The sequence below is a fragment of the Nostoc paludosum FACHB-159 genome (assembly GCF_014698835.1).
Taxonomy (GTDB): domain Bacteria; phylum Cyanobacteriota; class Cyanobacteriia; order Cyanobacteriales; family Nostocaceae; genus Nostoc; species Nostoc paludosum.
On the sequence record NZ_JACJTU010000007.1, the window covers coordinates 115,343 to 230,685 of the forward strand.

General features: G+C 41.1%; 93 protein-coding genes and 5 pseudogenes (2 of these 98 running past the window's edge). 44 read left to right on the forward strand and 54 right to left on the reverse strand.

Annotated elements, in window-relative coordinates:
* On the reverse strand, positions 1–1,590 hold the beginning of the coding sequence (locus tag H6H03_RS09335) for a non-ribosomal peptide synthetase (protein ID WP_190954860.1). 3,729 nt of this gene lie to the left of the window's left edge; the window shows 1,590 of its 5,319 coding nt (coding positions 1–1,590); the start codon lies at positions 1,588–1,590; its stop codon lies beyond the left edge, outside the window.
* 809 nt (positions 1,591–2,399) lie between these two features.
* Here H6H03_RS09335 and H6H03_RS09340 point away from each other — a divergent pair.
* From H6H03_RS09340 to H6H03_RS09350, 3 genes are all read left to right on the forward strand, one after another.
* Positions 2,400–5,045 carry a TonB-dependent siderophore receptor gene (locus H6H03_RS09340; RefSeq protein WP_190954861.1) on the forward strand — a complete coding sequence of 882 codons (2,646 nt, stop codon included), beginning with the start codon at positions 2,400–2,402 and terminating at the stop codon, positions 5,043–5,045.
* A gap of 147 nt (positions 5,046–5,192) precedes the next feature.
* Positions 5,193–6,176, forward strand: coding sequence for an ABC transporter substrate-binding protein (locus tag H6H03_RS09345; RefSeq protein ID WP_190954862.1), 984 nt, complete (start codon positions 5,193–5,195; stop codon positions 6,174–6,176).
* A 115-nt stretch (positions 6,177–6,291) separates the two neighbouring features.
* Positions 6,292–6,666 (forward strand): DUF1636 family protein, encoded by a 375-nt coding sequence (locus H6H03_RS09350; RefSeq protein WP_190954863.1) that lies wholly within the window; start codon positions 6,292–6,294, stop codon positions 6,664–6,666.
* Between the two features lie 104 nt (positions 6,667–6,770).
* On the opposite strand, the gene H6H03_RS09355 is transcribed toward H6H03_RS09350, so the two are convergent.
* The 5 genes from H6H03_RS09355 to H6H03_RS09375 all read right to left on the reverse strand — a co-directional run bounded on the left by H6H03_RS09355 (position 6,771) and on the right by H6H03_RS09375 (position 12,580).
* On the reverse strand, positions 6,771–7,643 hold the full coding sequence (locus H6H03_RS09355; protein ID WP_190954864.1) for an Rpn family recombination-promoting nuclease/putative transposase: 873 nt from the start codon (positions 7,641–7,643) through the stop codon (positions 6,771–6,773).
* Between the two features lie 97 nt (positions 7,644–7,740).
* On the reverse strand, positions 7,741–9,534 hold the full coding sequence (locus H6H03_RS09360; RefSeq protein ID WP_313931818.1) for an ABC transporter ATP-binding protein: 1,794 nt from the start codon (positions 9,532–9,534) through the stop codon (positions 7,741–7,743).
* A gap of 53 nt (positions 9,535–9,587) precedes the next feature.
* Entirely contained in the window at positions 9,588–10,397 is an 810-nt protein-coding gene (locus tag H6H03_RS09365) for an ABC transporter ATP-binding protein (RefSeq protein WP_190954865.1), read from the reverse strand.
* Between the two features lie 114 nt (positions 10,398–10,511).
* A complete protein-coding gene (locus H6H03_RS09370; RefSeq protein ID WP_190954866.1) occupies positions 10,512–11,552 on the reverse strand; it encodes a FecCD family ABC transporter permease in 1,041 nt (346 codons plus the stop codon).
* The gene (locus H6H03_RS09375; protein WP_190954867.1) at positions 11,549–12,580 is read right to left on the reverse strand and encodes a FecCD family ABC transporter permease; all 1,032 of its coding nucleotides are present in this window, start codon (positions 12,578–12,580) and stop codon (positions 11,549–11,551) included. Before H6H03_RS09375 ends, H6H03_RS09370 begins: the two co-directional genes overlap by 4 nt.
* A 489-nt stretch (positions 12,581–13,069) precedes the next feature.
* Here H6H03_RS09375 and H6H03_RS09380 point away from each other — a divergent pair, with 489 nt between their 5' ends.
* The 5 genes from H6H03_RS09380 (at position 13,070) to H6H03_RS09400 (ending at position 18,027) form a co-directional block, all read left to right on the forward strand.
* On the forward strand, positions 13,070–15,088 hold the full coding sequence (locus H6H03_RS09380) for an acylase (protein WP_390842043.1): 2,019 nt from the start codon (positions 13,070–13,072) through the stop codon (positions 15,086–15,088).
* Complete coding sequence (locus H6H03_RS41735; RefSeq protein WP_190954989.1) at positions 15,034–15,291, forward strand: hypothetical protein; 258 nt, start codon at positions 15,034–15,036, stop codon at positions 15,289–15,291. Before H6H03_RS09380 ends, H6H03_RS41735 begins: the two co-directional genes overlap by 55 nt.
* Entirely contained in the window at positions 15,291–16,037 is a 747-nt protein-coding gene (locus tag H6H03_RS09390; protein ID WP_190954977.1) for an ABC transporter ATP-binding protein, read from the forward strand. The genes H6H03_RS41735 and H6H03_RS09390 overlap by 1 nt, the downstream gene beginning before the upstream one ends.
* A gap of 413 nt (positions 16,038–16,450) precedes the next feature.
* Entirely contained in the window at positions 16,451–17,419 is a 969-nt protein-coding gene (locus H6H03_RS09395) for a GUN4 domain-containing protein (protein ID WP_190954868.1), read from the forward strand.
* A 2-nt stretch (positions 17,420–17,421) separates the two neighbouring features.
* Positions 17,422–18,027 carry a hypothetical protein gene (locus tag H6H03_RS09400; RefSeq protein ID WP_190954869.1) on the forward strand — a complete coding sequence of 202 codons (606 nt, stop codon included), beginning with the start codon at positions 17,422–17,424 and terminating at the stop codon, positions 18,025–18,027.
* Between the two features lie 62 nt (positions 18,028–18,089).
* Here the strand turns inward: H6H03_RS09400 and H6H03_RS09405 are convergent, their stop codons facing one another.
* The gene (locus H6H03_RS09405; protein WP_190954978.1) at positions 18,090–19,058 is read right to left on the reverse strand and encodes an SGNH/GDSL hydrolase family protein; all 969 of its coding nucleotides are present in this window, start codon (positions 19,056–19,058) and stop codon (positions 18,090–18,092) included.
* Positions 19,059–19,276: 218 nt separating this feature from the next.
* Between H6H03_RS09405 and H6H03_RS09410 the strand changes: the two genes are divergently transcribed.
* Positions 19,277–19,417, forward strand: a complete 141-nt coding sequence (locus H6H03_RS09410; protein WP_041565237.1) for a hypothetical protein — start codon at positions 19,277–19,279, stop codon at positions 19,415–19,417.
* A gap of 442 nt (positions 19,418–19,859) precedes the next feature.
* Complete coding sequence (locus tag H6H03_RS09415; protein WP_190954870.1) at positions 19,860–22,757, forward strand: glycerol-3-phosphate acyltransferase; 2,898 nt, start codon at positions 19,860–19,862, stop codon at positions 22,755–22,757.
* A gap of 182 nt (positions 22,758–22,939) precedes the next feature.
* On the opposite strand, the gene folE is transcribed toward H6H03_RS09415, so the two are convergent.
* Both folE and H6H03_RS09425 read right to left on the reverse strand, forming a co-directional pair.
* Positions 22,940–23,590 carry a GTP cyclohydrolase I FolE gene (folE, locus tag H6H03_RS09420; protein WP_190954871.1) on the reverse strand — a complete coding sequence of 217 codons (651 nt, stop codon included), beginning with the start codon at positions 23,588–23,590 and terminating at the stop codon, positions 22,940–22,942.
* A gap of 1,431 nt (positions 23,591–25,021) precedes the next feature.
* Positions 25,022–26,083 (reverse strand): TIGR03032 family protein, encoded by a 1,062-nt coding sequence (locus tag H6H03_RS09425; protein ID WP_190954872.1) that lies wholly within the window; start codon positions 26,081–26,083, stop codon positions 25,022–25,024.
* 238 nt (positions 26,084–26,321) lie between these two features.
* Between H6H03_RS09425 and H6H03_RS09430 the strand changes: the two genes are divergently transcribed.
* The 3 genes from H6H03_RS09430 to H6H03_RS41215 all read left to right on the forward strand — a co-directional run bounded on the left by H6H03_RS09430 (position 26,322) and on the right by H6H03_RS41215 (position 27,631).
* Complete coding sequence (locus H6H03_RS09430; RefSeq protein WP_190954873.1) at positions 26,322–26,741, forward strand: KTSC domain-containing protein; 420 nt, start codon at positions 26,322–26,324, stop codon at positions 26,739–26,741.
* A 257-nt stretch (positions 26,742–26,998) separates the two neighbouring features.
* Complete coding sequence (locus H6H03_RS09435) at positions 26,999–27,487, forward strand: molybdenum cofactor biosynthesis protein MoaE (protein ID WP_190954874.1); 489 nt, start codon at positions 26,999–27,001, stop codon at positions 27,485–27,487.
* Between the two features lie 9 nt (positions 27,488–27,496).
* Entirely contained in the window at positions 27,497–27,631 is a 135-nt protein-coding gene (locus H6H03_RS41215) for a hypothetical protein (RefSeq protein ID WP_277926135.1), read from the forward strand.
* Here the strand turns inward: H6H03_RS41215 and H6H03_RS09440 are convergent.
* Complete coding sequence (locus tag H6H03_RS09440) at positions 27,619–28,443, reverse strand: hypothetical protein (protein ID WP_190954875.1); 825 nt, start codon at positions 28,441–28,443, stop codon at positions 27,619–27,621. The genes H6H03_RS41215 and H6H03_RS09440 overlap by 13 nt on opposite strands.
* Before the next feature lie 393 nt (positions 28,444–28,836).
* Here H6H03_RS09440 and H6H03_RS09445 point away from each other — a divergent pair, with 393 nt between their 5' ends.
* The gene (locus H6H03_RS09445; RefSeq protein ID WP_190954876.1) at positions 28,837–29,157 is read left to right on the forward strand and encodes a hypothetical protein; all 321 of its coding nucleotides are present in this window, start codon (positions 28,837–28,839) and stop codon (positions 29,155–29,157) included.
* 116 nt (positions 29,158–29,273) lie between these two features.
* On the opposite strand, the gene H6H03_RS09450 is transcribed toward H6H03_RS09445, so the two are convergent.
* The 3 genes from H6H03_RS09450 to H6H03_RS09460 form a co-directional block, all read right to left on the reverse strand.
* Positions 29,274–29,594: a DUF2103 domain-containing protein gene (locus tag H6H03_RS09450; protein ID WP_190954877.1), complete on the reverse strand. Its 321-nt coding sequence runs from the start codon at positions 29,592–29,594 to the stop codon at positions 29,274–29,276.
* A 5-nt stretch (positions 29,595–29,599) separates the two neighbouring features.
* On the reverse strand, positions 29,600–29,926 hold the full coding sequence (gene clpS, locus H6H03_RS09455) for an ATP-dependent Clp protease adapter ClpS (RefSeq protein WP_190954878.1): 327 nt from the start codon (positions 29,924–29,926) through the stop codon (positions 29,600–29,602).
* Between the two features lie 194 nt (positions 29,927–30,120).
* On the reverse strand, positions 30,121–36,543 hold the full coding sequence (locus H6H03_RS09460) for a HAMP domain-containing protein (RefSeq protein WP_190954879.1): 6,423 nt from the start codon (positions 36,541–36,543) through the stop codon (positions 30,121–30,123).
* A gap of 1,261 nt (positions 36,544–37,804) precedes the next feature.
* On the opposite strand from H6H03_RS09460, the gene H6H03_RS09465 reads away from it, so the two are divergent.
* Positions 37,805–42,028: a chemotaxis protein CheB gene (locus H6H03_RS09465; protein ID WP_190954979.1), complete on the forward strand. Its 4,224-nt coding sequence runs from the start codon at positions 37,805–37,807 to the stop codon at positions 42,026–42,028.
* A 162-nt stretch (positions 42,029–42,190) separates the two neighbouring features.
* On the opposite strand, the gene H6H03_RS09470 is transcribed toward H6H03_RS09465, so the two are convergent.
* Both H6H03_RS09470 and H6H03_RS09475 read right to left on the reverse strand, forming a co-directional pair.
* Positions 42,191–42,601 (reverse strand): response regulator, encoded by a 411-nt coding sequence (locus tag H6H03_RS09470; protein WP_190954880.1) that lies wholly within the window; start codon positions 42,599–42,601, stop codon positions 42,191–42,193.
* Between the two features lie 365 nt (positions 42,602–42,966).
* The gene (locus tag H6H03_RS09475; RefSeq protein WP_190954881.1) at positions 42,967–43,296 is read right to left on the reverse strand and encodes a hypothetical protein; all 330 of its coding nucleotides are present in this window, start codon (positions 43,294–43,296) and stop codon (positions 42,967–42,969) included.
* Positions 43,297–43,551: 255 nt separating this feature from the next.
* Here H6H03_RS09475 and H6H03_RS09480 point away from each other — a divergent pair, with 255 nt between their 5' ends.
* The gene (locus tag H6H03_RS09480) at positions 43,552–44,634 is read left to right on the forward strand and encodes a class I fructose-bisphosphate aldolase (RefSeq protein ID WP_190954882.1); all 1,083 of its coding nucleotides are present in this window, start codon (positions 43,552–43,554) and stop codon (positions 44,632–44,634) included.
* Between the two features lie 10 nt (positions 44,635–44,644).
* Positions 44,645–45,625, forward strand: a complete 981-nt coding sequence (locus H6H03_RS09485; protein WP_190954883.1) for an HAD-IIB family hydrolase — start codon at positions 44,645–44,647, stop codon at positions 45,623–45,625.
* Between the two features lie 230 nt (positions 45,626–45,855).
* Here the strand turns inward: H6H03_RS09485 and H6H03_RS09490 are convergent, their stop codons facing one another.
* From H6H03_RS09490 to H6H03_RS09515, 6 genes are all read right to left on the reverse strand, one after another.
* The gene (locus tag H6H03_RS09490; protein ID WP_190954884.1) at positions 45,856–48,198 is read right to left on the reverse strand and encodes a glycoside hydrolase family 31 protein; all 2,343 of its coding nucleotides are present in this window, start codon (positions 48,196–48,198) and stop codon (positions 45,856–45,858) included.
* Between the two features lie 265 nt (positions 48,199–48,463).
* The gene (locus H6H03_RS09495) at positions 48,464–49,219 is read right to left on the reverse strand and encodes an SDR family NAD(P)-dependent oxidoreductase (protein ID WP_190954885.1); all 756 of its coding nucleotides are present in this window, start codon (positions 49,217–49,219) and stop codon (positions 48,464–48,466) included.
* A 180-nt stretch (positions 49,220–49,399) separates the two neighbouring features.
* Positions 49,400–50,221: a sugar phosphate isomerase/epimerase family protein gene (locus tag H6H03_RS09500; protein WP_190954886.1), complete on the reverse strand. Its 822-nt coding sequence runs from the start codon at positions 50,219–50,221 to the stop codon at positions 49,400–49,402.
* 178 nt (positions 50,222–50,399) lie between these two features.
* On the reverse strand, positions 50,400–51,524 hold the full coding sequence (locus H6H03_RS09505; RefSeq protein WP_313931820.1) for a DegT/DnrJ/EryC1/StrS family aminotransferase: 1,125 nt from the start codon (positions 51,522–51,524) through the stop codon (positions 50,400–50,402).
* 1 nt (position 51,525) lies between these two features.
* Positions 51,526–51,948, reverse strand: coding sequence for a secondary thiamine-phosphate synthase enzyme YjbQ (locus H6H03_RS09510; RefSeq protein ID WP_199338887.1), 423 nt, complete (start codon positions 51,946–51,948; stop codon positions 51,526–51,528).
* Between the two features lie 2 nt (positions 51,949–51,950).
* A complete protein-coding gene (locus H6H03_RS09515; protein ID WP_190954887.1) occupies positions 51,951–52,958 on the reverse strand; it encodes an SDR family oxidoreductase in 1,008 nt (335 codons plus the stop codon).
* 951 nt (positions 52,959–53,909) lie between these two features.
* Here H6H03_RS09515 and H6H03_RS09520 point away from each other — a divergent pair.
* A complete protein-coding gene (locus H6H03_RS09520) occupies positions 53,910–54,653 on the forward strand; it encodes a sterol desaturase family protein (RefSeq protein WP_190954888.1) in 744 nt (247 codons plus the stop codon).
* Positions 54,654–54,829: 176 nt separating this feature from the next.
* On the opposite strand, the gene H6H03_RS09525 is transcribed toward H6H03_RS09520, so the two are convergent.
* From H6H03_RS09525 to H6H03_RS09580, 12 genes are all read right to left on the reverse strand, one after another.
* The gene (locus H6H03_RS09525) at positions 54,830–56,125 is read right to left on the reverse strand and encodes a glycosyltransferase family 61 protein (protein ID WP_190954889.1); all 1,296 of its coding nucleotides are present in this window, start codon (positions 56,123–56,125) and stop codon (positions 54,830–54,832) included.
* 103 nt (positions 56,126–56,228) lie between these two features.
* Positions 56,229–56,798, reverse strand: coding sequence for a D-glycero-beta-D-manno-heptose 1,7-bisphosphate 7-phosphatase (gene gmhB / locus H6H03_RS09530; RefSeq protein WP_242057759.1), 570 nt, complete (start codon positions 56,796–56,798; stop codon positions 56,229–56,231).
* 68 nt (positions 56,799–56,866) lie between these two features.
* Positions 56,867–58,771 (reverse strand): transketolase C-terminal domain-containing protein, encoded by a 1,905-nt coding sequence (locus H6H03_RS09535; RefSeq protein ID WP_190954890.1) that lies wholly within the window; start codon positions 58,769–58,771, stop codon positions 56,867–56,869.
* 60 nt (positions 58,772–58,831) lie between these two features.
* Positions 58,832–60,103 carry an acyltransferase family protein gene (locus H6H03_RS09540; RefSeq protein WP_190954891.1) on the reverse strand — a complete coding sequence of 424 codons (1,272 nt, stop codon included), beginning with the start codon at positions 60,101–60,103 and terminating at the stop codon, positions 58,832–58,834.
* 8 nt (positions 60,104–60,111) lie between these two features.
* A complete protein-coding gene (locus tag H6H03_RS09545) occupies positions 60,112–61,353 on the reverse strand; it encodes an acyltransferase family protein (RefSeq protein ID WP_190954892.1) in 1,242 nt (413 codons plus the stop codon).
* Between the two features lie 23 nt (positions 61,354–61,376).
* A complete protein-coding gene (gene gntT / locus H6H03_RS09550; RefSeq protein ID WP_190954893.1) occupies positions 61,377–62,786 on the reverse strand; it encodes a guanitoxin biosynthesis MATE family efflux transporter GntT in 1,410 nt (469 codons plus the stop codon).
* Positions 62,787–62,968: 182 nt separating this feature from the next.
* Entirely contained in the window at positions 62,969–63,709 is a 741-nt protein-coding gene (locus H6H03_RS09555; protein WP_190954894.1) for an HAD-IIB family hydrolase, read from the reverse strand.
* 48 nt (positions 63,710–63,757) lie between these two features.
* Positions 63,758–65,293, reverse strand: a complete 1,536-nt coding sequence (locus H6H03_RS09560; RefSeq protein WP_190954895.1) for an MBOAT family O-acyltransferase — start codon at positions 65,291–65,293, stop codon at positions 63,758–63,760.
* 53 nt (positions 65,294–65,346) lie between these two features.
* Entirely contained in the window at positions 65,347–66,441 is a 1,095-nt protein-coding gene (locus H6H03_RS09565; protein ID WP_190954896.1) for a hypothetical protein, read from the reverse strand.
* Between the two features lie 81 nt (positions 66,442–66,522).
* Positions 66,523–67,971: a glycoside hydrolase family 13 protein gene (locus H6H03_RS09570; protein WP_190954897.1), complete on the reverse strand. Its 1,449-nt coding sequence runs from the start codon at positions 67,969–67,971 to the stop codon at positions 66,523–66,525.
* A gap of 19 nt (positions 67,972–67,990) precedes the next feature.
* Positions 67,991–68,794, reverse strand: a complete 804-nt coding sequence (locus tag H6H03_RS09575) for a hypothetical protein (RefSeq protein ID WP_190954898.1) — start codon at positions 68,792–68,794, stop codon at positions 67,991–67,993.
* Between the two features lie 5 nt (positions 68,795–68,799).
* On the reverse strand, positions 68,800–69,555 hold the full coding sequence (locus H6H03_RS09580; protein WP_190954899.1) for a sucrose-phosphate phosphatase: 756 nt from the start codon (positions 69,553–69,555) through the stop codon (positions 68,800–68,802).
* Between the two features lie 947 nt (positions 69,556–70,502).
* Here H6H03_RS09580 and H6H03_RS09585 point away from each other — a divergent pair.
* From H6H03_RS09585 to H6H03_RS09595, 3 genes are read left to right on the forward strand one after another with little or no spacing between them, the layout of a single operon-like run.
* A complete protein-coding gene (locus H6H03_RS09585; protein WP_190954900.1) occupies positions 70,503–71,150 on the forward strand; it encodes an SIS domain-containing protein in 648 nt (215 codons plus the stop codon).
* A gap of 58 nt (positions 71,151–71,208) precedes the next feature.
* Positions 71,209–72,759 carry a PfkB family carbohydrate kinase gene (locus H6H03_RS09590; protein WP_190954901.1) on the forward strand — a complete coding sequence of 517 codons (1,551 nt, stop codon included), beginning with the start codon at positions 71,209–71,211 and terminating at the stop codon, positions 72,757–72,759.
* Positions 72,760–72,781: 22 nt separating this feature from the next.
* The gene (locus H6H03_RS09595) at positions 72,782–73,780 is read left to right on the forward strand and encodes an NAD-dependent epimerase/dehydratase family protein (protein WP_190954902.1); all 999 of its coding nucleotides are present in this window, start codon (positions 72,782–72,784) and stop codon (positions 73,778–73,780) included.
* A gap of 163 nt (positions 73,781–73,943) precedes the next feature.
* On the opposite strand, the gene H6H03_RS09600 is transcribed toward H6H03_RS09595, so the two are convergent.
* The 4 genes from H6H03_RS09600 to H6H03_RS09615 all read right to left on the reverse strand — a co-directional run bounded on the left by H6H03_RS09600 (position 73,944) and on the right by H6H03_RS09615 (position 77,875).
* On the reverse strand, positions 73,944–74,804 hold the full coding sequence (locus H6H03_RS09600; protein ID WP_190954903.1) for a hypothetical protein: 861 nt from the start codon (positions 74,802–74,804) through the stop codon (positions 73,944–73,946).
* A 5-nt stretch (positions 74,805–74,809) separates the two neighbouring features.
* On the reverse strand, positions 74,810–75,229 hold the full coding sequence (locus H6H03_RS09605; RefSeq protein WP_190954904.1) for an NUDIX hydrolase: 420 nt from the start codon (positions 75,227–75,229) through the stop codon (positions 74,810–74,812).
* Between the two features lie 200 nt (positions 75,230–75,429).
* Complete coding sequence (gene gntT, locus H6H03_RS09610; protein WP_190954905.1) at positions 75,430–76,794, reverse strand: guanitoxin biosynthesis MATE family efflux transporter GntT; 1,365 nt, start codon at positions 76,792–76,794, stop codon at positions 75,430–75,432.
* Between the two features lie 352 nt (positions 76,795–77,146).
* Entirely contained in the window at positions 77,147–77,875 is a 729-nt protein-coding gene (locus H6H03_RS09615; RefSeq protein ID WP_190954906.1) for a Uma2 family endonuclease, read from the reverse strand.
* A gap of 208 nt (positions 77,876–78,083) precedes the next feature.
* On the opposite strand from H6H03_RS09615, the gene H6H03_RS41220 reads away from it, so the two are divergent.
* From H6H03_RS41220 to H6H03_RS09640, 3 genes are all read left to right on the forward strand, one after another.
* Complete coding sequence (locus tag H6H03_RS41220; protein ID WP_199338888.1) at positions 78,084–80,078, forward strand: calcium-binding protein; 1,995 nt, start codon at positions 78,084–78,086, stop codon at positions 80,076–80,078.
* A gap of 429 nt (positions 80,079–80,507) precedes the next feature.
* The gene (locus H6H03_RS09635) at positions 80,508–81,146 is read left to right on the forward strand and encodes a calcium-binding protein (protein WP_190954907.1); all 639 of its coding nucleotides are present in this window, start codon (positions 80,508–80,510) and stop codon (positions 81,144–81,146) included.
* Between the two features lie 10 nt (positions 81,147–81,156).
* Complete coding sequence (locus tag H6H03_RS09640; RefSeq protein WP_190954908.1) at positions 81,157–81,378, forward strand: hypothetical protein; 222 nt, start codon at positions 81,157–81,159, stop codon at positions 81,376–81,378.
* Between the two features lie 137 nt (positions 81,379–81,515).
* Here the strand turns inward: H6H03_RS09640 and H6H03_RS42210 are convergent.
* The 3 genes and pseudogenes from H6H03_RS42210 to H6H03_RS09660 form a co-directional block, all read right to left on the reverse strand.
* Positions 81,516–82,656: pseudogene (locus H6H03_RS42210) on the reverse strand (ISH3 family transposase).
* A 322-nt stretch (positions 82,657–82,978) separates the two neighbouring features.
* Positions 82,979–83,563, reverse strand: coding sequence for a hypothetical protein (locus H6H03_RS42215; RefSeq protein ID WP_190954910.1), 585 nt, complete (start codon positions 83,561–83,563; stop codon positions 82,979–82,981).
* A 93-nt stretch (positions 83,564–83,656) separates the two neighbouring features.
* Entirely contained in the window at positions 83,657–84,994 is a 1,338-nt protein-coding gene (locus H6H03_RS09660; RefSeq protein WP_190954911.1) for a hypothetical protein, read from the reverse strand.
* 384 nt (positions 84,995–85,378) lie between these two features.
* Here H6H03_RS09660 and H6H03_RS39940 point away from each other — a divergent pair, with 384 nt between their 5' ends.
* The 4 genes and pseudogenes from H6H03_RS39940 to H6H03_RS09680 all read left to right on the forward strand — a co-directional run.
* A complete protein-coding gene (locus H6H03_RS39940) occupies positions 85,379–85,732 on the forward strand; it encodes a helix-turn-helix domain-containing protein (protein WP_206757985.1) in 354 nt (117 codons plus the stop codon).
* Between the two features lie 6 nt (positions 85,733–85,738).
* Positions 85,739–86,110, forward strand: coding sequence for a transposase family protein (locus H6H03_RS39945; protein ID WP_313931825.1), 372 nt, complete (start codon positions 85,739–85,741; stop codon positions 86,108–86,110).
* Positions 86,073–87,055, forward strand: a pseudogene (locus tag H6H03_RS09675) (IS630 family transposase); the annotation flags it as partial. The gene H6H03_RS39945 and the pseudogene H6H03_RS09675, both read left to right, overlap by 38 nt.
* Positions 87,048–87,386 (forward strand): annotated as a pseudogene (locus H6H03_RS09680) (IS4 family transposase); the annotation flags it as partial. The pseudogenes H6H03_RS09675 and H6H03_RS09680, both read left to right, overlap by 8 nt.
* Before the next feature lie 82 nt (positions 87,387–87,468).
* On the opposite strand, the gene H6H03_RS09685 reads toward H6H03_RS09680, so the two are convergent.
* The 11 genes and pseudogenes from H6H03_RS09685 to H6H03_RS09735 all read right to left on the reverse strand — a co-directional run bounded on the left by H6H03_RS09685 (position 87,469) and on the right by H6H03_RS09735 (position 97,150).
* The gene (locus H6H03_RS09685) at positions 87,469–88,566 is read right to left on the reverse strand and encodes a Glu/Leu/Phe/Val family dehydrogenase (RefSeq protein ID WP_190954915.1); all 1,098 of its coding nucleotides are present in this window, start codon (positions 88,564–88,566) and stop codon (positions 87,469–87,471) included.
* A 171-nt stretch (positions 88,567–88,737) separates the two neighbouring features.
* On the reverse strand, positions 88,738–90,363 hold the full coding sequence (locus tag H6H03_RS09690) for an alpha-keto acid decarboxylase family protein (RefSeq protein ID WP_190954916.1): 1,626 nt from the start codon (positions 90,361–90,363) through the stop codon (positions 88,738–88,740).
* A 274-nt stretch (positions 90,364–90,637) separates the two neighbouring features.
* Positions 90,638–91,801, reverse strand: a complete 1,164-nt coding sequence (locus H6H03_RS09695; RefSeq protein ID WP_190954917.1) for a carboxylate-amine ligase — start codon at positions 91,799–91,801, stop codon at positions 90,638–90,640.
* A 6-nt stretch (positions 91,802–91,807) separates the two neighbouring features.
* Positions 91,808–91,999: an RtcB family protein gene (locus tag H6H03_RS09700; protein WP_313931826.1), complete on the reverse strand. Its 192-nt coding sequence runs from the start codon at positions 91,997–91,999 to the stop codon at positions 91,808–91,810.
* Between the two features lie 52 nt (positions 92,000–92,051).
* Positions 92,052–92,147, reverse strand: a pseudogene (locus H6H03_RS42220) (IS5/IS1182 family transposase); the annotation flags it as partial.
* 4 nt (positions 92,148–92,151) lie between these two features.
* Complete coding sequence (locus H6H03_RS09710; RefSeq protein WP_190954918.1) at positions 92,152–92,343, reverse strand: hypothetical protein; 192 nt, start codon at positions 92,341–92,343, stop codon at positions 92,152–92,154.
* A 187-nt stretch (positions 92,344–92,530) separates the two neighbouring features.
* Positions 92,531–93,133, reverse strand: coding sequence for a YbhB/YbcL family Raf kinase inhibitor-like protein (locus H6H03_RS09715; RefSeq protein WP_190954919.1), 603 nt, complete (start codon positions 93,131–93,133; stop codon positions 92,531–92,533).
* Between the two features lie 425 nt (positions 93,134–93,558).
* On the reverse strand, positions 93,559–95,004 hold the full coding sequence (locus H6H03_RS09720) for an RtcB family protein (RefSeq protein ID WP_190954920.1): 1,446 nt from the start codon (positions 95,002–95,004) through the stop codon (positions 93,559–93,561).
* Positions 95,005–95,063: 59 nt separating this feature from the next.
* Positions 95,064–95,492, reverse strand: a complete 429-nt coding sequence (locus H6H03_RS09725; RefSeq protein WP_190954921.1) for an archease — start codon at positions 95,490–95,492, stop codon at positions 95,064–95,066.
* 33 nt (positions 95,493–95,525) lie between these two features.
* Entirely contained in the window at positions 95,526–96,704 is a 1,179-nt protein-coding gene (locus tag H6H03_RS09730) for a M20 metallopeptidase family protein (protein ID WP_190954922.1), read from the reverse strand.
* 14 nt (positions 96,705–96,718) lie between these two features.
* On the reverse strand, positions 96,719–97,150 hold the full coding sequence (locus H6H03_RS09735; protein WP_190954923.1) for a pentapeptide repeat-containing protein: 432 nt from the start codon (positions 97,148–97,150) through the stop codon (positions 96,719–96,721).
* A 279-nt stretch (positions 97,151–97,429) separates the two neighbouring features.
* On the opposite strand from H6H03_RS09735, the gene H6H03_RS09740 reads away from it, so the two are divergent.
* The 11 genes and pseudogenes from H6H03_RS09740 to H6H03_RS41980 all read left to right on the forward strand — a co-directional run bounded on the left by H6H03_RS09740 (position 97,430) and on the right by H6H03_RS41980 (position 102,784).
* Complete coding sequence (locus tag H6H03_RS09740; RefSeq protein WP_190954924.1) at positions 97,430–97,663, forward strand: hypothetical protein; 234 nt, start codon at positions 97,430–97,432, stop codon at positions 97,661–97,663.
* Between the two features lie 193 nt (positions 97,664–97,856).
* Positions 97,857–98,021, forward strand: coding sequence for a hypothetical protein (locus H6H03_RS09745; RefSeq protein ID WP_190954925.1), 165 nt, complete (start codon positions 97,857–97,859; stop codon positions 98,019–98,021).
* 63 nt (positions 98,022–98,084) lie between these two features.
* The gene (locus tag H6H03_RS09750; RefSeq protein ID WP_190954926.1) at positions 98,085–98,651 is read left to right on the forward strand and encodes an HPF/RaiA family ribosome-associated protein; all 567 of its coding nucleotides are present in this window, start codon (positions 98,085–98,087) and stop codon (positions 98,649–98,651) included.
* Positions 98,652–98,917: 266 nt separating this feature from the next.
* Positions 98,918–99,400, forward strand: coding sequence for an Hsp20/alpha crystallin family protein (locus H6H03_RS09755; RefSeq protein WP_190954927.1), 483 nt, complete (start codon positions 98,918–98,920; stop codon positions 99,398–99,400).
* Between the two features lie 209 nt (positions 99,401–99,609).
* Complete coding sequence (locus H6H03_RS41225) at positions 99,610–99,942, forward strand: CapA family protein (protein WP_199338889.1); 333 nt, start codon at positions 99,610–99,612, stop codon at positions 99,940–99,942.
* 10 nt (positions 99,943–99,952) lie between these two features.
* Positions 99,953–100,084: a hypothetical protein gene (locus H6H03_RS41230; protein WP_313931827.1), complete on the forward strand. Its 132-nt coding sequence runs from the start codon at positions 99,953–99,955 to the stop codon at positions 100,082–100,084.
* The gene (locus H6H03_RS41235; RefSeq protein ID WP_313931821.1) at positions 100,026–100,412 is read left to right on the forward strand and encodes a CapA family protein; all 387 of its coding nucleotides are present in this window, start codon (positions 100,026–100,028) and stop codon (positions 100,410–100,412) included. The genes H6H03_RS41230 and H6H03_RS41235 overlap by 59 nt, the downstream gene beginning before the upstream one ends.
* Entirely contained in the window at positions 100,394–100,627 is a 234-nt protein-coding gene (locus tag H6H03_RS40225; RefSeq protein WP_242057757.1) for a hypothetical protein, read from the forward strand. The genes H6H03_RS41235 and H6H03_RS40225 overlap by 19 nt, the downstream gene beginning before the upstream one ends.
* Before the next feature lie 17 nt (positions 100,628–100,644).
* Positions 100,645–101,811 (forward strand): baeRF7 domain-containing protein, encoded by a 1,167-nt coding sequence (locus H6H03_RS09765; protein ID WP_190954928.1) that lies wholly within the window; start codon positions 100,645–100,647, stop codon positions 101,809–101,811.
* 104 nt (positions 101,812–101,915) lie between these two features.
* Positions 101,916–102,242, forward strand: a complete 327-nt coding sequence (locus tag H6H03_RS09770; protein ID WP_190954929.1) for a DUF305 domain-containing protein — start codon at positions 101,916–101,918, stop codon at positions 102,240–102,242.
* 131 nt (positions 102,243–102,373) lie between these two features.
* A pseudogene (locus H6H03_RS41980) lies at positions 102,374–102,784 on the forward strand (hypothetical protein).
* A 9-nt stretch (positions 102,785–102,793) separates the two neighbouring features.
* Here H6H03_RS41980 and H6H03_RS09780 read toward each other — a convergent pair.
* A complete protein-coding gene (locus H6H03_RS09780) occupies positions 102,794–104,485 on the reverse strand; it encodes an AAA family ATPase (RefSeq protein ID WP_190954930.1) in 1,692 nt (563 codons plus the stop codon).
* Positions 104,485–107,202: a TnsA endonuclease N-terminal domain-containing protein gene (locus H6H03_RS09785; protein ID WP_190954931.1), complete on the reverse strand. Its 2,718-nt coding sequence runs from the start codon at positions 107,200–107,202 to the stop codon at positions 104,485–104,487. The genes H6H03_RS09780 and H6H03_RS09785 overlap by 1 nt, the downstream gene beginning before the upstream one ends.
* A 434-nt stretch (positions 107,203–107,636) precedes the next feature.
* Here H6H03_RS09785 and H6H03_RS09790 point away from each other — a divergent pair, with 434 nt between their 5' ends.
* The 5 genes from H6H03_RS09790 to H6H03_RS09810 all read left to right on the forward strand — a co-directional run bounded on the left by H6H03_RS09790 (position 107,637) and on the right by H6H03_RS09810 (position 114,693).
* The gene (locus H6H03_RS09790) at positions 107,637–107,912 is read left to right on the forward strand and encodes a hypothetical protein (protein WP_190954932.1); all 276 of its coding nucleotides are present in this window, start codon (positions 107,637–107,639) and stop codon (positions 107,910–107,912) included.
* A 439-nt stretch (positions 107,913–108,351) separates the two neighbouring features.
* On the forward strand, positions 108,352–109,095 hold the full coding sequence (locus tag H6H03_RS09795; RefSeq protein ID WP_190954933.1) for a PPC domain-containing protein: 744 nt from the start codon (positions 108,352–108,354) through the stop codon (positions 109,093–109,095).
* Between the two features lie 140 nt (positions 109,096–109,235).
* A complete protein-coding gene (locus H6H03_RS09800) occupies positions 109,236–110,027 on the forward strand; it encodes a peptidylprolyl isomerase (protein WP_190954934.1) in 792 nt (263 codons plus the stop codon).
* Positions 110,028–110,193: 166 nt separating this feature from the next.
* Positions 110,194–113,124: a peptidase domain-containing ABC transporter gene (locus tag H6H03_RS09805; RefSeq protein ID WP_190954935.1), complete on the forward strand. Its 2,931-nt coding sequence runs from the start codon at positions 110,194–110,196 to the stop codon at positions 113,122–113,124.
* 66 nt (positions 113,125–113,190) lie between these two features.
* Positions 113,191–114,693: an HlyD family efflux transporter periplasmic adaptor subunit gene (locus tag H6H03_RS09810; RefSeq protein ID WP_190954936.1), complete on the forward strand. Its 1,503-nt coding sequence runs from the start codon at positions 113,191–113,193 to the stop codon at positions 114,691–114,693.
* A gap of 186 nt (positions 114,694–114,879) precedes the next feature.
* Here H6H03_RS09810 and H6H03_RS09815 read toward each other — a convergent pair whose 3' ends face one another.
* Positions 114,880–115,343, reverse strand: partial view of a hypothetical protein gene (locus H6H03_RS09815; protein ID WP_190954937.1) — the 3' portion only. 151 nt of this gene lie beyond the right edge of the window; only the last 464 of its 615 coding nucleotides appear in the window; its start codon lies off the right edge, out of view; it ends in the stop codon at positions 114,880–114,882.

Below are 115,343 nucleotides of genomic sequence, written 5' to 3' on the forward strand. Positions count from 1 at the left end.
CCGAATTGCACTAATGGCTTCTTCTAAATTTGGTTTGGCGCGAAACTCTAATTCTTGTACAACTATTAACCTTTCTTCGTTATTAACTTCTACTGTAAATGCTGCATTAGCACCAGAACGTAATGATGCATGGCTGCGTTGGGCGGTTAATTCTATATCTTGCGGGTAAAGATTGCGACCGCGAACAATAATTAAATCTTTGGCTCTACCTGTGATGAAAAGCTCTTGATTGTCTAAAAAACCTAAATCTCCAGTTCGTAAGAATGGCCCTTTACCTGTGTCTGATAAATAAGCACGGAAGGTTTCTTCTGTCTCTTGCAAACGATTCCAATAACCTTGACCTACACTTGGCCCAGATACCCAAATTTCCCCGATTTCATCAGGTTGACAACTATTGAGTCTTTCTGGATTGGCAATTACTACCTCTTGTTGTGGTATGACTCGACCACAGCTAACAAAATGACAAATATTCTCATCTTTTAGGTATGATTTAACTACTCGATTGCATTCTAATGCAGACTTCTGGACTGTTTTGATTGTGGGTGCCGTTGCTTTATCTACACCAGAAACCATGAGAGTTGTTTCAGCCATTCCATAGCAAGGATAGAATGCTTCTTTACGGAAACCACACTCGGCGAAAGCCGCAGCAAATCGTTCTAAAGTATCATGACGAATCGGTTCAGCACCGTTAAACGCCACACTCCAACTACTCAAATCAAGTGTTTGTTTTTGTTCGGGAGTAATTTTTTGAGTACATAATTCATAGGCAAAGTTAGGGCCGCCACTGGTTGTCCCTCGGTACTCGGAGATAGTTTGCAACCAACGATATGGACGCTGGAGAAAAGAAGCCGGAGGTATAATGATGCAAGGAAAGCCACCATATAAAGGTTGCAATATTCCTCCAATCAGACCCATATCGTGGTACATCGGTAACCACGTCACGAACTTACATTCTGGAGAATGTTCCATGAATTGGTAAGTCGTAGCAGCATTGTGTAGTAGGTTCCGATGACTAATCATTACACCTTTGGGTGTGCCTGTAGAACCAGAGGTGTATTGTAAAAAAGCTAAGGTATCTTGATGAATAGAGGGTTGTTGCCAAGTATCTTCTATTCCCTGTGGGAGATTATCTGTAGTCAGCCACTGCAAAGATTCTAAGTCGGCCTTTTGTGTCATCAAAGATTGCACTGTCCGCAGGATTTCTGTTGTCGTCAGCGCGATCGCTGCTTGTGCATCTTGGGAAATCGCCTTGATTCTCGGTGTGTTGCGCTCGTTTCGCGGCGGATATGCAGTTACAGCCACAACTCCCGCATACAAACAACCGAAAAAAGCAACTAAAAAATCTAGTCCCTGAGGATAAAGCAGTAAAGCACGTTCCCCAGTCAAACCCAATGCTTGTAATTGAGCCGCGATTTGACGCGATCGCCTATCTAATTCTTGATAGGTTAGTGTCGCTTTTTCTGTTTCCCCATCTAATAAAAAGGTAAAAGCATTTTTATCTGGCTGCGTAGAGCTTCTAAAGCGCAGTAATTCGACAACTGTATACAAGTCGTCCAAAGAATTAAATAAGCTATGAGAAGATTTATTCATTTTTACGTGAAACCAACACCCTGTACATTCAAGACGTGTCTAATCAGCGTTTTTTTCGACCAAAATTTAATGTTTATAGTTAAGTGAATATTTGACGCGATCGCTTGTCTAATTCTTCACCAGAATCCACAAGTCAAGAGCGAAAAAGTATTTTTATCTGGCTTGTAAGCCAAAACACTGAACTTCACAAACTTGCAATTCGCTGTCATTAGTTCAGCTAACCACTTGGGATTGTCTCAACGCTAAATAATTGTGATTTACCTGGATAAATATCAGGGTTAATGCAAGTAATTTTTATTTATCCTTGATTACACTAACGAGAATAAGTTGCTTTAGCAAGAGTGCTGCTATAGATATTAATTGTTGATAAAAGCTAAAACATCAGTTTTATTTATGATTTTTCTTTTTGTCAGATAAACATTTGTTTTCAACTGATAACAATCAATTACAAGCTATTTGCCCGTAATTTGGGGATGAACATCTGGATTTATTATCCACTGTATACTGATGCTCAACAGCGCCTAATTTGGCGCAAATCCTTAATTAAGCTAGCTATTTTGCCTTTTCAAGATATTTTTAAAAAAAGTAGTTTTCACTACTAATACTGTACTTAATTCAATATCAAGCAAATAAATGTTTAAAAATAATTATTAATTAAAGCCCAAAGTAAACAAAAAAAATTATGAATTATCTTGTGTCTTGTATCGCTTCATAATATGATTCAACTAACTTAAATGACAATCTTTTTCAAAGTTCGTCATTGTATGTTCAGGTGTGGTCAAGTAGTGCGATCGAGTGAAAGCGGATAAATGAAGTTAGATAGATTGTTTCAAAGCCTGCTGCTGACAAGTGCGGTTGTTGTTTGTGTAAGCGCTCCTGCACAAAGTGGGGAAGTAACAGAGGATGTTCAAGGCGAATCTTCTACTCAGACGATAAGCAAATCTACATTAGATGAGAAGGTTGCAGTTACAGATCCTACTAGCGCCCAAATGTTGGTACAGTCACCAACACCAACCAACCCTCCTAATCCAGAACAAACAACTGAGGAGCAAATCATCCCGATCGCGGCAGTTAAGGCAACTTCCGGCGAGAAGGGTGTGGAGATCATTTTAGAGACACCTCTTGGAGAACAACTACAAGTTACGAATCGCAGTGCAGATAATACTTTTATTGCTGATATCCCTAACGCTCAGTTGCGTTTACCCAATGGCAATACTTTCAACTTCCGTTCGGAAAAACCAGCTGCGGGAATTATCGAAATAACCGTTATCAATGCTGATGCTAATACTGTGCGGGTGACGGTGGTAGGTGAGAACGCTTTACCGACAGTCGAGTTATTTGATGACAACGCAGGGCTGGTTTTTGGTATAAATTCCACCGCAACTGCTATGCAGCCACCAGCACCACAACAGCCAACACCACAACCGTCGGAAACACCGCAAGCCGAACAACAACCAACAGATCAAACACCGCAACAACAACCACCAGCGCCATCAGATGATGCCATCGAGTTAGTGGTGACAGGGGAAGAAGATGGATATCGAGCCTCAAATGCTACCACTGGGAGTCGGTTAGATATTCCCTTAATAGAAACACCTGCATCAATTGGCGTAATTACAGAGGAATTCATTGAGGATAAGGCACCCCGACGAGTAGAAGACTTAGCTCCTTACATTAGTGGAGTCACAGCAGGAGACAGCGGACAGGGCGGACTGTTCACTGACTTTCAAATTCGTGGATTTAGTACAGGTAGCCAAGTTTATGTCAATGGGTTACGAGATAATTTCCGCTCTCTGGTCAGAGACTTTGCTAATATCGAACGTTTGGAAATTTTAAAAGGTTTCTCTTCCTTACTTTATGGAACGGGATCGCCTGGTGGGGTGGTTAACTATATTACAAAGAAGCCCCAAGCCACACCCGCTTATAAATTTTCGGCCGATATCGGTAACTTTAATTTTTATCGCAGTGAGGTTGATTTAACAGGGCCCTTAACTGACGACAAGAATGTACTTTATCGCTTGATTCTAGCCTTTCAAGATTCCGATTCTTTTGTAGACAACGTTGAAGATAATCGCATTTTTGTTGCTCCTTCGCTGACGTTCTCAACGGGTGAAGGCGGTACTTTAACAATTGAAGGGGAGTATTACCGACAAGATAAAGACACCAATAGTGGAGCCAAATTCTTGAATGGTGAGTTTTTCTATGACCGCAGTTATACAGACCCGCGCAATAGCCAAATTTACGACCACTATCGGATTGCAGCTTATTTAGATCAGCCAATTAGTAAAGACTGGTCGCTTAATCTTAGCGGTCAATATTTCAATACTCAAAGGGATCTCAATCCTCTGTTTACATCAGGTTTTTTTGAGGGTGATAATCTAAACCGTTTCTACCGAACACTATTTGATGACTATTATCAATACAACCTGCGTGGTGAAGTCAAAGGAAACTTCAATATTGGAGCCTCAGAACATAAGTTACTAGTAGGTGCTGAGTACAACAAGTATCGCTCACAATTTACTGGTAACCTGGCTTTTTTTGGTAATATTGACCTTGCTAACCCTACCTTTGATGTTCCTATTCCCACTCAACTGACACCAAGTTCAGCTAATTTTAGTGACAGCAATTGGGGCGTTTACATTCAGGATTTTGTAAAACTTGGGCAATTTCGTTTACTAGCAGGTTTGCGTTACGGCGGATTTGAATTTATAAATGGTGGCGTAGCTCAACAAGAAGATAATTTCATTTCTCCAAGCATTGGGTTAGTTTATAGGCTGACAGATTCAGCTTCAATTTATGCCAGCTTTAGTCAATCGACAGAGCCACAATTTGGTTTACTGTCAGACGGTGGTCTTGCCGATCCCAGAAAGGCTACTCAATATGAAGTTGGTGCTAAAGTCAATCTGTTAGATGATAGATTGAGTGTCACGGCTGCACTGTTTCAGTTGGAACAAACAAACATTGCACAAACAGATCCCACCAACCCTGATTTCAACATCCTTGTAGGCGATATTCGTAGCCGTGGATTTGAATTAGATGTCAAAGGAAAAGTAACCGAGAATTTGAGCCTGATTGCAGCTTACACCTACCTAGATTCAGAAATCACCACAAGTGTCGTCCCCGGCCAACAAGGGAACCGCCCAATTAATACTCCGGAACACAGTCTGGGGCTGTATGGAAAGTACGAGTTTACAGAAGGTTCGCTAAGGGGTTTGAGTTTAGGTACAGGTTTAGTTTATGTAGGTGAAAGAGAAGGAGATAACGAAAATAGTTTTCAGCTTCCTAGCTACGTGCGAGTCGATTTAGGTGCTGCTTACAAAATTAATAACCTGACTTTTAGGTTAGCTGTTGAAAACCTCTTGGATATCCGTTATGCTTCCGGTTCCAACAATGCAGCAAATATTACTCAAGGTTCGCCTTTTGCAATTACTGGTTCAGTTTCTGTGCAGTTCTAACTCCTACTTACAGCAGATTTCCAGAAAAGTGAAGTAGACAATGATTTGTCCCAAAGCCAGCGCAATTCTGAATTCTGCTGTAGAACTGCAACTTAGGTTTTAGCTAGGAGGAAACTTTGTGAGAATCTTGAAAAACTAACTCAAGCTATGAAAACAGTGACATTACGCTATTTGATAGGTTGTTTACTATTAATGTTTTTGATTTTTGGAGTGATGGCAGGTTGTAGCGATCGCCAATTTCAAAATACAGTTTCTTCTACTGATTTGGCAAGTAAAAATTGCCGTGTGGTTCAACACACAATGGGAGAAACCTGCGTTCCTATCAACCCCCAGCGTATTGTCACTTTTTCTTTACCGACTTTAGGTAATGCCCTTGTCCTGGGAGTTAAACCCCTGGCAAGTACCTACATTGATATGCTGGATGAATATACATATCTACAGGGGAAAGTAGATGGTATAAAATCACTAGGGATTTTTCCGCCTAATTTGGAAAACATTTTACTAGTTAAGCCTGACCTGATTATAGGTTGGAGCGCAGAAAAACAGTTGTATTCTCTACTTTCAAAAATTGCTCCGACTGTATTATTTAATATCCAGGCGAGTCAAAGCTGGCGAGAACTATTTGATTTTGAGATTCAGGTTTTAGGAAAACAATCAGCTGCACAGCAAGCATGGGAACATTATAATCAAAGAATCGAAAAACTCAAAGCAGCTTTAGGCGATCGCTATAAAAACAAAGAAATTTCTCTTGTCTTCTTGGCTCCTGGCGTGATATTTACTGAAGCGAAAAATTCGTTTCCCGATTCTATTCTCAAAGATGTGGGGTTGCAACGCACCAAAGCACAAAATGTTATCGTACCTTCTAAACTACTTTACTTTTCTGTAGAAGAATTAGAGAAAGCTGACGGTGATATTATGTTTGTCGGAACCTTGAATGATGATAGCCAAAACTTTCTCGAACAACTCAAACAAAAACCACTTTGGAAACATCTTCGCGCCGTTCAACAAAATCATGTTTACCCGATAAATTACCTGACTTGGAGAGGAAACAATTTACTTGCGGCTGATGCGGTAATCGATGATCTATATAAATACTTGATTATCAATGAGTCGAAAAATTCAAAAATGTAACTCTGCTACCATGTTTTTTTAGAATTATTGATTATTAACAAATTCCCGAATATTTCAGACCAACTCTTGGCACTATATTTACCAATTCTATAGCTAATTAACATAGCCTGAACCTATGCCTAAACACACTATATTCGTCTGTAAATCATGTCACCGCTCATCTGAAGAACGACCAGAAAATCCTCCTTTTGATGGCGATTTTTTACTTGACGAGGTAAACACTTTATGTAATAAAAACTTTACCTCTGACGAAATTGAAATTCAGTCAGTTGCGTGTTTGTGGGCTTGCAGTCAAGGTTGTGTTGTAGCTGTATCGAGTGAAGAAAAACCCACCTATCTGTTTGTGAATCTTGGCTTAGAAAAAAGCGCAGCAGCATTAGTAGAATTTATGCAACTGTATATCAAAAGCCGCAAGGGAGCCATAGCTTGGGAAAAACTTCCTGAACTTTTACAGTCTGCTATTTTCGCGCAAATTCCACCTGTAAAATGATAGCTGTAAATTATTGCAGTATGGCGATAGTTTCTAGAGGTAGACGCTACGTATAGGTTGCTTTTCCGCAGGAATACCCTAAAGCACGCTAGTAATAATTTCATTTATTTTGCTAGTAACCAAGCTTCTAAATCAGCCAAGCTAGTAAAATCTAACAATGCCTCACTCAAATCTTCCAAAATAGGTAAAGATAAATCAAAAATTGAAGAAGGCATTTCTTTTGGAAGTTTTCCAAACCGCTTAGTCAACAGTCGGATAATCAGGTTAGCAGCCTCTTCTTGTCGTCCTTCTTGTCGTCCTTCTTCCCTTCCTTCTTCCCTTCCTTCTTCCTTAATTTCGCGGTAAACCCTCGTTTCCTTGAGTGTGATTCCTAGCATAGACTCTACCTCTGTTCGGCTTAATTTTTCAAACCTGTACACCATTATCGTCGTGACTAACTCTATTATGACGCCACTTGACGGTTGAGGTTGTTCCTGGCGCGATCGCTCCAGTAAATATCTAGCTTCTTCTGGTGCTTGTTCTTCTTCCACTGTAGTTAACACCATCAATGCTACCCATAGAGGTAATTGGCGAATATTGCCCAATTCATCCAAAAATACTCGGTGTACTTGTCCACCATTGAGCAATGAACGATGGGGATTAGTATCGCTTTGTTCAACACTCCGAGATGGATAAATTATCACTGCTTCCCAATCGCTGAATCTGTCACGATTGCGATAGAAATATAACGAAGACTCTGCAAATATTCTTTCGTAAAGTTGTTCATCTTTCTGAAACTGTACTTCACAGAAGTATACAACTCCTACACCTTCGTTTTCTGGTGGAAGAAATACCCCATCAATTTCAAATTTTGGTTCTTTCACGGCTACCGAATCAAATCGGTAAGCATCCGCATTTGTCAGGGGATTTGTCAAAAGTTCAAATAGCAAAGTGGGGTATTGTTGAAAAAGTTTGTAGAAAATAGAGTCTCGCCGCATAAATATTATTTCTTATTAAAACTCTATCCTTTTGTGGGTAGAGTATTAACCAATTCTTAATTCTGAATTCTGTATTCTGTATTCTTCTTCAACTAAATCATTTCACCCCCGATTGCACTTGCCATAAACCAGCATAAATTCCATTTTTCTCCAACAATTCTTCATGGGTTCCCGATTCAACCAGCTTGCCAAATTCCATGACATAAATGCAATCAGCATTGCGGATAGTGGAAAGACGATGAGCGATCGCTATTGTTGTCCTATTTGCAGTAATCCGTTCTAAGGAACGCTGAATAGCAGCTTCAGTTTCATTATCCACCGCTGATGTGGCTTCATCTAAAATGAGAATTGGTGGATTTTTCAAAACAGCCCTAGCGATCGCAATTCTTTGGCGTTGTCCACCAGATAATTTTTGTCCTCGTTCCCCGACTATTGTTTCATAACCTTGGGGTAGCCGCATAATAAAATCATGGGCTTCGGCAATTTTCCCAGCGGCAATGATTTCTTCATCCCTAGCATCAAAAGTACCATAGGCGATATTTTCAGCAACGGTACCATGAAATAAGAATACATCTTGACTCACCAAGCCAATACTGCGACGCAAATCATCTAAATTTAATTCTTGGATATCAATACCATCAATAGTGATTCTTCCAGCAGAAATTTCATACAATCGCAATAATAATTTTACTAAAGTACTTTTACCAGAACCTGTAGAACCAACAATGGCGATGGTTTTACCTGCGGGTATATGTAAAGACAAGCGTTTAATTACTGGCTCTCTATTAGCATAGGCAAAAGTAACTTCTTTGAAATCAATTTGACCACGTACTTGCTCAACAGGTAAAGATTTTTTACCTGGAATAATATTGATGTGAGTATCTAATAAATTCATGATGCGATTAGTAGAAGCCATTGACCTTTGATATTTGTCAAATATTTCTCCTAATGTTACTAATGGCCACAACAATCTTTGTACTAAAACCAGTAAAACACTGTAATTACCAATAGATATCTTTCCATTGTATGTTGCCATACCTCCCCAAAATAATAAGGATGTAAACCCTATTAAAATTAGCATTCTAATTAAAGGAGTAAATGCGGCCGAAAGTTTAATTGCTTTGGTGTTACTTTTCCTATATGCTTCGCTTTCTCCAGCAAATCTAGCACTTTCATAAGCTTCAGCAGTGAAACTTTTAATTGTAGTAATTCCACTCAAATTATTTTCCAATCTTGAATTGAGAAAACCTACTCTTTCTCGCACTTCGGCGTAACGATCTTCTAATAGCTTTTGATAAGTAAAAGAACCCCAAAGAATAAAAGGCATGGGCAACAATGTTGCCAAAGTAATCGAAGGGGGTAAAATCCAGAAAGCACCACAAGTTAAAATAATAACTGAAGTAGTAATTTGGATAATTTCACTAGCTACAAAATTCAAGAAATCTTCCAATCTGTTGATGTCATCATTCAAAATTGACATCAAACCGCCGATAGTACTTTCTTCAAAGTAAGCTGAATCTAATTTTTGTACGTGATTGTAGGTATCTACCCGTAAATCATGCTGGATATTTTGGGCTAAATTCCGCCAAAGTCTAGTATATGCATACTCGGAAGCTGATTCTAGTATCCAGATAATGATGGTGGCAACTGCAAGCAAGAAAAACTGCCAAATTATGTCTTTTACACCTAATTTGGCAATGAAAGAATTTTGCTGTTCTACGAGAATATCCACCGCAACACCAATTAACCACGGCGGTGCTAAATCTAAAATCGTATTGATGATAGTAAATAATGTCGCCTGCCAAATTTGTAAGCGATATTGGCTGCCATAATTGAGCAAGCGTTTTAGAGGATAACCTGAATTTTTAGACTTTTGAGATACTCTTGTCACGACTGTTTATTTTTTGTAATTAAATGATTTGGTTAGACATTGCATGAGGGATTTCATTCAATTTGCTGATGATTTATTTTTCCCTTGCGTCCTATTGGTAGACACATAGGAGTCCCCACAACAGGATCGAGAATGATACGACACTCCAATCCAAAAACCTCCTGAACCATTTCTTTAGTCATCACTAACTTTGGTTCGCCAGCAGCAAAAATGCGACCATCTTTCACAGCAACTAAATAATCTGCGTAACGACATGCCTGATTTAAATCATGCAGTACCATTACAATTGTTCGTCCTTGAGTTTGGTTCAAATCATACAATAAATCTAGAATCTCTATTTGGTGTGCCAAATCCAAAAAAGTAGTCGGTTCATCTAAGAGTAAAATATCTGTATCTTGAGCCAGTGCCATAGCAATCCAAGCTCTTTGTCGTTGTCCACCAGACAAAGTATCTAATGCTCTATCTGCCAATTTCAATAAATCTGTAATTTCTAGCGCCTGTTGTACAATTTTTTCATCTTTTGCCGACCATTGTTGTAACCAATTTTGATAAGGATAACGTCCTTGTGCTACTAAATCTCGTACTGTTAATCCTTCCGGCGCTACTGGGCCTTGGGGCAAAATACCTAACTGTTGTGCTACTTCTTTGGTGGAAAGATTCAAAATAGAAGTTCCATCAAGATATACTATACCGCCACGCGGTTTGAGTAATCTTGCCAAGCCTCTTAACAAAGTTGATTTACCACAACCATTAGCACCAACTAAAGCACTAATTAGTCCGCCAGGAATTGCTAAATTTAAGTCACGGATAATCGTAGCGCCATCGTAAGCTAAAGACAAACTTTTGGTTGACAATCCTTTCATAATGAATTTTGGATTTTGGATTTTAGATTTTGAATTTTGGATTTATAAAAACGTGATTTTTTAGTTGATAAAATATCCTTTTTTCCTAGTCCCCAGTCCCCAATCCCCAGTCCCTCATTTCTTCCGATTACGAATTAATAAATACAAAAAATAAGGAGCGCCAATGGCAGCAGTTACTACTCCACAAGGAAGTTCGATAGGTACAAACAAGGTTCTACCTAAGAAGTCTGCCATGACAACAATTACTCCTCCTAAGAGTGCGGAAGTAGGAATCAAGGCTTCGTGGGTTGTACCTACTAACTGTCGGCCTAGATGGGGTGCAATTAAACCCACAAAACCAATGTTACCGGCGGTGGCGACTCCTGCGCCTGCTAAGGCTACCCCCACGAAGATCAATAAACCACGTTGCCATTCCACTAGACTACCTAGACTTTTAGCAACATCATCTCCTAAATTAAGAGCGTTCAAATGTCTTGCTAATGTCAAAGCCATTGGGACAAAAATAACTAGCCAAGGTAATAGGGAAAATACTTGCTCGCTCGTGCGTCCGTAGACACTTCCAGCTAGCCAAACTAAAGCATTACTAACATCAGAAATTTGCCCAAAGGTAATCATTAAGCTGGTTATGGCACTGGCGATCGCAGATAAACCCACACCCATTAAAATTAATAGGATCGGCGAACTACCGTTATTCCAAGCCAGCGAGTAAATCAAAACCGCCATCAGCAAAGCACCAGCAAAAGCCGATAGCGGCAAGGTGTAAATTGCTGCTGCCGGAAATAAAACAATTACGGTAACTGCCGCCAAACTCGCCCCGGCATTAATGCCAATAATACCGGGATCGGCCAATGGATTGCGTGTCAGCCCTTGAAAGATAGTCCCAGAAATTGCCAGCGCCACCCCCACCATCAAAGCTACAAGGGTACGGGGTAGACGCAAATTGTAAATTACGAATGCATGGTCTGGGTTTCCTGTATCTAAACCAAGTAAAGTTTTCACAATATCCCCAGGCGAAATCGGATATTCACCCCGCCCCAAATTCATCACCATTGCCACTACAATCGCTAGTGCCAAACATAGCACCATGAATGGTACGCGTCGGTCTATACGAAAGGACATTCCTTGAGAACGAATGACTAGCCAATCAAAATTCATTTTTTCACCTTTGACTTAGCCAAGTAGACAAAAAAGGGTGCGCCAACAAGTGCTGTCATCACACCTACAGGTAACTCCTGTGGTTTGAGCAACACACGAGCGCCAATATCTGCAATCAAAAGTAAAATAGCCCCCAAAACCGCACAATAAGGCAATATCCAACGGTAATCAGCTTTTATGTAAAATTTCACTATATGCGGCACGACTAAGCCAATAAAGCCGATTGGCCCGGCAAGGGCAACGGAACTTCCAGCTAGTAAAATTACGCTAATTGCAGTCGCAATTTTAACCATAGCTGTTTGTTGACCTAAGCCTTTAGCTACGTCTTCACCCAAACTCATGGTAGTAATTTGTTTGCCAAGGGCAAAAGCAATAACTAATCCAATGAGGACGAAGGGCAATGCTTGAAAAAACATATCCATATCCCGGCCAGCTAGCGAACCAGCTAACCAAAATCTAATTTCTTCTAGGGTGCGTTGGCTGACAATTAGAGTAGCGGTGGTGACAGAAGAAATCAGAGCAGTTAAAGCCGCACCTGCTACCGTCAAATTTAATGGAGTGGCTCCTCCCCGTCCTAAAGAACCCAGGAAATAAACTAATATTGCCGTGGTTCCTGCCCCTAGAAATGCCACAACCGTGTAAATATCTAGGGATGCGCTGCCAAATATAAAAGTCGCCACAACTACCGCTACTGCTGCACCCGACTCAATACCCAAAATCCCTGGATCTGCTAGAGGGTTGCGTGTTAAACCTTGCATTAACGCTCCGGACACTGCCAAGGCCGATCCTACAAGAATAGCAATGAGCGATCGCGGTAATCTCACAGTCTGAATAATTAAGCGATCGTAGGAACCATCAAAGACTATAAAAGATGACAAAATCCGATCTAGAGGTATTTCTGCTACACCCAGCGTCACACTGCACACCAAGCAAATTAGTAGCATACAAAGTCCCAAAATCAGACCAAAAAAGCCCGACATTTGCCGCTTTTTCAATCCTTTCAGTGACACTATGGTGGCTTTTATCATTATCCTGCTGTCAGTTGAAAATATTACACTCTGATGGTTATGTGTTTTTACAGCTATTTTCAGCTAATTAAACCCTCTGTAGGGACAGATGTGCCCCCACAGCGAACTGCACTAGATGAAAATATCTGTAAATTCCCGCTTTCAATATTTAGCAGTTTTTTAGTCATTAAATTGATAATCTTTCTTGATAAATATATAGATTACACTATCCTGCAAAGATTTCCCCATTTTTAAAACGAAAAAGATAGTCAAAAAGTTTTGATATACTTTCTCAACAAACTGATATTGTTTAGATCAACCTAAATCTAACTTGAAAAAGGGAGTGGGGAGTAGGGACTGGGGACTGGGGACTGGGGAGACAAGGGAGACAAGGGAGACAACAATTCATAACCAATGACTAATATGAAGTTTGATATTTTACCAAAAACATACAGAAGAAAAGCAATACGCATTTTACCCTTAATACTCAGCCTAATAATGGTTTTGTTTATGGGTAGCCAGACTATAGCTACACCAACAAAATCAACAGAGATATTATGGGATACCTATGGAGTACCGCATATCTACGGTAAAGACGATCGAAGTGCCTTTTATGCCTTTGGTTGGGCGCAAATGCAAAGTCATGGAGATTTGCTTTTGCGTCTTTATGGTCAATCACGGGGACGTGCGGCCGAATACTGGGGTGAAGAATATCTAGACTCAGATCGTTGGGTGCTGAGTATGGGAGTACCAGAACGCGCTGGTGCTTGGTACAAAGCACAAAATCCAAGTTTTCGCAAGTATCTAGATGCTTTTGCGGCTGGGATCAATGCTTATGCTGCCCAAAATGCAAACTTGATTGACGATCGCGTTGAAGTAGTGCTACCAGTCAAGGCAGAAGATGTCATGGCTCACTTACATCGGGTACTCAATTTCACCTTTGTGGTCGATCCAGGGCCAGTATTTGATTTGAGCAAAGAAAAATTGCAAGCAGGATCTAATGGTTGGGCGATCGCACCTTCACATTCTGCCAGTGGGAAAGCAATGCTACTAGCCAATCCCCATCTACCTTGGTCGGATTTATTTTTGTGGTACGAAGCCCAAATCACCACACCGGGAATTGATGCTTATGGAGCGACACTTGTGGGTATTCCCGTATTAGCGATCGCTTTCAACAACAATTTAGGTTGGACTCACACCGTTAACACCTATGACGGTTGGGATTTGTATGAACTTAAACTGGCAAATAATGGTTACCTCTTTGATGGCACAGTTCGCAAATTCGTTTCCAAAACCTTGTCTTTGAAGGTGAAGCAGAAAGATGGTTCTTTGCAAGAACAACCATTAGTAGTCAAGAGTTCCATCCACGGGCCTGTGGTAGTTGAGAAAGATGGTAAAGCCATAGCACTGAGAGTTGCCGGTCTTGACCGACCAGGTGTACTCCAACAGTGGTGGGATATGGCACGAGCAAAAAACCTCAACCAATTTGAAACCGCACTCAAACGCCTGCAACTATCGATGTTTACAGTAATGTATGCCGATAAAGAAGGACATATTATGCACCTATTCAACGGTCAAGTGCCGGTACGTCAACAAGGAGATTTTGCATATTGGCGAGGCGTGATTCCTGGGAATACATCTAAAACTTTATGGACAAAAATCCATCCATACCAAGATTTACCTCGCATAGTCGATCCTAAAAGTGGTTGGTTGCAAAATACTAACGATCCACCTTGGACAACTACATTCCCAACTGCGATTAAAGCAGATGATTACCCGGCTTACATGGCACCTCGTTTCATGGATTTCCGCTCACAACGTTCTGTAAAGATGTTGGCTGAAGATGACAAAATCTCTTTTGATGAAATGATTGCATACAAGCACTCGACCCGCATGGAAATGGCCGATCGCCTTTTGGATGATTTAATTCCTGCTGCCCGCAAGTACGGTAGGGACTTAGGACAAAAAGCAGCTAATGTTCTAGAAACCTGGGATCGCCAAGCCAATGCAGATAGTCGAGGGGCGGTACTATTTGCCTTTTGGGTTCAAAAGCTCGACTTAGATAAGACATTTAGTCAACCTTGGAGTGAAAGCTCCCCACGCACCACACCCGACGGTTTAGCTAATCCAGAAAGTGCAGTTGCAACACTCGAAACAGTGGCAGCAGAAATCAAAAAAACCTATGGAACTATAGATGTCCCGTGGGGAGATGTTTTTCGACTACGTTATGGCAATATCGATTTACCTGGCAATGGTGGTGCAGATCCCCTTGGGATCTTCCGAAGCCTCTATTTTTCACCGGAGTCAGATGGGAAGTTTAAATCCGAACTTGGTGATTCCTATGTTGCGGCAATTGAATTTTCTAACCCTGTACGAGCAATGGCACTCACCAGCTATGGCAATGCAACTCAGCCGGGATCGCCCCATATCGGCGATCAGTTAGACATGTTTGCCAAGAAAAAATTGCGTCCTGTGTGGCGCGATCGCGACGATATCCTTGCCCATCTGGAAGCACGAAAAGTATTCTAGACGGTTGGGCATGGGGCATTGCAGGAAGTGTGGGAGGTGTGGGAGGTGTGGGAGGTGTGGGAGGTGTGGGAGGATGGGGAAGAAATCTTTCCCCCCACACTCCCCACACTCCCTCATCTCCCCATCTCCCCACACTCCCTCATCTCCCCATCTCCCCACACTCCCCACACTCCCCACACTTCCTACTCCCTATTTTCAACTGATGAAAGATCGACTGACCAAAAACCACACCACTCAACCAGAATTGCTTCCCAACAACCCTATTCTTTCGGTACAGGATTTAGGGCGAAGAGTTGAGGATCGCTGGATTTGGAGTCACCTTAGTTTTCAAGTATTTCCAGGGGAGCGAATAGCGGTAATAGGTGCTTCTGGCTCTGGTAAAAGCTTACTCCTACGAGCATTAGCTGGTCTCGATCCCCTACAAGCAGGACAAATTATTTTTCAGGGACAGCAGATCAATTCCCACTTTATGCCCACCTATCGTTCCCAAATTATCTATTTGCAACAACGACCAGCCCTTTGGGAAGGAACTGTGGAAGAAAATCTCCAGCAAGTTTATCGATTAGCTGTTCACCGCCATCTAATTTACAACCGCGAGCTGATTTTAAACTATCTACATCTTTTGCATAAAAAGCCTGACTTTTTGCAGCGTCCGGTTAGCGCTCTTTCTGGTGGAGAAGCGCAGATAGTCGCTTTTTTGAGAGCTTTGCAACTCTCACCTGCGATACTGCTACTAGATGAGCCTACTGCCTCACTAGATGCTGGAACTGCCCAAAGTTTAGAGGCTTTAGTTACAACTTGGCAACACGAACACCCACAACGTGCATATCTCTGGACAAGTCATGACCCTAACCAATTGGAACGTATTACCAACCGTCAAATCACCTTAAAAGACCAGTCAGAAGTTACAATTGAGAAGTCAAAAGAAACCACCATCGACAACAGATAGGCTTTTAATTTCAACTACATCAAAGCTATCAGCCATAATTTTATAGGACTCATATTTGATTTGGAGAAATATACGTAGTAGCGTGGCAAGCCTTAAATGTTGCAATAGATTTTGGATGAAATTGAGATAAATCAATGTTTTCGACTTTTTTATTAATGCACTATTTTAGTCTTGCCACGCCAGTAGGGTGCGTTAGCCTGAGGGTACAGCACGAGTTAACGATTTAGGTGCGTTAGGCTACGCCATAACACACCCTACAAATACTTAGATTTTTTCATAACTCAAATCAGACTCCTATATATGGTTATTGATGCTGCTTAAAACTACAGTCCAAATAATTCATAATTGCGAACTGCGAATTGGTCGATAAATGTATTAATATTTACCCACGTTTGTCTTTATAGCCTCCCGCGATGCAACGCTATCCACTGATCCACAAATCGAAAAATCCCATCAACCTGCCTCAAATTCAAACGCCTGTTGTAGGTGAGGGAAAGGTTATACGCATAGATGGCAATGGGTACGGGCACGTCATTGTTCAGCTAGAACCGAACTTTGATGCAGACGGCTGTTTTATGTTGTGGTCAGTCACCGAAAACAGCACTTTAAATGATAATGCGAATTACTTATTGACAACTCGGTTTTTAGAAGATGTGTATCAGGGATTGTGTGAGGCGATCGCCTCAGATTCAAACAAGTTTGCCTCAATTAAATACGTTCCTTTTCCATATGAAAACACAAATGTTAGAATCATTGGCGGTTCTGAGCATTCTATTGATTCTAGACCTTACTCTTATCGCACAGCTGCTTACCTAGCTTTAGAGCAAGCTGTGTCAAAGGTATTAGGGTTTAAGTTACCAGAGCCTCCCTTAAAGGGCAAAATTGAGCTTGATTTGCCCCCACATGAACCCATCATTGAAAATTCCAAGTATCATAACTTACAAACTAGTCTGCGTCAGAAAAACTGGCGAGTTGCAGACGATTTGACCCGTAGAATGATTTTTGAACTCAGTGGAGGAGAATACTACAGTCCAGATGACACTTACTGGCTATCCCTGAATTGGGCAATGAAGATTCCTGAGGCAGATTTGCAGACAATCGATCGCCTATGGACAACTTACAGCCGGGGTCACTTTGGCTTGAGCATACACAAACAAATCTTTTTAGAGTGTGGTGGTCAACTGGGCGATGGCAGCGAACAACAAGCATGGGAATGTTTTGGTGATTGCGTTGGTTGGAGGTTGAGCAATCAACGCTGGATTTGGTTAGAAGATGCAAAATTCGATCTGTCGGCTCCCAGGGGACATCTGCCCTGTTTGGAGTGGTGGGGGCAGGGCATTAAACAGGATATTATGAAGTTGCTTTTGTCAGGTAATTTATAGCAATGGCTGATTTGACATCTGATTTTGTAACCGTGCTATCTCAGGCTGCGGCTGCATATCGAGGAGAAAAAGCTACACGTCCTAGTGCTGAAATTTTAGTAAATGCGTTATTAGAAGCAGAAAAAACTGCCAAGCAACAACGGCTGAACTATGGGTTTGAATCTCTTATAGGAAAATGGCGGCTTTGCTTTGCCACTGGTACAAAAAAAGTTAGAAAACGAGGAGGAATTGTATTAGGCAAGGGTTTGTATGTGCCCAAATTTGTCGCAATTCATATTTCCTTTAGTGCAAATTTAGAACAGGGTTTAGGTAAAGGCGAAATTGGTAATCAGGTTGAATTATTTCCTTTATTGTTAAAGCTTACTGGGCCAATACAATACATGGGTAAGAAAAATTTGTTGGCATTTGATTTTAATAATATGCTCATCAGTCTATTCGGTCGTATTCTGTATAACCAAAAGATTCGCTCTGGTAAAGTCGAATCCGAAGATTTTTATAGCCAGCCCATAGCTAAACTACCCTTCTTTGCCTTTTTTATCGTTACAGAAGATTTCATTGCAGCTCGTGGGCGTGGCGGAGGACTAGCACTTTGGGTTCGAGAAAAGTGAGAAAACAGAATTGAGAATTCAGAATTCAGAATTCAGAATTTAGGAGACTGTGAGAAAGAATACTAAAGAATTTGTGGATGGGGCTGGCTTAAGATTTGTAAAAGCGATCGCTCTATAACTTCACTGACAAATTGATTGCCTTTCAAGTTAAGGTGAATGTGGTCGTGAAACAAACTTTTCGGGTCAGGGTTGGAATTAAATATTGGTAAAAAATCGATATATTCAATTTGCTGGGCTTTAGTAAAATCGTTCAAGCGCTCGCGTGCTTTAATTTCATAATCGCGGGAACCAGGTTCGCCAATTTCTCGTAGTAAGGGAGTCATGACAAGCAAAAATTCGCTTTTGGTTTGGCGAGTTAACTCTTGAATTTTACCAATTGCTTCCAGATTAATCCCAACGCGATCGCCTGCTTCATTATGAACTGCTTTCAGCTCTGGAATTGGCTTTTGCTTGGTGAGATAACGCTGCCAAACTTCCACCAATCCCAAGGATGGTTTACTATCTGGATAGTTGCGATCGCGTCCCACTGGTAAAGAAGTCGGAGCAGTAGCAAACAAATCATCAGTATTAATTAGTAATACTATTACCTGAGCATTAAGATTGCTAAACTTCTGTAAATAAGCTAATTCATTTCTTGGCCCCCAAGAGTTAGCTGAAGCATTTAGCACTTCTACTTGCTGATAATTACTCTTAGTCGCTGAGGCCAGGGAACGCATCATCAAACTAGATATTGTATTATCTTGATCCGTCCACCAACCACCATTAGCAATAGAATCTCCTAAAAGTAAGACTCGCAACGTCGAAGGTGCAGGTATCTTTGCGATGGCACTACCTCGCATAGAATACTGATTAATTTCAATCCGATTACCAAAACGACGGGTACGCTGGTTAGGAGCCAATAAATAACCAATTTGCTCATCAGCAACATAAATCAGGGGATTACCAAAACCAAAAAGCGATCGCAATCCTATCTCCAACACCAGAAACAATCCCACAACCACTGCCAAAATTACAAACACCAATATTTTCATCATTAGTCCCTAGTCATTAGTCAAAAACTAATCCCTTATGCCCATGCCCCATGCCCAATTTACACCCATCCTCCTAAAGAAGTAAGTAATTGTGGCGATGGAAAAGCTGCCAAGCTTAAACAAAATAATATTAGGGATTTAATGTTATCCGCCAATATAACGACTACAATCAAAACGGACAAATATTTCATGCCGTAACAGAGGAGGATTACAAAACTGTGTCCGACTTAAATCGAGGAATTATGAAGTTTGAGGGTGCAGATTCCCCAAAAGTAGTCACTATCTCTACCGTGCTGCTTCTGGGGTCGATCGCTGCTCTCATCATTTGGGCGCTCCAAGCCGCCTATGCCCTAAACTAAAACCATTATTAGCCTACAAGGACACTGGCAAAAACGGTCTCCGTCTTCGCCAAGTGTCCTTAAGGAAGAATTCAGAATTCAGGAGTCAGAATTCAGAAGTAAAACAGGCTTGATGGCTGGCTTGAAAAGCTAGTTTGTGTAGTTGAGCAACTTAAGATATCCTGTCTGTATAAGGAGTCTAGTACCGCAAAGCGTAATTCGCAATTACCTTTTCATAAGGGTTTGAGACATTTCAAATGGTTGGTTTATTTATGCCATGCTGTACTAATATGATTAGTATATTCATCCATCAAATATTCTCCTGACTCCTGAATTCTGAATTCTGATTTCTCAGTTCTCTTTACTAAAAGCCCCCTAATAACCATCAAAAATTTCATAAAAATTTTAGAGTTGAGATTTGAGATTTTAGATGGCAAATTTAATCTAAAATCCAAAATCCAGAATGTTTGAACTTTGGGCTATCTTAGTTATTTTAATTGCCTGCCCTCTCTTGGGCGGATTACCGCTGATTGGATGGATTACTTACGCCCTCAAACGTAAGCAACTATCACAAGTTGGTACAGGAAACATCAGCGTATCAGCAGCTTTCTATCACGGGGGTACATTTGTTGGGATTCTGGCAGTTTTGTCAGAAGCTTTTAAAGGTATTGCGGCGGTCTTATTGTGCCGCGCTTTCTTCCCAGAAAGCTCATTTTGGGAAATAGTCGCCCTCATTGCTCTGGTAATCGGTAGATACTGGATAGGCAGAGGGGCAGGTACGACAAATGTTGTCTGGGGATTTGTCGTACACGACCCGCTGGTGGCAATATTTGTATTTTTCTTTTCAGGCATTAGCTTTTCAGTGATGCACTCCAGACAGGTAGTGAAATTTGGGGTTTTGCTACTGTTTCCTTTGTTTGTAACGCTTTTGCACCTGAGTGATATCCCCAGAATGCTTGCGGCTGTTGCTTTAGCTGGTCTAATGGCTTGGATTTACACAAAAATCCCTGACGATATGAATTTGCCAGCCGAAGAAGCACAGACAGAATCGCAAGCGATGTTGGAATTTTTACGTGGCGATCGAGCAATGGTTTCTTTAGATGAAGAGTTAGATGCTGCCATAGTTGGCGAAAAGGCAGCTACATTATCTCAAATTAAGCGCTGGGGTTACCCAGTACCAAAGGGATGGGTACTTGCCCCCATTGATGAAGATCCGCAATTGTTAACGGAATTTCTCCAACCATCAGAATTATCTCCGTTGGTGGTGCGTTCTTCTGCTATTGGCGAAGACTCAGAACACGCTTCTGCGGCTGGGCAGTATAAAACAGTTTTAGATGTTACTAGCCCCCAGGCGTTACAAGAAGCGATCGCCCAAGTGCAAGCTTCCTACAATCATCCTTCTGCTGTACAATATCGGCGCGATCGCGGTTTAAATGAAACAGCAATGGCAGTGCTGATTCAACAACAAGTCCAGAGTGTCTTTTCTGGCGTTGCTTTCAGCCGCGATCCCATCACCCAGCAAGGTGATGCCATTATTATTGAAGCCCTCCCAGGCAGCCCGACACAAGTCGTTTCTGGAAAAGTCACACCAGAACAATATCGGGCTTTTGTTTTTGAGGCAGAAAATTCTTCCTCCGTACAATTGGAGGGCGAAGGACGAGTCCCACAAGCATTAATCAAGCAAGTTGCCTATTTAGCTTATCGACTGGAAAAACGTTACAACGGCGTTCCTCAAGATATTGAGTGGAGTTACGACGGTCAAACGCTTTGGGTATTACAATCTCGACCAATCACCACTTTGCTACCCATCTGGACGCGGAAAATCGCCGCCGAAGTAATTCCGGGAGTCATTCACCCCTTAACATGGTCGATTAATCGTCCCTTAACTTGTGGAGTTTGGGGGGAAATTTTTACTTTAGTTTTGGGCGAACGTGCTTCAGGGTTAGATTTCGCCGAGACGGCAACTCTGCATTATTCGAGAGCTTACTTTAACGCATCCCTCTTAGGAGATATTTTTATCCGCATGGGATTGCCGCCGGAAAGTCTGGAGTTTTTAACCAGGGGAACGAAACTCAGTAAGCCGTCTTGGAAGTCCACTTGGGAGAATTTACCCGGACTAGGGAGGTTGCTCAAGCGAGAGTTAAGCTTAGAAAAGGACTTCAAGCAGGATTATTACAAACAGTTCATTCCTGGGTTGTCGCAGTTGGCGCAGGAAGATATCAATAACTTGGAAGCGTCGCAGCTGTTGGCAAGAATTGACTTGATTTTAGAATTGCTGCGTCAAGCGACGTATTACAGCATTTTAGCTCCCTTGAGTGCTGCCTTAAGACAGGCGATTTTTCGGGTGAAGGATAAGCAAATCGATCATAGCGTCACCCCAGAGGTAGCAGCATTGCGATCGCTAACTGCAATAGCCGCAGATGCCAAACAGGTTCTATCTAAGTTTGAGCCACAGCAAGTGTTTGAGGAGTTAAAGCAAACCCCCGAAGGAAAGAAGATCCTGCAAGAATTTGACGAATTGCTTCAGGATTATGGCTATTTAAGCGAAGTGGGAACTGATATTTCCGTTCCCACTTGGCGGGAGAATCCGCAACTCATCAAGCAGATGTTTGTGCAGTTAATCCAGGGGAACGAACTACAAGCAAACGCTAAAAATACAAACAATAATATCTTTTTCAGTCCCCCTAAACGTGGGTTTGTCCAGCGACGTGTAGATATCAAAGGACGAGTCACCGAAGTTTATTCACGGCTTTTGGCTGAATTGCGTTGGTGTTTCGTTGCTTTAGAAAAGATTTGGTTAAAGTCGGGTTTACTTAGTAAAACAGACGATATCTTTTTTCTCGACTTTGATGAAGTGCGGCGTTTAGTCGCGGGTGAAGATTTTACATTAGCTGAAAGCTTGGTTGAGTTAGTGGAATTTAGGCGATCGCAATTTGTCCAAGATAGCGAAATTACTCAAGTACCCTTTGTAGTCTACGGCAATACCCCGCCTCACCCCTTAGCGCCTTCTGCTCTCTACTCTGACCAAATTTTACAAGGCATTGGAGCTAGCCACGGACAAGCCGAAGGCAGAGTGAAGGTGTTGCGAAATTTACAAGATGTACCAGATATCGATCGCGACACAATATTAGTAGTACCTTACACAGATTCTGGCTGGGCACCATTGTTATTAAGGGCTGGAGGATTGATTGCCGAAGCTGGAGGAAGGCTTTCTCATGGTGCGATCGTTGCACGCGAATACGGGATTCCCGCAGTTATGGATGTTCGCGGTGCAACATGGTTATTGCAAGATGGTCAACGGGTACGGATTGATGGAACTAGGGGTATTGTGGAATTATCCAACGATTTGAGACCCGAATGATTACCATAACAGGCAATCGGCAATAAGCTTGGCAGAACAATTCGCAATTTTGAGATCCAGAGCAACTAATTTTATAGCAACCACTAAGGCGCTTAGGACAAACAGTATACTCATTGCCTATTGCCTATTCTCCATTCCCTGTTGCCTATTGCCTATTGCCTATTGCCTATTGCCTACCATATCTAACGAAAATTAGAATTGTGCCGTATCAGATTCATAAATTCCTGACGAGTCCGCGCATCTTCGGCAAAAACACCACGCATTGCACTAGTAACAGTCCAAGAACCTGGTTTTTGCACACCACGCATTACCATACACATATGGGTTGCTTCTATGACAACTGCAACTCCTTGGGGTTTGAGTAACCGTTGCAATGCATCAGCAATTTGCACCGTCAGACGTTCTTGTACCTGTAAACGTCGTGCATACATCTCGCAAATACGGGCAATCTTTGACAGTCCTATAACTTTACCATTGGGAATGTAAGCAACATGAGCACGGCCAATAATCGGCAGGATGTGATGTTCGCAGGAACTAAAAATATCGATGTCCCGAACTAAAACCATTTCATGGGCATCTTCTGTAAAGACTGCTCCATTTAGCAGCTCATCCAAAGACTCATGATATCCTTTTGTGAGAAACTGCAACGCTTTCACCAGTCTTTTTGGAGTATCTTTTAATCCTTCGCGGTCTGGATCTTCTCCTAATCCAATCAACAAAGTGCGTACAGCCTGCATCATTTCGGCTTCTGTAACAGTCTGCTGTTCTTCAGTCACTAAAGATGACAGCATCTGATCGGCAGAAGTTAGATCGGGACGAATCGATAGAATCATTTTGTAAGTTCTGTGGGAATGTTGAACAAATCAGTCTTTTGTCAGATGTGTGTTTCCATCAGCTCCTGACTCGACATTAAGTTTAACATAACTTTATATTTCTTAAAATATGCATTAATACGCTTCAGGTAAGAAAGTTTCTCAGTGGAAGCAAGGGAACGGGAAACAGGAGAGAGAAAAAACAGGCTTATCTAATATATTTTCTCAGCCGCAAAACCGAGCAAGTAAGCTGATGCGCTTTTAAATTGCATAACTCTACTCGCCAAAAAGACGCGGGGACACGGAGACGCAATTTGAATGACGATTAGCTTATGCAGCTTGTGGAATTCACCCTCTGTCCAAACCCTTCATTTTTTGTATTCCTGCGTAAGTCGTATAAACACAAGTGGGGTTTGCTGGAAAAAGTACACGGCTAGGGAATATGTTACTTACATCTGTACCTAATGAAGTTGCAATCTGCTGTATTTTTCGTTTTACATTACTTTTTTAAAGCAAATATTCAAGTATTTGAAACGACTTTCTAAACAACCTCTTACTTAGCACGACTTTTTGGCGATCGCCTTCAATTTTATTTGAGAAAATCAAATTGCATTTTCATAAAACTATCTAATGTGAGATATTTGGACGTAATTCTTCTAATTATGTTTTTTATTTATAGCTTTAGGAGTTTTTGAACTGGGAAACATTTCCATAAGAGACTGATTTTTCACAGTAGCCATTAAAATTTAGATATAAAATCCTAAATTGATAACATGGCTTATTAACAAACAAAAAAATATTGATATATCCTTGCGATAAAAGACTTAAAAAATTATATGAATACAAAAAAAAGCCCGCTATTGCGGACTTTGGTAAGGGCTTCTGTCACTTTTTTCGGCTACAATCATGTATGAATCATGATATTTTTATTTTTAATGATTATCTCCAAAAATGCAAGTACTTAAGCTGAAAATAATAGACATAATTACTGGAATTATATCTTGATTTGTAATACACCATATTTTTGTTTTGTAATTATCTCAGAATATATTTTTTTATTTGTATTAGCGACCGATAATAATAACACAAAAACCCTATTTTCAGGCGAGGTTTTTTGGACAAAATTCAGATAGATATGTCTTTTCAAACTTCAATAACCACAAGATTTTTACATTAAAAAGGTAAAGGTGGTCAGGTATAACAGCCCCAGGAATGGATTCCTATTCTTGGGGTTTTACTATCTATGAACAAAAATATGACCCTTGCATAAGTCCTATAAGAGTTCGATCGCTAGATGATGGTGAAATTAGCAGCCGTTAGTGTTATGGTATTAATCCCAGTCAGACTTGCCAAAATTTCATCAGTAACAGTGACGATTGTTGCCGTTAAGGTCAGATAGATTCAAAACTGCATAGGTCATTGTTGTTAGTTCCTGTTAATTTTGAATTTTTCTCATCCCACTGTCACCATTCGGCGAATCTCGTCGCTGCGAAACCCGATCGCCATTGGACGACGCACCCTTGGTAAGGCTACCACGTCGTATAATTCCGATACCACCCCTTGTAATCGCAGAGAATGAACGAGATCGCCGCTTCTGAGGTCAATTACCAGTAAACCACAGCGAGGTTCGACGTTTTTCTGTTGCAATTTCTCGTCTAAAAGCAAGCCACTGAAAGTTTTGTTATGTCTGGGTTGGGAAATTCCCACCACTGCAAAGTCGCCATAAAAAGCACAACCGCGCAGATATCCTGGGCAAAAGGCGACTGGTTCAAACACTCCCCGTTCTATGTCTGCAAAGCCAAACTCCCCCGTACCTGAGTTGAGCAGCCAGAGTTTGTTCTGATACCAGCGCGGTGAGTGGGGCATGGATAGCCCCCGCAACACGATTTCATTACTCTCGACATCAATTACACAACCCCCATTTTGCCGATGCTCCCGCCAGCCTTCTGCCACATCGGACTGGCTGACAACAGTGACGTATTTGGGTTTTCCTACCTGCATTGCCAACCCATTCAGGTGACATCTGTCTTCGGCTGCTAGCTTGCTGATAAAACTGGGTTGCCATAGGGGAACGAAACTATGGGTTCCACTAACTGTTGCCAAACAACTAAATAATGTATTGACAAATAATAATTTTTGTGTATCTGAATCTTTTTCTTCTGTTTGGCTCAAAGCGACATCGTGAATATCCAAATCTCCCGTCACATAACTCATCTGCGGCAAATACACAGCGTCGTAGCCTTGGTGGTTTTGTCCGGGTTGGATGATGTTTTCAAATCGCCACAGCTGGTACAAAGAACTCATGTAGAGGCTGTTACCATCGGCATACAATCCCATGCACCGTTCAAAGGTGCGTTCAAATACAGATAATCTGCCGTTTGGCTGCAAGCCAATGAAGAATAACTTTCCTGCTTGATAGGTAGTGAAGGATAAACTAAGGTTTTGCTCATGCAGCCAAGCGGTGAACTGACGAGAAGCGTCGATTTCTAAAGATGGTTTTTCACTGGGATTCACTTGGCTTTGACTCCTTGATGACTCAGGTGTTTAGATGATGAAAAATTCCTCGCAGCACAGAAAAAACTTTTAAATTGATGCTGCTTACGTTGGACAGAAACTAGTAGATGATACCAAGAGAACTTTGGTGAAAAAAGTTGACGGCTAAGTAATTTTATAGTATATTTGTACTATAAGATATTTCAGTGTTGTATAAAACTTTAACACTTGCGACTACGCCAACAGGAGAGCAAAATTAATGAGGCTATCTAAGGTAGACTTGAGCAGTTTAGTAGCGATCGCTCACTCTGACGGATATTTGCAGTTGTTACTCGACCGGGGTAAGGAACTAGAGTTTTTAGAAATTCCGGCGCCGATACAAGCTTACGAAGGATTGCAAGAACTTAACGAAGCGATTGCCGAAACTACTGCACTACCCTTTGAAGAAGAACCAATTGGCATGTTACCAGTTAGCTCATCAATGGCTGCGGCTGTAGGCTACGATCCTGACGAACAGATTTTACAAGTTGAGTTTCAAAATGGCGCTATTTATCAGTACTTAGGCGTAGACGAGGATACTTGGGAAGATTTACACGCCTCAGACTCAATTGGCAGCTTTTTCAATCAAGAAATTAAAGGCAGATATGAGTGCGATCGGATAGATGGTAATGATTATTAATGGGCAATAGGCAATAGGCAATGGGCAATAGGCTCTTGGTATCGAGGTTTATGTCCTAACCTAGCTGGCAGCTGCTATACATCTATTTACATAGATTAAATTATTCTTGCCCACTTATCTTGCTCACTCACTTATAGGAAGGGATTATAATCCTTAGAGAATGTTTGATAATAGGGAATCAAATGGGCAACTAAACATACACCACTAACGCTTTGTTCAGCGAGAATAGAAAAAGCCCACATAATATTGACGCAGTTATGACAACTACACTTACCTCTCGTGTTAAACCAAGAGCAGAAGATAGTTTTGCCATTAGCTTTGCACCATTGTCTCTTGAAGAGATTTATACCAAGTCTGACGATCCAGCTAACGGTGCCGTAGTTGTGATGAGTGGAATGGTTCGGAATCAAACTGATGGTAAACCTGTGGTTGCCCTAGAGTATCAAGCTTATGAACCTATGGCATTGCAAGTATTCTATCAAATTGCTAGTGATATTCGTTCATCTACGTCTGATGTGAATCGAGTGGCAATTCATCATCGCATCGGACGTTTGCGAGTTGGGGAAATCAGCGTTTTAGTAGCAGTGGGTTGTCCTCATCGCAGTGAAGCGTTTGAGGCTTGCCGCTATGCTATCGATACCCTCAAACATAATGCACCTATATGGAAGAAAGAACATTGGCAAGATGGTTCTAGTTGCTGGGTGAGTATCGGTGCTTGCGAACAGTTAGGAGAAAATTGTTCTTAGGAATTGGGTATGGGGGATGGGGCATTGGGCATTGGGCATTGGGAGGTGTGGGAGGTGTGGGAGGATGGGGAAGAAATCTTTCCCCCACACTCCCCACACTCCCCCATCTCCCCAGTCCCCAGTCCCTTGTGTCATTTACAGTAGTCTTTAGCACTTTGAGTGGAATGGACGGTTACTTGCGACCATTCTCTAATGACAAATTCGCTTAAACCTACGTGGGGCGATCGCTTGGGGTCAAGTTTTTGCCAATCACTTTGACTTCCCCAATCGTAAGTATATCCTAGTTGTGTCCACGGGTAATTAATAACGGCGGCTGATGCATTACTTGATGCGTAGCGACTCTTAAATTGCTGGGTAAACCAATCTTGATAGCTGTTTGAGATTGACTCAAAGGCATTAGTTAAAGGAAATTCCAGTTCTGCCTCATGGTCGGTAATGTTAGGATCTTTACTAGGACGAAATAGCGATCGCGGTTCTACCCAAAGTTCAACAATATATCTGTTTGCAGTTTTATCTGGGGGTAGACCCAAAACTTGGTTGAGTCGATAGTCTAGAGATGTTTGACTTGTGGGACTATAGACTTTGCAGAATTTTTGTAGGTCTGGGACAGCAGTAACCCACAAATCGCGGGGTAAAAGCATCGAGTTACCCACATTTTCTGCATATCCACGAAAACTTGTCCAGGCTACTACTAAAACACGACTCTTGTCCCATTTGAGGTCAGAATTATACCAGACAATGGGAGTTAGGTTTCGATAGATTTCACGAGGTTCTGCGATTTTTGCATCCTCCACCGCATCCATATAGGCTTGCGGTAAGGGTGGCTCTGGAACACTTCCTGTTGTTGGTTGCGCCACAGATACACAATCAACAAATGCTGCGGTAATGCTAGCAATAATAGCAGCATAAGGGAAAATTCGCTTTTTGGGGCGATCGCCAGCCTGAACAAAATTCATTAACAGCATTATCTTATTCAGTTTTTTCATTTAGCAGATATTAATTCGATCGCAGATAACCCTCCTGTTTTGCCTAAAAACAACCTCAGGAAGATAGTTCTAGCAACTGGCTCAGTATTATTACTTGTGAAAATCAAGATCGTCAATAGTCATTTATCACTTGTAATCACTAATGGTCAGATCCCCGACTTCTTCAAGAAATCGGGGATCTATAAGCCCTCATAACTAATGCGATGAACCACTAGAAACAAATGACAAATGATTATTTATATTTTGTTGCATTTGTTTACATCAACCGCACGGTTTTATTGAGGTTTGTGAATATTTTGTATTTCTCAAAGGAATATTCCTTTAGACTGAATTTCAATATGAAAAAGCTGGGGATAAATACAAATGCATTCCTTAAATCTCTTCTGTCACGAATTTGTAGTTGCTGTTTCCTTTGTGGCTTGTATCCTTGGACTAGCTTTACTGTGGGACAGTAAGCAGCACAAAAGTGATATCCAAGAAACAGAACAGATTCTGTTTAGAATGAGCTTTTCTTATTGGTTGGTTTATTGTATAGCTTTTGGCATAGAAAAAATAGTTTTACCGGAATGGGAATCTGTGCTGATGAGTTTAAGAATAACTACCGCTCTGTCATATTTCTTAACTTTTTCTTGCATCGTGAGTCTGCCGCTACACAAATTTGCAGTACACCGTGTCGAGGAATAAATATTAAGGTATGGGGCATTGGGTATGGGGCATTGGGCATTGGGCATTGGGCATTGGGCATGGAGATGAAGAAGACATGACCAATAACTAATGACTAATGACTAATGACAAAATTATCATTTCATAGCGATCGCTAATGCCGCTTCCAATTGTTCTTGGGTCAAAATAGTTAAAATAAACACCTCTTGCACCGTTTTACCCTGCCGTGCGATGACTTTATAGCCTCCGCGAATGGGTACTGAGACACGAAGTTGCATTTTTGGGCAATGACCTTTTACCCGCCCAATTACTCCCGGCGTCACAGTTTGAATGCCATCCTGCTGACACAGACGTTCTAAAATCGGGATCAAACCAGAAATGTGTGTCGAGTGATTCCAGACTAGTCTGGCAGTTTTTTGGGAAGCTGTCCGGTCAGTATCTGCGGTGGGTTTGCCCATAATGATTAAGCTGCTTCTAGGGGTGCCATTGTCAAACCTGCACGGCGCAGCTGCTGATGATAAAGTTCCGCAGGTTCTTGGGGTCCAACCCAGACGATCGCTTGACCTTCATAGTGTACCTGATTAGTTAAATCCCAAGCGCGATCGCCGCTCATTCCTGGAATATATTTCATCAAACATTCGGCTACATGTTGGAATGTATTAAAATCGTCGTTTAATACAATCACTTTGTAATTTGGATAAGTTTTACGGACAACTTGATTAGACCGTTCAGGAGCTACAGTTGGTGCTGTGGCCATCCCGTAAACATTCGCTGAAAGTGTCGTAACCATAACAAAAGTAGGGGACAGGATTTTACAAAACTACATTATAAATAACTAGTTTAGTGCATTGTCTGGGCATTGGGCATGGGGAAAGGGAAAGGGGAAAAGGGAAAAGGGGAAAGATTAAATTTATTCCTTTTCCCTTTAACCTTTAACCTTTTCCCCTGCCTTAAGAGCCTCCCCATCTCCTTCATCCCCAATCCCTACCGATACAGCCAAACACGCAAGAGTGAGAGCAATTGTTCTGTATCTACAGGTTTTGTGATATAATCCGATGCTCCTGCTTCAATGCACTTTTCGCGATCGCCTTGCATGGCTTTGGCGGTGAGTGCAATAATCGGCAAGGATTGAAAGCGAGTGTTTTGGCGGATTTGACGTGTTGTTTCGTAACCGTCCATTTCTGGCATCATTACGTCCATTAAAACCACATCAATATCTGGTGTAGTTTCTAACAAGGTAATACCTTCTCTGCCGTTCTCAGCATATAACACCTGGATTTGATAGCGTTCTAACATGCTTGTGAGGGCGAAGATATTCCGCATATCGTCGTCTACAATTAGTGCTTTTTTGCCGACGAGTAAGTGGTCTCTGGAATGGAGTTGTTCGAGGATTTGTCGCTTGGGTTCTGGCAAATTTGCTTGGACTCGGTGCAAGAATAAGGCTGTTTCATCTAAAAGACGTTCGGGCGATCGCACATCTTTTATAATGATTGTCTCTGCAATGCGTCTGAGTTCGGTTTCTTGAGCTTTGCTAATTTCTCTACCTGTGTAGACAATAATTGGTAGAGATTTACCGCTAGGTAACAGCTTGATTTGCTCGATAAGTTCAAACCCGGTCATGTCTGGTAGTCCTAAATCGAGGACGAGACAATCAAAATGCTGGGTGCGGATGGCCTCTAAGGCTGCTGCACCGGTGCTAACGGCGGTGGTAGCAACGTCGCTGTTGCCAATTAACTCCACAATGCTATGGCGTTGGGTGTCGTCGTCTTCCACTACTAGTAGATTTTTCACTTGGCGTTCGACGAAGCCTTTAATTTTGGCTAACGCTTCCGATATTGTCTCACTAGTTAATGGTTTTTGCAGATATGCGATCGCTCCTAGTTGTAAACCGCGCTGTCTGCCTTCCTCAACGGTCATGATGTGTACGGGAATGTGACGAGTATTCGGGTCGTGTTTGAGACGATCTAATACTGTCCACCCATCCATTTCTGGCAATCTGATATCTAGTAAAACGGCTGAAGGTAGAAATTGCTGGGCTAGCATTAAGCCTGTGGTGCCAGTCTGGGCAGTTATTACCTTAAATCCGTGCTGTTGCGCCATATCTAGAAGGATACGGGCAAAATTAATGTCATCTTCAACGATTAATAATACGCGATCGCCAGCGTTAATTGTAGTGCGATCGTCATTTATTAGTGGGGACTGGGGAGGTGAAGAAGACGCGGGGAGGGGGAGACGCTCTGACGCGGAGAAAGAAGACGTAGAGAATCGCTCAAATATTCTCTCTATTTCCCCACGTCGCCGCGTCCCCGTGTCCCCGTGTCCTATTTCCCCGCGTCCCCGCGTCCCCGTGTCCCCGTGTCCTATTTCCCCGTATCCTCCACCTTGTGGTAAATAGAATGTAAAGGTGCTACCTTCACCGGGTTTACTGACTAATTTGATTTCACCGCCAAACAAACGGGCAATTTCGCGGCTAATTGATAAGCCTAAGCCGGTGCCGCCGTATTTGCGACTGGTAGAGCCATCGGCTTGCTGAAATGCCTCGAAGATGACTTTTTGTTTTTCGAGGGCAATGCCAATACCTGTATCGGTGACTGAGAAGGCAATGACTAACTGGGCGCGATTTAAGCTTTCGTGGTCGGGACTCCATCCTTGCTGCGCTACTGCAACCTGCAAGCGGACTTCTCCTTGTTCTGTAAATTTAAAAGCGTTGGAAAGGAGATTTTTCAATACCTGTTGTAAGCGTTTGACATCTGTATAAATGCTCAGGGGCAATTCGGGAAGAAATTCAATTGTAAAACCAAGTCCTTTGCTGTTGGCTATTTGCCGGAAGGTGCGCTCAATTTGCTCGCCCAATTCTACCAAAAGCATTTGGGTCATTTCAATTGACATGGTTCCAGATTCAATTTTGGCGAGGTCGAGAATGTCATTAATTAGCGTCAACAAATCTGTACCTGCTGAGTAAATTGTCTGGCTGTATTCGATTTGTTTGTTGGTGAGGTTGCCATCAATGTTATCTGCTAATAGCTTGGCCAAAATTAATAAGCTATTCAACGGTGTCCGCAATTCATGGGACATGTTGGCAAGAAACTCTGATTTGTATTTTGAAGAGAGGGCGAGTTGTTCGGCTTTTTCTTCCAAAGATGTTCTTGCTTGTTCGATTTCTCGATTTTTGCGCTCGACTTCTTTCTTTTGTTGAGCCAGTAATTCTGCCTTTTCTTCTAATTCGGCGTTGGTTTGTTGCAGTTCCTCTTGCTGTCCTTTGAGTAAATCCTCCGAGGCTTTGAGTGATTGGGCTTGCTGTTCTAAGCGTTTGTTGGTTTCCCTCAGTTCATTTTGCTGGGTTTGTAGTTCTTCAGCCAATGATTGCGACTGTTTGAGTAATTCTTCAGTTCGCATGGAAGCGGCGATGGTGTTGAGAACGATCGCTATACTTTCTGTAAGCTGGTCGAAGAATGTCAAGTGAATTTCGCTAAAGCGGCGGAAGGATGCTAATTCTATAACTGCTGTGACTTGTCCTTCAAACAGTACGGGTAAGACTACGGCATTTAGTGGCGTCGCTTCTCCTAAACCGGAGCCAATTTTGATGTAGTCAGTCGGCACTTCTGTCAGCAGAATTCGCTCTTTTTCGAGGGCACATTGTCCCACCAAACCTTCACCCATGTGGAAGCGGTTGGCTAGATGTTTGCGTTCGCGGTAGGCGTAGCTACTAATTAGTTTCAAATACGAGGTATTATTGTCTACGGCGTCCATCAGATAGAATACGCCGTGTTGCGCTCCTACTAACGGTGCGAGTTCTGAGAGAATTAATTTGGATACGGTTTCTAAGTCTCGCTGACCTTGGAGCATTCGGGTAAATTTAGCGAGGTTAGTTTTCAACCAGTCTTGTTCGGTGTTTTTCTGGGTTGTTTCCCGCAGGTTGGCAATCATCTGGTTGATGTTGTCTTTGAGGATGGCAACTTCCCCTAATGCTTCCACGGCGATGGAACGAGTGAGATCGCCTTTAGTTACAGCTGTAGCAACTTCCGCGATCGCTCGCAACTGGGTTGTCAGTGTAGCAGCGAGTTCGTTGACGTTATCGGTCAAGTCTTTCCAAGTTCCAGCCGCCCCAGGTACTCTTGCTTGTCCGCCTAATTTTCCTTCGATTCCCACTTCCCGCGCCACGGTAGTCACCTGGTTGGCAAAGGTGGCTAGGGTATCAATCATTTCGTTGATGGTTTCTGCCAAAGTTTCAATTTCGCCCTTGGCATCTAGCATGAGTTTGCGTTTCAAGTCGCCGTTCGCAACTGCCGTCACAACTCTAGCAATACCCCGCACCTGTGCCGTTAAGTTCCCCGCCATCGAGTTTACGTTGTCGGTTAAATCTTTCCAGGTACCTGCAACACCCTGCACTTGGGCTTGTCCGCCCAACTTTCCTTCGGTGCCCACTTCCCGCGCCACCCGCGTTACTTCCGATGCAAAGGAACTGAGTTGATCCACCATTGTATTAGTGGTGTTCTTCAAGTCCAAAATTTCGCCTTTGGCATCAACGGTAATTTTCTTGGAGAGGTCACCATTCGCCACCGCCTTGGTAACTTCGGCAATGTTGCGGACTTGTCCGGTGAGGTTCCCCGCCATTGAGTTTACGTTGTCCGTTAAATCTTTCCAGGTGCCGGCAACTCCTCTGACGTAGGCTTGCACGCCGAGTTTTCCTTCGGTTCCCACCTCCCGCGCTACCCGCGTTACCTCACTGGCAAAGGAATTAAGTTGATCCACCATTGTGTTGATGGTAATCTTCAATTCCAGAATTTCGCCTTTGACATCAACGGTGATTTTCTTGGAAAGGTCGCCGTTAGCTACCGCCGTTGTCACTTCGGCAATGTTCCGCACCTGGGCCGTCAAGCTTCCCGCCATGAAGTTTACACTGTCGGTTAAGTCCTTCCAAGTCCCGGCAACTCCTTTAACTTCGGCTTGTACGCCGAGTTTTCCTTCGGTTCCCACTTCCCGCGCCACCCGCGTTACTTCACTGGCAAAGGAATTGAGTTGATCTACCATTGTGTTGACGGTGTTTTTCAACTCCAAAATTTCACCTTTGACATCAACGGAAATTTTCTTGGAGAGGTCGCCATTTGCTACGGCGGTGGTGACGGCGGCGATGTTTCGCACCTGTGCCGTTAAGCTTCCCGCCATGAAGTTCACGCTGTCGGTTAAGTCTTTCCAGGTGCCAGCCACGCCGCGCACGTCTGCTTGTACGCCCAGCTTTCCTTCACTACCTACCTCCCGTGCAACCCTTGTAACTTCACTTGCAAAGGAGTTGAGTTGATCCACCATTATATTGATGGTGTTTTTCAACTCCAAAATTTCACCTTTGACAGCTACAGTAATTTTCTTAGAAAGGTCGCCGTTAGCGATCGCAGTGGCAACTTCCGCAATGTTTCGCACTTGGTCGGTCAAGTTCCCCGCCATTAAGTTTACATTGTCGGTTAAGTCTTTCCAAGTGCCAGCCACTCCCCGCACTTCGGCTTGCACGCCCAATTTACCTTCGGTTCCCACTTCCCGCGCCACCCGCGTTACTTCCGATGCAAAGGAACTCAGTTGATCCACCATTGTATTAATAGTGTTTTTCAACTCCAAAATTTCACCCTTCACATCAACGGTGATTTTCTTGGAAAGGTCGCCATTGGCTACAGCCGTGGTCACGTCGGCAATGTTCCGCACCTGTGCCGTTAAACTGCCTGCCATGAAGTTCACGCTGTCAGTTAAATCTTTCCAAGTGCCAGCCACACCCCGCACATCTGCTTGCACGCCGAGTTTTCCTTCACTGCCGACCTCACGGGCAACTCGTGTGACTTCTGATGCAAAGGAACTCAGTTGATCCACCATGATATTGATGGTGTTTTTCAACTCCAGAATTTCCCCTCTGACATCAACGGTGATTTTCTTCGACAGGTCACCGCTGGCGATCGCTGTGGCAACTTCGGCAATATTTCGCACCTGTCCGGTGAGGTTACCCGCCATTAAGTTAACGTTGTCCGTTAAGTCTTTCCAAGTGCCAGCCACTCCCCGCACTTCTGCTTGTACGCCGAGTTTTCCTTCGGTTCCCACCTCCCTAGCAACCCGCGTTACTTCCGAGGCAAAGGAATTCAATTGATCCACCATCGTATTAATGGTGTTTTTCAACTCCAGAATTTCGCCTTTGACATCCACAGTGATTTTCTTGGAAAGGTCGCCATTTGCCACCGCCGTCGTCACTTCGGCAATATTCCGCACCTGTGCCGTCAAGCTTCCCGCCATGAAATTCACGCTATCGGTGAGATCCTTCCAGGTACCCGCTACCCCTCGGACTTCTGCTTGACCGCCGAGTTTGCCTTCTGCACCCACTTCTCTAGCAACCCGCGTTACTTCCGATGCAAAGGAATTGAGTTGATCCACCATGATGTTAACGGTGTTTTTCAACTCCAAAATTTCGCCTTTGACGTTGACTGTAATTTTCTTCGACAAGTCGCCATTTGCCACTGCTGTTGTCACTTCGGCAATGTTGCGGACTTGGGCGGTTAAATTACCCGCCATTAAGTTAACGTTGTCTGTGAGATCCTTCCAAGTCCCGGCTACTCCTTTAACTTCGGCTTGTACGCCCAACTTTCCTTCTGTTCCCACCTCGCGGGCAACTCTTGTTACTTCTGATGCAAAGGAATTCAGTTGATCCACCATTGTGTTAACGGTGTTTTTGAGTTCCAGAATTTCGCCTTTGACATCCACAGTGATTTTTTTGGAGAGGTCACCGTTGGCGATCGCTGTGGCAACTTCCGCAATATTGCGGACTTGTCCGGTAAGATTTCCCGCCATCAAGTTCACATTGTCGGTGAGATCCTTCCAAGTGCCAGCCACGCCGCGCACTTGGGCTTGCACGCCGAGTTTACCTTCGGTTCCCACCTCCCTAGCAACCCTGGTAACTTCCGAGGCAAAGGAGCCGAGCCGGTCTACCATCGTGTTGACAATATTGGCAGTTTGGAGAAACTCACCTTGGAGAGGTCTGCCTTCAATTTCTGTAGCGATGGTTTGCGATAAGTCACCATTAGCCACAGCCCGAATTACACGAGTTGTTTCTGCTGTGGGTTGGACTAAATCTGTAATTAAAGTGTTGACAGAATCTACACAATCTGACCAAGAACCGCGAACATCTCCTAAAGAGGCGCGATCGCTAATCTTGCCTTCTTTGCCGACGACATTACCAATTCGCTGAAGCTCCGTCGCCATCCGCTGATTTTGATCGATTATATCATTGAGCGTATCAGCTATTTTCCCAGCTACACCAGTATGGTCTATGGGCATCCGAGTCGAGAAGTCGCCGTGCTTGACAGCTGTCAGCGTTCTAAGTAGCTGATTTAAATCGAGATTGTCGCTGTCTCTAGTCAACTGTTCGGTCGCCATAGCCTTATCCTTAAACGTGATTCTTGCAGAATTTGTTGTATTTTTTGCACCCGTACCTAGTGTGCCAAGTCAAAAATGTGCTTGTGAGGGCTGGCGAAAGGGAAAAGGTGAAAGAGAAAGCTATTAAAAATCTTTACCCTTTTCTCCCCATCCTTTACCCCGCCAAGTTTTCTTGGCGAACTACTAATGACAATACTTTTAGGTAACGCTTATCAAAATAGAGATTAGGGAATAGAAAGTGGATCGAACTAATTGTTATGGGTGCGGGTGTCAGCAGTTGATAAAGACCGCTAACTAAATGGTACTGGCGTTTATGTATCTGCCATACCACTTAGCTAATCATAGCTATTCAATCTCTGTTATGGATAATGAGCAAATATTTTCTGTCGGTGGACTCGCAGAGGTACTAAGCACTGGAGAGCATGATTTATAAACATAATTTGGTATAAGTTCAAATTCGTTAATAAGTCTTTGCGATTCGTTAACGAGTATTTGAACTGGATGAATCCGCCTCTGAACTCTATTAATGAGTATGTATACCAGGCAACAGGCAACAAAATTGAAAGTCCTTTTATGTCCTAAACTATGCTTCGACTCCTACATTTGATTTTTGCAAAAATTCCTTACCCGTACAGACACGATTAACCACGTCTGTACTTTCTATAGGAATCATATTTGATTTGGTGAAAAAATCTCAGTAGGGTGTGTTAGCAGCGCCCTCATCTCCTAACCGCTTCTCCTGTGGGAGAAGGGGAATTAAATCTCTGGCTCCCCTCTCCCAAGGGCTACGGTGTACACACAAGTCGAATTACCCCCCTTAATCCCCCCTTGGAAAGGGGGGAAAAAGAAATCTAGTTCCCTCCCCTTTACAAGGGGAGGGTTAGGGTGGGGTAAAACCAGGATTTATCAACTACTTCCCACTTGTGCGTACACCGTAGCTTCCAAGGGAGAGGGGCTGGTAGTGAGGGCAAAACCTTGTCACAAAGCAGGTTTCACGTTCAATTGACACCAATGGCATCAACTCCCCCCTACAAAAGCTCGATGTGTTGCAGAGATTGTTGGCATCGGTATGATTTCAAAAACCAAAGCGGATTACTAGAATTTGTACGCAAATCCTAATTTTTGGAATAGAAGATTTCTAGTAGTATAGGTGTAATGTTAGCCCTATTAAGTTAAAGCTACGTGAAAAGAGTCAAAATAGAAATATGGAATTTATTTTAATTAAAAATAAAGTATCCCAGAGTATATATTAGTGGACAATATGGCACCTCGGCGGTCTTCTAAGAAATCTGAATCTGATTCCACTAGAGGGAAAGCTACCAATAGCGAACAAAAACAAGAAAAGCAGAAAGAATTATTTCCAATTGTAGCAATGGGAGCTTCTGCGGGTGGATTGGAGGCATTTAGACAATTGCTGAGCCACTTGCCAATGGACACAGGCATGGCGTTTGTGCTGATTCAACACTTAAGCCCTAATCAAAAAAGTTTGTTGAGTGAAATTCTCTCTAGAACAACTCAGATGCCTGTATGTGAAGTGCAGGATGGGATGGTGGTGGAGCCAAATCATGTGTACGTGATTCCGCCCAATGCCAAGATGACTATTTCTGAGGGGGTGCTGAAACTATCGCCGCGTGAAAAAACCCGTGGTCTTTTTATGACAGTGGATGCTTTCTTTCTTTCCTTGGCAGAGGAACGGGGAAGCAAAGCGATCGCAGTGGTACTATCGGGGGGAGACGCAGATGGCGCACGGGGACTCGAAGCAATTAAAGGAATTGGCGGCATCACCTTTGCCCAGTGCGAAGACACAGCAAAAGTCACTGGTATGCCAAGCAGTGCCATCGCTTCTGGTTATGTAGACTTTATCTTACCCCCAGAAGCCATCGCCCAAGAACTAACAAACATTAGCCGTCATCCCTACATCGCCAGCAAAACCCCAGTAAAAGCAACTGAAGCATTACCTGACAATGAGGATGCCCTTTCTATCATCTTCGATCTGCTGCGAACTGCTAGAGGAGTTGACTTTTCCAAGTACAAACAAACCACCTTAAAACGGCGCATCTTACGCCGAATGGTTTTATACAAGCTCGAAAGACTGGAAGATTACGTCCGCTATCTTCAGGAAAATCCTGAAGAAGTGAATGCCTTGTATCAAGATGTGCTGATTACCGTCACTAGTTTTTTTCGGGATGGAGAAGCCTTTGAGACTTTAAAAACCAAGATATTTCCTAACATTGTCAAAAATCTAACTCCGAATTTGGCCATCCGGATTTGGGTAGCAGGATGTTCAACAGGGGAAGAAGCATACTCTATTACCATTTGCCTGCTAGAGTATTTAACAAGTCAGGGAATTAATCACCCCGTGCAGATTTTTGCTACAGACATTAATGAAGTAGCGATCGACAAAGCACGTAACGGCATTTACAAACCGAGTCAATTAGCAGATGTCTCTCCAGAACGTCTACAGCGCTTTTTTATAGAGGTAGAGGGTGGTTACCAAATTAGCAAGGTAGTGCGCGAGTTGTGTGTCTTTGCCAGACAAAACCTCATCAGCGACCCACCTTTTTCTCGGCTAGATTTAATTACTTGTCGTAATGTCTTGATTTATTTGGGAAGCTCAGTTCAGAAGAAGCTCTTACCGATTTTTCATTATGGTCTCAAGCCAACAGGATATTTAATGTTAGGCACTTCCGAGACAGTGGGCGAATTTACTGACTTGTTTACTTTAATAGACAGAAAGTATAAGATTTATTCCCAAAAAATAGCACCTGGTCGATTGACAATCGATTTAATCACTAATGCACATCCAACAGAAACTGCCAACCCTCAACCGACGGTGAATGAAAACGCTTGGAATGACTTGGAAATGCAAAAAGAAGCTGACCGGATTGTGTTAAATCAATATGCTCCGGTTGGTGTAGTTATCAACAACGATTTAGAAATTCTGCAATTTAGGGGACAAACCAGCCTCTATCTAGAACCCGCACCCGGCAGACCAAGCTTTAATTTGCTGAAGATGGCAAAAGAAGATTTGCGACTAGAATTACGCACCGCAATTCACCAGGCAAAAAAACAGCAAAGCCCGGTCACAAAAGAAAATTTACATTTTAGACATGAGGATCGAGTTAGACAAGTTAAGGTTGATATCATTCCCTTCAAACCTCTGCCAGCAACAGAAGACTACTTTTTAGTTTTATTTCATGAGATTCTCTCATCAATAACTACTATCTCCCAGGCAAATAGGGATAATTTCTTCAAATCTACGGAGCAGCAAACACATGATGAGCAAGAAATTAACCAACTCACACAAGAGTTGGCAACCACCAAAGAATATCTACAATCAATTATTGAAGAACAACAAGCTACTAATCAAGATTTGAGAGCTGCCAACGAAGAGATCCTCTCAAGTAACGAAGAGTTGCAAAGTACCAACGAGGAACTAGAAACCGCCAAAGAAGAAATTCAAGCAACTAATGAAGAACTAAACACAATTAACGACGAACTGCAACGGCGGAATTTAGAATCAAATCAGGTCAGCAACGATCTACAAAATCTCCTCAGCAGTATCAATATTCCGATTTTAATGTTAGGTGGCGATTTACGCATTCGCCGCTTTACACCAATAGCGGGGACAATCTTTAACCTTATTCCCACAGATGTAGGGCGACCGTTAAGTGATATTAACCACAATCTCAATGTCCCGGACTTAGAAGAACAAATCTTCCAGGTAATTAATACCCTCACGCTGAAAGCTCAGGAAGTTCAAGACCAACAAGGCCATTGGTATGACTTGCGAATTCGACCTTATCGGACAATCGATAATAAAATTGATGGCGCAGTGTTGGTGTTGGTTGATATTGATGTCCTTAAACGCACTGCGAATCAACTTAAGGCATCTAGAGATTACGCCCAAGCGATTGTGGAAACAGTGCGAGAATCGTTAGTGGTGTTGAATGCAGAGTTACGGGTAGTTAGCGCCAATTTGTCTTTTTACGACACCTTCCAAGTTATACCAGCCCAAACAGAAAACCGCCTCATCTTTGAGATTGGCAATGGGCAGTGGAATATTCCCCAATTGCGATCGCTCTTAGAAGAGATTCTCACAAACAAATCCCAAATTCAAGATTTTGAAGTCGAGCATAATTTTGAGTTAATTGGGCAGAAAACTATGCGTCTCAATGGACGAAAAATGCCTGAAATAGATGGCACACAGTTGATTCTCTTAGCTATTGAAGATATTACCCAGTTTAAGCAGTGGGAGGCAGAACGCGCTCATTTATTAACCGAAGAACAGTTAGCCCGAACTGCTGCCGAAACAGCCAATCGCAGCAAAGATGAGTTTTTATCCATGCTTTCCCACGAACTGCGAAACCCACTGAATGCGCTGTTAGGATGGGCACAACTGCTACGGTCACACAAGCTCGATGAAGAGACCATTACTCAGGGGCTACAAGCAATTGAACACAGTGCCAAGGTTCAAGCCCAGCTAATTGAGGATCTTTTGGACATCTCACGTATTACCTCAGGTCAGCTACGTCTCGACCTCGAACTCATTGAACTTAGCATTGTGGTTGAGTCAGCTCTAAATCTAGTAAGTTTATCAGCAGAATCGAAAAATATCCAAATTGAATCTCGCCTCGAACCTTCCACGAGAAAAATTTTAGGTGATGCCGTTCGCTTACAACAAGTGATTTTGAATTTACTTTCTAACGCTATTAAATTTACCCCCAGTGGCGGCAGAATTGAAGTTTTACTAGAATACATTGGCGAAGAAGCTCAAATCCAAGTCAACGACACAGGTAAGGGTATCAAAGCTGACTTTCTTCCCTATGTATTCGATCGCTTCCGCCAAGCAGATAGCAGCAAAACTCGCTCAAATCCTGGGCTGGGGCTAGGGCTTTCCATTGTACGTCATGTGGTAGAACTCCACGGCGGTGTGGTTGAAGCCCATAGCCCAGGTGAGGGACAAGGGGCAACATTTATCGTCAAATTACCACTGCAAAGTAACCTCGAAGAAAGTTCTGTGTCGAATGCTCCAGAGCGAGTTATTTCAACACAGCAGTTAGCACTGTCAGGTGATGATATGCCCTCCCTGGATGGTCTGCGCGTACTTTTAGTAGATGACGAACTACATGTACGCGAGTTATTTACAACAGTGCTTGAGATCTCTGGTGTTGAGGTAACGGCGGTTGCATCTGCAAGGGAAGCATTATCAATACTGATGAGAAATCCTGGTGGCTATGACCTACTATTGTCTGATATCAATATGCCAGAGGAAGACGGTTATACACTGATTCACCAAGTGAGGGCACTGAGTGTTGAGCAAGGAGGACAAATTCCAGCTCTAGCGATAACCGCCCATGCCAAAGATGAAGAGCTTACAGAGGCTTTGAGTAGAGGTTTTCAAGCACATCTGGCTAAACCCGTTGACCAAACTCAATTATTAATTCTAATTGCTTGTTTGACTGGACGAATTAGAAGGAATTAGGGAACACGTGTAAATGAAGTACACGGGTAGGGGCTTTACAGCTGTGCGCCTCTACTAGAATCTGTACCTCACCAACTTGCAATCTGCTGTAAGTCTTTAACAGGACATAATAATATGAAACTGTTCGCTGTTGCCTTTTAAAATCTAAAATTATATTACTTATTAATTATTGCTTTGCTCAATTAAATTACTAACTAAAAAAACTAACTCCTTCAAGTCAATTGGTTTGTATAGATAGCTGTGAAAACCTGTTAATAAGCCATAGATACGGTCTTCTTCATGAACGAATGCTGTCAAAGCGATCGCGGGAATTTCTCGTTGGGTTTGTTGTTTGTTCAGTGTTCTAATTTTCTCCAGCAATGAGTAGCCATCTTCACCTGGCATACAGATATCACAAATCAAAATATCTGGTTGAAAATCTAACATTGCTTCCAAAGCTTCCGACGCACAAGCAGCTGCAATAACTTCTGCTCCCTCTAATTTAAACAAAGTAGTAAGTATCTTTCTCGTGTCAGAGTCGTCATCGACAACGAGTAAGCGTAGTTGCTTTAGAGATATCGACTTGTTGGGCATTATTTTTACTACAATGTAGTATTAAAACTTGGTATTAAAATGCATAGATTTTATGGAATGACATTAATAATGCGCCTACTAATGCTATTAACTGATGGAAAATGCGATCGCCGCATCTACTGAAGGTAAAAACTTATGACATCTTAAGGATTAGGGAGCCTTTTTCATGTATTTGAACCACATCTGTCGTAGGGGCGCAAGGCCTTGCGTCCCTACCTGCCGATTGAACTCTCCATTGATTAAAGACCACTGAATTTAAAATTCAGTGCGGGCTTGTACCCATTTTTAATTATGAATTATGAATTATGAATTAATAATTATTTGGTCAATAATCAATACTCCTAATACCCCATTCTTTTGAGGAATCAAAGATGAGTTTGCTGCTTGTGCTGGCGTAATTTCTCTACTATATATACTTGTAACTCTTGCTTTTCTCTGTTGCTGGCATTTCGTTGATAAGTTCTTCCGGTTTCTTGAATAAATCGACGTTTTTCGCTTTGAGAAGATTTGAGTTTACCTCCAGAACCTTTGAGTCCTTGCTGTAATTCTTCCCATGTCTTTTCGCCGACGCTTTCTCCTAGTTTTATCAGTGCCTTTGGTAATAATATTTTTGCCTCTCTTTGAAAATCGTCTTCTGTCTCCAAGGCAGCTAAATCTATATTGCTGAAGTCGATATTGATTTGAAATTTACTCATGGCTGATTGATTTTATTTATGATTATTACCATAATTAGCTTTTGACTGATAACTGTTGACTGATGCCAGTTAACAGGCATTACTAATATTTTTCACAATTTAAAGAAAATTGCTATGGTATACTCGCTAGATTTATTTATCAAATATTACTCTGATTCTTTAATTATTTCTGAATTCTGAGTTCTGAATTCTTAATTCTGACTAAAATGCTATCTTAAAGGCAAGGTCATTTGCTCAAGTTTTGAGGAAAACGCTATGACTACAACGCTCATAGAGGCTAATTCTATCGAGTCATTGCTAGGTAAAGAGGCAGAAGACCTGCTTACTTACAAAGCAAAGGTTTCTAAGGATTTATTGCATTTGCCAGGGCCGGATTTTGTAGATCGAGTTTGGATTAATAGCGATCGCAATCCTCAAGTATTGCGTAATCTTCAGTTACTTTATTCTACTGGTCGTTTGGCAAACACAGGCTATCTGTCTATTCTGCCGGTAGACCAAGGGATTGAACATTCCGCCGCTGCGTCCTTTGCGCCGAATCCAATTTACTTCGATCCAGAAAATATTGTGAAGTTGGCGATCGCCGCAGAATGCAACGCCGTTGCGACCACTTTGGGAGTATTGGGTATCATATCACGAAAATATGCCCATAAAATCCCCTTTATTGTCAAGTTGAATCACAACGAATTGCTGACCTTCCCCAATCAATTTGACCAGGTATTGTTTGCTGATGTCGAACAAGCTTGGAATTTAGGCGCGGCGGCCGTTGGTGCAACAATTTACTTTGGTTCAGACCAGTCTACCAGGCAAATTCAAGAAATCAGCAAAGCTTTTAAACGCGCCCATGAATTAGGGATGGCGACTATTCTCTGGTGCTATTTGCGGAACAACGCTTTTAAACAAGATAAAGATTATCACCTTGCAGCCGACCTCACCGGACAAGCAAATCATTTGGGTGTCACCATTGAAGCCGACATCATTAAACAAAAGTTACCCGAATGCAACAACGGCTATGGAGCAGTTGCCAAAGCTACTGGTAAGAGTTACGGCAAAACCGACGAACGAGTTTACACAGAATTAACAACCGACCACCCAATTGATTTGACTCGTTATCAAGTACTCAATTGCTACTCCGGACGCGCGGGGCTGATTAATTCTGGTGGCGCAACGGGCAAAAATGACTTCGCCGAAGCAGTTCGTACCGCCGTCATTAACAAACGCGCCGGTGGTTCGGGATTAATTTCTGGACGCAAGACATTCCAGCGTCCCTTTGAAGAAGGCGTTAAACTATTTCACGCCATTCAAGATGTTTACTTATCGCCAGATGTGACGATAGCTTAAAAATTGGGCATTGGGCATTGGGCATTGGGCATTGGGCATTGGGCATGGGGCATGGGAAGAGGACAAGGGGAAAGAATTGTTACAATTTGTCTTTTTGTCTCCTTGTCTCACCCATTCCCCACTTCCTAAATATCAGATTAAAAATAATATGAAATTTCACGAACATCATATCAAGGCATTACCTTATGTTCCACAACCAAAATATGTTGTTTTTACAGATTTTGATGAAACTTATCTCGCTCACCAAAACCAAGAGCATCATAAAAGCGATCGACAGGAACTAGAAGAGTATTTATTAAACCAAAGCTACGAAAAACAAATTATTTTGGGTTGGGTTACTGGCAGCAGTTTAACTTCAGTCTTCTCGAAAATAAATAAATATGGTTTAAAAGTCTTACCTCATTTTATTGCCAGTAGTTTAGGTACTGAGCTAACTTACTTCAATCAAAAACAATACGGTGAAAAAGATAAACAATGGGAAAATAATCTCAAAGAAACTGGATTTTCAGAAAAATTAATTAACAATTTAGTTAGTATTTTAAAATTAGATGATATCCATTTGACTCCACAACCTCAAATAGAAGATTCTCGTTTCTTAAAAAATTACTATTATCATCAACAAAACAAGGAACTTGATTCACAGGCACTATTACAAATCAAAAATATAGCTAAAAAGGCTGGCATTGCAGTCAATATTAGCCAATGTAATCCTTTATGTGGAGATCCCGAAAACTGCTATGATGTGGATTTTACACCGGCGGGAACGGGTAAAAAAGATATAGTTAATTTTATTTTAAAACATACAAATATTAACTACAAAAACTCTATAGCTTTTGGGGAAAGTGGTAATGATATTGAAATGCTGCAAGCGGTTGAACATGGTTATTTAGTAGGAAATGCCACAAGCGAAGCTAAAAAATTACATTCTCGAATAGAAAAGAATGAGTACACTAAAGGGATATTATCTGTATTAAAAACACTCATCAAATAAGTTAAGATAACCTCAGTTCGGGTTAAAAAGATTTTGCTGCTAACTTCAGCACAAGTTCTGAAAAATCGAACCACAGAGTAGAGACGTAGCATTGCTACGTCTCTACATCGGGTGGAATGACGAAAAATCGTTCAATCAGGGGTGAACTTCTTCTTAATTTTTCTTTCTTTGCGCTCTTTGCGTCCTTTGCGGTTCGTTTATTAAACCTGCAAAATTAATGCGACAGACCACTAAGAAGAAAATTCTAATTGATGTGCAGTGCCATTATCAATAAAGCTTTGTTCGCCAACGCCGACTAATTCCACAATGATTTCGCGGTTTGCAGGTGAAAACTCACCTTTTCTAGCTTCAATCTCAACAATGGTTCGTTGCTCTTGGGAATTAACGCGGTAAGTTGTTGTGCAAAAGACTCCTGTTTTGTACTCAAATGTGTGACCATCATCTTCATAAAGGGTAAACTCACCTGTGCCTTTCCAAATGCGTAGTCTCATCTGGTCTATGGGGCGTTCATCTACATATTGCATGACTGGGATCATAGGAATAATTGAACCAGCACGGACGTATAATGGCATTTGCTCAAGTGGTGCGTGTGCCAAGATGTGGGTTGGCCCTGTGAAAGCTTCACCACTCCACCAGTCATACCACTGACCTTCAGGCAAATATACAGCACGATATTGAACACCGGGACGATAAATTGGTGCTGCGAGTAATGATGAACCAAGCATTACTTGGTCTGCGAGGCTGAAAGTCTGCGGATCGTTAGGAAAATGATAGAGTAGGGGACGCAGAATTGGTGCGCCTGTGGTTGCAGCTTCCCAGAAAAATGTGTAGATGTAAGGCAGTAGTCGGTAACGGAGTTCAATGTACTCACGGCAAATTTTTTCAACGCGATCGCCAAATGCCCAAGGTTCATGCTGTGCTGTAGTCAATGCTGAATGTCCCCGCATGAAGGGGTAAAGCATTCCTAGCTGCATCCAACGAGTAAATAGTTCCGGTGTGGCATTCCCCGCAAACCCTCCAATATCTGTACCCACAAAGGCAATACCCGACAACCCCAAGTTACACAGCATTGGTATGGACATTTCTAAGTGTTCCCACAGAGATTGATTGTCTCCCGTCCATACTGCTGACCAACGCTGAATGCCCGCAAATCCTGAGCGCGTTAAGAAAAATGTGCGTTCCGTGGGACGGGATTTGACGACTGCCTCATAAGATGCCTGGGCCATCATTAACCCATACACGTTATGGGTTTCAGCGTGGTTAGTTTTCTCCTCAGCCGGCCCCTGTGCTGCATCAAGGGGAAAGTCAATTTTACGACCAGGGTCACCAAATGGGCGATCGTCTAGTGTGGGTTCATTCATGTCATTCCAGATGCCGGCAATACCAATATCAGTTAGGCTGTTTAGTAAACCTCCCCACCAATCTTGAACTTCTGGACGCATGTAATCAGGAAACACAGCTTTGTCAGGCCAAACATAGCCGTGAAATAGCTGGCCGTTGGTTTTACGGACAAAAAAATCGTTTTTTAATCCCTCATCGAATACTTTATAGTCTGCTTCTGGATCGTACTTAACCCCAGGTTCGACAATTGTCGCTATTTTAAAGCCGTTTTCCTTGAGATTTTGGATTAATTCTTTAGGATTAGCAAATCGCTTCGGACTCCAGGTAAAAACCCGGTAGCCGTTCATATAATCAATATCTAAATGGATAACATCACACGGAATTTGCCGCTGCCGAAATTCCCGCGCTACTTTTTGTACTATATCCTGTGATTGATAACTCCAGCGACACTGGTGGTAACCTAACGACCATCGGGGTGGTAAGGGCATCCGTCCGGTTAGCTGGGTGTAGGTTTGAAGAATTTTTGCGGGTTCGGGCCCATAAATGATGTAGTAATCTAGTTCACTTCCCTGGGTTTCCATGCGCCAGATTCCAGGCTGCTGGGCACCGACATCGAATCGGCTCCAAAAAGTAGTATTAAAAAAAAGCCCGTAGCCTAAACCCGGACGTAAGGCAATAAAAAAGGGAATTGACTGATACATACTATCTGTCAAAATCCCAAAATCGATCGCATCAGTTGTCCAATTAGTTCTCACTTTCGATCGCTGATCTAGCAAGCCAGTGGGTTCACCAAAACCATAGAAATGTTCGTCGGTTTCTATCCGTTTCCACCCAGCGATCGCACCAGTTCGCCACCCCATTCCCATGTCTGCATCCTCAGCAAAGGGCTGTCCTGCTGAGTCGAAGCACTGGATACGACAAGGATTGCGGGAGATGACAATAGACAATTTCTCGGTTGTGATTTCTATAGTCTCTGCTGTTTCTCGTACTTCAAAGGGCACCTTAGACCATTCTTCATCTGCCTGTGCCACTGCCCACGATCGCCTGGGTAAAAATTCGCCACTTGGGGTCATCCGTACCCGGATTAAGTTAGGTGCTAAAATGCTAATCTTCAGATAGGGAATGCCGCATTTTAATAGGATATGGCGATCGTCTTTTTGTATTGCTTCTACTGCTCCCAGAATTGACCAAGCTGGCTCGGCTGTGTGCAGTTGTCCAAAATATTGCGGCATAATCCCTGATTAAAAAATAACTACTTTCCCCAATTGAGAATCACATAAACTACTGCTAAAAGCTTGTATCTTTAGGCATACCATAGACAAATTTTTACATATGTTTTCAGGTATCTTATTCTTTGCGCCTTTGCGCCTTTGCGTGAGACTTTTAAAGCAATACCTATTTTTTTTTTACGAACCGCCAAGGACGCAAAGGACGCAAAGGAAGAGTTATAAATAATCTTATGGTAGAAGGAAGTAGCTCAATTACAAGTAAATATATTTACATAAGAGTAAAGCCACCATTAATACATAAGTATTGTCCTGTGACAAATTTGGATTCTTGACTAGCAAAGTAAAGCACTGCTTCGGCAATATCCTGTGGAGTACCCCATTGCTGCATGGGAATTCTTACTTGGTAAGCATCTTTTTTGTCTTGAGGGACGCTTTCATGGCGTTCTACAGGAATCCACCCCGGAGCAACGGCGTTGACTGTGATTCCAAAGGGTGCAAGTTCCGTTGCCATACTGCGCGTGAATCCAAGTTGTCCACTTTTGGCGGTGACGTAAGCACTAGAGTTATTCACCCCCCGAAAACAAACGTCACTACTGATATTGATAATTCGCCCCCATTGTTTCTGCTTCATCACGGGTAAGCAAATACGAGTCAGTAAATAGGGACTCTTGACGAAAAAATCAAGCATTGTTTGGAAATCTTGCCAAGTGAACTCCTCAAAAGGTATTTGGGGCTGTTTTCCTGTTGCATTCAACACCAAAATATCTACAGCACCAAGTTGTGTGGCGATCGCTTCATAAATAGCTGCCACGTCTGCTTCGTCGGTAACATCCCCACGCACTAAAATTCCTTGGCTACCTTGCTGTTCTAGTTCAGCCAAAGCCTGTTTCGCCCGTGATTCGTTGTTGTTGTAGTTAATTGCTACCTTGGCGCCGGCTTGTCCCAATTTCAGAGCGATCGCTTTTCCCAAACCAGCAGAACTTCCTGTGACTAAGGCAACATGTCCATCTAGAGAAAATGACATTTAATTACTAACCTCTGATGAAAAATAGTTAGGAGTTAGGAGTTAGGAGTTAGGAGTTAAGAGTTAGGAGTTGGGAGTTGAGGTTGTGTCAAATTCATCTTTAGTTTTACACTATTTATAATTCTCAATCCTGAATTCTGAATTCTGAATTCTGAATTCTGAATTCTGAATTCTAATTTCTTACATTCCTAACATTTGACACAAATTATTTACGCTTTCTTTGGTTCCATGTTCAACATCTGATGGTTCTTCATATTCAACGACCCAATATCCCTGGTAACCTGCATTTAATAGTTCTTGGATAATTGGTTGCCAAACAATTTCTCCTTCTCCAAAAGCACAAAATTGAGGCCCACCATTAACCCATCGCACATCTTTCCAATGACTGTAGTTTACCCAAGGAAGGATGTAGCGTAATGCCATCAAGGGATCGGTTCCTTGATTCAAAAAGTTAGCGGGATCGTAGTTGACACCAACCGCAGGACTTTTGATGCCTTCCATAATTCTGGCAACTCTTTGTCCTGTTGCTGTGGGGCCGCCGTGATTTTCAATAGTTATTTTAATACCTCTTGCTTCGGCATAATCACCAATGCGGTTAAAGGCATAGTGGAGGCGAGGAAAAACATCTGGAAGAATATGATCGTTTCTGTGATCGCCAGACAATAATCGGACAAATTTTGCTCCTAGTTGTTGCGCTATATCAACGAAACGTTCTACTCTTTGAATCTCTTTTTCTAAATCAGCTTCTTCTGGAATTGTAAAATTATTTCGTCCGGCTATACAGATAATATCTACTCCTGCTTCTTGTGCCCAAGTAGCTATTTTAGAGACTGATTCATCGTCGCCATCATTTAAAAGATGTTTGGGTGCTTGGGGGTGAGCGTTAACTTCTACTGAGCGAATGCCTTGGTTGCTTATCCAGTGAAAATATTCTGGTATTTCCACTTCTCTCCAGCCCCAAGCAGCACAGGCAATATTTGGTGGAGTAATGTTATTGGTCATATTTGGATTTTGGATTTTGGATTGTGAAACGGGTTTTGTATCTGGTTTATTTGCTTCGCAAGGTAATACCGTTTTTTACGAACCGCAGAGGGCGCAGAGAACGCAGAGAAAAAGAGGATATGGGTAATTTTTTAACGGGAAGGTAATATTAATCGATCCTGCAATGCCTGTGTAGGTATTAGGAATATCGATAGAATAATTTAATGTTTTCACAGACTCGATGGAGTTCCTCAACAGTTAATCCTTGATGAATAGGTAAGCTAAGGATTCGCTGTGCTTGGATTTCCGTAACAGGGAAACTTCCTTCTGGATAACCTAATTCTTTACCTACTGTGGATAAGTGAATTGGTACTGGATAATGAATTGCGGTACCAATACCGCGATCGCTTAAAAATTGGCGCAGTTCATCGCGGCGTTGTGCTTGGATGACAAAGGTGTGGTACACGCATTTTTCATACTCCCGTTCTGGTGGTATTTGGATCTGAGGAATATCTGCGAGTTGAGTTTGGTAATAGTGAGCATTTTGCCGACGTTGTTGCGTCCATTCGGAAAGATAGCGCAATTTGACTAAAAGAATTGCTGCTTGTAAGGTATCTAAACGGGAATTATGCGACCACAAAACACAGTCATCGCGGGTACGCAAGCCAATATTCCGCATGATTTTTAGCTTGTCGTGCAAATCGCGATCGTCTGTAACTAATACTCCCCCATCTCCACAGGCATTTAAGTTTTTTAGAGCATGTAAACTAAAACACCCCACTGTTCCAAAAGAACCCACTCGTTGACCTTGATATTCAGCGAGTACTGCTTGAGCTGCGTCTTCTACTACGGCAATTCCTTTTTCTTGGGCTAGGGCTAAAATTGGTTCCATGTCGCATGGTCGGCCTGTAAGATGCACTGGGATAATTGCTTTGGTTTTGGGAGTAATCGCAGCTGCAATTTGACTCACATCAATGTTGTAATCATCGCCCACATCAACGAATACAGGTTTTGCCCCAAGGACGCGAATACAACTAGCTGAAGCTACGAAGGAATTCGGTGCAGTGATGACTTCATCACCAGAACCAATACCAAGGGCTTTGAGTGCGAAAATTAGCGCATCTGTCCCAGAATTGACTCCGATGGCATAACGAACACCGCACAATTGAGCAAACTGATGCTCAAATTCTGCAACTTGTTCGCCTAAAATAAAGTTGCCGTCATCAAGAACTTCACCAACTGCTGCTAACAATTCAGACTTCAAAGCAGCGTGTTGACTTTTAAGGTTGATGTAGGGAATTTGATTAATTGTTAGTTGTTGCACTTTAATATCCCAAAATATTAATCAGAACTTCACGGCTATGACCAGACTGGCGATGTTCCCAGATAAAAATATCTTGTAAACGACCCAGTTGCAAAAGACTTTGGGCAATGGGGATTTGTTCGGAGGTATGGGTGAGGGCACATCGGATATGTGCAGGCATATCGTCTAAACCCTCTCCTGGTAGGATATATTGTCCTGTTTCTGGCACTAATTTGGCAAAAAAGGCTTCTACATCGGGTTTGGCATCATTTTCCTGAATCAGTAAACTAGCTGAGGTATGACGAATAAAAAGGTTACAAAGCCCTGCTTGAATTCCTGATTCTGTAACGATCGCTTGGACTTGGGGTGTAATCTGACACAGAGATTTACCAGTGGTTTGCACTTTGATTGCTTGTTGGTAAAGTCTGATGGATGAGTTTGTCATTTTTATGCTTTTCCTAGATGCTCAAACCACAATTTTGTCTCTTGCTGAATCGTTTCTGTTGTCCAAACGGGAGCATCTCGCCAAAGTTCAATATTAGCTAACATTTCGCTGACTCCTTGGCTCAAAGTCACTTGAGGTTGCCATTTTAAAAGAGTTGTAGCTTTGGTAATATCTGCCCAAGTACAATCCGGTTCGCCTGGACGTTTGGGGATATGAGTAATTGGCCCCTGTAATAATTTCACGAGTGTCAAAACGCTTTCAGATTTACCCGAACCAACGTTAATTATTTCCCCTGTAATATCTAATTCGGCTGCTTTGACAAAGGCTTCTACTACATCACTAACGAAGGTAAAATCTCTTGTTTGCGTTCCATCTCCCACCACAGTAAAGGGTTTTCTGGCGAGTTTTTGAGCTAGAAATACGCCAAACACCGCACCATAAGCCCCAGTTGTGCGCGATCGCGGCCCATACACATTAAATAGTCGTAAAGAAAGGGCTGGAAGTTGATAAACTTGCGCCCAGTGCATGACTAGTTGTTCCCCTAAATATTTCGTCAAACCATAGGGGTGTTTGGGATGACAGGGATAGGTTTCTGGTGTGGGATATTGGTCAGGAATACCATAGCAGGTGGAGGAAGCTGTGTAGATAAATTTCTCAATTTGAGCAGTACGACAAGCTTCTAAAAGGACAAAGGTACTATGGAGATTGGAATGATAATATTGTCCTGGATTTTGAATTGAAGGAACTAAATCAGCTAATCCTGCTAAATGAAATACCCAATCAATATCTGTTAAGGTGTCTGGAGAAATATCAGCTAAATCTTGTTCAATAAATGTAAACGTGGGATAGGTTTGAGCTACTTTTAAATTAGTCTTTCTGCCTGTAATCAGGTTATCCAATCCAACGACACTATGACCTAATTTGAGTAGGCGATCGCATAAGTGAGAACCAATAAAACCAGCAGCACCAGTGACTAAGCAACGTTTATGAGAATTTAATTTAGCTTTCATATATATTTACATCATTAAATTCTAGCTTTTGCCTTTTTGTAAATAATTTATTTAATTATTTACAATTTATAATACTTTTATATTTCTTTTGCTTTACAAAACATAAGGGACATAATCAAAATCCTAATTTACAATCGGTCAAGCATTTGTTTTAATTGTTGTAAATCCTACTAAGTTTGATTCATCTGTCTATAACCTTCATAGGTGAATTTGCAGCGACAAAGTAATCTTCCTCTTTTTTAGGATGATTTCATCTAAATTTTATGAATGTTTAATAAGTATATTCACATGAAATCAGTAAGGCGGCTTCTAAGCTCGACTTTATCCATTTTTACGAAGCCCAAAACCCGAAGCTGAAACCATTACGGGATGGTAGTTTTAGTTTTTGGACTTGAGTGCAAATCAGTAACATGGAAAAAGTATTTGCCAAAAAACCAGGATTTTTGCCGGATAAGGAAAGCCAAGTTCTTAATTTTGGATAAAGTCGAGCTAAGGGTTTTTGTAGAAATCCTACAGAAATTCAGACTCAGGTTGAAAGTCTGACTGAAGAAAAGCTCTAATCATCAAGATTTTAGACGTAGTGCATTTTACCTGTAATTAGTCTGTCTAAAAATTATGAGATAAACTGTCTTAACTGTCTTAACTGTCCTTGTGCGATCGCTTGATTGGTGATAAATTACTAGTCTGAAACTCAAGATTAACTACTTCGATATCGAGTCAAAATATTACGGATGTAAAACATCATTAATAAAATAGCACAGTCAATCTGAAATAATTTTTACTCACCTGATAACAGATAGTGATGTGAAAATTAATTGAGATATCTTTGTGCATTTAAGAATATTACAGTAATGACTCTTGTGCTTAGTCATAGATCCCAAATCAATGGTTAAGCGCAATATTTGAAGTGCTAATCTGACAGTCTAACAACATCTTGTGCATTGAATTCTGATGAAAACTATACTTTTATACTGGCTAATGACTTTTAGTTCAGGTGTAATACTCTGGCTTTGGGAAAAACAAGATCCCCTCCGCTTGGTCAAATATAAATCTGAATTTTTAAAAGAATTTCAGGCGGCATCAGTAGGATTTTTTTATATGCTAATCAATAACTATGTTACTTGGATGGTACTCACAAAAGTCTTAACTTTTCCAAAAGAAATTGTAGAATCAACTGGAATTTTATCTTTCCCATTATGGGTGAGATTCGTTACTGCTTTTGTGCTAAAAGAGTTTGTTTATTACATAATCCATCGAATGCAACATGCAAATGAGTATACATGGTTAACTCATAAGTGGCATCATTCAAGTCAGTCAGTATGGTGGTTAGCAGCACAAAGATCGAGTTTAACCAGTGAAATGTTATATACAATTTCAGTTATTTGGTTTCCATTGCTAGGCATTCCTCTACAACTAATGACGATAGTATCTTTACATGGCGCTTTTCAAAATAATTGGATACATCTCAATGTCAAATCCCAGCCTTGGATGAGAATATTAGAGTGGATTTATGTCACACCTCGGTTTCATAGTTTACATCATTATGACATGAGGGGCAGAAACTTCGGAGATAGTTTAACTATTTTCGATCGCTTATTTGGAACTTATTTAGATCCCGATACATATCATTTAGATGAAAATCAATCTGCTGGAATTGACGAACCAGTAACAGTAAAAATGATTGTCGGAATTTAAAACTATAATCGCTAAATCTCAAGCAATAGTAAATAAATGTAGGGTGTGTTATGCCGAAGGCTAACGCACCTCGATAGACTATATCAATTGAGGTGCGTTGCGCTTTGCGATAACACACCCTACTTAAGATTTACTTTCCCCCAGTCCTCGCTATAATTGCGTTTATCTAATTTAGATTATCCGATTCTAGTTTTTGTCATCCTATAGACAATCTGAGTTAATTCTTCACAATTGACAATGATATCTTCATTTTTTGCTTCACAAAACATACAAGCATAATCAAATTTTAATCCCTGAGCAACTGTATAATAAAAGTGGCTAATTTTTTGACCAAATAGTTCAATTAACGTTAAATTTTGCGAGAAAATAATATTTGTAACTCCACCACCATGAGGAGCAATAATAAATTCAGCTTGAGCAAATAGCTTCACTTGGTCTGCAAAATCTAAATCTTCAAGCACATAAGGAACAAAATCCATTTTAGCTAAAGTATTTATCACTTTTTCTTCGTTCAAAATGCGGCGAGCATTTGCTTTTCTCCGGGAAATAAAAATCTTGGGACTCAAAAGCAGATTTGGATTTCCATAAGTATCCACATTGCTCAAAATACGTTCTCTTACCCAATGACAAGCTTTAATAGAAATACGTCCTCCCTCGCGCCGTTTAGAGCAAACAACTAATTCGTTAATTTTCGCTCTAGTTCCATTCCATTCGATATAATCTTCTGGAACATAACCCATCAGTTCTAAAGAGCGAATTTCCCAAATCGGCGGGTTGTTATCGATAATTAATTTTGGTTTTTTGCCTGTCTTTTGAGAATAATATTCAAGGACTTCTAATCGAGTTAAAGCCTCATATATCCAATGAGCATATAAAGGACTCCAATAATTAACTAGGGAACAAGCTAAATCAATATGCTCTATATTCCCAACTCGTGCAAGATATTGAAAATTAAAACCTTGTCTCAGTGTGGAAATGGCAGTATGTTCTAAAACATCTACTCTATCTAAAACTGTTTCTAAGATAATTTTTTTCTCTTGGGTAAATCCAATGGCATGAATTCCGAATAATTCTATATTTTTGACAACGGCAGCAAAAGGATTAGTAAATTCAAATTTACCTTCTTTTTCTCTAAATGCAACCGGAATTTCTTGATAACTGATAGCTGGTTCTATCTGAATAACTTCTTGATACTTTAATTGATAGAGATTATTTTGCTCTTGACATTGCTCTAGCAAATCTATCCTGGGAATTAAATTTTCATGTAGATAATTAAATAAAATTGAATAAATATACCGAAGAATGGGTAATTGTTGATATTCAGCTTCTAATTTGGGGATGTTGTTTTCCCTTCGATCTTTCTCCATCTCCTCAGTTAGTGTGATGAGATGCTCGTTAATATATTTTAATAAAATAGGATAAATTAATTTAAATATTAAAAATTCTTGTAAATAAAGCCAAGCTTGATTCATGTGGTGATAACCTTATTAGTTAGAATTGCAGCGACAAATTAATCTTCCTATTTTTTATTAGCGATCGCTATAAATTTTAGGAATGTTTAATAAACGAATAGATTTAAATGAAAGACTCTAGTTGAAGTAAATTATCTAGCCGAGCAGACACCACCAGTTGTTCTTCAAAAACTTCTTTTCCAAGCAAATAAAATTTACCGATCCCTGCGGTTTTTGCTGCTTGCATATCCGATGTTTTATCACCAATCAAGATTGAGTTTTGCAAGTCTATTGGATATTTTTGGCAAGCCTGCTCAATCATTCCTGGGGATGGTTTACGACATCGGCAGTTTTGCCGATAATTAGATATAGTAGCTTCGGGGTGATGTGGGCAATAAAATACATCAAGCAATGGTACACCTTGTTTTTTAAATTGTTCGCACATCCATACAGTTAGGTCTAAAAAATCGTGTTCAGAATAATAACCACGAGCAATGCCTGACTGATTAGTAATTACAATCAATTCATAACTTAAATCATGCAATAGACGACAGACGGTAAACAGACCATCGATAAATTCAAACTGGTCGCGTTTAAAAACATAGCCGTAATCAACATTGATAACACCGTCGCGGTCAAGGAAAGCTACTTTGATCATTTGACTAATTGTTGATTGTTGACTGATGATAATCATCAGTCAATGCTTCTCTATGAAGATGCGCCTAATTATTTTGGAATGCAGCGAATTAATGAAATGTTGTATTAAGCAAGCAGTTTCTTAACTTGGTTCATAATCCCAATGGCATCAATACCTTGATTCGGTAATTGTTCCCATACTCCACTACATCCTTCTTGATGAGTACCCATGTATGCATATTTGGGAGATAAACCTCTCTCTAATAACCAGGAACCAAAACGAATTCCTAAACCTGTGCGACGATTTAATGATTCCACCACCAAAACAAAAGGTGTGGAACCAATCTTTGCTATGATTTCTTCATCAACCATATTTAGGGTTGGCTTGTTAATTAAGCCGACATCAATGCCTTGTTGCTTGAGGTTTTCTACCACATTCAAGGCACGATAAAGTACTTCGCCAAAACTGACGATGTAGCCGGCTGTACCTTCGCGTATCACGTCATCTTTGCCAGGAACAAAGGTATAGCCTTCTCCAAACAAAGGTTTACCATCAGTATCGAGGATATCGGGGACTGGGGAACGGCTGGAAAACAGAAACCTTAAACCAGTTTGATGAAATATAGTTTCGACACAAGCTTTCATTTGTCCTCCATCGGCTGGGTAATAAAGACGGGTTTCGTAGCCATCCTCTAAGCCGTTGTCTGCAAACATGTTATTCAGACCAAAATGGCAGGTGTTGTCTGCTAATTCATCTATGCCACTGTGGGAAAATTGGCACAGAACGTTGGATTTATTCAGCCGCGCCATTGTGATTTCGGAAATGCACATTTCTAAAAAGGCGCTGTAGGTGCTGAAAATGCCTTGTTTTCCCTTTTCCATACCAAACCCCGCCGCCGCCGCGAAGTTTCCGCGTTCCATGATGCCGCCGTGATAGAAAATTTCTGGATAGGCTTGACTAATTTTGTTGATCCCGCAAGATTCTCCTAAATCGCTATCGATGCACATTACCTTTTCTTGGCGTTCGGCTGGAGTCATCCCACTGAGAATTGAAACGACGGTAGCATCGAAGATATGGCGAGTTTTGCTGCTAGAACCGGTAAAGGTGTAGCTTGCTTTGAGTGGAACAATTCCTTTGAGATAATTTGCCGCTTGAGTGTGTCCGCGAGTTTCGAGATATGCGATCGCCAAATCAGGCGATAATGCATCATGACCCAATGGCGTACCTTCTACCCCAGCAATACCAGGACACATGGGACGTTTATTCACAACCGCCACTGGGCCGTTTGTGGTAGCTGCTTGACATAGACGACTATACAAATCATCTAAATCTTCGCCTTGTCCTATTAGTACAGTTAGTCCGTGTCCGGCTAAGGTTTGACTGACATCGTAGCCTGGTAAATAATCTGAAGGATAGCCGCTACAAGTGGAATTGTTATCATCAATAATCAACTTGACGTTAAGATTCTTGGCGACGGCTAAACGTGCGGCTTCGGCGTTATTTCCTTCTTGCTGCGAACCATCCGATCCTAGACAGAATACTACTTGTTGAGGATTGGCGATCGCAACTCCATTCACATAAGGCCACAAATGTCCTAACCTACCGGCGCTAAATTTCACCCCAGGAGTGCGTCCCCGTTCTGGATGAGCCAGCAGTTTAGAATAGGGTTCTCGATAATGCAGCAATTCTTCCACATCAAGATCCCCATGTAAAGTAGCCATTAAATATTGTGTGGCGACTCTGTGTCCTGCTTCATCGAAGAAAATCGGCACAAATTTATCTGCCGATCCCCGAAAAAAAGCATCTAAAATCATCACTTCGGGAACTGTATCATAAGCTCCTCCTGTATGACCGCCTACACCTTTTGTTGCTGCTATGGCTGTAAAGAAAACAATAGTATCTCGACAAAGTTGAATATTAGCTTTCAACGTTTCTCGTTGTTGATTCGTCAAAGTTGAGTTAGTCGGATCTAATTTCAACGGTTTGTAAGCATCTAAATCAATGGGAAAGCGAAGAGTTGTTAAAATCATTGATTTTATTCCTTAATTAAACGAATTATATCTGAATTAGCACGTTTTTTTGAGAGAGTATTACTTGTTCACAAGTTTTTCAAACGATGTATTTGAAGACAGTTCTTTGCTATGAATTGTATAATTCAAATTATCTCCTTTTTGGGAAGCAAAATAAGTTTTTAATTTCAGAAAAGGCTGTTCTAAAAAATACCAGCTAAAAATTGAAATTAGTAATGTCAAGATCCCAAAAAAGAATACAGCAATTAAGTGACTGACGATGAAATAGTTACCTATATATTTCTCTGTATATTGATAAACTCTGTCAATCAACGGGAAGCCGAGCGGAACATGATAAACGTAGAAACCATAGCTGATTATACCTAAAGCTTGGAGTGGAGGCCAATTTAGCACTCTGGGGAGGAAGCTATTTTGTGGTTTTGTGATAGATAAAACTATCAATGAGCCAAAAAAGATGGCTAAAAGAGTAAAACCAATGGAATCCATTCCTATTGTGTATGCAGTAACCCCTCCCTGGATGACAAAGATAATCATCAGACCAATACTACTAACAATCATCGCTATTGGTGCAATCTTTACTAGCCAAGGAATCATTGTTTCTGAACGCATCCACAAAGCGATTAAAGAACCTATGGCTAGAGTATCTAGACGACATAAAGTATTAACATAGATACCCGCAGTCAATTGAAAAGTTACGGGGTTTGTTAATAACAACCAATGGCGATATAACACTACACCAATAATCACTATTCCCAAAAACCAACTGAGAAATTTGCGGGGAATCAGATAAACTAATAGTGGATAAACTAGATAGAATTGTTCCTCAACAGCTAAACTCCAAAAATGAGATATCGGACCAATATCAAACCTTCCTTGCCATACCCATTGCAAATTTTCGAGGTAAAACCAATACCAAATTTGAAACCTATCTAAATCATTTTGGGGTTCATAACTGCTAGTCAGTGGGCGTATTACTCCTAAAAACAGAATTAAAACAATATAATAAACGGGAAATATTCTGATTATTCGTCTAACATAAAAATTCTTAAAATAATTTGGTCTATCACGATTGTCCAGCAGGATGCCTGTAATTAAAAATCCAGAAATAACAAAAAAAGCATCTACACCACACCAACCGAATTGCATTATTTTTTGATAAATAGACACTAACGGGTTGACTGGTTCTCCTACAATATCTGACACACAATGATATAAAAAAACTAATAAAATGGCTATGCCACGATAGCCATTTAATACTGGCATATAGCCCCGGACAAGATGAGATATTTTTTCGGGATTAGGCGAGGATTTGAATAATTCTGAATGGATCATAAATTATTTTAACTCCTGACTCCAGAATCCTGAATTATTACACTTAATTTATCTTCCTGATGGCAAGCAAAATAAGTTTTTAATTTCAGAAAAGGCTGTTCTAAAAAATACCAGCTTAAAAGTGAGATTGCTAATGTTAAGATGCCAATACAAAATATAGCCATTAAATGATAGATAATAAAAGAATTATACAAGTATTTTTCCATATATTTATATATTTTGTTAATCAATACTAAGCCAAGTAGACCATGATAAACGTAAAAACCATAGCTGATTATACCCAAGCTTTGGAGTGGAGGCCAATTTAGCACTTTGGGGAGGAAGCTATTTTGTGGCTTTGTGATAGATAAAACTAACAATGAGCCAAAAAAGATGGCTAAAAGAGTAAAACCAATGGAATCCATTCCTACGGTGAATAAAGTAATTCCTCCCTGAATGACAAATATAATCATCAGACCAATACTACTAAGAATCATCGCTATTGGTGCAATCTTTATTAGCCAAGGAATCATTGTTTCTGAACGCATCCACAAAGCGATTAAAGAACCTATGGCTAGACTGTCTAACCGACAGAAAGTATTAAAGTATATACCAGCAGTTATTTGGGAAGTTAAAGGCTGAGTCAATAATAACCAATTGCGATATAAGACTACTCCGATAATCACTATCCCCAAAAACCTGCTGAGAAATTTGCGGGGGGTCAGATAAACTAATAGTGGATAAACCAGATAAAATTGCTCCTCAACAGCTAAACTCCAAAAATGCGCGAGCGGTCCATAATCAAACCTTCCTTGCAATAGCCATTGTAAATTTTCGATATAAAACCAATACCAAATTTGAAAACTATCTAAATCATTGGGCGATTCATAACTGCGAATCAGTGGGTGTATTACTCCTAAAAACAGAATTAAAACAATATAATAAACGGGAAAAATTCTGAGCATTCGTCTAGCATAGAAATTTTTAAAATAATTCGGTTTCTCACGATTATCTAGGAGAATACCTGTAATTAAAAATCCAGAAAGCACAAAAAAAGCATCCACACCACACCAACCGAAGTTCATTATTTTTTGATAAATAAATACTGCCGGGTTGTCTGTTTTTACTGGAATTTCTAACACACAATGAAATAAAAAAACCAATAAAAGGGCTATGCCACGATAGCCATTTAACACTGGCATATAGCCCCGGACAATGTTGGAGATTTGTTCGGGATCAGTGGAAAATTGGAAATTTTCTGAATCCTTCATGATCAGTTAATTAGTGGCATAATTTATGTTTCTGGAAGTTGCTCAGTAATAACCGATGATGACATTGCTGGCTGGGGAATTTCCGTTTGGAATGTGCGGGGTAACTGTACCACAAAAAGCACGAGTCGGACTAGTAAAAACAATGACAAAGCCAACCATAAAATATGGTTACGGTAACTATGAACAGAAAAGGCAGCGATATCAGGAGGTAGAAATCCGACAACAAAAGACAGAAAGCTCACATTGCGGAGGGTGTGTCCTTCTGTTAAGCCCAAGAAGTACCCATCCAGGATGTAAGCGACTGAAATAAATCCCAAGACGGGTAGTAACCAAAAAACATAAGTATCAATTTGTTCTGTGATTTCCTTGTGACTGGTTAATAGCCCAAATACAGTTTGCGGAAATAGCACACATACCCCAGCGAAAAAGAGTCCAATTAGCAAGCTAGTTCCCACAGATATCTTCACTAAAGCTACTAACTGCGTAGAATCTCCTTTGCCTTTAAAGTTTCCACTCAGGGCTTCCGTGCCAAATCCCAGTCCTTCAATAAAAAAACTACACAAGAAAATTACTTGTAAGAGTAAGGCATTTTCAGCATAAGTAATTGTTCCTTGTGCTGCACTCTCGTAGTTGAAAATTACCACAGCTGAGAGAAAAATAAAATTGTTGAGCAAGATGTTGCCACCTAGAGTAAAAGTGGAGACTATCGCTGAAGTGTCCCAAATTTTCCCGGCTAAATTTTGTAATTCTTGCCACTTGACTTCTAGGCATACAATAATCAATCCGATGGACAGAGCCAGATATTGGCTAGTAGTATAGGACAACCCTGCTCCCGTACTTTCCCAGCCCCACTGGGTAATAAACAGGTAGTCAAGTGCAATATTGGTAATATTACCTGTGACGGATAACAGCACAACTAAACCATTTTTTTCCCTTCCTATCAACCAACCGAGCAGGACAAAGTTGAGTAAAACCGCAGGTGCTCCCCAAACTTGGGCGTTAAAATAGGCAATTGCTGAAGCTTTGACTTCTGGGGTAGCAGTGAGCAGTCCAAACCCCAGTTCTTGCAAAGGGTTTTTTAAGCTGATGATGGCAATACCTAGCACCAGTGCAATTAAAGCATTACGCAATCCTACTAATAGCATTGCTTCCCGATCATCTCGTCCTACCGCTTGAGCAGTTAGCCCGGTGGTACTCATTCGTAAAGAGGCTAAAAATAGGAATACTAAGCTACTCAAGTTTCCTGCTAGAGCCACCCCAGCTAGATGATTGATTTCTGACAGATGACCCAAAAAAGCGACGCTCATGGTGTTGGCCAGGGGGACCATAATGTTAGAGAGGACATTGGCGATCGCCAGTCGAAAGAAGCGCGGTAAGAGGTCATCCTGGTTAGGGATAGTCTGATCCAAAGATTGACTTGTGTTATTTTCCATCAAAATATTTACTTAAAAATGGCAAATCTTTATATTACTCTAATGCTTAGTTGTAAAAAAAGTCTCTTCAACAGACAGGTACTGAGTTTTAAAAGAGTTAGTTATAGGATAGCGATCGCTACAGGAAAATAAGTCTTAAAGTTATTTGAAAATTATCTGAATTGAATTATTTTCGCAGTTTTTTAATGCTTACCATAAACTTTCAGTCCATCCCAAATACCCATGACACCCGGATATGGACTATAATAAACATTCTCCATTGTCTGTATTTTCTCTACTAATGCAGGGTGGGAGTTTCCCACAGCAATTCCCTTTAATCCGGTTTCAAATAATGAAAAATCATTGAGAGTATCACCACAAGCTATGGTATCATCTGCATGATAATTCATCTCTGCTAAAAATTTCAGGAGAGTCGGACCTTTAGAAACTCCTTTGGGCATGACATCAAAATAAAAATAGCTTTTATAAGCAGAAATAATACAATCAAATCCGGCATCAATTACTTTCTTAATGGTGCTATCTTGCAATTCTTCAGGATCGTAGTAGTAGGATACGCGATAATGAGGATTAACAGCTTGCAATTTTAGTCCTGGTTCATTTCCTAATAGTTGCTTAACTTGTTCGTTAGCATTACCCCATTGTTTTACTATCCAATCTTGCACAGCAGAAATTGGCGCGAAGGTTGCACCATTTACAACAGTTGTTCCCACATCACCAATGATGTAGTCAGGTTTAGGAATGTGGGTATTTTCTGTTAAAAAATTGCTGATCCAGTCTATTTCTCTACCCGTAACATAGACTAAAAGTATGCGATGGCGCTGGGTTTCTAAATATTCATAAAATTCCTGTTTTTCTTGTTGAGAACCACCTAAAAAAGTGCCATCTAAATCAGTTGCTAATATGAGTGAGTGATGATGTTTCATATTGGGGAAATAGACTATCAAATCAAGCTGCCATAGAGTTGTTGTTACCTAAAACTGAAAATAAACAAATGGTTGAGGATTTACTGCCATCAACCTCAAAATAATTGCGGATAGAACTCCATAAAAAGCAGCAAAACTCCAGTTAGGAATTTTTTCTGTCCAATGGGTGAGCCAACCTTTATAAGCTGACCAATGCAATATAGCTAAAGGGATAAAAAACCATGCTAATTGGAGATTTACATTTTCATAACCGGAAGAATGGAAGAAAAGAAAAGCTTTTTCTATTTGTACGGCACTATTAATATCGTTACTACGAAAGAAAATTGCTGAGGCACAAAACCAGTAGAACGTGAGAGGTATACCTAATGTTTTTCTGATTGGTAATAATACCTTATAAGGAGCTATCCAAGATGACCATTGACGGTGAACAATTAATGCTATGCCATTCAATCCTCCCCAAGTAACAAAATGCCAAGCTGCACCATGCCAAAGTCCAGATACAAGCATCAGAATGAGAATATTTCTACTCCTAAATAATTCTGTGCGTTGATTTTTTGGTCGCATTTTCATCAAAGGAAAATAAATATAGTCTCTTAACCAACTGTAGAGACTAATGTGCCAACGTTGCCATAAATCAGTGATATTGTCAGCAAGGTAGGGGAAATTAAAGTTAAGCGTTAGTTTATATCCTAATAACCCTGCACTAGCGATCGCCATATCGGAATAGCCAGAAAAGTCACAATATATTTGGATGACGAAAGAAATCACCGCAACCCAACAACTCAAAGCGGTATAACTTTCTGGATTGGCAAAATACTGTTCTACTAAGGGAGAGAGATTATCGGAAATACAAGCTTTCTTAAAATATCCCACCATAAACAGTATCAAAGATCCCCGAAAATCAACTTTATTTAAGGTTTTTGTATTTAGGAGTTGAGGTAAAAAGTCAGATGCACGAACAATGGGACCTGCAACCAATTGAGGGAAAAAAGTTACAAATAAAGCAAAATCCCCAAAATTTTTCACAGGTTTGAGTGTACCCAAATAGACATCTATAGAGTAACTTAAGGTTTGAAATGTATAAAAACTAATTCCTGCTGGCAGAATGATTTCTAGGGTTTTAATACTAACAGGTAAACCCAAAAAAGCTAATAAGTGAGATGCAGAGTCAGTGAAAAAGTTATAGTATTTAAAAAATCCTAATAATCCTAAATTTATCACCAAGCTAACTAATAACCACACTCGGCGCTGATTTTGATCGATTGGTTTATTGAGCAGTATATTACCAGAAAATAGGCTACTCCACCCTTGTTTACTGTCTGGATTTTCTATGACTTCACTTGCTGTAATTTCTGGTTTTGTTGCTGAGGAATTAACTTTTGGTCTAGATAGCATCAAACCTACAACATAGTCAACAACTGTGGATAGTAAAAGCAGGAAAAGAAAGCGCCAATCCCAAGCACCATAAAATATATAACTACAGACTAGCAACCAAAATTTACGATGATTGTTGTTCTGTAAACCCCAGTAGACGCAGAAAACAACCAGGAAAAACCAAAGAAAACGAAATTCTGTAAAAACCATATTTATTCTATTTATTCTAGATTTATACTCTATATTGATGAATTAAAAATTAGCTATCTCTGTTCTGATAACTTCAAATGGTTAGAAAACTCTGCTGCTAGAATCTTTGTGAATTTTTCAGATCCTTGGTAGTTTAAATGTCTCTGATCGCTGCGATTAGCAAGTTCAAATAAACTAGGGAATTTATTGGGATTATTAAAAGCAAATAGGGTAGAAACATATCCTAAATTGAAAGCTCTCATAATCGGGGTATGTTCAACATCAGCATTTAAAGCTGGAGGAATGAGAAAAATAGGTTCAATTTTATTGTGAGTGATTTTTTCTTGGTTGTTAATTCTATCAATCATTTTCTTAATTATTTTGATTGCATAAGAATCTAGAGGATATTTAGATATATTCTGTGAGTCGGCAGATTCAGATTTTGCTTGTTTTAGTTCTTGTTGATAAATTTGTAAATACTTCTCTTGAAAAATTCTGTCTAATTGTTCAATGTCATTCATCCAATCCATTGCATAATATCCAGATTCCTGAATCACTCTATCAGATAATATTCCTCCTGGTGTGGCTGTGATTCTGGGATTTACATAATCAGAAAAATTACCAATTCCTAACCAGTTATGGATAAAGCTAACTGAATTTGCATACAGAGCGATAATTTTTATTGGTAAATTTAGGGTTGATTCTGATATTAATTTAATATTTTCTAATGTTTTAATAGGAGTATGCCAATAAACATTTTTAGTTGCTGTCGGTGTTTCCTCAACAAAAGAGTTAACTAAACAATCTAAAAATATCCATTTTAATTTGGCTGGTTTTAAAGCTAAAATTTTCTGTAAGTAGAAGTCCATTTCGGCTACATTAGCCGACATAATCCCAAAATTGAAGGACTTTAAATTATTACCATTAGCTGCTATTGATTCATCAAATATTTTAGGAATTACTCCGTAATAAGTAGTGCTAGGCCCCAAAAAAATAATATCGTAATTATCTTTATGTTTGGTGAAATATGCTAATTTAGCACTGACATCACCAAGATTTTGGTGCATATTAGATGTTGGTAAAAATAAATTAATTAAGCCATTAGTCAAAATTAGGCACAGAATAAAAATCCAGCCATAAAGCAAAATAAATATAGGTTTTTTCTTCATAAAATATCTGATATGATGTATGTTTTCGTGGTAATTATTGCTAATTAATTACTTAATGTGACATTTTGTTTTATGCATGACTTAACCTAAGATTAAGCCACTACGAGGAGTAAATGTGAAGTTGAGATATCCTGCTTGAAATTGCCAATGATTTTGCTGTTCAGGATATGTAAGTAATGTTTTTTTGATTTCAGTTAGCGATGATAGTTGAATACTAACCTTTGCTGTTGAGCTACCTGCATTGATAGCAATGATTACATTTTCTGTTGCTAACCTTCGACTGAAGATATAAACTTGTTCTTGGGCGTATAAGGTTTGATATTCACCAATTCTTAATGCTGGATAATTATGACGGAGTTTGATGAGTTGACGATGAAATTTTAAAATTTTTTCATCCCATTCTTTCTGCTCAGGAAAACCTCGACGACAGTCGGGATCGTAACTCCCAGTTAAACCAACTTCATCTCCATAATATATACAAGGTGCGCCGGGGAAAGTGAATAATAATAATGTTGATAAATATAAACTAGGGCGATCGCCTCCTGCCACATCTATTAACCTAGCTGTATCATGATTGTTGATACCGTTGAGTTGGGTTAATTGAATTTCCCAAGGATAACGTTCTAGTAATTGATTAATTTCCTCCCCATATCTAGCCGCATCTGCTGGTGGTGGTGGTGCATATTCGGCCAAATGACCTTTAACTTGGCGATCGCCCACAATAAAAGCTGTGGTAGCGTTAAGAAAAGGCAAACTTGAAACGCCATCAAATTGTGTTCCATCTAACCACTCAGTGGCCTCCATTGGAATTTCTCCAACAATATAAGCTTGGGGATTAATAGCCTTTACTCGTTCCCGAAACTCTTGCCAAAATCCAGGTGTTTTGATGTAATCTGCTGAATCTAAACGCCAACCATCTGCACCGCGTTGAATCCAATATTCACCTACGCGCATAATATATTCGCGTACACCTGAATTATTGGTGTTCAACTCTGGTAAAGCCCGAAAGCCACACCAAGAAGCATAATTAGCGGGGCGAGATTCATCATAGGGTGAGATAGGCCAACCTTCAATTTTGAACCAATCAAACCAAGGAGAATTTTGACCATTTTCTAAAATATCATTGAAAAAATAAAAGCCTCTACTAGCATGATTAAAAGTTCCATCTAAGACAAGTTTAATATTACGGCGATGAACTTCTGCAAGCAGATTTGTAAATGCTTCTTCACCGCCTAATAAGGGATCTACTTGATAGTAATCAAGGGTATGATAGCGATGATTGCTCGCAGAGGTAAAAATAGGGTTGAGGTAAATCGCATTAATCCCTAAATCTTGTAAATAATCTAGTTTTTCAATTATTCCCCAAAGGTTTCCTCCTTTATAACCATTAAATGTAGGCGGAGCATTCCAATCTTCCAATGGTACATTCAGTAACCAACTTTGGTGTGCTGGAACACTCCGAGCAAAGCGGTCAGGAAATATTTGATAGAAAACGGCGTGTTTTACCCAATCAGGTGTATTAATCTGCATAGATTAATTTTTAATTAATTTAAACTACGAGTGCGGGAGATAAGTATCGATTTATCGTTTCTCCTTTAGTACGTATTAATTTATCAATCACTTCTTCAAATAATTGATCTGTCACCATTATGCCTTTGTGACATTGATTTCTAAAAGATAGACATAAGTTAGCAGCATAAACAGGCGATTCCAATGCTTCTGCGTACAATTGGAGAATCGATGTTTCGTCTTCAACAAGTCCATGCATCAGGATAGGACTAAAAAGCCCCATGTTTAGAAAAAGGGGCAATTCAATAATTTCAGAAAGCTTAGATAAAAATTTTGTGCTAACCGCTAGTCGAGACAAGTTGCCTGTATGATTTTTCATGATTGATTTACAGGCATATATGTAAAAATCCAAAAAATCATTTCTTTTTTTAAAAAACACCATCGAGTTAGTTACTTTTTTTAGGCAGAATATAGGCCCTTCTCCAAAGTTTTTATCATATTCTGTATCCAACCAAAATTCGCGGCATAGTAAATAGTCTTCTGTAGTCTCGATTGTTAATTTATCGGGATCGAAAACTACGATATCAGCATCCATCCAAATAGTTTGATCGTATCCTTCTTCGAGAAATTCTTTAGCTATTTCTAGCCTAGCTAGGTCTGCAATGATGTTAATTTTTCCCTGGGATTTTTCTTGATACCAATCTGGAACATAGTCAAAAAAATTATCTTTTCTCTGGTAATCAAAGCCCTTCAATTCTGCCCAATTTTTCACTGTTTGCATACAGGTTTCCAGCCAAGCTGGTGTTTCATCTCCGTGATAGGATTGATAAACAATAGTTTTCATTTCAATCATCCTCTATAAAATCCGAAGTATTCTAATCCTTCTAAAATTCCAGCTGCAAAATTACCTTTTGCTAGATAGCGTTTTCCTGGTGGTGAATTTTTATGCCAGTTTAATATTTCTGACCGGGCATTACCAACGATAATGGCGGGACAAAGCATATTTTGAAACATCGACAAATCATTACCTGAATCTCCACAAATCACAGTTTGTTCATCAGTAAAGCCTAAACGCTGTTGCACGAAAATAGCGGCTGAAGCTTTATTTGCGGACGCAGGCAATATGTCTAAAAATCCGCCATCATAAGAATCTACCATTTGCACTGCTATGCCTTGATTCTGGAGAATTGCTTTTAAATGCGGGACTGTAACAGATAACCCATCTAAGCAGGTGTAATAGGTAACTTTGAAGGCAGTTTGTTCTGTGGAAGGCTGGAGAACAAGGCAAGGAAATCGTTTTGCGACCTCTAATATTATTTCTCGATTCCAATATTGGGAGATTTTAGTTTGCCATTCATCATCGGGGTTATTGTTACCTGGATAGTATATTTCTGTACCAACAGCCACCATTAATATATCAGGTTCTAATAGTTCTTTTTGGGCAATTAATTCTTGATAAAGGGGGAGCGATCGCCCTGTAGTATAGGCAATAACTGTACCGTAATTTTGGCGTTGCTCGTGTAGCCATTGATTTAATTTATTTAAAGCTACATCGTCACCGACTAAGGTGTGATCTAAGTCGGTCACAAATAAAAATTTAGCCACTATTACTCCTGAATGAAGAAGTTGCCGATTCTATTTACATCAATATTTAAATTCAGTAACAATTCTCAAATTTAGTCAGCAAACAGGGGCGAAAAATCTTTATCTAATTTAAACAACTAGTGGAGAAAGCTGCGAAATAATCAGTTTTTAATTTATTTTTATGCTCTGGTTCATCATTATACCTGTTTGCAAACATCTGTCAAAGGCAATTGCTATTACAAGTTGTTTACATTTTATCAAAAAACTTTGTATGACATAAACTTTCTTGGTAATTTCAATGCGATACCTCTTCTTAACTGTCTTAACTGTCTTAACTGTCCGCTTAACTGTCTTAACTGTCTTAACTGTCCGCTTAACTGTCTGAATTTGCTATTGCATTTTGAATGCAAAAATAAGATAGTATTAAAACACTAATTTTTTTAAACGCTCTTATACTCAACCACCATAGACTTCGCCACCAAACTTTTGTATTACATGGAAGTCAATCTTTGCCACATCAGGAAACACTGCTAAAGTCAGAATGTATCATTAGAAAAATTAATGAGTGCAATTAATCTTGAGGTATGTGTGATTTATTAAGTTTTGAAAAATGGCTCTGTCCAATGGTGTTTTGAAAAAAAGATGGGTTTAAAGCTAATAAAATTCATGCGGTAAAATTCGGCATGTCAAACAAGCTTTATGCCTAGCTATCAGACTTAATTTGTCTACTTGAGCAAATTGAAATCTACTGTCAAATAAGTAATTATTGAGATTTCAATAGTTTGCTAGCGATTGAAAATCTTAAATATTTGTGTAAATTCAAAAAAGGGTACGATTTTAATTTTATTATTCCCTTGGTAAAAGTTAGTTTAATTTTTATTAAAAAATGAACTAAGTATAAGAAAATCTTTTTTATTTTTCAAAAAATAAAAAAGTATTGCTCAGAAATGTAATTCTAGGTAAAATCAATGCCTTCAGTACAGCAGCAACTATACTCCTTTTCTACTGATTACTTTAGCCAACTAGCTAATCTTGGAGAAAAATTTCAGGTAACAGATTGCCAAGGCAAATCTTTTACAAATTCTCACGGGATTAACCTAGCTGCTGATTTAATAAATCAGCAACATCAACAGCAGCGAAAAGTTATTTTCATTGGAAATGGAGGGAGTGCAACTGTAGCTAGCCATCAAGCCATTGACTTCTGGCGTAATGGTAATATTCCAGCGATCGCTTTTAATGATAGTGCTTCAATCACCTGCATTAGTAATGACTTTGGTTACGAACAAGTATTCAGCAAGCCAATCTCTACATTTGCCCAATCTGGAGATATTTTATTTGCAATTAGTAGTTCTGGGCAATCAGAAAACATCCTCGCAGGTGTTCGCCAAGCAATAAAGATGGATTGCCATGTAATTACCCTTTCAGCCTTTCAACCGAATAATCCTTTGCGTCAAATGGGACATTTGAATTTTTATGTTCCAACTATGTCTTATGGTTTTGCAGAAATCATGCATTTATGTATCTGCCACTGCATTATAGATGGGTTAGTTAAAGGTGCTTTACCTAGTAGAGATGCAAATAACTATCTGAGTTTTCATGAAATTCAAGCATCTTAAACTTATGCAAGTTCTACACAAATTACCTGAATGTAATTGCCGCAAAATTTAGGATTCCATGAAACTAGCAATCAGTACTGAAAAAAGTCTTGACTTTGAAACCTGTGCAGAGGTGTTTGCTATCTACCGAGAACAGGGGCGCAAAATCGTTCTCTGCAATGGTGTATTTGATTTGCTGCACCCCGGACACATTGCTCACCTGCAAGCAGCCAAAGCAATGGGAGATTTGTTAGTAGTCTCTTTAACTGCGACTCCCTACATTAACCGAGGCCCCGGAAGACCAATATTTTCTGATGAATTGCGCTTGAGTTCCATAGCTGCTTTAGCTTGTGTTGATTACGTAATTTTAACCCCGGCGGTAACAGCTTTAGAAGTAATTGAAAAAGTGCGTCCGCATATTTATTGCAAGGGTGATGAATATGCACAGACCGAAAAAGATGTAACCCACAATATTGACAAAGAAATTGCCCAAGTTAGAGCTTATGGCGGTGACATTCGCTATACCCAAGAAATTACTTTTAGCTCAACGCGGTTAATTAATAATTACCTTGATGTTCTTCCTTCAGACTTAAAAGATTACGCCAGCGATTTTAGTCAGAAATATAGTTTTGAGCAGATTACAGATGCTGTAGATGCAATGCAGCATCTCAATGTTTTAGTACTTGGCGATATCATTATTGACGAGTTTGTTCACTGTACTGTTCAGGGTTTAACTTCCAAAGGTAGAGCGCCTTCGACTCGCTTTCTGAAAAAGGAACAGCATTTAGGGGGAGTTTTTGCCATCGCTCGCCATCTGTCCAGTTTCGCCAAGTCTGTCACTCTAGCTAGCGCTATCGGTAGCGAACCAGATGTACATCGCTTAATTGCCAATCATGTGAATGGTTCGCTGCATCTGAATTTACAGTGTGCAGAGAATTATTCCACTGTCACCAAGCGTCGTTATATTGAACAACAAGGGGCAACAAAGGGTTATACGCAACTATTTGCGATTAACTCGATGAATGAAGAGGGATTAATACCTCAAGAACGCCAAAAACTCTTGGATTCTTGGGAAAAGTTACTCAAAAATTGCGATTTAGTGGTTTTGGCAGATTACGGTCATGGACTGATTGATGCATCTGCCATTGAATTGATTCAAAACCAAGCACCATTTCTCGCTTTGAATTGTCAAACAAACAGTGCTAATTACGGTTACAACTTAATTAGTAAATATCAACGAGCTGATAGCTTTTGTATAGACGAGCAAGAAATTCGCCTCGCCTTTTCTAACCGCCACGGAAATCGAGATGAGTTATTAAAACGTTTGCAATATCATCTAGGAGCGCAACAAGGTTGGTTAACTTTGGGCGCTGCGGGTTCTTTGGCAATTCAAGCCAATGGAGAGATGGAAGTTACCCCAGCAATGACACAACAAGTCAAAGATACCACAGGTGCGGGAGATGCCTTTTTTGCTCTAGCTAGTTTGAGCGCCAAATTAGATTTACCTTTGCAGTTGGGATCGTTTTTAGGAAATTTAGCAGGCGCGATCGCGGCAAATATTTTGGGCAACGAAAAGCCTGTAGAGAAAGGGCGCTTACTCAAGTTTGCCAAAACAATTTGTACATTTTAAAAGATTATCAAGGAGCTAATTTATGAGTTCAATTAAACAAGTTTTGGTAACCGGCGGTGCTGGTTATGTGGGGGCTGTTTTAGTTCCTAAACTTTTACAAGCTGGATATGCAGTCAAAGTGCTAGACCTGTATCTTTATGGCAAAGATGTACTAGCTGATGTTAAAGATAATCCTAACTTAGAAGAAATTCAAGGCGATATCCGCGATCGCCAACTCCTGGAAAAAATCATGCCGGGATGTGATGCAGTGATTCATTTAGCTTGCATTTCCAACGATCCGAGTTTTGAATTAGATCCAGATTTAGGGCGTTCGATTAATTATGATGCCTTTTTTGACTTGGTAGATGTCGCCAAAGATTCGGGAGTCAAGCGGTTTATCTATGCTTCTTCCTCCAGTGTTTACGGCATCAAAGAAACAGAAAATGTTACAGAAGACTTACCGCTAATGCCTTTAACAGACTATTCTCGTTACAAGGCTTTATGCGAAGAAGTATTACTCAGCAAGCGAGAACCAGGATTTGTGACTTTAATACTACGTCCAGCATCAATATGCGGTTACTCTCCTCGCCAGCGACTAGATTTAATAGTCAACATTTTTACTAATCAAGCTATCAATAACGGTAAAATTACAGTTTTTGGTGGTGAGAATAAGCGCCCCAGTCTTCATATTGAAGATATGACCCAGGTTTATCTCAACTCTCTACAATGGCCAGATGAAGCGATCGATGGCAAAATTTTCAATGTTGGGTATGAAAATTATACAGTGACTGAAATTGCAGAGATGACTCGTGAGGTAGTCGGAGACTCTGTAGAAATTGTGACTACACCCACAAATGATACGCGTTCATACCATATTTCCTCAGATAAAATTAAACAAGAACTGGGATTTGTACCTTCACATACAGTCCAAGATGCGATCGAGGATTTAACGTCAGCATTTAAAGCTAATCAACTTCCCAATTCTCTAACAGATTCTCGTTACTACAACGTGAAAGTGATGAAAGAGATTAACTTCAAATAAAGTCAAACCCCGGCATGATTCTGGGCGGGGTTTAAATTACAGCAGATTTAAATTTTTAGGTTGGTTTACAATACGGTTTGCTAAGGTTTTCGACGAAAATTATAGAGTCAAAAACGCGATAAATCCCCGATTGATTTTTGTAGAGACGGCGATTTATCGCGTCTTATTCAGCAAACATCGCAACTAAACGATTGGCAGGTTCAGGCATTGAAACATAAAAAGTTGTTGGTAAAGACCAAGTATTACTTGGCTTATTGGGGTCAAGATAAAAGTTGCATAAACCTTCAATAAAGGTTTTCATCTTGGAGATGTTATAGCCCCATAGTTTTAATGATGGTAAAACTTCAGTTTCGACGATGTTTAATAAATCATCTCGCCTGCTTGTCACTCTCATGGAATTAAAAATAGTCCATGCCATTTCTAATGCTTCAAGAGTGCCATCATTACCTCCTTCATAAAACCATTCAATATCAAAATCAATCATCCGCACGTTTCCTTCGGCGTCAATCATTTCATTACCGCCCCAGCGGTCTGCATAAATGATTCCGCGTCTGTGAGCTAAATTCATTTCCTGGACAATCTTCGGCAGAAATTTTACTTCTCCGGCTTCTAAAAATTCAAATAAAGTTTTGCCTGTGACATATTCAATCAGCATCCAATCTTCAGCTGCATAAATTAATTTCGGAACTGGTAAGCCAGCAGCTAAAGCCCGTTGGAGAAAATCAACTTCATCAGCGATATTTCTGAGTTTAAACGAACCACCATTTTGAATAAAACCAGTAGCTTCATACATATATTGCATATAAGCATCGCCGGCTTCAGTGGAAACATCTCGTCTAGCACGAAAAACGTAGCGATCGCCTGCTATTGTAATGAATAAGATATGGTTAAATAATCCTTCAGATTCGGGTTTTTGTATTTTTGCTGTTTGACCTCCAGGTAAATAATCCAAAGCACGCTCTAATGCCTGAGCGATATCTGTTGGCAGTGTATTTTTTAAATTTTCTTGAACTGAGCTTTTCATTACCTTTAACCCATACTTAATTCTAAATTCATTGCTAAGAAATCAAAAAACTCAGCTAGAATTTGGTCGTAGTGAGATGCAAATTCCAGTTGCTTGATTTCTTCTCGACTAAAGTATGCTAATTTTTGACCTTCATGCAGCGTTATTTGGGAAATATCTAAATCCAACTGAGTCCAAAAAATGTGTTCGTCACACTCTTGCCAAAAATAAGACTTAAAGAATTTAATCTCGCTTAACTCTAGTTCCATTTCCTCAACTATTTCTCTACGAATAGCTGCTTCTTTTGATTCATTTTCCTCTATATATCCTCCTAATAGTGCCCAAGTGTTAGGAAAAGGAATAGAGCTTTTATTATCTCGAAGTACAAGTAATACTTGCTGCTGACTGTTGATAATAATTATGTCAGCCCCTGGTGCTTCTCTCATCTCAGGTTAGATTGAATAAACTTTAATCAGTATATGATAAAGAAATAAAGTTAGAAAAATGATCTTTATTTTTTAAGCTTTTAATCAAGTGAAAATTAAGTAAGTCAACTTAATTAAACATAAAACAATAGTAGGGTGCGTTGTCGCAAAGCGCAACGCACCTCTTGGATGTTAAAGCCTTGTGAATTCTGATAACATATTTAATTTTCCACGGCTGTCAAAGAACGCGAATCAACATCAGCATCAAAACTCAAAGATTTTGGTAAATACACAAGCATTGTCACCATTTTGGTAAACATGAATAATATGATGGCAAGCCACAAAATATAGTTGTTGTGAAAATAAAAAGCTGCTATAGCTGATGGAACAAATCCAAAAGTAGCAGCAATCAAGCTGACATTACGAACAATTTTGCCCTCTGCTAAACCTAAGTAATATCCTTCCAACATTGAGGCAATTGAATTGAACACAAGTAGGAAACATAAGCACCAAATATAGGCATCAATAGTTCCGGTAATTTCAGTGTGGTTGGTTAATATTCCAAAGACTTGTTGGGGAAATAAAACAGAAATTGTGGCTATACTAATCCCTATAAACAAGCTACTTGCAACTGAAACTCTCAACAAAGGAAGAAACTTTCCTTTTGATTCACTGCCTTTAAAGTTTCCGCTCAAGGTTTCTGTAGCAAATCCCAGTCCATTAGTTAAGTAAACATTCAGTTGTGCGACTTGACCCAACAAAGAATTCTGGGTAAATATTACTGTACCCATCATTGCACCCAAATTACTAATAAATGCAAAGACAGATACCTCAGTTATCGTTCTAATCATGATATCTCTATTGAGAGATAAAGTATTTTTCAAAGCTGACAAATTTATAATTTTTGGCATCACTGCTCGTACTTCTTGCCACTGAATTTTTTGGCTAGCTAAGATGATGCCAATCAACAACATTAAATATTGGCTAGATGCTTGAGATGCTCCAGCCCCCATACTGTTCCAACCCCACTGAATAATAAATACGTAATCTAAAATTATATTGGCTGCGTTACCAATAATTGAAAGTACCAAAACCTTACTATTCTCCTCTCGTCCCAGCAGCCAACCGATGAGAACAAAGTTGAGTAAAACAGCAGGCGACCCCCAAATTCGAGCATTATAATACTCAATACCAGCAGCTTTGATAGTGACTTCACCACTCAAGACCGAAAAACCTATTTCTCGCAAAGGATACTGCAAAATTAGCACAGCAATACCCAATACCAAGCCGATTAAAGCATTGCGTAGCCCCACTAGCAGCACAGCCTCTTGGTCATCTGCTCCCACCGCTTGAGCCGTCAAACCAGTGGTGCCCATCCGTAAGAATTCAAGAATCAAATAGACGAGCCCAAATAAGATATTAGCGATGGAAACCCCCGCCAAGGCATCGATGTCTTTCAAATGACCCAAAAAAGCCACGCTGATTAAACCCGCTAGAGGTATCATCAGATTAGAAACAATATTAGCGATCGCCAGGCGAAAGAAGCGCGGTACAAAGTCGTACTGTTCTGAAAGTGTTAAATTCATGAATTAATTAAGTAATCTAGCTCAGTTGATTGGGAGTTTTTGACAAATTTCCTAAAAAAGCTCTTAGAAAGCAATAATTTTAGCTAACTTTCCTATTTTAATTTTTTATTCTCAAATGAGCGCGGCAAATTATATCTATAATCTCAGCAATAAAACTAAGATGCAAGGACAGATAAAGATAAGACACTTAAGAAAAATTTTTCGGCGGCTCCACTGCAATCTTAGTTGCTGAGTTTTATCATCAGTGAGTGGGAGATGGGGAGACTTGTACTGAGCGGAGCCGTTGGCGCAGCCTCTCGTAGAGAAGTATGGGGAGAATAATCCGTCAGTCAATAGTCAACACTATTTTAAATTAAAGATTCATCGCGATCGCTTCTACATCTTCTACAGTTAATCCTAAAGCATCAGCTACTTGTTCTCTATTTAATCCCATACTCAGTAGTCTAGGCACTGCTTGTTGCAGTCGTTGTTGTGCAGCTTGGGCTTCTTGTTGTGCAGCTTGGGACTTTGCCATTAATTCCCCAAATGTCATAAAAGGTTGACCATCTGGGTAGGAAAGTTGCCAGTGTTCGCCAGAGACATCAAAATTAATTTGCAGCCGTGGACTAACCCATTTTTGACCAAAATCTACCGAGTCTAAACCATATTCACCGCGTAACCAAACTTGTAGTTCATTATTTTCTGGGTTGTATATATAGTATTCCTCCACACCGTATTGATTGTAGAACAGCAACTTCCGAGCCATTTCTATTGATGTGTTTACTGGTGAGAGGATTTCAAACACTACTTGGGGCGGTTGGTTTCCTTCTTCCCACTGTTTATAAGAAGAACGACGACCTTTTGGACGACCAATGGCAACCATCACATCGGGTGCGTATTTAATCTTATTATTACCCTCAATGGGATACCAGAATAAATCACCAGCGACAAAAACATTTGGATCGTTTGCAAAGAGAAGATCTAAATTACCCTTGATCAGCACAATAATTTCAAAATGTTCTGTATTATTGCCCATCGGCTGATCGTCAGATTCTGGATAGAAAATCTCCGCAGGTGCAGAAGATTCGATTTGGGAAACCATCGCTTTCATCTCCACTCGTGTTTTTTATTTTAGGCGATCGCTTCACTGCAATGTCATTGTATCGAGTGACAATGCGATTGTATCGAGTGACAATGCGATTGTATTAAGAAATTTTACAAACACTGCTTAAGTAAAAAGTACCCTGCATAGACCTTAGTAACCCACGTATCGATAGGTGTAAGGTTCCATAGCGTAAGGAAAAATCCACATGGTTACTAAATTTGGTACTAATTTCAACGACAACGGCACAATTCAAAACGGAATACTTTACCCTACCCTCACAGGCACTGATGGCGACGATCGCATTTCTGGATTGGCAGGTAACGATATTATAGATGGTGCCGCTGGGAATGATAGCCTTTGGGGTGATGGTGGTAACGACTTGTTACGGGGCGGCGATGGAATTGACTGGTTATCAGGTGGTGATGGTAACGATACCATAATTGGCGATCGCGGTAATGACACCTTCGTTGGTGGAGCCGGAAACGACCGACTCATCTGGAACAACGGTGATGGCAGCGACAAAATGAGTGGCAATGCTGGCTACGATGTAATCGAAGTCAATGGTGCGGGTGCTGCCGGGGATACCTTCCGCTTGCAAGGTGATGCCCAAGGTAGAGCCATCTTTGACCGCTTGAACTTAGTACCTTTCACCTTAACTGTAGACACTGCCGAAAAATTTGAAATCAACGGTCAAGGTGGCGATGACATCTTGGATGTTAACAGCTTGGCTGGCACTAGCATTGCAAGTGTACAATTTACAGGCGGTGCAGGCAATGACTTGCTCGATGGTGCTGATACAGCTACACCGTTAGTTGGTTATGGCAACGAAGGCAATGACACCCTCAAGGGTGGCGCTGGAACTGACAGCCTTTCGGGCGATGCTGGTAACGACTTGTTACGGGGCGGCGATGGAATTGACTGGTTATCAGGTGGTGATGGTAACGATACCATAATTGGCGATCGCGGTAATGACATCTTCGTTGGTGGAGCCGGAAACGACCGACTCATCTGGAACAACGGTGATGGCAGCGACAAAATGAGTGGCAATGCTGGCTACGATGTCATCGAAGTCAATGGTGCGGCGGCCGCCGGCGATACCTTCCGCTTGCAAGGTGATGCCCAAGGTAGAGCCATCTTTGACCGCTTGAACTTAGTACCTTTCACCTTAAGTGTAGACACTGCCGAAAAATTTGAAATCAACGGTCAAGGCGGCGATGACATCTTGGATGTTAACAGCTTGGCTGGCACTAGCATTGCAAGTGTGCAATTTACAGGTGGTGCAGGCAATGACTTGCTTGATGGTGCTGATACAACTACGCCGTTAGTTGGTTATGGCAACGAAGGTAATGACACCCTCAAGGGTGGCGCTGGAACTGACAGTCTTTCGGGTGATACTGGTAACGACTTGTTACGTGGCGGTGATGGGATTGATTGGTTATCAGGTGGTGATGGCAACGATACCATAATTGGCGATCGCGGTAATGACATCTTCGTTGGTGGAGCCGGAAACGACCGACTCATCTGGAACAACGGTGATGGCAGCGACAAAATGAGTGGCAATGCTGGCTACGATGTCATCGAAGTCAATGGTGCGGCGGCCGCCGGCGATACCTTCCGCTTGCAAGGTGATGCCCAAGGTAGAGCCATCTTTGACCGCTTGAACTTAGTACCTTTCACCTTAACTGTAGACACTGCCGAAAAATTTGAAATCAACGGTCAAGGTGGCGATGACATCTTGGATGTTAACAGCTTGGCTGGCACTAGTATTGCAAGTGTGCAATTTACAGGTGGTGCAGGCAATGACTTGCTTGATGGTCGTGGCACATCTACGCCGTTAGTTGGCTATGGCAACGAGGGCAATGACATACTTTATGGCGGCAATGGAAATGACACCCTCTACGGTGATGCTGGCAATGACTATCTTGCTGGTGGTAAAGGAAATGACGTACTCTCTGGCGGTTTAGGCGCAGATAAATTTTACTTTGAGTCTAAGCTCAACGGCATAGACATTATCACAGATTTCCAATATGCACAGGGAGATAAAGTGTTAGTCAGCAAAATTGGCTTTGGTGTTAGTAACCTAAGTCAGTTCAGCTATGACAACATCACTGGTGGTTTGTCTTACCAAGGACAGTTGTTTGCAACTCTAGAGAATAAACCTGCTGGCTTCTCAATTAGTACAGACGTTGTGCTGGTCTAAGAAATTTGCAATTCGTAGTCACCCAATGGGCTACGCTAACGCAATTGTAGACGTAATTAAATAATCGATCTATTTGAGATATAACCTTACGCCACTTGCTCTACTTATACTTTGCCCAAGTAGAGCAAGTGGTTCTTCAATTTATTGATGAAATACACGCGTAAGGGCACAGCCATGTTCCCTACGATTATCTGTACCTCACTCCCAGAGCAATCTGCTATATGAAATCCCTATTGCCTTTTATAGCAACTGTCCAATTCAAAATTTACTCAGCATAAACTTCTGTAGCTCACGTATGGATAAGTGTGACAACTAGTTGCTGAAGATAACATGAGTTTCTCAAATACTCATACTAACCAGTCTTCATTTTAGCTTGTTGCGATCGCTCTCAAGTTCTGGATTAACTAACTTCAACAAGGAAAATACACAATGGCTATTATACAAGGACAAGCAACCAATGGAAATGACATCATCATTGCTGATGGAGCTAATGACTTTATCGATGGTCTACTAGGCATTGACCTTATTAACGGTGGTTCGGGCAACGACATCATCTTCGGTAGGGGTGGCAATGACATAATTCTCGGTGCTGCCGGCAATGACTTCATTAACGGTGGCGCGGACAATGACGACCTTAGTGGTGGCGCGGGCAATGACACCCTTTTCGGTAGCTCCGGCAATGACACCGTTTTCGGTGGCTCCGGCAGTGACTCCCTCAGTGGTGGCACCGGCAATGATATTCTCATAGGCTTTAATGGAGTTAATGGAAATGAGTTAGACACTCTCAGGGGTGGTTCTGGAGCCGACACGTTTGCGCTCGGAGATAAAGCCCGTTCCTTCTACCTCAATTCAGCCGGCTCTAGTTTTGCCACAATTGTTGATTTCGATTTCAGTCAGGGTGACAAGATTCGAGTTAACGGTAGTGTCTTTGGCTACACATTAAACAAGAACATTAATGTGTCTGGTGGTTCCGCATTAGACACGCAAATTTTCAGAAACGGCGATCTGATTGCGGTTGTGCAAGACAATACTAATGTGTTTGCTTCCCTCGACTTTGTTACAGCTTAGATTGAGGTAATTGAAAGCACTGCTGTACAATGCTTTCAAGAAGCAGTTAGAACTTTTAGCAACACGCAAGCTGAGAATTGAAAAATTCAAACAAGCAATGTGGGAACGGCAGTTAGCATTAGATGTAGGTAGGGTTGAACAACGCGAAACCCAACCTACATTTTTTTTGCAATATTTTAAACTTGCCACGCTACTAAGTATATTTCAAAAATCAAATATGAGTTCTATATAAGTTCAGTAGACCGAAAAGTTTTGCGATCGCTAAAAAATAGTAGTCTGTGATACCGTTTATTCAGGAATGTACAACAGCCGATTTCGAGAGAAAAACTATAAGTTGAACTTATAGAAATAATGGCGAAACGACCAAAATCAGCCGGACGGTAAATAAATTTCGCAGGCTACTCCATAGTTACGGTCTATTACTTGGCGTAAAAATTCAAGCATCTGTTTGAGAGTAAATAGATGAGAAAAAACTTGTCTAGTGCTTCTTTTTAAACGGCTAATATAATGCCATACTAGATAAATCCAAACATTAATAATTAAGAATGCCAAAGCTACAAATAAAAGCCGAATTGTGGGATTTTTGATAGTAGTTTTGATGCGGCACTGGTTTTTCATACGATAACTACTCTCAATCCCAAAACGTAGACGATAGTCATCATGTATAAGCTGCAAAGTTAGCTTAACTTTATAAACAGCGTAAACAAAAAATTCCCGCCCATGCTCTCGTCTTTTACCATTTTTATATGTACAAACTATCCACACACTAAAAGTTACTGAACCATATTTATCGCTGTTTAAAGTGTAACTGGTTTTGTAGCTACGCCTACCTCTAATTCATTGTTTAGTTCCTCCATGTTTGCCTCGAATAATAGCTGGCATTTCAAATGGAATATCTAAAGCTTGTAACCATCTGATGACAGGGACACAGAAGAACTCACGGTCTAAATATAATCGTTCAATCTTCAGGTTTAAAGGCTCAATCAATGCTAAAAGATACGTGATAATTGCCACCAAAGTGTTCTGTTGCTGAACAGCTTTGATAGAAGACAGTTACTCTTTTATGCTTCTTAACTACATAAATAGTAGCGTAGGCATAGAAAGAGCAAGTACCATTTTTCGCTTGACTTCTATAAATATATGGTGCTTCTAATGGGGATGGCTCACCATAATATGGCTGGAAGTTAAAATCGATGGCAATTTTCTGTTGTCCTTGTCGTATACCTGTTGGCAAGCGGCTTTGAAGTGCTTTATTTAAAGCCTCTTCCAATGAAGAAAGGTCTGAATATTTCTCCAAATGGTAACGAATATCATTACTGGTCGGAACATTTTTTAGGACTTTAGTAGTGTTTTCAATACTATCTCTCTGGGTAGCAGCCCGAATTAAAATTTCAAAAATATTTTGTTGTTCACACTTACCCTGAGTCTGAATTGGAAGATTCTCCGTTAAACAGTTAACCACTTCATTCAAGGTTTTACTATCAGTTAGAACTGGGGTAGTTGCAGTCATAGCTTGCACCAGATATTTCTCTGGCTCAATTTTCCCGCAACTCCTTGGTAAAATTCCTGAAATAGCAGCAAAACATCGTTATGGTGCGACGTTTGCTCTGATCTCTTCGCTTATTTATTAGCTTTACTTATGTTTCTATCTCAAAGTGAGACATGAGTTACTGATATCTAAAAGCACTACTTTTTCCAAAAATCCACTGAAGCAGGTATTCTTGACAGAGCGATCGCAAAACTTTTCAGTCTACTGAATTTAATACTCAAGATTATTGATCATTTCACTAAGTCTCTGATTAACTCAGCTCTGCTGGGTCATTTTGCATGGCTTAGTCTAAACTCCAGTAAGTAGTTCCAGCCGACCACATCAAACTACGAAGTAGATTGTAAGCAAGCAAATAAACATAAATTTCTTTGCGTACCATTGAAGGAGTTTTACATCGTAAAACATCCATTCCTAAGGTAGTTTTGAGATGTCTTAAATCTAATTTGATGAGGTGTTGTAACACATCTATAAAACTGCTTTGGCGAGCGCGGCTGGAAGCTACCCAAGTTTGAATCTGGCTGTGAGCAGAAACTAAACTGCCCAGTCGTGTGATTAAGTTGCGATAAGCACCTTCTGGACTAATGCCTAAGTAGCGTTGATGTAAAATTTTCCAGCGATACTCCATTGCTTGCTTGGCAACCTCAAGTTCTTTTGGTTGAAGTAATTGCAACCGTTTTAAATCCTTTGCTAACAGCCAACGAACAATACTGTCTCTGGTAGTAGCACTTTGTTGTGGACATTCCTGTGCTAGGTGGTTAAGACACATACAAGTGCAAGGAATCCGTAGCCCATTTGATGGTGACTGGGTGTACTGGAGTTCCAGAATGGGTAAACATCCTGAAGCGCCCACAAGGGGTGTGTTTGTCAAGCACCAAATCATTGAGGAGCCGTGTGAAATTAACGTTTCATGCACGGTTTTGTAGCCGAGTCAGAGAGGTGACTTTCTGGCTTAGGCATCCAACTAGCTCTGTTGAGCAACGCCAAAAAAGGCAATTTCCTCAACATTCAATACATTCAACGTGAACTGATTGCGCTTAATAGTGTAATTGTTCGAGCTGCCTAGAATAGTGTAATCACTTTTGAAATCAGGCAAAATTAGCTTGTCCGATCCCGAACCACCATTGATCGTAGCATTACCGTAACCAATATCAAATGTGTCAGCTCCACATCCACCTTTAAGCAAGACATTGGCAATAGCGCCCCCTTGGTCTGAAATGGCATTACCGCTATCATCAATTCGACGGGCTTTGAAATAATCGTTACCGTTTCCGCCATTAATCGTGCCACCTTGGATGCCAATGCTGCTACCATACCCAGTAAGGCTATCATCTCCTGCCCCTCCACAGATGATGCCATTAGTATTAACAATACCTATGCCTTTACTAATGCCAGTACCGACAAGGGTATCGTTGCCATCGCCTAAACTGATGCTACCACTGTTAACAATGCCTGTACCTACACCAGGTTCATAATCCCCATTAGGGCCATTTTCCCCTCCACCGCCGGTGCCTGTGCCAAAGATTAAGTCGTTTCCCTGCCCTCCACTGATCGTGCTACCCTTACTGTTAGAGATGCCTATACCGTTACCTGAAGGTGTATTAAGCCTATCGGGCCCTGCTGACGCGTTACCGCCCTTGCCGATACCAGTAATAGAATCGTTTCCAAGACCTCCACTAATAACGCTACCATCACTGTTGAAGATGCCTGTACCATCTCCTCCCAAATAATAAGCACCAGTTCCAGTTCCGGAGATGGAATCCTTCCCTTCTCCTCCATTAATATTGCTGCCACCACTGTTGAAGATTCCTATACCAGCAGATCTGAGAGATTCTCCATTTCCAGTTCCAAAGATAGAGTCGTCCCCAAATCCTCCATCAATGCGGCTATCCTGAGTATTATTGATGCCTTTAGCAAAGCCTCTGTTTCCGATTCCCTTGATCAAATCTTTTCCGTCTCCTCCATTAATGTAGCCGCCTTGAGTGTTAGAGATACCTATACCAGGTGCAGAGCCTAGATAGTCGAAACCGCCAGTGCCAGTGCCAGAGATAGTATCATCTCCTTTCCCTGCATTGATGATGCCACTGTTAGCAATGCCTGTGCCTGCGCCCTCACTGCTGAAATTTTCGTTGCGACCAGTGGCACTACCCTTGATAGTGTCGTTACCTCCTCTAGTATCGATGACTCCGTTTTTTAGAACCTCAATTCCAATTGCTGGTAATGCATTATCCTCTTGTCCCACCACTAGATCAGAACCAGAAGTGCCTAAGAATGGGGGCAAAGAAACAATTAGTCTGGACATAATATAATTTTTCGCTGTGTGTGATGTGTGTAACTTTCAGCAAGCCGTAACTTTGGGTATGCGCTTAAGCCTGCACACTGTTTGTTTAATTTGCTATTTTCTCTGTACGTACAATAACACCTTTAGAACAGCTCCTTCCTTATTTCATGGGAATGAAGTATTCTTATGGAAATCTCCCGAGCTTTTTTACAGGACGTTGAAAACAGGTCATCTAATCCAAGCGCTTCAGGCATCACCAATCAACCCCGTAGGGCGTGTTTTCAAACTCGTTGTATCCTAAAAAATAGGCGATCGCAGGCAGAGTGTGTTGATGAATTGAGGCGAGTATTTAAGCATATCTACTGATTTAGAACAAAACAGATTTTAGGAATTAGTTACGAACAATTGGAATCACTGCTAAATTGCGCCTTAAAACGACACCAAGACATCAAAGCTAAACAGGAGAGCCAGAAAATTAGAATCAATGCGGCTGGTGGTGGTCGCAAAGAATTGTTATCAACCGAAGAACAGGTATGTTTATGCCTATTTTATCTCAGACAGATGCCAACATTTCAAGTGTTAGGAATGCTGTTTAGCATTTCTAAGACAGAAGCCAACGATACTTTTCATTATTGGATACCAATACTGCGAGATATTTTACCCGCTAGTTTATTAGAGCAAGTCTCAAATAATGAAAGCGATTTAGTATTTGTTCAAGAAGTATTAACAAATTTTAGACTACTAGTGGATAGCTTGTAATAGCCAATATATAGGCATTCTGACCAACAAGAGCAGCAAAAATATTTTTCTGGGAAGAAAAAACAGCATACATTAAAAAGTCTGATGATTGGCATACCAGAAGGCAAAGATATTGTAGAGGTGGAAGTAGGTGTTCCTGGGCCAACAGCAGATATAAAATTGTTTCGTCAATCTCAGCCAAAATTTGATAAATCTCAACCTTTTTCAGGTGATAAGGGATTTCAAGGTGGCGAAAACATCGCTACCCCTCATAAAAGAAAACCGAAACGAGAACTGACTCAACAGCAAAAGGATGAAAACAAAGCTTTGTCTAGTAATCGGATATTTATTGAACATTTAAGTACCTCAGAAAGTGAAAGACAGAGCAGAAGTGATTAGATTGAGCGCACATGGTTGGTACGTAGAGAAGATAGCAACTCACTTTAATTGGACGGCACAAACGGTACGAGAAGTGTTGCATAGATGGGAGAAGCTAGGTTTAGAAGGACTTTGGGAGAAACCAGGACGGGGAGGAAAATCAAGGTGGGCAGAAACTGACATGGTGTTTTTAGAAGAATGTTTAGAGCAAGAACCACGCACATATAACAGCATTCAGTTAGCCCAAAAATTAGAAAAAGAACGCTCAGTAAAGTTAAGTCCTGATTGGCTAAGGCAGGTACTAAAAAAAAGGGGATCATCTGGAAGCGAACTAGGAAAAGCCACAAGGGAAAACAAGATCCGGTAGTACAGCAAATCAAACAGGCAGACCTAGAAATGCTGGAATTGTCTGCGGCATCTGGTGAAATAGATTTAAAGTATTTGGATGAATCAGGATTTTGTACTTGGAGCGAACCGAGTTATAGTTATTACTTTCGAGGACAGCAAAAACGCCTGGAGCAGAGTAAACGCAGGGGACGAAGGTTAAGTATTATTGGGTTTCTTCAACCCCTAATTAGTTTTGTGTACGGTTTGGTGATTGGCGGCGTTTCACGCAAATCCTATATCCAAATGATGGAGCTTGAAGCACTTGAAGCCCAAAAATCAGGACGTGCCAGAGTAATCGTTCAGGATAACGGCCCGATACATCGGTGTAAAGAGGTACAACAATTGTGGTCAAAATGGGAACAAATGGGGTTGTACATCTTTTTTCTACCTAAATATTGTTCTGAGATGAACCCAATTGAATTGGAGTGGCAACACCTCAAAAAAGATGAACTTGCCTCAAAAAGTTTTGAGGATGAGTTAGACCTTGCTTATGCTGTCATTGATGGAATTCAAACAAGAGGAGAAAAGGGAAACTACAGTACACAGCGTGTAAGATTTAACTCTAACTCTTCTGCTTAATTATTTGTTACATATTTATAAATTTTCTCTACGACTTACTTATCATCGACGTTGGGAAGTCGAAAGTACCATTGATGAACTCAAAGTTCACCTTTTAGGGCGCAAAACTCTAATTCGTTCTCTCAATCCTCGTGAAGTCGTTCAGGAAGTTTATGGCTGGCTGCTTGGACATTGGGCTGTGCGTTCACTTATGTTCCAAGTTGCCGAATCCGCTGCAATTTCCCCCTTAAGATTAAGTTTTACGGGGACACTGAACATCGTCCGTCGCACTGTTCCTAAATTTCAGCGACTTCAAGCAGAAGAATTTCCTTTTTTTTCACCTGGCTTGTAACAGAGATTTTGGATGAGCAGATACCAGAACCGGAAGGTAGAAGCAATCCTCGTGTGGTCAAAAAAACTAGTTTAGCTATATTTTAAATATCTTGTCTAGCAAGACATACCCGTCTCTGGGCAAGTTCCACAGCAGCCTGTCGTGGTAGCTTACCTGTTTTGGCAACTTGTTCTAACACTAGCGTAGTATTGTGGCGAATTTTCTTTGCAATAGTTTCAAAGGCTCTGGTCTGATTTCCGCCATCATACTCAACCGCAGCGCAGATTACACCACCTGCATTGGCGATGAAATCAGGTACTACAATAATATTTCGTTCATGACATATCTTTTCTGCTGCTTCGGTAAACGGGATATTAGCACCTGAGATCACAAGCTGAGTTTTCAGGCGGTCAACATTATCAGCATGGATAACATCGGGTCTGGCTGCTGGTATCCAAATATCGCACTCGATGTCAATAACTGCGTCCCGATCTAGTTTGTCTCCCTGTGGATAATTAATCACACTCTTACCAGAATTTTTAAGTTTGATTAACTGCTTAACATCGATTCCCAGAGGATTAAAGAGGGTTCCTTGAGAATCTGCGGCTCCTATAAGTAACGCTCCTTTAGCCGTTAAAAAGCGAGCAGCGTTTTTCCCAACGGAACCGAAACCTTGAATGACAATACGTGTACCTTCTAGATTGAGGTGACAAAACTTGCTAGCTATTTCTGCACAGATACTTAGACCAAAACCAGTAGCACCAATTTCATCTAAGGGGATACCTCCTATTGCTTTTGGTAGTCCTACAGCACGACCAATCTCTTCTTTGATCCAAGCCATGCACTGTTCATCTGTTCCCATATCGGGGCCAGGGATATACTCAGTCACATCCCTGATAGCATGAGCAAAGGTACGTACCAAGCGTTCCTTATCTGCTAAAGGTTGTTTCGGGTCGGCTAAGATTGCAGATTTACCGCCGCCGTGGGGTAAGTCAGCAGCAGCATTTTTTAAAGTCATAGCTCGTGCCAATCGAAAAACTTCTTCTGTAGTCACATCTGTGGCCATACGTACTCCACCGATCGCAGGGCCACAATCAATGTTATCAACCACGACAATGGCTTTTAGATCAGCTTCTCTTTCGTAGATATGAATAATCTTGGCTGGGCCTAGCTCATCAGCAAAGCGAAAAATATTATCCATTGGTTATTGGGGGTTGGGAATTAGCAAAGTTTTTCATACAGCGAATTGCAAGTTGATGGAATACACGCCTCCCCAACCCTTTGCTGACCAAGAAGAAGGTGTCTGATCGGACGGGTGAGGGAAGATACTCCACTTACAAAAAAAATACTGTAATTATTGATTAATCATTAACTATCCTGTCAGGGATTTGGTAAATAGTGCGCTCAATCTTTGTAAGGCAGGCGAAACATCGTTAGGTGAGAGATGAACATCAAGAATACTGAAAGTCCTACTATTTTGCGCTGTATGTAAGGCTTGTTGTAGTTGTGTACTGGTGTAGATCACAAAGCCATGACCACCAAGAATGTTGGCTAACTGGGCATAGTCCATTGTGGGAATTTGGACAAAAGCCGCTTCTTGATGTCCCATTGCCTGGAGGCTAGCAAATGAGCCATTGTTAATGACTATAACAATCGGGTTTAGTCTTAAGCGTTGCGCTGTGAGCAATTCCATTCCTGTCATCTGAAACGCCCCATCGCCAACCAAAGCGATCGCTCGTCGGGATGGGTCGGCTAATTGTGCGCCAATCACCCCAGGAACGCCAAACCCCATACTGGCGTAGAAGGCGGGACATAAGAATGATGTGCCTTGCTGTGTCTGGATATCATCTGCTGCAAATAAGGTATCTCCAACATCCGTCACTAGTAGAGTGTTACTGTCAATGAACTGATTGAGTTCATAAAGTAGTCCACTCATAGAAATTTTACCCACAGATGGCGTAACACGCGGTTTCATAGTATAGATGCCGGATGAATCCCAATGAGGCAAATCTGGACTATCAAGCAAGGCGGTGATGAAATCTTCAAACCTCACATTGGGGTATTCGTGATGCTTAATGGCAATGCGTTCTGAAGTTGCATACACTGTACAACTTGGGTTGAGATGAGCGGTAAACATTCCCAGGTTGATATCAGTCATAAACACTCCCAACATCAGCACACAGTCTGATTCTTCAACGATTTTTTGCACATTTAAATCCCCAGCCTCACCATTGTAGATACCGATGTATTGTGGATGTCCTTCGGGAAAAACAGATTTTCCTAACATTGTTGAGCAGACTGGTACACCAAGTTTTTCTGCCAAGGCTAGAAGTTGTTCCTGCAAGCCAAAGCGATGAATTTCAACACAAGCAAGAATGACTGGTGAGTGCGATCGCTTGAGCATCTCCAGAGTTTCTGCAATGGCTTCCATTAAAGTATCTGGATCAGTGCGCTTGATTGGTGGTGGCAAGTGTTCTGACTCTGTAATCTCCGCATAAACTAGATCACGGGGAATTTCCAAATAAACAGGACGCTTGAATGTCGTTGCATAGTCAAGAGCAAGATGAATTTGAGCATCGGCTGTTTTTGGATCGGTTAGCTTTGTGGCGTAAAGGGTGACTTCTTCATAAACACGCCGTTGTGTGTCAAAAGTTTTCACCTTATGATGTAACAAGTCATGCTCCCGTTGTTCCCGCACACCTGGCCCGCCGCTTAAAATGACCAATGGAGACTTCTCGGCATAAGCACCAGCTACAGCATTCACCATATTTAAGCCGCCAACGCTATAGGTAACAACTGCTAAACCCAAACCCCGCATTCGGGAGTAAGCATCAGCCGCAAAGCCTACGCAGGGTTCGTGCGTCATGACAATAGGTGCAATCTTGCTGTCTGCTAGTGCATCGAATAGTGTTAAGGCAAAATCTCCAGGTATACCAAAGGCGTGTTCTACACCTTTTTCGTATAAAATATCAAATATATGCGGTGCTAGTTGAGGCATCTTCTACCTCCCTAAAGAATATTTTCCCAAAACTGACCATCCGCAGATCGCCGATTTTCAGATTTTCTTCCAACGATATCTTTTAAAAGTCTTGATGGATAGTACCGTCAGGCATAATTGTGCCAGTTAACGATTTTGCGTGGCTTATACCAATTCTCCAAACTTAAGCAACAGATACAAACCTTGAAACCCAGATGTTATCTGAGTTTCAAGGTTTGCGTTAGCGGAGCGGGGCGTTAGTCCATTGCGGATTGGTATTACCTTCTGGTGAGCCTTACAGCCAACCGTAGGCTACAGCCTCCTGTCTGCTCTTACTAGCTAATTCAGCTTCCAACTCACTCACCAAAGAAGCAACCACCGCCTTTAAAGAACCTGTACTTTCAAACACTCGCCGTTGACGAATATAACTTGCTCCTTGGTCTAATCTTTTTTCTAATTGGAATAGATATGAACTATTTCCCAAAGTATCGGCAGTTTCTGCTAGTACATTCAAGATATCTTTAACTATATTCCTGATGGGTCTGCTATTACCTTGTTCATCTTCAATATAATTAGCATCTAAACCCCAACGAGATGCACGAAAGTAGTTTTCTCTTTCAATCAACCAAGGAAGGGGAGTTAATAAAAATCCTGTTTGCTGTCCTTGACTGTGATGATGCAAATACACAATTAAAGAATGGATAAAAGCTGCCAGCATCATCGATTCTTTGATCGTTGGTTGAGCATCCATCACCCTCACCTCAAGAGTTCCGAAATCAGGTTGAGGACGCAAATCCCAATGGATATCACGGATAATCTCAAACATCCCTGCATGTTGAGCAGTAGCAAAGAAATTAGCAAAATCCTGCCAATTTTTAAAAGTGGGACAAATACCATAAGTTCTCATCGATGATAAGAACCTTTGGCGAAAGGAAGCAAAGCTAGTATCGTGACCCCACCAAAAGGGTGAACTAGCAGATAAAGCCAACAAAATGGGGAGATAGGGTTTAAGTCTGCCCATAATATCTATAGCTGCATCACCCGATGGCATTCCTACATGAAGCTGAAGCGCACAAGTCATCATTAAATCTGCCAGATAGCCAGATGTATTTTGCTGGGCAAGATATCTGGGAATTGGGGTGATAGAGGCAAAGCGATCGCAAAATGGATGAGTCCCGGCTGCACAAATAGTCATACCCAGTGCTTGACATCTGGTTTTGAGGTCACGCAGAATAGCAACAATATTGGCTTCTAACTCAGGGATATTTGAGCAAACCTGAGAGGCAATCTCTACCATCGCTTGATTAAATTCTGGTTGAATCCAGGAATTTTCAGGAGCTTGTGCTAAAAGCGGTAAAATGCCATCTACCAATTGCAGCGTATCAGGATTGAGTAATTGCAACTCAATTTCCATCCCTAGAGAGAATTCGGGAGAGCTTTTGAATGTTATGTCACCCATGTCAATTTATCCTTTAACTACAGCGATGGGATGCAGACGCGCCACTTTACGAGCAATTCCGGCTTGGCTAACTACATTTACTACTCGAGTGACATCTTTGTATGCTTGGGGTGCTTCCTCAGCTAAACCGGACATAGATCCAGCCTGGATACTGATGCCTTGATGTTCTAGTTCGTCCTTGAGGCGATCGCCTCTAATTTCTCATTTAGCTTTGTGATGAATCATCAGAAACCATTTATAAAGTAAATCTTTAGCTGGCTAGTAGACGAAATAGCATAATACGAGTCATCACGGCATATATCGTAGCTTCACTCATTTTGGGAAGACGTTCATAATCCTTACTTAATTACTCAAACGTCAACATTTATCTGTTCTATTTGTCGAGCAGCTTTTTCCCACATCTTAGCTGAAGTTTCATCTTGCCAATGAGTTCGCAAATATTCTGCTTTTTTGTGACATATTCGCTCTAACATCTCTAGGATTGCAGCTAATGTCAATTTATCGATTAATTCTTCTAAAGCATTCATGTATTCTTTGTGCATACGAATAACTCCTGAATGTTATAAATATCTTCTGTTTATACCCATATTTTTGGAACAGTCAAAGTATATTACTAACCAATATTCCACCTAAAAGTGAAGTTTTGGACTCACACACAATTCAATTACACTCAATTAGACTCAGATTTCTGCTTAGTCCTTTTGAGAAAATCATCAATTCGCAGGAAGTCTAACGCTGACGTTGGTAGCCTCCAATTAACTCTGCTGTTGCCAAAACATGACCCTTCATTGCTTGCAAAATTTGCTCTTTTGTTGCGCCTGGTGGCAAACCCAAATTTTTGTCTAAAGCATAAAGTTTGAAGAAATACCGATGTGTACCACTAGGAGGACAGGGGCCGCCATAACCTAATTTGCCAAAATCATTCTTTCCCTGCACTCCACCACTTGGTAAGATTTTCGTAGCAGTAATGTGTTCTGGTAATTGCCGAACTGTAGGAGGTATATCGTAAAGTACCCAATGTACAAATGTATGTCTGGGTGCATCTGGGTCATCGACTATTAATGCTAAACTTTGGGTTTCTTTTGGAGGTTCATCCCAGCTAAGAGTAGGGGAAATATCAGCACCATCACAGGTATATTTGGCAGGAATTTGGCTATTAGCTCCAAAGACACTTTCTAATTTCATGCTTTTCCTCTCTGTTGTTAATTTACTGCTTGGGGTGGAGGCAATTTTGATATTTTTATTACCCACAGAACTACAAGCGATCGCAGATAATTCTACTAACCCAATTATACTGAAGCTTTGAAGTAGAAATGCTCGCCTTCTAACCATTAACTTGCACCTAAGATGTTTGTAAAATTTTGTAAAAATTAATCATCCTAATGCTTTTTGCTGCTTCTAAAAAAAAGGATGAATTTTAAAATTCAAATTTAAATTTCAAATTTGAATTCTTGGCAGCAATTCTTAACAGATGAAAAACAAAAAACGCTGCTCCATACAATAAAATTATGTTAGTATATAAGTGAGATCGCAGGGAACTTCTAACATAGATGAAGAAAGTGGCAACACCAATTACCGAAAGCTAAGGTAAGAGTAACGCCAAACCAGGATCTAGGAAGATGCGACTATGGGAAGTTAGAGTGAGGAGCCTGCGAGACGTGTAAACCCAGGTTTTTTGCGGAGGGAACCTTTGTATAGAATAGGCAATTATCGCTGAAGGGTCTGGTTGAACGCAACTAGACCCTTAAGTTTATGTTTTATCCTTTGACAACAGCAACGGGATGCAGACGCGCCACTTTACGAGCAATTCCTGCTTGGCTAACTACATTTACCACTCGGCTGACATCTTTGTACGCTTGGGGTGCTTCTTCTGCTAAACCGGACATAGAACCAGCCCGGATGCTAATCCCTTCGTGTTCTAGTTCTCCCTTGAGGCGATCGCCTTTAATTTCTCGTTTGGCTTTGTGACGACTCATCACCCTTCCCGCACCGTGACAACTAGAACCAAAAGATAGGCGATCACTTGCTGATGTCCCTAACAAAATCCAACTGTGGGTACCCATCGAACCAGGAACAAGAACAGGTTGCCCCAAAGGACGATATTCCGTAGGTAAACCAGCAAAGCCTGGGCCAAATGCTCGTGTTGCTCCTTTACGGTGGACGCAGACTGTCAAGTTTTCGCCGTCAACTTCGTGGGTTTCAATTTTGGCCATGTTGTGAGCAATATCATAAACTTGGCGTAGTGTTGAGTCTTGTTTACCAAACACCTCTTGAAAACTCCGCCGTGTATGCCATGCTAAAACCTGACGGTTAGCAAAAGCATAGTTAGCTGCTGACTTCATCGCTGCTAGATAGCCTTGTCCTTCTGGTGATTCAATTGGCGCACAAACTAACTCTCGGTCTGGTAAATCAATTCCATAGCGAATTACCGCAAATTGCAAGTTTTGTACATAATCTGTGCAGATTTGATGCCCAAAGCCACGAGAACCGCAATGAATTTGCACCGCCAAACAACCTGTGTGCAAACCCATCACTTCTGCCGCTTCCTGGTCAAATACTTCCTCAACTATATCCACCTCTAAGAAATGATTTCCCGCGCCCAAGGTTCCTAGTTGACCTTTGCCGCGCTCTTTTGCTCGCTTACTAGCCGCATCTGGATCTGCCCCTGCCAAACAGCCAAACTCTTCCGTGCGTTGCAAATCTTCTGCTTCGGCATACCCTTGAGTTAGCGTCCAATTAGCACCCTGTTGACATACTTGGTCTAACTCTTCATTAGTCAGAGGGATACTGCCTTTTTCTCCCACACCGCTAGGACAATTGCGATAAAGGACACTGGCGAGATCGCTTAAATAGGGTTTGGCATTCTCATACTTAATTGTAGAGGTCAAAACACGCACACCACAGTTGATATCATAACCAACTGCTCCTGGGGAAATTATTCCCCCTGGGACTCGTGTTGCCATCACCCCACCAATAGGCATTCCATAGCCTTGGTGAACATCAGGCATAACAACTACATGACCTACTAGCCCAGGTAAACGCGCAACATTCACTGCTTGAATTATTGATAAATCGTCCAAAGCATCTTCGAGGATTTCTTCATCGGCAAAAATCCAAACAGGAACCTGCATCTTTGGATGAAATGAGGTGGGAATTTCCCACAAATAATCATTAATACGGCGAAAATCTTCTTTAGAAACCATATCCCCTCGTAAGTTGAAAATAGGAAGTAGGGGAGAATAACTGTTAACTTCTGACTAATTCAAACATCTAATACTAATGTAGCTTCCAATCCTTTTTCTGTTTCTTGAATTGAGAGATTGTGATATGTGACCGCTTTAATAAATTTCTGCCAGTTCTGCACATAGGTACCTGTGACTTCCGCCTCTAGAGATTGTGCATCGAGATGCAAGATTTTAAATTGGTTAAATGCTAAGTTTTCACTTTCATGTAAATACAAAAGTTCATTCAACCAAGCAACCAGTAGGCTGACATAATCAACACCTTGGAGTTGAATTTTTCGCGTAATTGAAGACTCTGAGGTTAACTCGACATCAGCTAAATAATAAAGAGCGATCGCTGCTTGGATAAATAACTCAGTTAAATTCCTCCCCCAAACGCGATAAGCCCAGTCAGCTGTATGTTCAACTTCTTGAAACCCTGCCAAATTGATTAAATCTGCGCTTTTCATGAATATTACCTAAGTGCCTTCTGCTGTTTTCTACTAGGAATTATCTGCATATTCCGCGATCGCTTCTCGAACCACCCGATCAAAGAAAGCTGCGCCAACTTTCAATGCTTCTTCGTCAAAGTCAAAGGAAGGACTATGCAAGGGAATGTTCTCACAACCTTGTTGGCAAGCACCAAATCTGACGTAACACCCAGGAACGTGTAATAAGTAGAAAGAAAAATCTTCTGCTCCCATGCTGGGATAATCCATTGTGACTAATCCCTTTGAACCCAAAATCTCAACTACAGCCCGTCGAGCAATTTCTGTTTCTTTTCCTGTATTAATGACAGGTGGGTATCCGTGGCGAATTTCTACCTCTACTCTGGCATTGTGCAGTTCTCCCACGGCTGTGGCTATGCGCTTGAGTCCGTCAATTATGTGATTCTGCACATCTAAGTTTGTGGTGCGAATAGTACCTTCTAAAATTGCTTCCTCAGCGATGACATTACCTGCACTACCTGCTTCTACTTTACCGATGGTAACTACTGAAGGATAGGCGGGGTTGATTTCTCGTGAAACTAGGGTTTGCACAGCCATAATTAACAATCCGGCAACAACCACAGCATCAACAGCTTCATGAGGTCTAGCTCCGTGTCCGCCTCTTCCTTTGACACGAATAGTAAAGCCATCAGATTGGGCAGTAATTACTCCCTTGGCAACCATAATCTCGCCGACTTGGTAGTGACGGGTAACATGACCGCCAAAGATGGCATTTACTCCTTCTAAAGCACCAGATTGGATCATCACTTTCGCGCCAGCGCCCTTTTCTTCCGCAGGTTGAAAGATAAAAACCACGTTTCCTTGTGGCGGACTCTCTTTCAATAAAGCTGCTGCGCCCAACACCATTGACATATGACCGTCGTGACCACAGGCGTGCATCTTACCTGGGTGCAAAGAAGCAAAGGACAATCCCGTATTTTCTTGTCCGGGGAGAGCATCCATATCAGCCCGCAAAGCAATTGTCGGCGCTCCTTGTCCAGCATTGATCAGCTTGGCAATAATGCCACTACCCACCCCACCATACCAAAAAGGAATACCTAAACGCTTGAGTTCATCTATAACGATGGATGCTGTCTTTTTTTCCTCAAATGCCAGTTCAGGATGGCGGTGTAAATATCTGCGTAAATCTACCATTCGAGGGAAGACTTTCTCAGATGTCAGGACATGAGCCATAATATATCTCCTTATTATTCTTCCAACTGCGTCATTTTGGCGCTTACAGGGTCAAAATCCTCTGGAAAAACTGTGTAGCTGTCATATTTGGCTGCATTTAAGTTAGCCCTGTTCAAGTTAGCTCCTCTCAAATCTGCACCTCGAAGGTCAGCTTCACTCAAATCTGCTCCCACCAATTTATCTTTAAACAAATCTGCACCACTGAGGTTAGCTCCTCTCAGATTTGCCTTTCTTAAATAAACTCCACTGAGATTAGCACCACTCAAGTCTGCTCTACTAAGTTTGGCTGCATCTAAGTTAGCTCCACTGAGGTCTACTCCTTCTAAATAAGTTTCTTGTAAGTCAGCTTTAGATAACTCAGCTGCACGAAAGTCTCTTTCTCCTGCTTCATACTTTCTTTTGAGTTCATGAGCGCTTTTCACTGGTTGATTAGATAAGTTTTGCATAGTAAATTCACCAGTTTTTCCAAGTTAGAAGTGTTTAAATTTCTAAGTGCAACGTGGCTCAATTTTTTGGCTTTAATTTCATGCTAAAAGAAAAGTTTGAGAAAGTTGTGAGGTAGTTTTACTTTCCTCACAACTTTCTCAAATTTGTTACCTAACCTAAAAGATATCTTGTAAGCGGCGGTCAGTTATGGCTACTATGAGTCAAATCAAAACAAGATTCCGAAATCGCGCTGAAGCAGGGCAACAATTAGCTAACAAACTGACAGATTACACTGAACCATGCGTGCTGCTATAGCCATAGTGCGAGAACAAAAGCCTCAGCAAATTATTGTTGCAGTTCCGGTAGGGTTAGCCAAAACTTGTCAAGAATTAAGCCGTGAGGTAGATAAACTTATATGTTTAATAACACCAGAACCTTTGTATGCAATCGCCCTCTGGTATGAGAATTTTGCCCAAATCAGTGATACTGCAATTCATGAACTTTTGACACAGCAATTTGCAGTTAGTTCTTAAAGAGATCATATATATTTTTTTATCGTTTCTTTGCTGGTATTGATTTTTAGAGAAATAATAGAAATTGAAGATAAAAAATAATAATTCAAGTTCAAAATTTTCATATACATTGATTACTGAGTTGTAATTGCTGCTATATATGTCGCAGATATAACGATTTTTCCTTCCTGATTTAGTGTGGGAGGTGAATAAAATGACCATCACAGCCACTCAACCAAAATTGCAGATAAAAAAGGTAATTAAGAAAAAACAGTTATCTCAACATTCAACAGATATTGGTACTCCTCAAGTTCCCCTCCGTCAACTCCCACTGAAACAAGAGCATGAGTTGTTATGTGATTGGGAAAACGCATCTTAATTAGCACCTTACCTGAGCAATCTGTCAATCCAGGCAAGAGATACTTGAGAAATAGGAGAAAACATGATAATCCCACTACAAATCACCTTTCACAACATTCCACCATCAGAAGCGGTAGAAGCAAAAATTCGCTCCTTAGTTGATAAACTAGAGCATTTTTATAACCGGATTACCAGTTGTCGAGTCATAGTTGATGCTCCACATCGGCATCAACGTAACGGCAAACTTTATCAGATACGAATTGATATCACTGTGCCAACAGGGGAAATCGTTGTCAACCGTGACCCACCTGAACATCAATCCCATGAGGATATTTATGTAGCAATTCGTGATGCTTTTGATGCAGCCAAGCGCAAACTGCAAGACCACACCAGTCTGCTGCGTCAGGAAACCAAGACTCATGAAGAACAGCCTCATGGACGAATTGCGTCGTTGTTCTCTGATGAAAGCTACGGTTTTATTGAAGTACCTGATGGTAGCGAAGTTTATTTTCACCGCAACAGTCTATTCAATGGTGATTTTGAGCAGTTGCAGGTGGGAGACGAAGTTCGTTTTGCAGAGGAAGAAGGTGATAAAGGACTGCAAGCTAGTACTGTTAGATTGATCGGTAAGCATCACCTACAAGGTTGAGGCTGTTGATTTAAACCACTTTTTGAATAGTCTAGGGAGCATCAACCACTTCCTCACAAGTTCCTCAAATTTTCCTTTTAACCTCAAGATAGTAGGAGAGTCTTTACTTGTTAAGCTGTTTCACATAAGTGTTGACTGTTAACTGTTAGTGATTTGTGTTTTAGCTTCATCTCCTATTCCTGGTAGCTTGCTAAGTGAAAGCTGCGAAAGTAGCAATCAAGATGAAATATCAAGTTTTAAATTACACATGATTGGAGGCAACGATTATGGCAATTACTCGTTGGGAACCTTTCCAAGAAATTGAACGTTGGGAACCATTTCATTGGGAGCCTATGCGGGAAATTGAACATCTGCAAAGACGGATGAATCGCCTATTTGAACGGATGTTCCCGAATGGCGATGGCGGAGTCTCTGCACTTAACTTTATACCCTCCGCCGAAATGGAGGAAACTGCTGACGCAATTCGCCTCAGACTGGAAATTCCGGGATTGGAGTCTAAAGATTTGAATGTAGAGGTGACAGAACAATCTGTTTCGATAAGTGGCGATCGCAAATCAGAAACCACGACAGAAGAAAAAGGCATAGTCCGCTCTGAATTCCGTTATGGCAAATTTGAGCGACTTATTCCACTACCTGGACACGTTCAAAACGACAAAGCGCAAGCCGAATACAAAAACGGCATTCTTATCCTTACCATCCCGAAAGTTGAAGGGGAAAAGAAAAAATCCGTCAAGATTAACGTTGCTTAGTCTGTTATAAAAGCAAAGAGATAGTAGGGGAGAGGTAAAAAATCCTTAACTCAAAACTCAGTCATAAATTGGTAGTTAATCGTTCAGGGAAATACTCTGCGTACCTCTGCGCTGACTTTGTGTTCCTCTGCGTTTAAATACGAATTGATGTATGAGTTAAGAACTTACTTCATCCCCTTCCTGATAAAACAATACATTCACAAGAGCCTATGGCAAAGTCCGTCACTTTAGCATTTATCGGTGATGTCATGCTGGGTCGGGGTGTCAACGAAGAGATTCCTCAGAGGTCAGCACAGTCCTTTTGGGGAGATGTTTTGCCGATTTTGCGCGGTGCGGATGCTGTTATCGCTAATTTGGAATGTGCCGTTACTCAAAATACTCAAGAGTGCAGGAGAACACCAAAAGTTTTTCACTTTCGCGCTGACCCCGCCGCAGTAGAAGTACTTCGTGCTGCCAATATTCAGTGTGTTAATCTCGCCAACAACCACATCCTCGACTTTGATGACCAGGGTTTACTAGCTAGATACGCTGAAATATCTTGATGCTGCGGGGATTCACCATGCTGGGGCGGGGCGGGATATCAGTCAGGCTACAACTCCCATCATCATGGATATTGGAGGTTTGCGTGTTGGTATCATTGCCCTCACAGATAACGAGCCTGATTGTGGATTCTCCAGGGACTAATTATCTAGAAATTAGTCCAAATTTGTTAACTCTATCACTGATAGAATCTGCGATCGCTCAGTTACGTCAAGCTGGGGCAGAGTTAATTATCTTCTCTGCTCACTGGGGACCGAATATGAGCATCTCACCGCCGCTTCACTTTCGCCAGTTTGCTCGCGCAGTTGTGGATAGGGGTGTAGATATCTTTCACGGTCATTCTGCTCACCTTTTCCAAGGTGTAGAACAGTACAAACAGGGGTTAATCCTTTATGACACAGGGGATTTTCTGGATGATTATGCAGTTGATCCTGTGTTGCGTATTGGTCTTTTGTGTTTCTGGTGGAAGTGAGCGATCGCGGCTTATATAAGTTGCGTTTAATACCTGTATTTTTAAGTTATACGCAAGTTAACCTAGCCAAAGGAGAAGAATTTACTGCTATCTGTCAGCGTATGCAATTTCTTTGTGCAAATTTCAATACCAATATCATACAAACAACAGAAGGATTAGAAGTTAACTTGGGGGCAGGGAAAAACGCCACTATCAGTTCTACCCCTTCTCTGTAAACACAGGAGGTAAACGAATGAAATTACTCTCTATTGCAGAACTCGAAACACTAGCAAAACAACCCAGAGAAGTCTGTGTATCGATTTTTCTCCCAACTTGCCATGCCGGGATAGACACGCAACAAAACCCAATCCGGTTTAAAAACTTAATTCGAGAAGCTGAAGAACGCTTGATTGAGCATGGTTGGCGTTCTGAAGATGCAAAAAACTTACTCGAACCAGTCAGAGAGCTAGATGAGTATGAATTTTGGCAACATCAAAGTAATGGTTTAGCAGTCTTCTGCTCACAAGATTTTTTCCAATATTACACTCTACCTATAGATTTTGCAGAACTAGTATCTGTAAGTAACCATTTTTACCTTAAACCTCTATTCCCCTTATTCCAGAGCGATGGACATTTCTATATCCTGGCTCTCAGCCATAATCTGATTCGGCTATTAGAAGGCACTCACCATCATATTGAAGAGATTGATTTAACTGGTGTACTACCAAGTCTGGAAGAAGTACTACGGTTTGAAGAACCAGAACGGCAAACCCCTTCCCATACAGGCACTCCAGGCGCAACAGGTGGACGACGCGCCGCTCCTGGTGGAGTCACGGTATTTCACGGTCATGGTGCTGGTGATGAAGATGAGAAGGAAAACCTCAGCATATACTTCCATCGGGTCAATGAAGCGTTGCAGGAGTTACTCAAAGCAGAACACGCTCCCTTAGTGTTAGCTGGGGTAGAGTATCTTTTGCCGATTTACCGAGAAGCAAATACTTATGCTTATCTCGTGGATACTGGAATAACAGGTAATCCAGAACTACTATCACCAGAAGAATTACACGCCCAAGCTTGGGAAATAGTAGAACCATTATTTTTGCAAGCACAGCAAGACGCAATAAATCAATACAGGGAACTGCTAGGAACTGGAAAAGCCTCCAGCCAAATTACGGAAACTATTCCGGCGGCTTGTCAGGGACGGGTTGACAAGTTAATTGTCGCCCTCGGTCAACAGCAGTGGGGTACTTTTGACTCAGATACCCAAACAGTTCAGGTGCATCCCGACGCAGAACCCAACGACGAGGAATTATTAGATTTCGCAGCAACTCAAACTATTTTAAATGGCGGTATCGTCTATGCAGTTGAGTCGGCAAAGATGCCAGATGATACACCATTAGCTGCGGTATTTCGCTATTGATGGGTAAGTGCGTTTGTAGTAATTACTTTAGCTCTGTTTAATCACTCTGGGACAAGAGAAATAAGAGCCAATTTCCCAATTTTAGACAGCAAGGAGGTGAAGTTATGAACAATAAAAATTTGATTTATAATCTTATAGGGTTATTGAGCATTAGTGCAGTTGGAGGATTATTAATAATCAATAAAACGCCTGCTCAGTCCCCAAATTCACAACATAATATTCATCACCCATCTGCTCAGGTTACTCCTTGCCAACAAGGGATGATGGGTGAGGTAGATCAGCATTTCATCACAATAATGATTCCTCACCATCAGCAAGCAGTGGAGATGGCTAATCTGGCTTTAACGCGTGCTAAACATCCTGAAATCAAAAAACTAGCTCAAGCCATTACAATAGACCAATGTGACTTGAATGAAAAAATGGGCTTTTAGCTCACATTATGCTTCACAGAGCAGATATCCATTTTATACTTCGCAAAAATAGTGAAAGTAAAAAATTTATTTTCCCATGTAATACGCGGTAAAAATTTGTTAACCTAACGGTGTATTACATGGTAAGGGTTATGCTGAGACGAGATATTCAAGGGAAATTTACACTTCATTACGATGATTATCGTCAGGTACGCTCACTGAGACTGACTGATGACACCTGGAAAGCATTGGGTATCGTTGCTGAATGCTTAGGAATGACTTGAGCAGATTATTTAGAAGAAATGACGAAAAGTAACACCCTACCAAGTAATACATGGCTTGAAGTTGACCGCTTTCCGTGTAATACACGGAAAGATAAAAATCAGGATCAACAACCTAACATCGCTCAAGAGCATACACCGACCTCGCCCAGCATTACAGAACTTGAAGCTTTACGTGACCAAGTGTTACAGGAACTAAAATTAGGTAAAAAAGCCCCTGGATACAAAACAACCCAAAAAGCTCTGAATCAATTCATCACTCTGTTAAGCAAAAGACTGTAAATTTTGTACCTACTCCCCAACCTGATCTCGTTGTGGCTTGCGTTGTCCAACACCTCTTCTAGAATTTTTCTTGGGAACTGCTTCAACATTGTCAGATTCAGTTGTTAAAGATATTACCTCAATCTTAGAACTAAGTGTATCTTGTAGCATTTCCTCCGAGACAACAGCCGATTCCTTCTTCTTCCTTTTCTGTGTGTTCTTTGGCTGGGTTTGCACGAATGCTGTCTCCGTAACAGAACTGGGTGTATTCTGTACCATTTCCTGAGTGTCCTGTGTTGTTTCTGTTACTGCAACAGGAGTCTGCTTAAAGGAGCGAGTTTGTCTCTTCTTAGGTTGAGTTTGTGCCTCTGCTACCTCAGTCACAGGAATTTGTGTATCCTGCGTAGTTCCCGTTACTACCACAGGAGATTCCTTCTTTTTTCGAGTTTGCCTCTTCTTGATTTCTGGGCTACTAGCTATTGCTTTTTTTGTAGAAGTATTAGCCTGTACTGTCTCTGCGTCAGAACGTTTTTTGCGAGTTGATTTAGAGGTAGCTGAAGCATTAGAAACAGGTGCAACAGTAGACTTTGACAGAGGCGATAAATCCACAATCCCACCGGGAACAGAAGTTGAAGTCATCCCCATCTGCAACAAATGCCATAAATGTTCGCGGCGACTTTCCATGTAACAAAGTTTTTGTTCTCCCTCAGTCGCCTCTATCGCCATCCGCTCACACTGAGCCAGTGACAGAGTATGTTCATGCAACCGCTCCAAAGTCAGCGTATCACAGCCATCATGCAACGCCGCAGCCACAGCCCGAATCAGCCAATCCTTCAACACACCCACGCAACCAATAGAACGCTCATAGAAATAAACCCAATGCTGCATCAAAGCCGGAATATCAATTTCCAGGGGAACTTGCTTCAGCAATGCCAGTAAAATTCCTTGAAAATCCTGACGCTCTTGTTCATGCTGAAACAAATAACGAGGAAAATGAATATCCAGCCCCCGTCGTGATGCCTGTCCGCTTAAATTGCGAAAATTCAAAAGTTCATAAGTGCCAATGAGAATGTGCAGTACACCAGTCACATTTGTCATCGACTTAATCCAGTCCAACTGGTCTAAAAGCTTACCACCACTAGCCCCACTACCAATCTTCATTAAATGCTGTGCTTCATCCAAAATCACAGCCTTGACACCACGTTTACTCATTGCTTCTTCCAAAGCCTGACGCAGTTCAGGAGAATCATTAAACTGTGCCGTTTTACTTCGTCCCCGCCCCTTCTTTTCCCAAGTCTGCTCGGCATCAATATCCACCATCATCCGCCACTCATAAAAAGGTTCTCCCAACAACCTGAGTGCCGTGCGGTAATAATCAGTGCGATTAAACACCCCACCGTCAGGAGGTCGTGTTTCTACCAGTAACAGTGGCATTGGGGACACATTGCCATTGCGATAGCCAGACTCACTCCAACTATAAGAACCATTCTGGTCAATAGTAGTCCCATTTAAGCGTCTAGTAATTTGCCGAATCATTGTCGTCTTCCCCACACCAGAAGGGCCATACACCAGGACATGAGCAAACCCCGCCGGTTCACGAATTGCACCCATTAGCAACATATCCACTTGCGCCAATTGGGGATGAGATATCGCATATTCTTTAAATTGGTTGAGTTGGGACTGTGCTAATTCTGAAAGATTTCCGCTAAAACAGTTGGACATTACCTGTATTCCTCAAAGATAGGCAGTTTTGTGACATCCAAAAGTTGGACATTTTCCGACTCATGTCGAATGGCGATATCTTTGCTGTTGGGTGGGACTGCTATTGACTGTGGTATAACTTGTACTTGGGAAACAGACGGTACACCTTGTCCTAAAGATGTTAAATTTTCCCGTACACTTTTGGTTTCTAAATCCCGTAATCTTTGCAACAGCAGCGTTTCATGCTCTTGCGCTCTGGCAATAAAATCTGCTAATCGTTTAGCTGAGATATTCGTACTAACGGAATTCCCCTTGTCTTTTTTTCTGATTTCCTCTGCGGCTAACAGCACTTCCTTCTCTGTACGTCCCACAAAGGTGCTGTAATACTGGGAGATACATTTTACCCAGCGTCCTTCTAGGTAGGCATAAGCCACACCCATATCAAAGGGGTCATAGCGCACGGGAACTTTGGTTTTTTCAACGGCAGGATTACGGAAAGCATCGCTCCAGTAATAAAGATAATTAACTTTTATTCCTTGTCCTGGCTGGATTAAAGCTGTTCCTTTGGCTGTACTGGGACGTGTGGCCATGAGGAAGTCTTCGTTGTAGGCGATGTGTCGGTGTTCTCGTTCCCCCGCTATCAGCAATCCATCGGTATAAACTTGCAATGGTGTTGCCCCCAGGGAATCATGCTCGCTGGTATCATAAATGGTGTATGCCCACTCGGTGAGGTAGGTATATAAATCTGCCAATGTCCACACGGCTTGTTGTTTGGGGTCAACAGAGGAAGTAATTTGTCGTGGTTGTTTGCTGGCTTGGGTGTTACCTAAGAGGTTGTATACAAACTCAGTATTTGTTGTGCCGAATAATCGTTCAATGACTGAACCAAAACGTGGTTTGCCACCGGGTCTGGTTTTTTTGATGCAGTGGTAGCGTGCTAGTAGGGTGTCAAAGTAGATACTATGAAATTCTTTGCCTCCATCTACGACTACGGCTTGAGGAAAACGACCAAATCGCTGGACACAAGACCGTAGTGCCATCATGCAAGACCTGTAAGAAGGTGGGTCAAAGGTGAGATAAAGGGCAAGGATACGTCGGGAATAGGCATCAATGAGTAATGTTAGCCAAGGTCTTCCTAAGTTCCGTCCTGTGGCGATTGAGCGTAGTTCGATGTCGAGTTGGGTGTGGTCAATGTGGGCGATGGCAAAGGGTCTGTCTCCGTGTCTGGGTGTGGTTAGGGTTAGTTCTAAGATTTTTGGTTCTGTTGAGTATGCGGCTTTTGCTCCCTGACGTTTTTTGGAAGTCCCGTGGATTGGTCGCTGTTTGAGGCGGTGATAAAAGGTACGAGAACTCAGGGGTTGTATATTTAATTCGTTGCAAGCTCTGACATATAACCTATAGACTGAAGCGGCTGGTGCTTGTCTTGGTGTCTCGAAGTTTTCGGTAATAAATTTATTGAGTAGTTCGCTTGATTGGTTTGGTGCTTTGGGTTGACGATTTCCTCTCCGGTTTGTATGTGGTAGTAAACCAACGTAACCGCAACCATACTTGGTTTCGGCTTCTCGAAACTGTTTTACCCATCGTTTCAAGGTACTGGGAGGAATATCTTTGTAGATATCTGCGTGGCGTTGAATATAGGCTTGTACTAGATGATATCGGTGATTTGCTTGGCTGAGATCACTCGGAGAGGCGGCATCCATGAGTGCCTGGACTGCATTATTGATGGATGCTTGTTTTTCTGAGTTTTGAATTTTGATGTTGCCGCTTTCCAATAGTTGCAGGAAATACGCTGTTGGTAGGAGTATGGGTTGTCCAATTTCGGGTAGGAGTGTGGTGGTGGTGGAACCAAAGTTTACTAATGTCCAGGGCTGAGAATCCCATAGCAGGACTGTGGAAGGTATGAGTGCTGTGGGTGGGGGTATTGGTTGATGATGCTGTGTTGTTATGGCTAGATGTGTGTAGGCTTGATGGGTTTGTTGGTCTGGATATAACTGTACTCGCCAGTGTTCTACTAGGGGGGAAGCATACAGGTCTACGTAGAGTTGCTCTATGGCTATCATGGCGTAGATGTCGTTGGCTCTGATTCCGGGTATTGAGGCCAGTGTGGCGGTGATGGTGATTCCGGGTTTAGCTTGGACTGCGGTGAGTATTTGTTCTGTGATGGTGTCGGGGATGTTGGTGTTGAATAAGAGGTAGTCTTCTAGGAAGATGAGGTTTTGGGTGAAGATGGGATGCAGTTCGCTATCTGTGCGGATGTGGTATTCGAGTCCGTAGGAAGAAGCATGGGCACATCCTGGTGGGCTGTGCCATTTCCCGTCGGCAGTTTTTTGGTAGCGTCCAGGATATTTTTCGGCTAGTCGTTTAAGTTCGGTTTCGGTTTTCCATTCTTCCCAGGCTGCACCCGACTTTCTCAACACGAAGAAGTCTGGGGTATGGTAGTGACCTATTTTTCGCCCTGTTTTATTTTGGTACTGGATTTTGAAGGGGGGTGGCTGGTCGTAAAACTCTAATACTTCCTCTTCGTGTTCCATTTGGTAAATTGCCCACAGTTCTACGGTGTGGCTTTCAAATTGGATGGTTTGACCCATTTTCCGGCTGGGGTAAACTCCACTGACGTTCTTGACGCGTCCTTGTACTCTCCGTGAGGGTGGGGCTGACCTGATTGTGGCAATTAGGTCTAATGCAGATGCCGTTAGTTGCTGTTGGGAACACCATTGGTCAAATTCAGAGGAGTTCATTGATGCCACAGGTGATAGGTGTGTGTTTGGGCTTCTTTTTTCTTGACTCTCCCTAAAACCCTATATTTAAAGGCAGTGAAAGGAGTTTGACTACACAAGTCTATATTACTGTTTACGGGGGGAGTGAAGCATATCTTGGTGATTTTGAATCATATTTTGGAATGAAAGTTGATTTATGTGCTGCTAAAAGCCGTTTGTTTGCTTGAGGTTTTGTCTTTAGCGGTTTTTTAAACTCATGTTCATATTATGGTGCAGAAAATTTACTTTAGCTCATTATTTAATTGCAAAGTTTTATTTCTCTTTTCCCATCAGGCTTATTTTGCCGTTACTTATAGCTCGTTTTATGGTTCACAACTTGGCTCATTTTTTCGTTCAAGTCACAGACAGTGCCACAGTTCAGTACTCCTAAGCAAAGTCAAAGATGGAGCGACCTCATGCCTCTGATGACTTGGGAATTGTGGTTAGCCCGTGATATTGCAACTGACAATCCTCTACCTTGGCAGAAGTCTCAGGGTAATTTGACCCCTGGAAGAGTTGCTCAATCTATGGGTGGAGTTTTCGCGGTGATTGGTACTCCAGCCCTTCCACCCAAACCTCGCGGAAAGTCCCCGGGTTGGGAAGCAGGAAAAAAGCGTTACCGTAAAAACCGATGCCCGATTGTTAAAAAAACTGTAACACGACCACGCAAAGAACCATCAATTGCAATTTAATACTCAAGATTATTGATCATTTCACTAAGTCTCTGATTAACTCAGCTCTGCTGGGTCATTTTGCATGGCTTAGTCTAAACTCCAGTTTTAAGCTAATCAGCATTTAAGCTGCACTATTGAAATTATGAATAAATGGCTTAAACCTCTCCTCTACTCCTCTGCTCCTCTGCGGTCTAAACTGCAAATTAGGTGCTTAACAGCTTACCTCTTGCTCTTGTTATACCTAAAAATTCCTGTAAGTTTAGACATCAAAAATATTGCATCTTGCATAAACTTCAGTCTTACACGTATTGATAATTGTGGCAGAGGTTAATACCAATTTGCAATTAAACAAATTGATGCGGCAATAGGTTCCTGATTTTTTATATATATTGCTTCATTTTAAATGATTGGTATTAACTAACCACATTACTAACAACAACCTAACTAAAGGAAAAAAATGGCTACATTTAATCTTGGTTCAATCGGCACTACTCCTGTTGTAAGAAACAACTTCAGCTTAACTACATCCGATCCCACTGATGTCTTTAAGTTTCAAATTAGCGGTACCAAAAACATTAATTTGTCTCTCACAGATATCAGCACTGGTGACGATGCCGAGTTATTCCTTTTTCGAGACAACGGTAACGGTATCTTTGATTCCGGCGACCAATTGGTAGATTTTTCCACTAATTCTAGCAATAGAGATGAATCTCTCAATAATCGAGAAAGTACAGGTACTTATTTTGCTCAAGTCCGTCGCTTTGCTCCTGGTAGTTCCGGCACTGTAACTTACGATTTGTCTGTGTCTGCAACTACACCCAACTCGACAGCCGGTTTTAGCAATCTTCTACCTAAAGAATTTGACCTTGGTAATTTATCAGGTGATGTTACTCGCTCTAGTTTAATTAATGATAGCGACACCACAGATACTTACCACTTCTCTTTAGGATTCTTTGAAGGTGTGAACATTAGACTCAGCGGACTTCTAGCTGATGCTGATATTAGACTGGTTCAAGATTCTAACAACAATCGTATTGTTGACGCTGGCGAAGAAATCGCACGTTCTACTAATGGTGGTACTGCGGCTGATTTAATTTCCAACATCAACTTATCTGGTGACTACTTCTTGCAAGTCCAGCAATTTAGTGGCAACACTGGCTACAGCTTGAATTTTGACCACTTCACCACCACTTTTGCTTAGCATTAGTAAGTGGTAATTGAAAGCATTGTAGGGCAATGCTTTCAATCTTATCCAAACGTTGCAAGCGGTACATAACTTTACCGAAATGCCGCTTGCATTTCTAAATTTTATAACTGCACGGATTAAATATTCCTACAAATATGAGTAAAGTTTTACAAATAAACGGTGCTATGCCTGGGTTAGGCTTTGCCGACATACCTAGAGAAATTATCCCTTTTTTGGCTGGCTATAACTTGATACCGCAATTGATATCTCAGAGGATAATTGAATCAGCGATTGTACCAATCACCTGCACCCAAGCAGAAACATCTCATGCCCTAGAGCAACTTTATCAGAATTGGGATTTGACAACAGAACAAAAAAGACAAGATTGGTGCTTGCGTTATGGTTTGAATCCAGAACAATTAGAACTTTTCGCAACCCGGAAACTCAGAGTAGAAAAGTTCAAACAAATAACTTGGGGACATCAATTAGAATCTTACTTTCTCAAACGCAAAAGATATTTAGACCGAGTTATTTATTCTTTGATTCAAACTGACAACAAAACCATTGTTAACGAGCTATTTTTCCGAATAGCAGAAGGTGAATGTACCTTTGCTGAGTTGGCACGAGAATATTCTCAAGGTTCTGAAGCTGATAGATGTGGCATTATCGGCCCAGTGGAACTTGGTAATATTACTCCGAATTTTGCTCAACTTCTTTACACAAGTCAAGTCGGTGTAGTTCAACCACCCGTAGCTTTTGGAAATTCATGGGTTATTGTACGTGTAGAAAAACTAATTTCTGCACAGTTAGATGATTTTATGCGCCAAAGATTGCTGCAAGAACATTTTGAAGCTTGGTTTCAACAGCAATTAAATCAATTGTCGCCGGAAGAAAAAATTTGGATGGGTGTTAATACTAAATCTGCACAGATGCAAGAAGTTGCATAGTGGAATACAGAAACGAACCGCAAAGGACGCAAAGAGCGCAAAGAAAGAATAATTTTCAAATAAGCTCTAAATCCGCAAATTACACAAAAATTTTCTCTAATTTCTTCTTTGCGTCCTTTGCGCCCTTTGCGGTTCGTCAATTAATCAAAACCTATTATTAAAAATCATGAAAAATCCCACAGTAAATCTCCAAGAATTAATTGCAAGTTTATTCCCATTTAATCACTTACCCCAGAGTGTTTTAGAAACTTGGATAGGTCAGATACAATTTTTCCGCTATCGCATTGGACAGATAATAGTCACTCAAGAAGCTATGCCTGCTCAAATTACTATTATTTATCAAGGACAAGCGAGACTGTTAGGCTACAATGCTGACAACCCAAATCCTGTAACACTGAAACTGCTGTCATCAGGAGAGGTGTTAGGTTGGTTAAGTCATGTGCGAGGGATTGCATGTGAAACTGCGATCGCTTCTACTGAAGTTATCGCATTCAATCTACCCATTGCTGATTTTCTCACACTACTTAAACAAGAGCCAGCTTTTGCCCAAGCCTTACAAAATCATGTTACCCTTTTAGAAGTATATGAACTGCTAACAAAAGAACTCACCCGTCGCGCAGATGGCAGCAAAAATTTAGTTAAGCTTGCTCAAGCTGCAACTGAAGCAGCAGTTATCCAAACATTGCCTGCACGCAAGGTATTTCACAAGCAATTAAACTCAGAATTTTTATGGTTAGTTAGCAGTAATTTTGATGCTAATTTTCCTGCGGGGAGTCGTTTAGAATTAGATAATTTAAACCCCAAATTCAAATTTAATACAAATATGCGTTTAGTGGGTTTACCTAAATCTTTATTAGGAGAAAAACCTACACCCACAACAATTTTACCCGCAGACATTCCCTATGCTTCGGAAATTACCATCACTGAAGAATCAACTGCTCCATCTAAGCAAAAAAAGTATCCTTATATCCGAGGTAGAGGCCCTTTAGATGGTTCTTTGGCTTGCTTTGAAATGTTAAGCCAATACTTTCACATCCCCATGCGCCGAGATGTATTGCGGCGAGTTTTAACAAAGCAACAAGAAAACAAAGGTGCAATATCTCTGCAATTTTGTGCCGCCGCCGCTGAATTGATGGGATTGACAACGCAGATGGTGAAAGTTCCTGCTGCTGCTGTCAGTCGTTTGCAACTACCACTAATGATTAGTTGGCAAGGTAGTTTTGCCATTGTTTATAAAAATAGCAACCAAGAGTTACTGATTGCTGTTCCAGAGATGGGATTGTTGCGCTACAAACTGCGAGACTTTGTTGAAAACTGGGGGCAAGAAGGAGAAGTACTACTACTACAAACCACTAAAAATACTCCCAAGGCACGGTTTAGTTTGAATTGGTTTGTACCTGCAATCAAACGCCATCGCAAAGTACTTATTGAAGTGTTGTTGGCTTCGATTGTAATTCAGATTTTTGGGTTAGTAAATCCTTTAGTCACCCAAGCAATTATTGATAAAGTATTGGTCGGCAATAGTCCTGGTACTTTGGAAGTTTTTGGGATATTTTTGCTAGTAGTCGGGGTAGTTGAAGCCATTCTTACCACAGTCCGCACTCATTTATTTGTAGATACAACTAATCGGATTGACCTCTCCCTTGGTTCAGAGGTGATTAGTCATCTGTTGCGTTTGCCATTATCTTATTTTGAGCGCCATCCTGTGGGTGAATTGGCAACACGCATTCATGAATTAGAAAATATCCGTTCTTTCTTGACTGGTACAGCGTTAACTGTAGTGATGGATGCAATGTTTTCTGTAGTCTACATTGTGGTGATGGCATTTTATAGCCCAATTCTGACTTTAGTAGCATTGGTAACGGTACCGTTGTTTGGCTTACTCAACTTGGTAGTATCGCCAGTAATGCGGCGACAATTACAAGAAAAAGCCGAACGCAATGCCCAGACTCAATCTTACTTAGTAGAAGTCATGGGAGGAATGCAGACAGTCAAGGCGCAAAATTTAGAAATGCGATCGCGTTGGCAATGGCAAGAACGTTATGCCCGTTACATCAGTGCCGGTTTTAAAACAGTTTCTACCCAAACTACAGCCAGTTCTGTTAGTAGCTTCCTCAACAAGTTTTCTAGCATGTTAGTGCTGTGGGTAGGCGCTTATCTCGTCCTCAACCAACAACTCACCCTCGGACAACTCATCGCTTTTCGCATCCTTGCAGGTTATGTAACTAGTCCATTGTTACGCTTGATGCAACTATGGCAAAATTTCCAAGAAACAGCCTTATCTCTGCAACGCCTTGCTGATATTTTAGACACTCCTCAAGAAACAGAAACAGAAGCGCAAAATATCCTCATGCCTAGCATTCAAGGTCATGTGCGCTATGAAAATCTCAGTTTTAGCTTCCGCGATCGCGGCCCATTGCAACTGTCTAATATTAACTTAGACTTTCCCACTGGCTCTTTTATTGGCATTGTTGGACAAAGCGGTTCCGGTAAAAGTACGTTGCTAAAATTAGTACCTCGGCTTTACGAACCCAAGTCTGGCAAAATCTTAATTGACGGCTATGATATCACCAAAGTCGAACTATACTCCTTACGCCGTCAAATTGGCATGGTGTTACAAGATACCTTATTATTTGATGGCACAGTCCGGGAAAACATTGCCCTGGGAAGTCCTGAAGCTAGCGACGAAGAAATTATTGCGGCGGCTCAAGTAGCATTTGCCCACGACTTTATAATGGACTTGCCCAGTGGTTATAATACCCTAGTCGGCGAACGAGGTTCAGCGCTATCTGGAGGACAACGCCAAAGAATTGCGATCGCTCGTACCGTCCTGCAAAATCCCCAATTACTCATCCTTGATGAAGCCACAAGTGCCTTAGACTACAACGCCGAAGCCCAAGTTTGCCGCAACTTAGCCACAGCTTTCCAAGGAAAAACAGTCTTTTTCATCACTCACCGCCTCAGCACAATCCGCAATGCCGATGTCATCCTGATGATGGATAAAGGTGTCGTCGTCGAACAAGGCACTCACGAACAATTAATGGCACTCAAAGGTTACTATTACTGCCTCTACCAACAACAGGAAACGCAGATTTAGTCATTAGTCATTGGTTTATCTCCCTCATCCCCCAGTCCCCAGTCCCCAGTCCCCACTCCCTCTATTATGAACATTCCACACAAATTCGATCAGCCGGTTCTTTTACAACAAACGCCTACTTGGTCAAGAGCGATCGCTTGGACTATTATCGGAGTTAGCGCCTTTACAGTAATTTGGGCATCAGTATTCAAAATTGAAGAATCAGTTCACGCCACTGGCAAATTAGAACCGCAAGGTGCAGTTAAAGAAATTCAAGCTCCAGTTAACGGCGTTGTTAAAGAAATTCTAGTTAAAGATGGTCAGCGAGTCAAAAAAGGTGAAATACTTATTAGCCTAGAACAAACAACATCTGAGGCAGAACTTACTTCATTGAAACAAAGTCATGCTGCTCAGTTACAATCAAAACAGTCTTTAGAACTAGAAAATGATTTCTATCGGCGGCAACTACAAGGACAAGTTTCACAACAACAAATATTACAGCAAACTGCTCTTTTAAAACTTAAGCCAGAACTAGCTTTATTAACTAAAAATCGAGTTGCTGTTTTGGCTGAAAATCAGCTGTATCGCGCACAATTAAACGGCACTAATACTGGAATAGCACTTACTTTAGAGCAACAGTTACGCTTGCAAAATCGCCAGCAAGAATTAGAATCACGCTTGATGGCAGCTAAATTAGAAACACAACAAACACAACAGCAATTACTCCAAACTCAAGCACAATTAGGCAGTGCCCAAGATGTTCTGGCAATTAATCGCCAAATTTATCAAAATCTCAAAACTTTAGACAAAGCGGGTGCATACCCCAGAATGCAAATCCTCAAACAGGAGCAAGAAGTAAATGTCAAACAAGCAGAAGTAATGCGGCTAACTCAAGAAAAGCAGCGATTACAATTAGCTGTTGTGCAAGCAAATGAAAAGTTTCGGAATGCTGCGGCGCTATCTCAAGAAGACTTATTAGGAAAAATTACAGAGAACGACAAAAGAATTGCTGAAATTGACAGTCAACTAACTAAAGTAATTATTGAAAATCAAAAACGAATTTATGAAATTAATAGCCAAATCGGAGAAATTGACAGCAAGTTAGCTCAAGCAAAACAAACGCTGAAATATCAAAAAATTGCTGCTCCGGTGGATGGTACTGTTTTTGAACTCAAAGCTAAAACAGCAGGGTTTGTTGTCAATTCCAGCGAACCAATTCTCAAAATCGTTCCCAGCGATAGTTTAGTTGCTAAAGTTTTCATCACCAACCGTGACATTGGCTTTGTTAGAGAAGGACAACAAGTAGATGTGAGAATTGATTCCTTTCCTTTTCAAGAGTATGGTGATATCAAAGGTGAGTTAATTGAAATTGGTTCTGATGCTCTACCTCCAGACCAAGTTTATAATTTCTGGCGTTTTTCTGCAAAAGTCCGCCTGAATGGACAGAAGTTACTGATTAATCAACGCCAAATTTCGCTGCAATCAGGAATGTCTATTAATGGTAATATTAAATTGCGTCAGCGTACAGTTATGAGTATCTTCACTGATTTCTTAGTGGATAAAGCTGAAAGCTTAAAATCTGTTCGTTGAGAAGAATTCAGAATGCGATCGCATTGCCACTGATGCGGTCTTAATTCTATTTTGAAAGACAATTGTTAACCAAGCTTCCTATCAATAAATACTTTGTTTATAGCAGTTGGAGTATAGTTTAAGACATAAACTTCTCGTAAAAAAACGATGTCAAGAGACTTTCGCAAGCCTATTGCCTTTTGCGGATTAATTCATCAGTGCAGCCAGCAAAGTTCTGACCACGGCTTCCAATTCTTCAGTCACTCGGTAAAGGTTAATTGCTTGTTCAATACTTTGTTTTTGTCTGTATAATATACCAAATTGCCAGACATTACCTGTTGTTACTGCTCCTAATATTTCAGCTTGATTAGAATCAGTCCATTTATCAAGGGCTATCATCTCAGTGGCTAGTTGGATAAATCCCCTATTTATATCTGCTTGCTTAGCTTCAATCACAATTAAATTTTTTGTTGTTCGGAGATAATAATCCAAATTGCCTTGGAGCTTATTATCAACTTTAATACTATACTCTATTCGTAATTTTGCGCGGGAATAATGGATTAAATCAGTAACAATAGGCGCAATTAAAATTTCCCGGCGAGTAGCTTCGTTTTCTAAATCTACAAAAGGTAATACTTCTTCAATCCGTTTTCTCAGGTCAGTAAGTCTGT

Bases quoted from the DNA above. Each gene is read 5' to 3' on its own strand.
- H6H03_RS09340 (WP_190954861.1), top strand. From the start codon at position 2,400: ATGAAGTTAGATAGATTGTTTCAAAGCCTGCTGCTGACAAGTGCGGTT.
- H6H03_RS09345 (WP_190954862.1), top strand. From the start codon at position 5,193: ATGAAAACAGTGACATTACGCTATTTGATAGGTTGTTTACTATTAATG.
- H6H03_RS09350 (WP_190954863.1), top strand. From the start codon at position 6,292: ATGCCTAAACACACTATATTCGTCTGTAAATCATGTCACCGCTCATCT.
- H6H03_RS09355 (WP_190954864.1), bottom strand. From the start codon at position 7,643: ATGCGGCGAGACTCTATTTTCTACAAACTTTTTCAACAATACCCCACT.
- H6H03_RS09365 (WP_190954865.1), bottom strand. From the start codon at position 10,397: ATGAAAGGATTGTCAACCAAAAGTTTGTCTTTAGCTTACGATGGCGCT.
- H6H03_RS09370 (WP_190954866.1), bottom strand. From the start codon at position 11,552: ATGAATTTTGATTGGCTAGTCATTCGTTCTCAAGGAATGTCCTTTCGT.
- H6H03_RS09375 (WP_190954867.1), bottom strand. From the start codon at position 12,580: ATGATAAAAGCCACCATAGTGTCACTGAAAGGATTGAAAAAGCGGCAA.
- H6H03_RS09380 (WP_390842043.1), top strand. From the start codon at position 13,070: ATGGGTAGCCAGACTATAGCTACACCAACAAAATCAACAGAGATATTA.
- H6H03_RS09390 (WP_190954977.1), top strand. From the start codon at position 15,291: ATGAAAGATCGACTGACCAAAAACCACACCACTCAACCAGAATTGCTT.
- H6H03_RS09395 (WP_190954868.1), top strand. From the start codon at position 16,451: ATGCAACGCTATCCACTGATCCACAAATCGAAAAATCCCATCAACCTG.
- H6H03_RS09400 (WP_190954869.1), top strand. From the start codon at position 17,422: ATGGCTGATTTGACATCTGATTTTGTAACCGTGCTATCTCAGGCTGCG.
- H6H03_RS09405 (WP_190954978.1), bottom strand. From the start codon at position 19,058: ATGAAAATATTGGTGTTTGTAATTTTGGCAGTGGTTGTGGGATTGTTT.
- H6H03_RS09415 (WP_190954870.1), top strand. From the start codon at position 19,860: ATGTTTGAACTTTGGGCTATCTTAGTTATTTTAATTGCCTGCCCTCTC.
- folE (WP_190954871.1), bottom strand. From the start codon at position 23,590: ATGATTCTATCGATTCGTCCCGATCTAACTTCTGCCGATCAGATGCTG.
- H6H03_RS09430 (WP_190954873.1), top strand. From the start codon at position 26,322: ATGAGGCTATCTAAGGTAGACTTGAGCAGTTTAGTAGCGATCGCTCAC.
- H6H03_RS09435 (WP_190954874.1), top strand. From the start codon at position 26,999: ATGACAACTACACTTACCTCTCGTGTTAAACCAAGAGCAGAAGATAGT.
- H6H03_RS41215 (WP_277926135.1), top strand. From the start codon at position 27,497: ATGGGGGATGGGGCATTGGGCATTGGGCATTGGGAGGTGTGGGAGGTG.
- H6H03_RS09440 (WP_190954875.1), bottom strand. From the start codon at position 28,443: ATGAATTTTGTTCAGGCTGGCGATCGCCCCAAAAAGCGAATTTTCCCT.
- H6H03_RS09445 (WP_190954876.1), top strand. From the start codon at position 28,837: ATGCATTCCTTAAATCTCTTCTGTCACGAATTTGTAGTTGCTGTTTCC.
- H6H03_RS09450 (WP_190954877.1), bottom strand. From the start codon at position 29,594: ATGGGCAAACCCACCGCAGATACTGACCGGACAGCTTCCCAAAAAACT.
- clpS (WP_190954878.1), bottom strand. From the start codon at position 29,926: ATGGTTACGACACTTTCAGCGAATGTTTACGGGATGGCCACAGCACCA.
- H6H03_RS09460 (WP_190954879.1), bottom strand. From the start codon at position 36,543: ATGGCGACCGAACAGTTGACTAGAGACAGCGACAATCTCGATTTAAAT.
- H6H03_RS09465 (WP_190954979.1), top strand. From the start codon at position 37,805: ATGGCACCTCGGCGGTCTTCTAAGAAATCTGAATCTGATTCCACTAGA.
- H6H03_RS09470 (WP_190954880.1), bottom strand. From the start codon at position 42,601: ATGCCCAACAAGTCGATATCTCTAAAGCAACTACGCTTACTCGTTGTC.
- H6H03_RS09475 (WP_190954881.1), bottom strand. From the start codon at position 43,296: ATGAGTAAATTTCAAATCAATATCGACTTCAGCAATATAGATTTAGCT.
- H6H03_RS09480 (WP_190954882.1), top strand. From the start codon at position 43,552: ATGACTACAACGCTCATAGAGGCTAATTCTATCGAGTCATTGCTAGGT.
- H6H03_RS09490 (WP_190954884.1), bottom strand. From the start codon at position 48,198: ATGCCGCAATATTTTGGACAACTGCACACAGCCGAGCCAGCTTGGTCA.
- H6H03_RS09495 (WP_190954885.1), bottom strand. From the start codon at position 49,219: ATGTCATTTTCTCTAGATGGACATGTTGCCTTAGTCACAGGAAGTTCT.
- H6H03_RS09500 (WP_190954886.1), bottom strand. From the start codon at position 50,221: ATGACCAATAACATTACTCCACCAAATATTGCCTGTGCTGCTTGGGGC.
- H6H03_RS09510 (WP_199338887.1), bottom strand. From the start codon at position 51,948: ATGACAAACTCATCCATCAGACTTTACCAACAAGCAATCAAAGTGCAA.
- H6H03_RS09515 (WP_190954887.1), bottom strand. From the start codon at position 52,958: ATGAAAGCTAAATTAAATTCTCATAAACGTTGCTTAGTCACTGGTGCT.
- H6H03_RS09520 (WP_190954888.1), top strand. From the start codon at position 53,910: ATGAAAACTATACTTTTATACTGGCTAATGACTTTTAGTTCAGGTGTA.
- H6H03_RS09525 (WP_190954889.1), bottom strand. From the start codon at position 56,125: ATGAATCAAGCTTGGCTTTATTTACAAGAATTTTTAATATTTAAATTA.
- gmhB (WP_242057759.1), bottom strand. From the start codon at position 56,798: ATGATTATCATCAGTCAACAATCAACAATTAGTCAAATGATCAAAGTA.
- H6H03_RS09535 (WP_190954890.1), bottom strand. From the start codon at position 58,771: ATGATTTTAACAACTCTTCGCTTTCCCATTGATTTAGATGCTTACAAA.
- H6H03_RS09540 (WP_190954891.1), bottom strand. From the start codon at position 60,103: ATGATCCATTCAGAATTATTCAAATCCTCGCCTAATCCCGAAAAAATA.
- H6H03_RS09545 (WP_190954892.1), bottom strand. From the start codon at position 61,353: ATGAAGGATTCAGAAAATTTCCAATTTTCCACTGATCCCGAACAAATC.
- gntT (WP_190954893.1), bottom strand. From the start codon at position 62,786: ATGGAAAATAACACAAGTCAATCTTTGGATCAGACTATCCCTAACCAG.
- H6H03_RS09555 (WP_190954894.1), bottom strand. From the start codon at position 63,709: ATGAAACATCATCACTCACTCATATTAGCAACTGATTTAGATGGCACT.
- H6H03_RS09560 (WP_190954895.1), bottom strand. From the start codon at position 65,293: ATGGTTTTTACAGAATTTCGTTTTCTTTGGTTTTTCCTGGTTGTTTTC.
- H6H03_RS09565 (WP_190954896.1), bottom strand. From the start codon at position 66,441: ATGAAGAAAAAACCTATATTTATTTTGCTTTATGGCTGGATTTTTATT.
- H6H03_RS09570 (WP_190954897.1), bottom strand. From the start codon at position 67,971: ATGCAGATTAATACACCTGATTGGGTAAAACACGCCGTTTTCTATCAA.
- H6H03_RS09575 (WP_190954898.1), bottom strand. From the start codon at position 68,794: ATGAAAACTATTGTTTATCAATCCTATCACGGAGATGAAACACCAGCT.
- H6H03_RS09585 (WP_190954900.1), top strand. From the start codon at position 70,503: ATGCCTTCAGTACAGCAGCAACTATACTCCTTTTCTACTGATTACTTT.
- H6H03_RS09590 (WP_190954901.1), top strand. From the start codon at position 71,209: ATGAAACTAGCAATCAGTACTGAAAAAAGTCTTGACTTTGAAACCTGT.
- H6H03_RS09595 (WP_190954902.1), top strand. From the start codon at position 72,782: ATGAGTTCAATTAAACAAGTTTTGGTAACCGGCGGTGCTGGTTATGTG.
- H6H03_RS09600 (WP_190954903.1), bottom strand. From the start codon at position 74,804: ATGAAAAGCTCAGTTCAAGAAAATTTAAAAAATACACTGCCAACAGAT.
- H6H03_RS09605 (WP_190954904.1), bottom strand. From the start codon at position 75,229: ATGAGAGAAGCACCAGGGGCTGACATAATTATTATCAACAGTCAGCAG.
- gntT (WP_190954905.1), bottom strand. From the start codon at position 76,794: ATGAATTTAACACTTTCAGAACAGTACGACTTTGTACCGCGCTTCTTT.
- H6H03_RS09615 (WP_190954906.1), bottom strand. From the start codon at position 77,875: ATGGTTTCCCAAATCGAATCTTCTGCACCTGCGGAGATTTTCTATCCA.
- H6H03_RS41220 (WP_199338888.1), top strand. From the start codon at position 78,084: ATGGTTACTAAATTTGGTACTAATTTCAACGACAACGGCACAATTCAA.
- H6H03_RS09635 (WP_190954907.1), top strand. From the start codon at position 80,508: ATGGCTATTATACAAGGACAAGCAACCAATGGAAATGACATCATCATT.
- H6H03_RS09660 (WP_190954911.1), bottom strand. From the start codon at position 84,994: ATGTCCAGACTAATTGTTTCTTTGCCCCCATTCTTAGGCACTTCTGGT.
- H6H03_RS09685 (WP_190954915.1), bottom strand. From the start codon at position 88,566: ATGGATAATATTTTTCGCTTTGCTGATGAGCTAGGCCCAGCCAAGATT.
- H6H03_RS09690 (WP_190954916.1), bottom strand. From the start codon at position 90,363: ATGCCTCAACTAGCACCGCATATATTTGATATTTTATACGAAAAAGGT.
- H6H03_RS09695 (WP_190954917.1), bottom strand. From the start codon at position 91,801: ATGGGTGACATAACATTCAAAAGCTCTCCCGAATTCTCTCTAGGGATG.
- H6H03_RS09710 (WP_190954918.1), bottom strand. From the start codon at position 92,343: ATGCACAAAGAATACATGAATGCTTTAGAAGAATTAATCGATAAATTG.
- H6H03_RS09715 (WP_190954919.1), bottom strand. From the start codon at position 93,133: ATGGTTAGAAGGCGAGCATTTCTACTTCAAAGCTTCAGTATAATTGGG.
- H6H03_RS09720 (WP_190954920.1), bottom strand. From the start codon at position 95,004: ATGGTTTCTAAAGAAGATTTTCGCCGTATTAATGATTATTTGTGGGAA.
- H6H03_RS09725 (WP_190954921.1), bottom strand. From the start codon at position 95,492: ATGAAAAGCGCAGATTTAATCAATTTGGCAGGGTTTCAAGAAGTTGAA.
- H6H03_RS09730 (WP_190954922.1), bottom strand. From the start codon at position 96,704: ATGGCTCATGTCCTGACATCTGAGAAAGTCTTCCCTCGAATGGTAGAT.
- H6H03_RS09735 (WP_190954923.1), bottom strand. From the start codon at position 97,150: ATGCAAAACTTATCTAATCAACCAGTGAAAAGCGCTCATGAACTCAAA.
- H6H03_RS09740 (WP_190954924.1), top strand. From the start codon at position 97,430: ATGCGTGCTGCTATAGCCATAGTGCGAGAACAAAAGCCTCAGCAAATT.
- H6H03_RS09745 (WP_190954925.1), top strand. From the start codon at position 97,857: ATGACCATCACAGCCACTCAACCAAAATTGCAGATAAAAAAGGTAATT.
- H6H03_RS09750 (WP_190954926.1), top strand. From the start codon at position 98,085: ATGATAATCCCACTACAAATCACCTTTCACAACATTCCACCATCAGAA.
- H6H03_RS09755 (WP_190954927.1), top strand. From the start codon at position 98,918: ATGGCAATTACTCGTTGGGAACCTTTCCAAGAAATTGAACGTTGGGAA.
- H6H03_RS41225 (WP_199338889.1), top strand. From the start codon at position 99,610: ATGGCAAAGTCCGTCACTTTAGCATTTATCGGTGATGTCATGCTGGGT.
- H6H03_RS09765 (WP_190954928.1), top strand. From the start codon at position 100,645: ATGAAATTACTCTCTATTGCAGAACTCGAAACACTAGCAAAACAACCC.
- H6H03_RS09770 (WP_190954929.1), top strand. From the start codon at position 101,916: ATGAACAATAAAAATTTGATTTATAATCTTATAGGGTTATTGAGCATT.
- H6H03_RS09780 (WP_190954930.1), bottom strand. From the start codon at position 104,485: ATGTCCAACTGTTTTAGCGGAAATCTTTCAGAATTAGCACAGTCCCAA.
- H6H03_RS09785 (WP_190954931.1), bottom strand. From the start codon at position 107,202: ATGAACTCCTCTGAATTTGACCAATGGTGTTCCCAACAGCAACTAACG.
- H6H03_RS09790 (WP_190954932.1), top strand. From the start codon at position 107,637: ATGCCTCTGATGACTTGGGAATTGTGGTTAGCCCGTGATATTGCAACT.
- H6H03_RS09795 (WP_190954933.1), top strand. From the start codon at position 108,352: ATGGCTACATTTAATCTTGGTTCAATCGGCACTACTCCTGTTGTAAGA.
- H6H03_RS09800 (WP_190954934.1), top strand. From the start codon at position 109,236: ATGAGTAAAGTTTTACAAATAAACGGTGCTATGCCTGGGTTAGGCTTT.
- H6H03_RS09805 (WP_190954935.1), top strand. From the start codon at position 110,194: ATGAAAAATCCCACAGTAAATCTCCAAGAATTAATTGCAAGTTTATTC.
- H6H03_RS09810 (WP_190954936.1), top strand. From the start codon at position 113,191: ATGAACATTCCACACAAATTCGATCAGCCGGTTCTTTTACAACAAACG.